The organism is Parabacteroides sp. AF19-14 (genome assembly GCF_003635485.1).
Taxonomy (GTDB): Bacteria; Bacteroidota; Bacteroidia; order Bacteroidales; family Tannerellaceae; genus Parabacteroides; species Parabacteroides distasonis.
The window spans coordinates 1-115,343 of record NZ_QTMJ01000011.1; the positions used below are offsets into that span (position 1 = coordinate 1).

Below are 115,343 nucleotides of genomic sequence, written 5' to 3' on the forward strand. Positions count from 1 at the left end.
TTGCGAACGTGGCTGCAAAGATAAGGACTTTTATTTTAAACTTCCAAATTATTTCGGAACTTTTTTTCTAAAAGTTTGTTTCATCATTTTGGACCGGCGTTCTCTCTCGAATGCGGGTGCAAAAGTAATGCTATAAAACATAACCTCCAAATTTATCGGGCATTATTTTTTAGGCTTTTTTTCAAGACTTAACAAGTTATATAATGTACGTACGATAAAACACAATATATAGTATCCTTTTTTCCAAAATCCACTCATACCCCCTCCTATTTAAATAAAATCTGTTTTCTGTTCACCCCATGTTTTTTTAATGAAAGATGTATGAATCCCTCCGTACGATAAAGGATCGCCTGATCAAAATTTAGGCAGCTTGCCACCAAGTCCTCCAATAGTCGGTTGCGATCCACCGTGTAAATGTCTACCGCCTCCCCCTTCATATGTTGCGAGCTAGGGGCACCTCCCACCAATCGGTTTAACTCTTCGCTTCGATAGCCACTCATGATATACATAGGCTGTCGATGATATATACGCAAAGGTTCCAACAACCGCACCGTTAGATTCCGTATCGCCGGTATTACCTCCGAAGGCAACGCATTATTAAGTCCAAGTTCCACCGCCATCGCACTATAAATAAACTCGTCCATACGAAAATGCTCTGTTAATCTCTTCTCATCCTTTTCCATCTTAACTCAAATTTTCAATTTTCAATCCTTAATTTTCAATTTATAAGAGTAGTCCACCCCAAACAACGCACCGGCAAACGTACAGATCTCCCCAAATGCGACCAGCACGCTGTTATCTATCTCACCGGAAGGAGCCACCCAAAAACCACAGAATACTAAGGCAAGGCCGGCCACGCAAAGCAGCACGGCCATTACCAGTTGCACGTTAAATCTCACTCGGGCTATCACTATCAGAGCCACCAGCCTCCGCAGTGGCACCATCTTGGGAGATCCGTGAGTACTCCAGTGTCTTCTTCGTATCCTTCAACTCACCTCCCGGAGTGAAAATGATACGCGGCGGGCGCAGCATACTCGAATTGAAATCCTTTTTATCTGTTACACCATCACTACTCACCGAGATCCGGAAACTCCCGAAATCGCCGAACTTTACGATACGACCCTCCTGAAGTTCCATATCTAATACGAAATTAAGGTTATCCAATACCGCCTTCACATCTGCCGACGACACCGTACTACGTGCCGAGATCAACTTACATAGCGTTTTCATACTAGAGGTACCATTCGTTTTCGACACCGCATAAAACTTTTTCTCTGAATCCTTCTCGCCCGGCTTCGACGGACGCAATACCAACTTAAAACCTTGTGCCATATCTTTTAATTTTTATGGTTATATACCCCTTATGGAGCACGACACAAAGGTAAGATGGCCCAGAAGAGACGAACGTCCGTAGTTTTATCCATCAAACAAGTAATATTCAACTAATTAAAAATAAAAAAAACCAAAAATACCTCTTTTCAAAGACAACAAAAACCTGCTATTCTTAACTAACATTCAAATCCATATCTCTTTTAAAACTCATCCGTCACCTCCCTCTTTCCGGCAAGCACCAAGACTGCTTCCGCAGAATGCCCCGCCTCTCGCAAATGAGAAGCCAAGCCACGCACCGAGCCCGGATAATCAAACCCCATCAACAGGCAAGAAGCTATTTCCAAGGAGGAAGGGGGAGTCTCACGATCCGTAAACTCCACAAGCTTCACTAGCTCCAACAAGAGTTCCGGACGAAATGGGGAATACAACAAATCACCACGCACCGTATACTTACGTATATAACACCGTTCGCACTCCCGGTCATGCTCCATATACTTCCGGATAAATTTACGGTACGCCCCGGGCATCTTCCTATAATAATCTCCATATCCCAAACTACACACATCCATTTTCCAAGACTCCCGCTCATCCGGCCCCAACGTTACCAAGAATGCGTCAAAATTCTTCACCGTGGGCTTATGCCCCAATCTCTCTCTCAAACGCTCATAGATCTTTTTCATCATGCGAACGCAGGGGGAATGTTTATCCCTGCGCCGCATATGGCCGGACACCGTACTTACATACGGATTTTCAAATACATATATAAAAACAGAACCGGCCTTCTAAATCCCTTTACGGGAAAAGAAGACCGGTACAAAACCTTGACCTTATATCGATTCTACAAAATATCTATCATCCTATCTTTTCATCACAAAACCCACATGGTTCTTTCTCTTTTCTTGCAAATGCCTCTAGGGAGGCTCTTCTTTTTTGACGCTATATTTAAATCAACATTAATAGCATAGGCCCTCACGGATAAATCCATAATTTACTTTTTATTTCGCTCTATTCATCCAACACCTCATATTTAGAATGCTGGCTCTTGAACTCGGGAACGATCTCCTTCATCCGCTTCACGATCTGCATATCCCCCTCCACGGCACACGCCTGCACCAAGGCATCGATCCGCAGATTGGCGTCAGCGTAGTCATACGCACGGACTTGGGCGATCTTGATCTTCGGATGAAAAGTAGGCTTGGAGGTTTCCTCCTCATTGAGTACCTCCTCATACAACTTCTCCCCGTCCCGCAATCCCGTGAACCGGATCTCGATTCCCTTCACGCCGCTCAGACGGATCATCCGCTCAGCCAGATCCACGATCCGTACAGGTTTACCCATATCGAACACGAAGATCTCGCCCCCATTACCCATCGTACCGGCCTCTAGGACCAGCTTACAAGCCTCCGGTATCAACATGAAGAAACGAATGATATCCTTGTGCGTCACCGTAACAGGACCACCCCGCTTGATCTGCTCCTTGAATAACGGGATCACGGAACCGTTCGATCCCAGCACATTACCGAAACGAGTCGTCACGAATTGCGTACGACCGCTCACCTTCCCATCCTTGATGGCTTGATCCAAACTCTGCACGTAGATCTCGCAAATACGTTTCGAGCAGCCCATCACGTTCGTGGGATTCACCGCTTTGTCGGTCGATACCATAACGAACTTCCTCGTGCCGTATTTCACCGCCAAGTCTGCGATCACCCGGGTACCGTCCACGTTGTTGCGGACACTCTCCTCCGGATTATCCTCCATCATAGGCACATGCTTGTAAGCCGCAGCATGAAACACGTAATCCGGACGATGCTCCTCGAACAGCTCCTCCATGCGTTCACGCACACAAATATCGCTCACAACCGTATAGGATTCTATATCCGGCCACCCACGAGCCATCATCAAGCGGACATCGTGTAAGGGAGTCTCCGCCTGATCTATCAAGACCATACGTTCCGGGGCGAACTGGGCTACCTGCCGCACGATCTCGCTACCGATACTCCCGGCGGCTCCTGTTATCAGAATCCGCTTACCGGTAAGCTGCTTCCTCACAGCCTCCAAGTCTATCTCGATCTTATCACGGGGCAGTAAATCCTCTATATTCACCTCTCTCAGCTGGGTATGGCTCAAGTCGCTCCTCCCGTCCCACTCTTGGGCGGCAGGAGTCATATAGATCTTTATATTCGCCTTGATCAGCCTGTCCACCATCTCTTGATTATTCCGGATCGCCTCAACTTTCAATGGAGACACCAGCAAGACATTAGACCGTTTTTTCCTCATCACAGAAACCAATTCCTCATCATTCGGGTAAACCTTGACTCCCATTAAATATCGATACTCTATCTCCGCTATGTCCGAGATAAACCCCGCCAGCACAAACCGGGCCGGATCCTGATTCTGGATACTCTTCGCCAAACTCACCCCACCTTGCTTCACGCCATAGATAAACGCACGCTCCGCCTTAGCCACCCGGAAAGTACTCACATAAAAGAATTTAACGAACACACGCATCATCCACATCAAGCTCATAGCCAACAATGCGGAGAGGATCAGATCCCGTTTACGGATATACACCAAATAAGGAGAAAAGTCCGTCAACGCCTGAAACACGACTACGCAAATCAAGCCAAACAAGACGGCGAATCCCACCTTTTGCAAGTCCACGAAAGAGGAATAACGTATAATCCCCGAATAGGTATGGAACAGGCGAAAGCCTACCAGATAAGGAATCAGGCATACCAACAGCGTGACCAATAGATGTCCTAAGATATCCAAGGTTGATAATACGCCATTATTCAAGGTATACACCAACAAAGCAGAAAATAAGATCAAGCAGCAATCCAGCAAGATAATACCCCAATAGGGTAAGGATTTCTTGGAAAAGTACCAGGTAGATAGTCGAGAAAAAAGACTCATAATAATCTCAATATATTTTTCTTTAAACAATTAACGATATAGGCCATATCCTTAGCACATAAGGATCAGGGGGGTATCACTCATGTAAGCAAGTAAAATCCACATAAAAACCATAACTTAATTCTCTTTTATAATCGAAGCTAAATATTCTTCATGCAAACAATAGTATTTTTTCATAAATACCACATACAACAACGCCACCACCACTACTACCGCCAACAAATACAACCAATGTGCCATTACGGTATCAGGTATCACATAGATAAATGCCAAAGAAACCGCCAACTGTAAACACATATATACCAACGACACTTTAACGTGACCAATCTTAAGTTCATTCGCCATCAACTGATAAGCATGTTTACGATGCGCTTGACCTAGATTCTCATGCAGTAGAACGCGATGCATTATCGTCAAACAACCATCCACACCATAAACCAATAAAAAGACCAAGTAAGTCACGTCCGTTGTCTTAATAATCAGACTGCCTATCATAAACAGCAAAATATAGGCTATACTTATAGAACCTACATCTCCGGCGAAGCACTTAGCCTTTCCCTTGGGACGAAAGTTAAAAAGACAAAACACCAAAACACTAAGTGCCGAAACGTAGATCAAAGACGGATCAACAAAACCGGACTTCTCGTTTACCAGCATCAATGGAAGCAATACTGATAGAGAATAACCAGCCGTAATGCCATTTATACCATCCATGAAATTAATGATATTCGAGGCTCCCACACAAACGATAAGCGCCAACAACAACACCCACCACATATTCAGGCGCAATATATCCAATTGATAAAACATCATCACCATGGCAATGAATTGGGCCACCAAACGCACAGAATCAGGCAAGCTACGTACATCATCTATAAAACTTACGCCCCCAATTAAGGTAACGGCCATAAGAAACCACGGCGTAGAAAATCCAAAAAAGAAAGCCCATGTCCATAAACCCAGTAAAAAGATAATGCCACCACCTCTCAAGACAATAGAGGCATGGGAACTGCGCTCGTTGGGTTTATCAATGATATTAAACTTATCCGCTATATGGAAATAAAAAAGCTCCGCAAAAAATAGCAAAGCGAAAATCAGTACATAAAGCAAGCCGTTCATATCTTATCACTTCTTAAAGCTAAGAATAGTACAAGCCAATCCCTCTTTTGCGGATACCGGCATCTTTTGTAACCCCAAAGCCTTTTTTATTTTAGCATTACTTACCACATAATTCTCTGTCAGCTTCTGCATACGAAACGGATTGAGTGGAAGATGTAGCCATCCACCCATCTCTGCCATCACGTTCATTACCCCTTTAGGGATATACAAAATTCTCGTCTTCTTACCCAACGCCTCACAAATCACCTCGATTAATTCATTGGTAGACAACGGATCGTCATCAGCCATATGATAGATGCCGCTCTCTACCTTTTGAGTCAAGAAACCTTCTATCACTGTACAGAGGTTCTGTACGCTAGTGAATGAACGACGATTCTCAAATGCCCCAAGCGGCCAAGGAATCCCTTTACTCACTACATTATATAACAGATTCAAATTCCCCTTATTTCCCGGGCCATGAATCATACAAGGACGCATGATATATACATGTTTGTCGGGATAGATAGAACTATCTCCAAACGCATGATACAAATTGCCTAACGCTTCCGGCGCAAACCTCTCGATGATATAGTTCTCAGCCTTGATTTTACTTTCACCGTACGGTCCTATGGGAACAGGTACACATTCTTCGGTTAGTATATCTCCTTGTACAGAATCAGCCGCACTTTTTACCGTAGAAAAAAAGATAAATTTCTTGATAGAAGGCCGAGCCAAAAACCAATCAAAAATTCGTTGGGTCAATCCCGTATTAATCTTAAAATAAGTATCTGCGGCACTCCTATTTTTAGTATCATGCGCTTTCCCCGCCAAATGGATCACCGCGTCAAATCCCGGCATCTCCTTATCTAAGTCATCCCAAGAAAAAGTCTTTATCACACCGTCCTTTTCCGGGGTAACAATATCTAAACCATAGAGGCCATGACGCTCCTTCAAGGCAACAACCAGATTGGAACCCACAAAACCGTGGATCCCTGTTATTAATATATTCATCGTGAATTTATTTACGGCATGTCATTTCAAGTCTTCCAACTTGACCAACGGAGTCTTATCCCATTCTATGATAGAGTCAGCCTGTTTTACACTCATAAAGTCATAATGGCTCAACAAGCGTTGGAATTTACCAAAAGCACCCTTAATACCCACATAACTTTTAAATCGTCTCATAACAGGCAAGGATCGGATAATCGGTTGCCCCGTGTCAAAATCACGAGGATGGAAATAAGTCATCATATAGGTACAATTCTTAGCCCAATAATCAATCAGCCAATAAGGAAATAAACGGAAAAATCCTCCTCCCGAGAAAACGATATATTTTCCACATATTGCTTGTATATTAATAGGGAACTCCTTGATAAACCCACCGAAACCCAAGTCTATCCGTTTCGGAACACCCATTCCATAACTAGGCATTCCACCATAATCATGGGGGGCAGGGAACATAGAACAATCATACTCGAACCCCAACTCTCCCAAACAACGAAGTGCCCACGTATTATTTTTAGTAATCGAGAACCCCGGAGCACGAAAGGCGTTCACTTCTTCCCCTATTAGATCTTCTATCAACGATTTAGCCATAGCAGTATCCCTTTTGAAGTCTTTTTCATTGAAGCGAAAAGATAACTCATGCTGATACGAATGACAACCAATATGATGCCCTTGCTTTTGGATAGAACGAATCACACCAGGATGCCTTTCGGCTATCCAACCTAAACAGAAAAACGTCCCTTTCAAGTTTCGTTTATCCAACTCCTCCAAAATGCGATCCACCCCTTGATATATGCGAACCTCGTGTCTATCCCAGTCAAAATCCTCTGATATAAAATCACAATTATACCAGTCTTCGATGTCGAAAGTCAAGATATTCATCCTTTATCAAACTAAATCATAACTTGACAAATTCACGTCCCAATTCTTTATATCATATAGAGTATCATCAAAATATGATTTGTCAATCAAATTACAAGTAAAATGAAAATGTTTAGGTTCAAATCTATGAGGCATCTTAATCAATGAAACCGGAACAAAATTTAAATCCCCCACATACATGATCAAATCAATATCCTTTGATCGCTCTTGGTATATGGATCGTACCGCAAACTCAAAATTTGAGCGGTTCATAGGATATACATCTAAAAGAAAAGCGGTCTTAACTGGATTAAAATTTTGATGGCGATCTTTATGATCCTCTATTCGATAAACATACTTACAGCCTTTTATATCCCGTATCTCATATTGCCCCTTATTCCATCTATAACGGACTTTATCGAAAGACTCACGATCCTTCTCAAAAACAAAGGAACGAATCTTTTTCCCTTTGGATAAATGGGACATCTTGATCAGAGACCAAGAAAAAAGTCTAAAGAAAGGATCAAGCCATCTCATCCTCGGAATGATCGGACCAATCTTGATCGGAAGGATATAAGTGGTCAAACGGCCTATATCTTTTACCTTAAACCCTTTTATCATAACCGGATAAGACTCGTCATTCGGAAAACCAAACAACAACTTACACCCTATACTTCGGAGACAAGGCCAACAAGCCCTTTCCGTCTCATAAAAAGTAAAGAAATCCCGATATTCCTTTTTTACCATTGAATCAAACCCTAGAGCCGCAATGAATTTTTCCCCTTGTTTCTTATAATAAAAAGGCATATATACATAATAAGCGACTAAGAGACCCTTGTCATACATCAAACTATGTACGGAATATCCCAAAGGAGCATTAAAGCACTCCTCACGAACCGTAAGGATATCTCTTCGCAAGCCAAATACCTCGAAAAAGAGTGTATTTATGGACTTTATCTCTGAATCGGATAATTCTCCGGTTTTTTTCACGACCGAATCCATATCACAGTTTTTGCGTTAATACCCTTTCTATATCCTCGAAACACTTCATCCCGGAGATCTCCTCCGGATCGAACTCGACACCAAACTCGGATTCCAACTCAACGATCAAATTCAAATGACGCAAGGAATCCCATTTATCACAATTCTGTTGGGATAACGCTTTTGTCGCACTCTCCAATCCTAACACGTTCTTTAATACGCACAATATCTTTTCTTCCATACTATCAATATGTTATTTTATAATAAGATGGGATTTTTATCTCCGCACCCATTTCTAGATGGTAGAACTTGCTTCCATCCTTATCATGGCCATCCAAAATGAAATCGGCTTGCTCATAGAAGCCTGAGACTTGCATATTCTTGGATGTCGGAATATAAGACGCTTTTACGAGCTTAACACTACTATTCCTCAACATGTTAAGAATACCGGACAAGAACGCCTCTTCTATCCGCTTGCCTAAAATCCGGCAACTGAGCAAGAAACTATCAATTTCATAACCCCCATCGATAGGTCTCAACAAGACCGCTCCGGTTATCCCATTATCCCCAAAGCGATCCTTGACGGAAAGGCAATAGATCAACCAGCCCCCGGAAAAAAATCCCATGAGATCCATCTCCGAATACCTACGGGTCGTCAAGTTGAACTGGTTTGTCTTCTGGGTCATCTGGGCGATACGGGAAACATTGAACGAGCTCATCGGTTCAATCCTCATCTCGATCTCCAGACTCTGTAGATACTGATCGAAATCCACAAATTTCTTTCGCTCCTGTGTACGGCTCGCATTCGCCTTGTACTGCTCGGTCTTCCGCCGATCCTCCTCCGTCACCGAATAGACACGGAAATAACGATCCGACAAGGAGATCAAGAAATCGGGTAGCATATAAGGCTGTTTTGGAAACTCGGGAACCTCCACCATCGGAAGCATTTGGCGGACCAACTCACGCTCCGTCGGGTTATCATCCACGAAGACGAGACTGTCCAGACCTATGTTCAGCTCCTCCGAAAGCTCCCTTATGTTATCCGCCTTGTTCCGCCAATTAATACGCCAAGCCGAGAAATGTTCCTTCCGTAACAACACGAAAGGATTCTTCTCCCACAAATCCAACACGTCCCGCTCGTTGTTCTTGCTACAGATCGTCAGTATGACACCTCTCTTGGCCAGTTCCAACAAGCCTTCCTGAAAATACAGGAACGCCTTGCCCGGATAATCACCTCCTATCTTTATTCCATCTATACCGTCCTCCCCGAGGACTCCCCCCCAAAGCGTATTGTCCAGATCCAATACCAGACACTTCTTCCGGCAGAGGCTTATCTCCCTCAAACGATCCTCAAACCAGCAAGAAAAGTCGGAAGCCAGCTTAGGGTTAATGCCCATTTGGGAAATAAAATAGAAACGCCAGTCAAATAATTGGCTGGAAGAATAACGGCGAGTGAAATCCGGCAGATCCACATACCGGACATTACTCCTCTCCGAGGCGAGCGAGCGTAGATACTTGTTATAGGTCTCTATGCTCTCCTGTACCTCCCATTCTGAACCGACCCATTGAAACGGACAAAGATCAACCAAGGAGAAGACCAGCACGCTCTTATGTGCCGGTATCTTTTCTATTACCCACCTCAACTTATCGATATAGGATAACACCTCCTCCGCCACACGGCACCTATCAAACCCGAAAGGGACTTGGTAGAACCAGATATAGCGATCCGCTCCCTCTTCCAGCGAGGAAATATCCCCATAGCCGGAGTAACGAGCATCCAGATTCCCGAACAAAGGCTCAAGCGTGTTGTTCCGAAATATATAATATCTCATCTTAATATTCTATCAGCTTTGAGATTCTTAGATTTTCCAAGGAAAGATAAGCCGTTCCCCAGGCCAAGCCCGCCCCAAAACCGGCCATAAGCACATGCCGCCGTCTCGGGAAACTGCCATCATACATGGTATGGACCATGTTCAAGGGAATGGAGGCGGCACTGGTATTGCCAAAATACCCCAAGCTATACGGCACCCTATCCAACGGGAACCTCAATTTCTTGGCGAAGAAATCCGTCATGAAACGGTTGGCCTGGTGGAAATGGATTATATCCACATCTTCGATCCCCATACCTAATACTTTCAATATCTCCTTTATACCCGAGGGAACAACCCGCAAACCAAAATTGAAGACATCCATTCCACGCATGTGCAACTGCTCACCGCTCAGGATATTCCCCTCCTCATCCACTTTTCGCTCAAATCCCTCCGTGCTACTAGGATTCCGGTATCCCCCGTACGGCACGCGGAGCATATCCGAGCCACCCCCATCAGAATGAAGCACGAAACAGGAGGGGCCATACCCATCTCCTTTCTCTATCAACGTGGCGGTACCGGCATCGCCGAACAACGGTGTCGTCACCTTGTCATGATCCGATACGGTCTTGGACATGGTCTCTCCCACCAGCAAAAGGACACGTCCTATCCCATCCTGCGAGGCCAAGGAATAAGCGATGGATAATCCATACACATATCCGGAACAAGCCATGTTGATATCAAACGCCATCACCGTTTTTGGCAAGCCCAAACGATCCTGCAAGGAAGGCGCAGTGGACGGTTGACGGTAATCCGGAGTCTGGGAGATAAAGATCAGAGCACCGATAGAGTCCCTGTCAATGCCATGCTCCGAGAGCAACCGCTCCGCAGCCTTGCTGCAAAGATCGGAGGAACAGACATCCCGCTCCGCTATTCTCCTCTCACGAATACCAATGGAATGGATGGTCTTTTCCAAATCCGCCTTGGGGATCAAATTATCCAGTTCGGAATTCCGTACAACCTTTTGGGGGACACAAGCTGAGACCGAATGAATCCCCACATCTGTATATTTCAGTATCGCCATAGCCTATAAAACCGTAAATCCTCCATCGACAACAAGGTTGGCCCCTATAGTAAATGTACTTGCATCTGACAATAAATAGATTATTGCCCACGCTATCTCCCGGGGATCCGCATAACGTTTCAAAGGATAAAGCTCCATATCTTTATTCAGTTGTTCTTGAGTAATATCATCATTATGTATCAAAGGTGTTTCAGTCATTCCCGGCAAGACAGCATTAACCCGAATTCCTTTAGAAGCCAACTCTATAGACATGTTTCGCATCATCGCAGAAAGAGCTCCTTTTGTTGCTGAATACATAGAGTTTCCAATATGCGCAGTAATCGGGCCATCTATCGAGGACAAAAAAACAATAGATCCCCCTTTCCGTAATAATTTTTTCTTTAATAATAATTGAGATAATACTACTGGTGCAAAAAAGTTTATGTTGAATATATTCTCCAATCGCTCTTTCTTTAAGAATTGGAATAAAACCGTATCACTGATACCTGCCGCATGTACAATACCGTTTAAAACTGGAACTCGCTCTACCAAGAATCGTATCCCATCATCTTCTCCCAAACCAGCCGCAATCACAACGTGCCCCTCTCCTTCTAGTGAACTTAAAGTCTGTTGTAACCGAGCCTCATCACGTCCCGTAATTATAACTCTAGCTCCTAATTTCGAACATTCAATGGCCGTAGCTTTTCCTATACCAGAAGACGCTCCCGTTACCAATATTGTCTTTCCTTCTAATGAATATGGATTATAACTCATAATTATTTATATTTCGACCAAATCACTTATCATTACATTCTCATCCAACTCGAAATAACCGGTTCCCCAAGACAGGCCAACCCCGAAACCACAAACCGCGATCTTACTCCTCCGTGTTCTCAACGAACAGGCTGTCACCAGCGTCAAAGGTATGGAGGCACTACTTGTATTGCCAAAAAGAGGCATGGAGTAAGGCACCTTCTCCTCCGGTAATTTTAATTTCTTCCGGATCTTATTATTCATGAAATAATTAGCTTGGTGCATCACGAAATAATCCAAGGACTCCCAATCCAATGAGAAGCGCTCCATCAACAGGTTGAAACTCTGAGGAGCCTTCGTTATCCCGAACGAGAAAACGCTCATGCCATCCATCTCCGTGTTCAAACGTGTCCTTCGTAAACCTTCCGGAGTCGTATAAACATCCAATGATTGGTTATCAAAAGGATGTCTATAACCCCCATCACGGATAATGATAGCCTCATACCCACTTCCATCTGTAGAAAAATGAAAACGGACAGGCTCATATCCTTCTTGATACTCTAAAGCCGTGGCGGTTCCGGCATCACCAAACAAGGGATAGGCGCTCTTATCCAACGGTGAGGATTGCAAATGGCAGATCTCCCCGGAAAGAAGCAAGCCCTTCTTTATCTGCCCGGAGGACAGCAGGGAAGTGATCACGCTCAAACCATAAACCCAACCCGAGCAGCCCAAGGATATATCCATGGCGTAACAACTCTCAGGTAATCCCAAACGTTCCTGCAAGATGCAAGCCGTAGCCGGCAAGATATAATCCGCTGTTTGAGACACAAACAACAAACACTCGATCTCTGATTTATCCCAACCTAAATCCTTAATAAGGCGTTCAGCCGCTGAGAGGCAAAGATCAGAGGAACAGACCCCGGGATCAGCGATACGCCTCTCCCTAACGGAGGTGGAGGCGATATATTTCTCCGCCTCACCCTCCTCAAAATAGGGATAATCCTGATTGTACTCCACATGTTTCGGAACTCCGGCTGAGATGCCGGAGATCCGTACATTCTTGAATTCCAGAAAAGCCATCAGAGACGGGATTTAACGATTTCGTAAAGATCATTGATCGTTTGCGAATTACGCACATCGTCACCCTTGATCTTCACGTCATACTCCTCATCTATCATGGCGATCACGGACAAGGCCGTCAACGAGGACCACTCTTCCAACTCCTTGAACTTTGTTTCCGGAGTAAACACGCTTGCGTCAGTGTCATCGAACTGATCGGCGAAATTTTGAATAAAATCTTTTAATTCCATAAACTTTTAATTTATACTTTTTGAAGATAATTCTGATAGAAAAAATACATTCATCGCAAATAAAGTGGGCGTTCCCATCATATAATAAGGTTGAAACAATGATATAATTATCAGATAAACGAATAAAGTTTTTGCCTTATTCGAGATACTAACAAAATGACATACCAAGTATAATAAAAAGAAAACTAAGCTTAAAATTCCATAATCAGCAACACTTTGTAAAACAAAATTATGAGCATAATTTGGCAACAAGGAATAAGAGTCAACATATAATAAAGGCTTTCCATTCCCCCAAAAAAAATGATCCTTAATAAAACTCCAATAATAGTTCCAAATCTCACTACGCCCATCATCACCACTAGAAGCATAACCTCTTAAAGAATATTCATCAAAATACACATACAAAAAAAATGAAACGACAGAAAGCACTAATAACAAGAACAAAAATCGACCATTTAATTTGTACTTAAAAAAACAATATACTAAGATAGAACACACTACTGAGACAAATACACTCCTACTTTCAGACATTACAAGCCCAATCAACAACAACAATCCTAAAATACATTTGACACTCCACTTAAAGTTAGAAAATAAAAGCAACAAAATAGTCATTCCGACATATATAGCATACCAATTTCTATGAAAAGCATATCCAGAAAAAGTTGATATCGAACCTTCTAAATTCGTATAAAACAGCAATTGAGTATCCCTAGATGAAAAGAAAAAATGCACAAGAGGCAGTATACACCACAACAAAAGTATATATGTACATAAATTTAGTAGATTGTCACTCACACAATAATTTGGATACAATGTAAATATCACATAATAAAACAACAATCCTGTCAACACAGTAAAACTAAAACCATCTAAGCCATTTACCAAAGCTGACAATAAAATAGACACAAAAGATAGCAATAAAAAAAAATCAGACACTACAATCTTAATTTTTTTTTGAAAAAACATCACAAGCAATAACAAAAATCCAACTAAAAATTTTGTACAAACAACTTGAAAATGAGAAAAACTCTCAAATGAAGAAAAATAATTCCAAATTAAGCTACCCGACCACAAAGGCATTAAAGCCATGATAAGAGTAAACAATATAATAATTACAAACAATCGACTAACAAAACGATCCCTCATACCTATTTTCTAAAATGATATATATAATCTTCTTCATATATTACTCTTCTACATTTATGATCTTGCCCAAAATAGGCAGAAGTAGAACCAACACTAATAATTGTTTTAATACTAATTTCATAAATCAAAACACACAATTCAAAAGGGATATCTTTTTCCATTATTAAAGCACCTTTAAAAACTTGTCTATAATCTGTCATTTCTCTCGGGTGAGGCTTTATCACTAATTCTTTAGGAGCTAACTCTCTCACTAAACATTTATACATCGCAACCTTTTCTTCCTCACTCATAAAACCATCTTCAGAAAAACAAGTAGTTAATAGCAACACATCTATTTCTTTAGGAAAAGAATATTTCTTCTGAATAAAAATATTCTTTATATACATCTTTTGATCATCAAGTAGCCTATTCCAGCAATCCTCTATTGAAAAAATTTCAACTTTATCTAACAAACACTCCGGAACAGGTTTTATACCAGTTAAATATATACGCTTTACACTTCTTGACAAGCCAAAAGAATAGTCCATTGCACTCCTAAAAAAATTATAAATAGTTTTACAAAAAAAAATAAGTCTATGATTATTTTTTAGTTTCAATATTTTAATTGGATTTATATAATTTCCTAGTCCATCTTCCAACAAATAGAATTCACTTGACCTATTTACACAGAAACGTCCAAATTTCAAATGATCCTGCCCATAAGCTGGTATATTATTCAATTTTCTAAAAAAATAAATAACAGGTAAACAAATCCAACATCTAATAATATTAAATAGACTAAAAAGATACCCCTTCTTTTTTCTTTTCAACAGAAAACTATCACGAGCAAATATCTCTCTAATATATTTAGGAATATTATATCCAAACAAAAAATATGTTTCATCAATTAAATGAGGATTAATAATTAAGTACAAAAATAACACACGAACTGTTTCTGCATAACAAACCGCTCTATATTTTTTTCTTAAATTAAAATATATCATACAATTAAAATTATTATTCATTATAATACCTTCTGTAATATATATTGAGAGTATCGATATACACATCCAGCTATCAGCATATTCACTACTACAAGTATATATGCTGTATATATCACTCCATATCTCGTCAGCACACACGACAACGCCACATGTAACAGAGATAAAGGAAATGTGATATACATCAATTGCTTCGTTTTTTTATAAAAGAAAAGAATATTTACATACACCAAGTAAAAACAATGAAACATGGCACCTATACACAAGGGAAAAACATACCTAATACTCTCCTCATATTTAGGAAACATAAAAGGAATAAATAAGTATGCACCAATAAAAATGACAAGCGTCAGAGCAGCGTAAAGCACAACCAGTAAACGACAATCCCTTTGCAAATTCTGCCGCTTGGCTACATCAAAATCAGACAGTGTTTTATAGATATATACAGAATTAGATGCATTGAAAGCCATGCCAACTATCTGGATAATATTAGCAAAATTATAGGCAAAACTAAAAAATCCCACCACCGACTGTACAAAAAAAGAATTGATGATATACCTATCAAGACCTTGCCGCAACCAAAAAGAAGTGGTGTGAGGAATTAGAGGGATGCCAAAACGGTATGCATTTACAAAATCCTCCTTTTTGGGGAATATCCTACCAAGGTAATTTTTCTTTATTAAAACGTAGAGAGCCAACAACACAAAACAAGCACATGTAATCACCTGCGCATACATCCGACCTTGCCAATCCCACTTTAAGAATCCCACGAACAGAATCGTTAAAATCAGATTACATAATATCAACAAAACTGAAAATATCCCATACTTCCAAACTTTCTCTTCCAAACGCCAAATGTCAAGCAGCAACGTATTCACAACATTCAACAAGCAAAAAGATATGGCATAAAACTGATAAACTAGTATTAAACCTGACATTTGCTCAAAAGTCGACGTGAAACAACACATCATCGTCAACATCACTATATAAACAAGTAGAGATGTCAACAACACTACATTAAGCAATCTCTGAATTTTTTCTTTAGAAGAAGAGAAGAAATTCACCCCTATAAAACCATTCGTATTCAGACATACAAATATAGAGAGCAAAGAAACCATCGTAGTGAACAGACTTAACTGTCCATAAGAATCAGGCTTTATAAATCTTGCCATCACCAGCATGATAACAAAATTAACACCCGTATTAAAAAAAGAGAATAGCGCAAATAAAACACCATTTCGGAAATTCTTATTAGTAAAAATATCGAACATGATAAGTACTCTAAATTGGATTTTCCCTTTTTAAAAGGCACTTTTTCAGCATCCTAAACTTGAGCATGTAAAAAAATCAAACAACACTATTAACTATTAGCCACGGCCAATTTTATATTTGGGGGAGCAAGACTTTGGGCTACCGAAGTGAATCATACCCCCAAGAGAACTACCACTCGCTGATGAAACTCTTTTAATATTGAGATCGATTGTAAACACTTACAAGACTTTTATGTGTTTCACCATCTCTTTAGCCCGTGCCAACTCATCATGTTGCCCAATGTCTATCCAAAAACCAGATATGGGATAACGGGTCACTTTATGATGAGTGGCTATCATCTTGTCCATAAAATCGGTAGCATTAAAGAACTCGTCTTTAGGAATAAGGTCAAGGCAACATTTCTTTATCAGATAGATGCCAGCATTGGCATAATAGCTATAAGTCGGTTTCTCCACTATGCCCTTTATATTACGTCCATCTAGACTAAATACACCATAAGGAACCTTCACGATATAAGGCACAGCCGCAACGCTCATATCCGCATCGTGCAGACAGTAATGAAGGTAGAAATCCTCATAATCAATATTGGTAAAAAGATCGGAATTCATCACCAGCACTGTGTCGTTATAGAAACTCTCTACGAACTTAATAGAACCAATCGTTCCCAAAAATTGGGGTTCAGTCACACAATTCACCTTTATCCCATTGCGTGGTGTTTCAAAATGCTCATACAATTGTTCTTTCAAATAATTGCAAGTCACACTTATATGCTCTACTCCATAAGTAATCAATCGGTCTACATTGTAATCTATAATACATTTATTTCCCACAGGAAGCAGTGGTTTCGGCGTTTTCTCAGTCAAAGGACGTAACCTCTCCCCTTTACCTCCTGCCATAAGGACTGCATCAATAGGTAAAATTGAGTGCATCTTCTTAAGATTATAGATCCTAATCAAATGATTATTTTCATCTAATAGAGGTACTACCGTTATATTACGTTTACGATATGTATTGATAGTAGATGTATGATCTTTTTCTGTAGTTGACATAAAAGCAAATCCAGTCTTCATGGCTTCACTTACATTGGCAGAAAGATTCAAACCACGTAATAAAGCCCGGCGAATATCTCCATCCGTTAAAGTACCTACGACCTGCCCTTTGTCATTCAACACAAAAACAACCATATCCAACCAAGACAGTTTATCTAATTTCGCCAACGCCAACAAAATCGTATCATTGTGTTTTACACAATGATGTTCAAAAGAGATCATTATAATTCCACAAGTTTATTGTTAATCATATATTCCGCCATCATCCAATCCATCATGGTATCCAAGTCAATGGAGTGTTCCCGATCCATAACATATTTCACCCGCTTCGTAAATTGGTTGAGCGGTTTCGTTTTCAAGCTAACAGGATTGATTACATAGATCGCACCGTTGTATTCGTATACAGAGGGACAGTCTTGACGACGAGTATAAAGCCCATCACCCTTACTTATATGAAGCATACCTTGGGCATCATCTTCAAAGCAGAGATAATAAGGATTCGAATCTGTCTCTTTCACGCTGACTACCATGTCAAGATTCTTTGTATATAGTTTGAGCGCCTCTTTGATATGTTTACCCATACGAAATGGGGATGTTGCCTGCAATAACAGAACCACATCAAAAGTCTCACCTCTTTTCTCATAAAAATTGAGTGCATGAAGCAGCACTTCGTATGTTCCAGCTGTATCAGTCGCAAGTTCCGCAGGACGTTTAAACGGAACATGAAGCCCATACTTTTCTACAACCTCAATAATTTCTTCTTCATCAGTTGTCACACAAATGTGAGCATCATCAACTACCGAGCGTGCAGCATCAATTGTATAACCTATAAGAGGCTTACCTCCTAAAAGTTTAATATTCTTTCCAGGAATACCTTTACTCCCTCCCCGAGCAGGTATAATCACCAATATATTCATCTTACAAATTATAAAATGATTTCTGTAAAAAGTTATCAAGTGAATATGTAGAGATTACTTTAAAAATACTCTCTGCCGTACCCTCTTTCTCATATGGATTTGTAGTCGTTTTACAAAAAGCACGAAAATTAGGAGATAGGACCTTTTGCAATCCCTTAACGATAGACGCTTCATCCGATGCAACATCTACAACAGAAGCTCCCCTTGTACGACCTTTTTGACGATCACCAATATTTAATGTCGGAATGTGAGCTGAAGGGACTTCAAGCAATCCGCTCGATGAATTTCCAACAACCGCTGTCACATAGCCCAATGTCGATAAATAACGTCTTACCCCCAAAGACTTGAAACAACGACATCGTTCTTCATTCCGGACACAATACTCTTCTATGGCCGATCGTATTTCCTCTCCCCCTTGGTCGGAGTTTGGCATAGTAAACAAAACCTTCAAACTTGAAAAAGAATCCAATGCCTTCAATAAATCAGAAATTTCATCTTTAGGAATACGATTTCCTAATGTTACCGGATGATATGTTACCAACACGGACAAACCTCCAAATTTGAAATTCAAAGAGTCTTCCAACTCTAACTTGCGCATCAATGGAACTTTCTTAAGATTTTCCACACCCAGCGCTCCTACATAAAACACCCTCTCAGGTTGTTCTCCTAATTGTATGACACGCCTCCGGTACTCCTCTGTAGAGGTAAAATGCAGCGAACTCATTTTCGTGATGGAGTGGCGGATGCTATCATCCATGGCCCCCTCGCTGATCTCACCCCCATGCAGGTGAGCGATGGGGATACGTTGCAACATGGCAACGGTAGCTACCACTAACATCTCGTAGCGATCACCCAATATCACAACCATATCCGGACATAAGTCACGAAGAGCCTCATTCATCCCGCTCATCTCCTCTGCCATAGACGTGATCACCCCATATGCGTCATCGGTTGGCTTTCGCATCAATACCTTCGCATCAATACAGAAACCATCTTTTTCTATCTCTTGGTACGTATTCCCATATTCGGGAAGCAGGTGCATGTTAGTTGCGATGACCTGTAACCGGCAATCCTCAGACTCGTCGATCAAGCGCATCAACCTGCTCAAAAGCCCATATTCCGCACGGGTACCCGTAACTACACAAATCTTTCTCATAGCTCTATCAACTCATCTTCATTATAGTCACGGATAGCGATCGCACCAACAACCTCATCCCATCGCATGGGACTGACACCTGTACCTGGGCGCTTGACCGTGAGGTTTTCTTCCGAGAGAATCTCACCTTTTTTAATGGGGCACGCAGCAACAATGCTCTTACGAGCAATGGCAATATTTTTACTTTCAGACTCCGTTATCTTCTTTTCCCCATCACCCATAGCTCGCTCTATATTTCGAATAGCCAAAACCATCGCTTTCAACTTATCGGGTTCAAGCGACGCTTTGTGATCCGGCCCGGGCAGATTACGATCCAAGGTGAAATGCTTCTCTATCACCTCTGCGCCAAGAGCGACCGCAGCGATAGGCACTTCAATACCTCTTGTATGGTCGGAATAGCCCACTTTAACACCAAGCTCTTCCTTTATAGTGAGCATCGCACGAAGATTTACATCCTCGAAAGGGGTAGGATATTCGGTGTTGCAGTGAAGTACGATGATCTGTTCTTTCTGCACACCAAACTTTGTAAGTACATTGATAGCCGTCTCTATCTCTCCCGTAGTACTCATACCCGTGGAGAGAATAACAGGCTGATGAAAACCCGCTATCTTCTTCAAGTATGGATAGTTTGTGATCTCACCCGAGGGAATCTTCCAAAGTCCCAGATGAAGGGACGCCAAGAAATCCACACTATCAAAATCGAAAGCGGTAGAGAAGAACCCTACACCCTTCTGCACACAATATTTGATCAATTCAAAATGCTGTTCAGATGAAAATTCCAACTTCTTAAGCATGGCGTATTGAGAATTGTCGTTATCGTCCATATTCCGTTGCTGATATTCAGCTTTCACAGCATATTTTGTTACAAGGTTTTCCGCTTTAAAGGTCTGAAACTTCACATAATCCACACCCGCATCGGCAGCGACATCAATAAGTCCTTTGGCCATATCAATAGAGCCGTTGTGGTTAACTCCAGCTTCGGCAATGATAAGAGTATGATTCATTATTTTATCTTATTTTTCTACAAGGATTTCCCAAATAGACTCCTGGTTCAACAATACTACGGACAACAACACTCCCCATACCAATCGTCACATTTTCCGTTATTTCAATTCCATCACGTATAATAACGCCAGCTCCCACCAATACATTATCACCTATGCAAGTATCGCCACAGACAATGGCTCCAGGACCAACAAAGACATTATTACCTAAGATACAACCATGCTCTATCACTGCTTTAGTATTAATAACACTATTTTGTGCCAATATGGCTCCATTGACAATAGCGCCTTCCATAAGAGCACATCCCCCCGCTATTTTTGAGGAAGGAGTAACCAATGCACTACGAGCAATCATGGTATAAGACTCATATCCTTCATATTGCTGAATAATTCGACTACGAAGAGATAAATTTACATCATTAGTATAAACAACAGCGTGATGGACGCTATATTCTTCTGGGGAGAAATTAGACAAAACAAACTCATCGTTTCCTAAATAAGGTAAAATCAACTTATTTGACTCTATATTGTCAACATATCCAGCGATCTCTATAGATGTATCCATTGCTTCCAATACTGATAAAGCATGACCACCTCCACCTATTATGATGAGTTTTTTCATTTCCATTCATATTCTGTTAAACGTAAATAAGCATCACGTGTTTTTACAATCAAAGTGTTGTCGTAACATTGAGCCACTATCGTTCCAGGTTTTGTATCAACAGGAAAGGGGAATGAAGATATAATTTCTGATTTCCATACTAACATCGTTTTATCTTCAAATTTGGTAGTTGCACCTGGATAAGGATGCGAAATGGCACGTATCTTATTATATATCTCAACACTATTACGATCCCATTTTATAATCGAGTCATCAGCACTGCGTAAACGCCGAAAACTACCCACTGATAGATCTTGCTTCACTCCTTTCAAAAAACCTTTTCGCAAAAGAGGAAAATAAGCCCGAATGAGATTTAGACTCGCCGCATCTACCTTATCCAATATATCATTTATATAATCATTTGAAGCTATTGCGATAGGCTCTTGCGCCAAAATATCTCCCCCATCGGGATAATCTGAATATTTAAACATAGTGAGAGAAGTTTCTGTATATCCATCCTCTATCTGCCAAGCAAGTACCGAACGACCACGATCGAACGGAAGTTTAGCAGGATGGAAACCGATAACCCCCATTCGAGGGATCGAGAGTATCTCATTAGGTATAAGTTCAGACCAACCTGCTACAATAATTAAATCCGGAGCCAACTCTTTGATAACATCAATATAATCCTTAACGGTATTTTTCTTCATGAATTTTGAGCCATCGCCTAATATGGTGTGACGAGCTCCTTTATATGTATCTGAGTAGGTAATAACCAAAGGTATATTAACATATCTGTTTTTATTTAGATAATCATAAATGATCTTACCATTACTCAATCCTCCTATAAAGATTACCGAAAGTTGATCTTTCATCTTACAATTGTTTTAATAGACATAAAAGCTTCAGCATATTCTGCATTGATCAAAGTTCCACGATATCGGTTAAGAGCCTCTATGGCACTCTGGTTACGAGTCATAGGATAAGGTAGCAGTTCAGATCCAAACATCTTTAATATCTCAACCTTCTTTGTAAACTCCTCAGAGATATCAATAAAATAGTTTGGAACAAATGTGTTTTCATTAAGAATAGGTGCAAAATCTGTTTCAGAGATCACTTCACACATAAGTATCTGCTCAATAAATGGATAGCGGAAATTTTTCGAACAAGCCATGATTGCGCTAAAGACAGCTCGATGGTCTGAATGAGCATCTGAACGATTGGGAATATACAACACTTGAGCTTGAACGGTCAATACTATCTTAGATAAAGCTTCTATCAGTTCATTCAGCATTTCATGTAAATGCAGTTCTTTAAAGCCCAAGGTAATTATGCTGGTAAAACCATACAATGTATTGATATAATCTATCAATTGACTCTGATAGATATTTCCTCCTGTAATGAAAACACAGTGAACCTCATCTCCTTGCCCCAAATGTTTCAAAATGCTCCCTCCACATCCTAATGTCTCATCATCGGGATGTACTGAAATAACCAGCACTTTCTTTTTTTCTTTCATATTTATATAATTCTACAGGAAATTCTTTTTCACAATCTTACACTACTCGGTATATTCACCACCCGGTCCGCAAACCAGATGGTATTCCTTAATCCGTCATTCTCACATTTCTCAAACATCGGTAAACGACTCATCAATTCCCAAATGGGACGTGTCATAACACCATGGTCATTGGTATATTCCAGAAACTCGTATTGCGCCTCTTTATCTTTCAGAATGACCGCATTTAACCAATAATTGGAATGACTATCCTCCGGCTCTTCAAAGAAATCAACATCACTTATATTCTTGAAGAAATCCGCATACTCTTGGGCTACTTTCCGCTTACTGGCCACAAACTCATCCAAATGCTCTAACTGAGCGCAACCAAGAGCCGCATTAATATTTGGCATACGATAGTTATAACCGATATGATCATGGCGGAACTCCCAGCGGTGAGGAACCTTTGCTTGAGTCGTGATGTGCTTGGCCAGTTTACCCAGCTCCTCATCTTGGAATAACATCATCCCACCGCCTCCGGTCGTAATGGTCTTATTCCCGTTGAAACTGATGGCTCCAACCTTTCCGAATGTACCGGTATGGCGCCTTTTATAAAAACTCCCGATACTTTCCGCCGCATCTTCCACCAACTCGATATGCCACTCTTGGCAAACATCCACCAACTCATCCAGCTTGACGGGATGTCCGAAAGTATGCATGGGAACACATGCTTTCACCCGTCTGCCCGTACGCTTGTTATGACAAACACCATTCTTTAATTCGGCGTTCTTCTCTAACCAAACTCGCAACGCTTGAGGAGAAAGTCCCATCGTCTCCCGATCCACGTCAATAAAAACAGGGTGAGCACCGATATAGCTAAGCGTATTACAAGTGGCTACGAAGGTCAACGCCTGGGTAAGCACCTCGTCTTCACGCTCAACCCCAACAAGAAGCAATGACATATGAAGAGCGTTGGTGCCTGACACACATACGACCGCTTTCTTCGCACCGGTGTATCGTGCCATCTCCTCCTCGAAACGGTCCACGAATTTACCAACGCTTGAGACAAATGTCGTATCAATACATTCGTTCAAGTACTTTTTCTCGTTACCGATAAACTTCGGCACACTCAAGGGAACGAACTCTGAGTTGTCATATAGTTCGTGGATAAACTCCACGACTCTCGCATAATCAACCATATCTTGATTCCTTACATTTTTTGATCCAGATTCTTTCCTTTCTCCTCATGCTCGAAGTTGGGGATGAAGCGTCGGATAGCCTCCACCACCTCCTCTTTCGTGAAAGAGGGACTCGCGAAGATCACTTCCAACTCCACGAAAAAAGCATCGATCTCCTCCAACGGGCGTTTGCTCACCTCCTCAATCACTCCCAAACTGTTAAAACGTTCCATGTTCAACTTCTCTCCGGATACATAGAATTCCTCATAATCCTTCTCACCAGTAGTGTCACTATTGAAATAAACGACCGGATATATCTTACTGCCCTCTAGCATCTCCGATGCGAATCTCTTGGCCTCCTCATCAGTGGCGCATTCTTTTTTCTCATAACCCAATGTCTCAAGAAAACGGTCGCAGATAGACGAGAATGTCATCATCTTTTCCTCTCCAAGCTTCGGGAAAAATATCTCACCGTTACGCCCTAGTATACAGGCAAGCATACAGATCTGCCCGCTCTCCTCCGGAGAGACGAAATAACGGCGTACGTCACGGGGAGCGGCCAAGGGTTGGCGTTTCATGATCCGATCAACAAAGCCATCCAGTAACGAGCCATTGGAAAAAGCCACATTAGCGAAACGAGCCGTGGTAACCTTAAACTTGGCGGCATAGGCCATGATCATATCCTCCATGATACGCTTGCTTGCCCCCATGATATTGACAGGGTTAGCCGCCTTGTCCGTGGAGACACAGAAGAAGTGTCTTGGCGGGTATTCAGCCAGCAAATCAAGCAATCCCTTTGCTTTTATGACATTATTCTCTATCAATGCCTGTACGGAATACTTGTCCTTCTCGCTGCGGACATGCTTATGAGCGGAGAAATTCGCCACGATATCAAAACCCTCTTCCTCCCGGAAAATACGCTCGAAAATAGGATCGGCAAAGTTCAAAGTATAGGTACGGTATTCCTTGGGGATATACATACCATGAGTGGAACGAAGGTCACGGGTCAGTTCCACGAGACCATTCTCACTTAAATCCACCACGACCAACTTAGAGGGCTTAAAGGGAAGGACTGCCCGGATATAGGAAGAACCTATAGAACCGGCTCCTCCTATCACCAAAAGACTCTTTTCCTCTATCTCTTGCTTGAGTTGTTCTTTATTTGCCTCAATATCCACGGCAAACATACTGCCGGAGCGAGAAGTTATACTCTCGCTCACGAAACGATCTATATTCAACATTGGTAAGTGCTCATCGCCAAGCTATTTCGTTTTTTAAAGTCTCATAGCCCGCTCCAAGTATTTTTTGATTAAAAATTAAGTTTATTTCTCTACATCAATAGGGGTATTCCCACCTTATATCCCCTTTTCCAAAGTAAGTTAACTTACTTTTTTTGCTCGGCTTTCGTAGCGTTGGGGGCATGTTCTCATACTTTCTCATTCAATAAAGGCAACCCTTTCACCTCGCCAGCGTGCCACGCACGGTAGTCCACAAGGGAGAGTCCGAGTACAGCTAATTGCTTGTAATCCTTATCGTCTCTTCGCAAGATGTGCTTGCGGGCATACGAGCGGAGCGAACGATCCGTCACAGATACCATTACCACAGGAAACGGGTAGCCGAACAAGCGCATCGGCGTAACCTCGCTGTCCGGGAACGCACGGCGTAACTGATAGGCTGAGTACTCGAACGCCACCCAGTAAGGACCCGTGCAATACAAATGGATGGAAGCAGTGTTCGTTCGCTCGCGGCTCATGATATCACCCAAATGTTCGTTCAGCAACGCCACCAAACGAACGCCAGAAGGAAGGGAAGACATTTCTTTTTGATTTATGATTTTTGATTTAAACTGTCAACTGTCACTAGTCAACTGCCAACTCTATTTGTGTTTCAGCCAGCGGTCATAATCGTCCAAGCGGCGGATTAAAGTTTGCTTGCTTTTCTTGGGCGAGAACTCCCCCCGCCACGGATCCACCACCTCATGCGCCATCTGCCGGTAGAGACTGCTGTCCGTGCAACCGTAGAGTGTCACCAGCAACAAGGCACGGGATTGCGCCGCCTTTACCACCGGGAGCATACTTCGCATCGTGGCGAGCAAGCGCACGAACTCATCTTCCTCGCCCAACAGCTTGTAGGCAGGAAGGAGCGAGGAGTAGATCTTGCAACGCATCACGTCCGTCTCCGCACAAAGGGAACCGTAGGATCTCAACACCTCACGGGCAAAACGAGTATCATCCTCAGATACACTGCCGGAGGTGTGGTAACGACCCAAGGCATCGTGCAAGCCCTCCCGCAGGCGGTCGTTGTTCAGATGAGTATAGACGTGCTTGCCCTTGGTGTTCAGCTCGATCAGCTCATACTCGCCCGGCTTCACCTCCAACAAGGGGACCCACATGCAATCGAGGATACGAGCCATCACATCTTTATGACCGCCACCCGGCTGGATCACCCCCTCCGCCTCCATTCCGGCGAAATAGCCGGACGTGATACGCACACGGTCCCCCTTCAGCAAGCGGCCGCTGTCCGGAACGTACACCGGAAGCTCGTTGGAATAAGATTCCGCCACCCAACGTAAATTTCCCATCTCGTCATCCGAGAGGGAAGGGAAATGGGTCATACCCCCAGAAGAAACCCGGGGAAGAAAATTGTACAGGGGGAGCGTACGCTTCATGCGGAAGATTTCCTCTACCGAGGAGCGAATAAACACGTAGTTGAACAGCAAGGGCCGCTTCGTGTTGACCATCTTGCCATCCACCTTCCTTACCTCCACATACGAGGGGGCGAAATACTCGAACAACGTCTCCCCACGACGCTTGCGCCGGGAAAGCTCGGCATCCAAGCTTTTCGCAGGGCTGATCTTGTCACGTCGTGCCACACCCGTAGTAGGAAGCGTGAGCACGTACCAGCGTACAGTCTTCAGGTCATGACGCTTGCCAACCCGCGCCGTACCCCTCTCCGAGCAACCGTCTCTCAAAACATTTATCATTATGATTATCTTTTCCTAAGATTATATCAAGATCTCCACTCAAGCCTCACGACAATTCAAAGCCCTACCAAGAGCGCCCTATTTACTCCTGATAAACAACACTTTATGTTTTTAAAAATGGCTTTTCTGAAAATCACCATCGCTTGAAATATTAAGCTACTTGGGAAGTAGCGTAAAAGTGCGAGAACGGTTATCACCCAGTTGTAGAGACGGGGCATGCCCCGTCTCCCACTGTCTGATAGTATCTTTAAGTTACCATTTGGAGGGGATGAGACGGGGCACGCCCCGTCTCTACAGGAATGTATGTTCGATTTTTAGAAAGGACGTGATGATGTAGGAAATACGAGATCATTTCGTCTCTATTGCCATGTCTATATGCTTAGAAATAAGAACGAAGATTTAAGGAGAATCAAAATCAAAGCACAAACTTAACCTAATGATTGTTTGTTATTTGTTATTTTTTATTACTTTTGCGCCAAGAAAGAATACAGCTACTTCCCAAGTAGCCTCAACCCACCTTTGGTATATAATTATATACATTCTCAAAGCAAGACTTATTTACCACCGTCATTTTCTCCAAGGAGAAACTTCTTAGATAAATCTGGGTTGTCTTGATGGATTTATGCCCCAATAACTCGCTGATCATCTCAATGGGGACATTTTGCTCCTTCAATGCCATGGCAAAAGAATGACGGATCGTGTAGGAAGTCACATCCGAGGTTATTCCGACAACCTCCTTCAACGTCTTCAAGTTCCGGTTAAACCGGGACAAGGCCGCATTGTATTCGAGATATGCCTCATGACCGTTCTTCGTCCCACTTAAAAAAGGAAATAAATAGCCCGAGTTTCCGGCCCTCTCACCTGCCAGTTCCTTATACATAGCTTCCGCCGTATCCAAGACCTCCAACCGCATAGAGGTCCCGGTCTTCTGGCGATTGTAATCCAATATGCCGTTCTTGATATTACCTCTATTCAAATGGGCGAAATCAACGAACGACATTCCCCCATATTGAAACATCAAACAAAGGGCCAACTGTGTCTTCCTTAACTTCTCTCCTTTTACAGGGACAGTCATCAGGCGATTCAAATCCCCCAAAGGCAAGGATTTCTTGCGCTGGCTTTCCACACCCGTAAAAACCCCCTTGAATAATGAAGGGATAAACGCCGCCTCGCCATTCTCCACCGCCTTGTTATAGATACAACGCAAACGGCGGATATACGTGGAGACCGTATTACGCATGCAGCCTTTCTCCAACAAATAAGCCTCGTACCGGCGAAGAGTATCCTTATTTATATATGTATATGGGATACGATCCGTCCCGCTATACCGTATAAAAGAGTTCATCGCATCCTGATAACTTTTCGCCGAGGAATACCGTCCTTCCTTTTGTAACAGACTTATATACTCTCGCATCCCTTCCACCAAATCTTTCTCATCCATATCTCTCTATTTTAAATTCCAACTGAAAACAAACACGCAAAGTTAGACATCTTGACGATTACTAACTCTCAAACAAGCATTTACAATTAAAACATCTTCATATATTTTTTTCACTGTAAAGAGTCATTTATTTCATAGTTATGACTTTTTATTTCATAGTTATGACTTTTCCAAATCATAACTATGAAATTTTCAATACAAAAAAACATATAAAAACGTGGATCTAAATCTATCGTCCGGGAATGCCACAACTACGAATTTCTCACTTCAGACAGGATAGAAATTTCAAATTAAAAGTTAAAGCACAGATTGTCGAAAAAATAAAAATCCTAAAATATGAACGTTTTCAAACTTTTTAGAGGCTCTCTATGTTTATTATGAGATAAAAATAAAAACCTATGCGATTTAAACTAATAGGCCTCATCTGTCTTATAATGCAGTGTAATTTATCTTGCACTCAACACATTATAAACAAAGAAACCGTCCAGACTTTGGATTTACACCGCTATATGGGGAAATGGTTTGAAATAGCACGCTTTGATCATCGCTTTGAGCATAATCTCGTAGGGGCTACCGTGGAATACTCATTTCTCCCGAATGGAGATATAGAAGTTGTTAACAGCGGATATTGGGGTAATTTTTCCGGTTCCTTCAAACGAGCGAAAGGTATAGCCAAAATAACAGATCCTACGTGTCCTAGTAAATTAAAAGTGTGTTTCTTTATGCGGTTCTACGCCGAGTACAACATTATGGAAATTGACGAGGATAATTACTCATACGCTCTCGTAGGCAGTAATACCTCAGACTATTTATGGCTACTTAGTCGTACGCCTACACTCCCAGAAGAGGCTATTCTCTTTTTATTGACTAAGGCCAAAGAAAGAGGATATAACACATCAATGCTCAAATGGGTCAAACAAAAACATAAAAATCAAAAATAATTTCTTCAAATTTCGCTATAAGCATTGAAAATATTCAACTTATGGCTAATTTTGTTGTTATAATATAAAAAGCGTTGTTTTATGAAAAAAATATTACAAGAGTTTAAGCAGTTCGCCATGCGAGGTAACGTAGTGGACATGGCGGTAGGTATCATTATCGGTGGTGCCTTTGGAAAGATCGTATCTTCTATCGTAGCGGATCTGATCATGCCGGCGGTAGGTTTACTTGTAGGTGGCGTCAATTTCACGGATTTAAAAATCACCTTGAAGCACGCCGTAATGGAGGGAGACAAGGTGATCTCTCCGGCGGTCTCCATTAACTACGGAAATTTCATACAAGTGACACTGGATTTCATAATCATAGCTTTCGCCGTCTTTTTACTTGTCAAAGGCGTTAATGCTTTAAGCAAGAAAAAGGAAGAGGCCCCGAAAGCTCCGGCCGCTCCCCCTGCGGATATCCAATTACTTACCGAGATTAGGGATTTACTGAAAAATAACAAATAAACACCAACCTTATCGGTTGACTTGCTGTTTCATAATTACAAAAAATAATGTTTTAACTCATAAAAAGTAGTAGTTATGAAAAATGTATTATTCGGTTTAGCCGTAGGTGTAGTTGTTGGTTACGTACTTCGCAGGATGGAAGATCAAGGACAGTTCGAATGTCTGGAGAACGAACTCCACGGTCTTACAGATAAGGCGAAGAAAAAAGTAAAGGACGTGGTAGACACGGGTAAAAATCAAGTCGAATACGTCAAAGACAGAGTAGAACATATGGTTGAAAAACCTAAAAGTAATTAATCTACCTCCCTGTTATTAGGGTAAGAAAAAGAAGCTATCACAAAAAAAGTCAATGATAGCTTCTTTTTTTTCATTTTAGATGTAACGTTTTTTCAACTCCATTCGTCTTATAAGAAAAGAGTATAAATTAATTACACTTCATATGAGAACAAGAATGATGGCCTTATTTGCGTTGATCGCTTTTTGCGCAATGCCTATCGAGGCGAAGAAAGTAAAAGGAAATGGGGATATTATCACGAAAGAAATCTCCGTCAGAGACTATTCAGCGATAAAAGTCGGCTCAACCGCCATGGGTTATAGCGACAGTTGGTTCAGCCTATTCAGCCGTGGGGGAAATCCGTCGTACGTTTTCGGGTATACGCAAGGAGAATCAGCGTCCTTACGAATCACGATCGACGAGAACTTATATCCTTATATAAACGTTCAAGTAAAAAACGAAGAACTTTCAATCTCCACAGAGAATGGTACACAATTAAGCCCTACCCGATTTAAAATAGAGGGCACTTCCAAGAAGCTGGAAAAAATCCAAATGTCCGGTTGTATGGATTTTGTCCTGAGAAGCGCTTTATCCGGAGATGATCTGGAAATTATAGCGACAAGGGGTAGCGACGTGAAAATGGAGCAGCCAATCAACGTATCCAATTGCATAATTGAGGCGACCAGCGGTAGCGATATCATCATCAACGATCTTACTACCCGAATAATACGAGGCCGTGCCAGCGGAGGTAGCGATCTCAAGCTTACGGGAAAAGCGGAGAACGGCGAATATTCAGCCTCAGGTGGCTCGGATATCAAGGCTTATGATCTTATCTTGAACCAGTTGGAATGTTCCGCCAGTGGTGGCTCCGATATTTATACGCACGTAACCGATTATATCAAGGCTTCGGCAAGCGGAGGTAGTGATGTACATTACAAAGGTTCGGCAAGATCGGATACATCCACTTCCGGAGGAAGCGATATTATAAAAGAGGGTAATTAATACCCTCTTTTTCACCCTCTTATACATTGAATTTTATAACAAAAGTACTTCCTTTTCCAACCGCGCTATCAACAGAAAGCGTTCCTCCATGAGCTTCCACGAAGTCTTTACTGATAGCCAGCCCTAGACCACTCCCTTGTACCTTCGTTCCCGGCACACGGAAATAGCGATCGAATATACTTTGATGATATCGGGGATCAATACCCTTACCGAAATCTTGCACATAGATCTCCACGCTATGACCTTGCTGGTGGGCACCGATTATGATACGGCCATTCTCCGGGGTATAATGAATTGCGTTCGACAATAGATTCGTCAAGACCCATGCGATTTTCTCGCTATCCACGAAAAGCTTGGAAATCTTCTCCGGGTATTCCACCTCTATATGGCAATTGAAGCGATCAGCTTGCACTTGGTTCGCCTTTATCGCATACTCGATCAATTCGATCGGTTTGGTTATTTTCGGATTCAATTGTAGCTTGCCGGCCTCCACCTGCGTCATTTTCAATAGCTCACTGGTTATTTCCAGTAATCGATTACTACTTTCCTTGATACTTTCCGCCAGTGCTTTTTGCTCGTCGTTCATGGCTCCCACACGGGCATCCTCCAACAATTTCAGGCTCATCATGATCGCCGATATCGGAGTTTTCAATTCATGGGAGATCGTCGAGATAAAAGTGGTCTTAGCAGAATCCAACTCCTTAAACTCCGTGATGTTCTTCAATAAGATCACGTCGCCCACATACACCTCCGCCTCGCCATTCTCCAACACACGGATCGGTATATATTGCACTTGAAAATAACTTTCCTTATTATCCGCGTAAATTTTAAGCGGCTCTTTTTTCTCGCCCGGCTGGATCAGTTCCCGAACTAACCTGCGAAGCAAATCGTTCCGTAAGGATAATTCCGAGGCAGACTTTCCGATCACGTTTTCCCGCTTGAGATTCAAGATCGTCAAAGCCTCGTTATTGGCGAAAAGAATCTTACGATCCCGATCCAAGCCTATGATTGGCTCCGTGATACTATTCACGATAGCCTCTATATATTTCTTTCCTTGGATAATATCCGCCAACGTACTTTTCCGGTATTCCGTAAGCCGTTCCGCCATCCGGTTAAAGGATTTCGCTACCCCCTCGAATTCATCATATTTAGCGAGATCCAAGCGTTTCTCGTAATTATGGTTAGCGATCTCCATGATACCGTCCATCAACATACGGATAGGGGTATTTATCGAACGGGGGAAACGTATTAAAAAAGCGAAAGCGACCACCATACAAGAGAGGCCAATCCCCCAAATCCAAAATAAAGCCTTTTGAGACGTAGACTCCGCCACTTGGCTTTTCCTGTAGATAGAAGCCATATTCAAACTCATGACTTGATTTAAGGCGAGACGTACACGACGGATATTCTCCTCATTACGCTCTTTCGCCAATTGCTCGTATTGAGCGACTAGATGTGAGGTGGCCACGTTCTCATCGACCTCCGTGATATTCTTTTTCTGTAGCCCTAGGTTTTTCTCGAAATCTGCTTGAGCCGAAGGATCGCTATCGATTCGTTCCAGTGCATCCAGCATCCGGCGTGAATAGAGTAAAGAATTATAATTATCGGCCAATATGTTCCTTGTGTCGGCAGACATATCGGAGATGTTCTTTACCGATAGACCTCCCAGCAAAACGATCATGGCAAACAGCAGCCCGATTCCGTATCTTAGTTTTGTTTTAATCTTCAGACTCATAGGTGATGTATTTTAAGCGATTATTATTAAGTTTACGTTCAGCAAAGATAAAATATTTAGCAATGTCCGTTTCTCCTTGCATATCTTCAAGATGCTTTCGGGTATACATAAATGCAGAATATGAGACTAAAGCCCATACTCCTCAATCTTCCGATAAAGAGTAGTGAGGCCTATACCTAGAAGGCGGGAAGTTTCGGTTTTATTGCCTTTTGTGTATTTGAGCACTTTTTGGATATGCATTTTCTCTACGCCACTCAGGTCAAAACCGCTATAAGATTCCGTACTCGCCGCAGAGGAGGTTTGCATATTCAAAGGGAGAGCATCCAAGGTTAAGGTATCTCCATCGGCAATAATCAGGCTACGCTCAATTGCATTACGCAACTCACGTACGTTACCTTTCCAAGCTCGTTTTTTCAGGGCATCTATATATTCGGGCGAAATTGTTCGGATATTCTTTCCCATCTTGGAGGAAAAAGCAGAAACAAAGGCTTTTATATGGAGAGGGATATCCTCGACCCGTTCACGAAGCGCGGGAAGATGGATCTGGAAAACGGAAAGCCGATAAAATAGATCTTCCCGGAAATGCCCTTGCTCGATCTCTTTCTCTAAATCACGGTTGGTAGCGGCAATAATGCGTACATCCACTTTCGTAGGTTTCGTATCGCCGATCTTGATAAACTCCCCGGTCTCAAGGATACGGAGCAATTTCGCTTGCAAGTCGAAAGCCATTTCCCCGATCTCATCCAAGAAGATCGTACCTCCGGAAGCTTCCTCAAACAAGCCTTTTGTCTCTTTCAAAGCACCGGTAAAAGCCCCCGCTTTATGACCGAACATCTCGCTTTCCAATAAATCCCGACTAAAAGAGGAACAATTGATAGCGACAAAAGACTTCCCTTTCCGGGAACTATGTTGATGGATGGATTGAGCAAAGACCTCTTTTCCCGTACCGGTCTCACCAGTCAACAGAACTGGAACCTCCGTAGCCGAGACTTTCTGAGCCAACGCTATCGCCGCTTGGATAGCGGGTGATTTACCGACAATCGTATCAAACGAATATTGCCTCCCGACGGACGTAGCTTCCTTCTTTTGCTGTTGATAAGCGGCAGAAGCTTTCTCCATCGCTTTGGCTACCAGAGGAATGATCTTATTATTATCATCCCCTTTCGTAATATAATCGAAGGCTCCATTCTTGATTGCCTGTACGCCATCCGGAATATTACCATGCGCGGTAAGTAGGATGATCTCGGATAGAGGGCGGAGTTTCTTTAAGTCCGACACCAAATCCACGCCATTACCATCCGGCAAGAACACATCGCACAATACCACCTCCGGCGAATGTTGCTCCATCTGCCTCAGCCCCGCCTTACAAGTAGCAGCCTGTAAAACCTCGTATCCCTCCAAACCGATAATGCGTGAAAGTAAACCTAAAATCTGCTTCTCGTCGTCAATAATTAAAACTTTGCCCATACACCGGAGTTATTTGTTTGGGCACAAATGTACGCTTTTTACCTTTTTCCCAAAAGCATTAAAGCATACATGTTAACGCCGTCTTATTTAAAATCGTCACCTTTCTCCTTGTAATGCTGATAAATCCCTCATCCACCAATCTCCCGATTTCCTTCGATAAAGCCGGGCGGGTAACACCAAAATACTCTGCTAACTGCTCTTGGGTATGTTCTAGTTCCACGACATTCGAATCCTTTTGCTGATGTTCGAATAAGTAATAAATAAAGCGGTTCCGGATGCCACGAAACGAAAGCACCTTCAAACGAGTCATCGTACATTTATTACAGCTAGTACTGACGCAAAGGAAATTATGCAGGAATAACGGCATAGAATGCATTAAGGTAAATACAGACTCCTTGGTGCCCTTAAGCAATACCACATCCTCGTCGACGGTAAAAGTAGCGGGGAATTGGTTTTTCTCGGAAAAGATATGAGGCGTAGCGAACGTGCGTGGAGCCTGTATCGTCTCCACGCGCACGATGTTACCTGATACGTCCAAAACATCCACGTTCAATTTTCCCTCCAATAAAACATGAAGGGCGTTACAAGTCGTCCCTTGATGAATTATGGTTTTTCCTTTTGGATGCTCCTCTACTGTATATTCAAGTTTATCCAAAAACTCTTCCCGCATCTTAAGCGTAAAATTCTTAAAAAGCGGGATTTTAAACATATCGGTTATATCCATCGTATCTTGTTTTGAAAAAAGGTTTACTCCTGCAAATATACCCTTTTCCTTGAGAACTGTTACCATTTCGTCGCGAATATAGTTGGATTAATATTTATTGATAACCAACCCCAATCTTGCCAATGAGACGGATTTCCACCCTTCACGGCCTTCATGGTATTCGTACCCAACATCGTAGAATATCCCGCGGATAATTTCACGTCTTTCATAATTACCCAATCCACTTGGAAATCCAATTCCGAACCTAAACCTTTACTCAATTTATCATTACCTTCGTATACGTCGCCCGTGATGGAGAAATAATGATAGGCTAAAGACAGGTTTACCTTGGAAGAAGGTTTATAAGCTACATTTATCTGATTATCCCATAAACCCGGATTCAATCCGTTGACAAAAGAGGAGGCGTAGAAATAATCCATGGCACCATAAAACTTATGATGGGTTCCGTACAGAGGATCAAACGCCTTATATTTCCCGTCGGCCCCATCCGAGCCACTCAGATAATCACTACCTACACCGATCTTCCATTGCGGATCGATTTGATAAGCGGCGTTTACCGCCCATAAGAAAGCGGAAACATCCCGTCCGCTTTTCGTCTTGCCGAATTGATAATAGATAGTACCACCTATCGTCCAGTTACTAGGCGTATAGATTAAGTTCGTTCCTAAGGTTTGCAGGTATTTTGTATCCGAGTTTTGTTTCTCGGCATCACCGCCTTCCATCCCTAAGTTCATAAACAAGAAGGATGCGTTAAAACTCTTGTCGAAGAGATGCTTATACCAAAGGGTTTGCATCGTTTTATAGGGTTGCGCACCCGGAGCGTAATACGTTCCTCCGATCGTTTTCTCATCATTCTGGTTGAATGCGAGAATTAAATGCAGTTGATTATTCGTGTTCTCGTAGCCTAGCTTCAAAGCATCATGATAACGACCGGCCACGTTCCAATCCAACGCCCCCATGATACGCTCGTCATCGTATACCAATGACTGGCGACCTAACTTAGCGAAGAAACCCGATCCGAAATCCAGCTTCGCCCACGCCTCATTCAAGATAAAACGGCCATTCTTATCGATCTGAGGATCCTGTCCCCATACTCCAACATGTTGCGCGGACAAGCCGATAGACAAACGATCCCGCTCATACCCCAAAGAAAGGCGGGCACGGTTATTGATAAACCCGGTGGACTCGGCATCTTTAGGCCGGGGGAATAAGACCCCGTTCCGGTACTCGGCTCTCGGACGTATCTGTACTTTCATCGAGAACGTGTTCTCTTTCGTATTTTGTGTTTCTTCCGCTTGCGCGAAAAGGGCCACGGAGAGCAAGCCCGCTACTAAAACAACTAGTTTTTTCATATACCTCTGATTTTAATTATTCCATATTATAAGTATGTACACTATATCCTTGCGCGGAGGGTAGATAATTCACGCCAACCCAACACACCTGTAGCAAAAGAAAAGAGAAAACCAAAAGCCCCAACGCCGCTGAATAACGCAAGCGGTGGTGAAGGCGATAATGGATATAAATCAAGTACCCCAACCAAGTGGCAGCCGCCCATGTCTCCTTCGGGTCCCAATTCCAATAATGCCCCCACGCCTCCTTGGCCCATAAAGCGCCGAACAGCATCCCAATCGTGAGAAAGGCCATACCGACATATACCAAGTTATCGCATAAACTCATCATCCCCTCGTCAATCCCCTTCCTCCTCGCACGGATCAGCAGGTAAATGGCGATAAGGGCAGCGGCGCCCAGCATGGCGTAAGAGAACATATAGACTATCACGTGCGGAGCGAACCACGGGCTTTGCAAAGCGGGCATCAAGGTCTTGTTATGTATCTCCGGCTTAAACAGATTGACACAGATAAAGACAAAGGCCAACAATGTACTAAAGGAAAGTATCCATTTATACCGCCAACGGACATAAGTGATCACGCCCGCCACCGACAAGAAAAAAGAATACCATAGACGAGTCTCGCCCATCGTGCGCAAGGGCGGCCTCTCCAACGAGATCCACATCCCTATGATAAAAGCGGAGAATATAGCCAAGCCAAACACGGTCCAAGCGACAGCCCCCTTGGAAAAAGAAGGACGATAAGCCAACCATGCCCCACCTATCCAGCAAAATAACGTCGGAGCGGCGAAATAAATAAAGTAACTCCAATCCATACTATTCTTTTTTTACAGGAGCGGATAGGAATAATCCGATCGCCCCGGCTATCATCATTAAGATCCCTGTATAAACGATCGGCAACCATGGATCTCTCACCAACTCAAATACACTCATCCGGCTCCATTTACCTTTCGTCTCGTCGTAACTCAATTGGTAGATTTTCCATCCGGCAATAGAGAGTGGCTTATTCACCTCGATACACGCCTCCTTGGTCTGTTTATCTTTCGTATAGACCATTACGTCCGAGGCAAAGCGTCTCGGTTCCCGTTCCGGCATCACCATACTGACCGCATCATCCAGTTGGAGCGATATGTATGGAAAGATATAGCTGCCACAACTCACCCAGCCTTCCTTCTGCCGTCCGGTAAGTTCGTTACGTGCTTTTACGTATAAAGCGGTGGTCGCCCCCTCGGAGTGAAATTCCACGAAGTTTATCGTATCCTGCCCCATCACGCAAGCCGCCATCGGTAGTGAACGGGTAACCTCAACCTTCCAGCCTTGCAGGTTTCCGGCTAAGGGAATTTCCTCCACCAATATGTTCTCGGGTTGCTTTTCAGGAAGCACTTTTCCGGTCGTATTGTCGATTAGCATTAACTTAGGAGGATATTCATCAATCGTAAACGAACGAAGCTCGATGGCAAGCGGTAGTTCTATCATCTCGTTCTTCTCGTCCGAAGCCCTCCACTCAGGATTCTCCAGCGGAACCGTCATCCGTAAACGGCGTAAATCCCCGTTTCCCAAGATCGCCGCCAGCAGCGTGATAAATAAACCGACATGGTTCAGCATAAACGGAACATCCCTCCAGCGAAACGATACGATACGCTTCAATGTGACAAAGCCCAAGACAAACAAGAAATAGAGAAACAGCAGGATAAAAGGCCACGACATCGTAATCCGCTCGATACCCGGACCCACAAATCCCATAACCAACACAACTGACAAAAGAGCCGATAAAGAGGTAATGCTCGCCGTTAACCCGGAAAACCACTGGACAACCGTGATTTTCCGGCCAACAACAAACCCTATACATAGAACCAACAGAAAAATCAATCCTCCGGCCACATTCACCGGATATTGGAACAACCCTGCCTGAACCGGGCCGGTGATCAGTTGCAAGCCAAATCCCGTAATCAGTAAACCGGCACAGATGACCCAGCCTTCAGCATATCCCCAAGGTTGTTTCCACATAATCAAATGTTCTTCGCTAAACGATTATTTTCTTGCGCCTCTTTCACCCATTGAGGAACGATTGTATTTAGGAATTTTTCCTTGGCGGTACGTTCAGCGGCCATATCCAAACCGATATATTGCTGAGCCTTTTCTTTCGTAGAGAAGTCCGGCATCGGAACATCATCCGTATAACCTAATTTCGCTAACACTTTCGCGGTAGCCAGACGAGCCTGCATCGCCTTATCCAATCCATTGCCTAATATCCTTTGAATCTCTTGCGGAGCGTGGAACGCACCACCATGAGAAGCCACGCCGAAATCCCAACGCCATTGTGCCTGACGGATCAATTTCAATACATCTTTCATCTGATCCTCGGTAGCTCCCTTATCCCACGCGAACTTCGCCTCTACATGCGCTTTCGCCAACTCGGTCTCCAAACGGTTACGCATCTCGTTCGCCTTATTCTGACGCTCGTACACATTATTGCGTAAAGTCTCCTCGCTCTCACGGTGGCAAACCTGACACGTACGGTCGATCATAGCCAACGGGCTTTGGATATGGTGGTCACTATATTTCACGCCCCCCTCGCTCTTATACGGCATATGGCAATCGGCGCAAGATACACCCCGCTGCGCATGGATACCCATCTGGGAGATCTCATAATCCGGATGCTGTGCCTTTAAAATCGGAGCACGGCTTAGCTTATGCGTATAATCGGCGAAACCGGCCTCATCGTAATAAGCCTCCATATCCTCAACCGTAGAACCTTTATCCCAAGGGAAAGTCAAGTATTTACCATCGCCCTTGAAATAATATTCCACGTGGCATTGCGCGCAAACCAAGGAACGCATCTCTTGTTGAGTCGCTTTCGTGATGTCCTTGCCTTGACGCTGGAAAGCCTCGATCAAAGCCGGGCGACTGATATGCAGGTTCATATTCTCCGGCTCATGGCAATCGGCGCAACCGATCGGATTCACGATCTCTTTACCCAGAGAAGCCCATTTGCCCTTATAGAAATTATCCACGCCCATCGCTTGCATCATACGGGGAACATCCGGGCTTTTGCAAGTCCAGCAAGTAGCCGGTTGCGGCCCCTCGTTCTCTGTCATCGGAGCGCCTACACGCAACGTGTTACGCATATCCTCGATCGCATGCATATGCCCTCTCGGGGTAGAATAATCCTTAGAGAAAGCGTAACCAGCCCAAAGGATCACCATTTCCGGACGAGCCTCCAGCACATCGACCGCCTGATTCCCGTTGTATAAACTCTTGAAACTCGTATCCGCCGTAGCCTCCCAAGTCTGGTACTCACGTGGATAATTCGATTCGAACTTATCATTGCGAGCCTCGATTCCTGTGATCTCCGTCTTCTTATTATTCATTACGCTAGTGACCTCCGCATGTCTCTCGTTCACGGAAGCAGCGATCATACCCAAAACAAAAACAACGACCATGGTTCCTCCAAACAGCAACCAACCTTGCCATGATTTTAATCTCTTTTCCATAACTATACTGATTTATTATTATTTACTTAGCATATCTTTTAACCAGTCCGGCGATACGGACTTCGGATAAGGCACCAACGCATTCGGTGTAGAAGACAGGCTGTTCGTACCTCCGTGCGGCACCTCGCGATGGCAATCCCAGCAAGCTTTCCCTTCTCCCGCCATTGCCATCTCATGATCGATCCTTCCGGTATTCACGAATTCCGTATTCAACTGCGTATGGCAACGGATACAGTTATTCATGATTACCTCCGCGCTCTCGTCGATCGCCTGTATCACTTGCGGTTCCCCTCGCATCATGAATACCGAGGCGTGGCGCATTCCGTCCATACCTTTGAAGAACCACTTCTTCACGGCGTTCTCGTGCGGCACATGGCAGTCGTTGCAAGTGGCATTACGGCTGTGCGAGCTATGATTCCATGTAGCATAATAAGGGCCCATAATGTGGCAATTCACGCAAGTAGCCGGGTCGTCGGACAAATAAGTCCACGCCCGGGAAGCATATAAGGTATAAGACCCCAGCCCGCAAAGGACACCTCCGGCTATGATAGCGGCTAGTTTCCAAGTTCTTGTCGGGAACAGCGTTTGTATTATTTCTCTTATTTTCATACCGCTGATTCTTTAATATTGGTTTATGAGACACAAATATCCTAAACTTGCGTGTAGGAAATTGTAATAAATATTACATTGCACGAAATTTTATGCGTAAAATGAAAAGATTGTTATTTATCTCGGTCTCCGCACTCCTTTTATGTTCTTCGTGCGTGAGTAAAAAGAAATACCTCCTTGCCGAGAACGGCCGGTTGGAGGCGATCGGACGTGGCGACGCCTTGAAGGAGGAATTGATTAAATGCAAGGACGATAACGACGCGCTCAACAACCGGATCGCCGCCTTGATAAGGGATACGACCACAATGGGGCGTGATATCCGTAATTACCAGACCATGTTGAATACCAATATGGGTGAGCAGGACAAGCTGAATGCCTTGTTACAGCAAAAGATGAGTGAGCTGGACGAGCGTGAGCGTACCATCAACGAGCTACAGGATATGATGAACGCACAGAACGCAAAGGTACAGAATTTGTTGAGTAGCGTGAAAGACGCTTTGCTGGGTTTCAACAGTGATGAGCTGACCGTAACCGAGAAGAATGGTAAAGTATATGTAGCCATGTCGGATAAGCTTCTGTTCCAATCGGGTAGCGCAAAGGTCGATAAACGAGGCAAGGAAGCGTTGGCTAAGTTGGCCGAGGTGTTGAATAAGCAAAACGATATAGACGTTTATATAGAGGGCCATACGGACAGCAAGCCGATCAATACCGCCCAATTCAAGGATAATTGGGATCTAAGCGTGATCCGTGCGACCTCCGTAGTGCGTATCCTTACCAAGGATTACGGGGTGAATCCGCTACAGATACAGCCTTGTGGTCGTGGGGAGTTTATGCCGGTCGCTGATAACGAGACCGCCGATGGACGTAGCAAGAACCGCCGTACGGAGATCATCATGGCTCCTAAGTTGGATAAGTTGATGCAGATGTTGCGGTGATAATGATATTGTCAAGCTCCGGGTATTATCTACCGCCGGAGCTTGGCTAAAAACATTCCGTTCACTCTTCTAAATGATAGACAACACATCGATACCTCAATTCCGATGGTTTACAAGGAATCCATACATCCATATCCTCTCCTGTAGTAATGGAACGAATGATGTGTAGGAGGGCTGTATCATACATATCTGTTGTTTCTCCGACAGACATCATTGATCTATAAGCACACGACCGGATATGGAATTGAATATCCGCAAGATCATATACCTCAGATCTAAGATAAGGATAAAAACCTACCCTAGAGTTTATGGTATCATTCCAAACCCATAAACTAGTACCATCATCTTGATATGTATGTTCCGTCCTTACCACATAGGACTTATAGGTATAAGAACCCGTATAACCAAACTCATCCCCTACGCCATAAGGCAAATACCCTTCAGTCGTAGCCAGTTCATGCGCTAGAGTGAACCCTATGATATCCAAGGTATCATCACTTACCTTCTCTATCATCGACTCTGAATGCAAATCATTTTTTCCCAGATCCACATCCCGTGAGCAAGCCACATTAAAGCCCGTCATAAAAGCTAGACATACAACTATTAAATGTCTCATATCATTTTATATTTTTAATTGATCAAAGTTTACACGAAGATAACGCCATCGCAACTCCTCCGGTCGCATAGGAAGCCAGCGATCGATCTTCTCTCCATCCGAATTCTTCTCTACATATATTAAATAGGTACATGCTATCACTTGCCTCTTATCATCTCGCATATGCTGCGAACTGATAACGAAGCCTTGCGAACTAAAATCCTTCAAAAAACCCGCTTTCTCTTCCGCATACGAGTTCTGGCCTATATCATAAATACTATCCTCTAAAGAAACCACCTTTGCCTCATACGAGAAATAGAGATAAGAGGCATTCATATCAAACTCGTGCGCAACAACCTCCGGCAATGTTCCCCATTTAGCGTCATACGCCTCACAAGCCGTGAAGCCCTTCACCAATATGGAGTCCATCCCTAAGTCACCCCCCAGATGAATCGTATCCGGCCTTGAATATAAAGTCATCTGATTAGCGATTTTAACCTCATCATCCCCACAAGCAGCCAGAAATAGAGCTATAAATAGCCCACACAAAAACAAACCTTTATTCATATCCACTCTCTTTTATTTTATTTAAAATGAAAACGATATAGATAAGCAGATATTGCTTGAGCGTAACATTTATCCCATGAAACCCAAGCCTTCATACACAAGCCATGCTGGTTTATTATCCGGATTCCATAAGTAAAAAACAGCATTCCAAATTTACCGCTTGCATTTGATAGCGAAATACAAGATATACAAGAAAGCGATCAACGGGACGATGAAACCCAGCGCCATATTCTCCTCGCCGATATATCCCATCAACATCGGACTGAAAGCGCCGCCGGCAACTCCCATCACGATATAAGAAGAGGCTTTCTTGGTATAAACGCCCATACCTTCCAGCCCCAACGCGAAAATCGTAGGGAACATGATAGACATGAAGAAAAAGGATAAATAAAGAGCGTATAACGAAAGCGTACCTACGGAAGCCACCACCAAAACCATACAAACGGCACTCAACAAAGAATACCAAGTCAGCAAGCGGCCCGGAGCCAACCACTTCATCGTAAAACTACCGCTCAAACGCCCGATCATAAACAAGGCCATTCCACCGAAAGCCAAAATACGAGACGCTCGCAAATTACTGATACCCGGGTCCATCTCCGTCACGTAATTAATAAAGAACCCGAAGATTCCCGTCTGTGCGGCGCAATAACAGAATTGGGCGACCACGGAACGTACAAACTGCCTACGTTTCCATATGGAGGCAGCGGGTTTCTCCTCGGCAATAGCGGTCACCTCCTCCTCTTCTTCCGGCTTAATTTCCGGCAACTTCGTGAAAAAGAAGAGCAACGCTACGAACAAGACGATACCACCTACCAAGATATAAGGTTTAGTCAACGCCATCGAATCTCCCTCCGGTGCCCCGAATATCAACAAACCACCTACCAAAGGCCCCAATATCCAACCTAATCCATTAAAAGACTGGGATAAGTTCAGCCGTTGGGCGGCGGAAGCGGACGGCCCCAATATCGTAGAATAAGGATTCGCCGCCGTCTCCAAGATACAAAGCCCGCAAGCGATCACAAACAAGGCGATCAGGAAAGGCGTAGCCGAATGCAAAAAAGCCGCCGGGATAAACCCGAAAGCACCGATAGCGAACAATAGCAAACCCATGATAATCCCTTTCCTATATCCGTAACGTTTCATGAACGCTCCCGCCGGCAACGCCATCAAGAAATAAGCGATATACGTAGAGAATTGCACCAAACCGCTCTCTGCCTTGGTCATCGTGAAGACTCCTTGAAAATGCTTGTTCAGCACATCCAAGAGTCCGTGGGCGAATCCCCAAAGCAAAAACAAACTCGTGATCAAGATAAACGGGACCAAATAAGATTTCCCTCCCGGGGCGGCCACCAGCGACTGTTTCTTTTGTTTTTCCATCCTTCCGTCTATTTACTCGCGCCCGGCAATTTAAACATACATTCCATTAACTGCCATTTCTCCGACGAGGAACTTCCCGGAACGGCTTTCTGATACTTCGCCACGAAGTCCTCCCATTCCGCTTGCTTATCCATCGTCGCCAAACGGGCGAACGACGCATCCCAATCAAAATCATCGGGCGTCTCCACGATCATGAACAACCGGGTTCCCAAACGGTAAATCTCCATATTCAAGATCCCTACCGCACGGATTCCTTCCGGTATCTCCGGCCAGATATGTTCCGGCGAATGCCAATAGCAATACTCTTTTATCAACTGCTCGTCCTCTTTCAGATCCAAGGTCTGACAATATCTTTTCATAACATTGTTTTTAAAATGAAGTCGCGAAGGTACAAAAGTATCCTTAATCCAGATAAACATCTTCGCCCGGATGCTTATAATAGGCGTACATCCGTTGGATCTGCTCCGGCAGCACACGCTCCAAGGACAACGGGGGCAACTCCTCCAATCGAAAGAAGCCTTTCCCCAAGATATCGAAGGTCTCGGTAAACGACCCGCCCTTCAACTCGCAAAGGATAAAAAACTTATATACATAATAAGGTATAGCGGGATGCGGATGCTTGCTCATATCCATCACGGCCAGCAAGCGGACCGGAAGCACATCCAAGCCCGTCTCCTCTTTCACCTCTTTCGCCGCTACCTCTTTCGGGGAATACCCCACATCGCTCCATCCGCCGGGCAACGACCAACATCCGTCCATTTTCTCACGGACCAGCAAAATCTCGTCTTTCTCGTTAAAGACAACCGCACGGATATCGACTTTCGGGGTTACATACTCTTGGGCCGGGCGGTAACCACTCGCCACATCATCGGGCTTCAATCCGGTAGCCAGAGCCGTTATCTCATCACTTAGGCGGCTCAACTCTTCATAACGTTCCGTATCGTACTCGCTTAATGAATAAACCAACCCCGTCTGAGACAAGGCCCGGATACGCTGGCCCAATAAAATCAATTCCTTACTTCTAGACATAATAGCTTTACTGTTTTAGATAACATGATCCCATATGATTCATGAATAGAACGTCTAAAGATAAAAGTTATTATCCAGTCCGTCATTCTATCGTGCCAAAATAACGTATATTATGCCAATATTACAGATTCCCGTTTCATTGTATCTTATTCCAGTTTCTAAAAGATATTATTCCCTGCACCCGCATCCCCCGAAACATAAGTTCCCCATGCGTGGGTTAAACCTTATTCAATCTCTTTCATCCGAGTTAACACACACATTATCAGATTGGCATGCCATTTGAAGTATCTATAGCGAATTCGAGATTAAAAAGGACGAGTTCAGAAATAAGAATAGTAAATAGAATGTTTAACTAATAATTGGAGGACTGTATTATGACACCGATGAGAAGAAGTCAAAATTGGTTACCGTATGTATTCAATGATTTATTTGACAACGACTGGATGATAAAAGCAAACTCTACAGCTCCAGCCATCAACGTGATAGAATCCGATAAGGATTATCGAGTTGAGGTAGCCGCTCCCGGTATGACGAAGAACGATTTCAACATCAAGATCGATGAGAACAACAACTTGGTCGTATCTATGGAGAAAAAAGAAGAAAAGAATGAGGATAAGAAAGACGGACGCTATCTGAGACGCGAATTCTCTTATAGCAAGTTCCAACAAACCATGGTTTTGCCTGACAATGTAGAGAAAGACAAGATTGAGGCGAAGGTTGAGAACGGCGTCTTGAGTATCAGCATACCGAAAAGAACTGAGGAAGAGGCTAAAATGGCCGAGAAAGTAATCGAGATCAAATAACCTCGATACACTTTCCTTCGTAAAAACTCAACAAAACCGATAATGGCTTGTTCTATTTATAAACAACATAAAATAGAATAAGCCATTATGATTTTAAGCAGAAAATTATCAGATGCTCTAAACGAGCAAATCAACATGGAGATGTGGTCATCCAACCTATATTTATCCATGTCGGTACATTTCACTCAGATAGGGCTGGATGGTTTTGCGCATTGGACGTTAAAACAATCGCAAGAGGAACTTGAACATGCCTATAAAATGATCGATTACTCCATCAAGCGTGGCGGACAAGTGACGATCGGAGTAATTAATTCCGTTCCCACAGCATGGGGAGAGCCGTTGGAGATTTTCCAGCATATCTACGAGCATGAGGTGCATGTATCCGGATCAATCGACAAGATTGTCGATATCGCTTCCGAAGAGAAAGACAAGGCGACACAAGATTTCCTATGGGGTTTCGTTCGGGAACAGGTAGAGGAAGAGGCTACAGCGAAAAATATTGTCGAGAAACTTAAATTATACGGAGAACATCATGCCGTATTAATGGATCATCGATTAGGAAAAAGATAAACGAATACCTGCTTGTCATGCCTATAAATGGGCCTAAAAAGCCATGTCGTCTTCTTGGGATGGCATGGCTTTTTTATAGAGGTCAAAGCCCTAAAGCCTGACGAATCGCCTCACTCCACAATTCGCCTAACCGGACCGCTCCTTTCTCATTCGGATGAAGATAGAACACTCCGGAGTTACCCTTCTCCGCTTGGAAATCTGTCAAATGGTTTTCCTTAAAGTAATCAAATCCCTTCGTATCTCCCAGAAAGACTTGTCCGGGAAAATGAGACGCATAATAATCGACTAATCGTTGTATTTGCGGATAATAATCTTGGAGCCTTCGTAAGCCTTCTTCCAAATATTTAGCCCCATTATACGTATTCGGGCTATACCATAAAGGACGATGTACCACAATACGGCAATTCGGGTATAAAGCTAATAAGCGATTGATAATTGTCTTCATATTCTCATAATACCACTCGGGCGCTACCGGGCAACCGTTCGTGCCTTCTATCGCGCTATCGTTCGTCCCCAGCATAATAGAGAATACCAAATCCGCCCAAGTCTCATCCTTAAATTTATCGGCAGCACGTACGGCCCACGGGAAAAGCGTATTCGTATCCGGCAAATAATCAACGGTAGTGCATCCGCTCTGTCCTCTATTGGAATACTTGACTGAAGCCACTTCCGGGCACTTGCTTAAAAACAACGCAGCCTTTACAGGAGGCGCATCATGGACAGGCTTCGGTAACCCGGCGCCAAACGTGATACTATTCCCGATAAATACGATATTCACATAACGTTTATTGTTTGCGGCTGAAGCAGACCAACACATAACGATACTTATTAAAATACATATGATTCCCTTAATTTGTCTCATGGCTCCCATTCAATTGATTCTCCTGCGAAGGTAAGAATAATTTGATTATCTCGGGATGTTTTTCAAGCCAAGCACGGGCTGATCGCGATTCCGTACGTGTCCCGTCTTCCATATAATACATCAATTCGCTCAGTTGTTCATCGGTTAACTTAAAGTTCTTGAAAAAAGAGGCTGCATATGGATCTTTCTCAGAGAATCCTTTCGTAGCGATAACCTCGATATGCTCCGAGTCTCCAAATTCCTCTTTCGGGTCTTCCAAGAATTTTAACGGATAACGTGAGAACATCCAATGAGGGGTCCATCCGGTAACCACGATCCATTCGTTCGCATCAATCGATTTCTTCAAGAAAGCAACCATCGTAGCCCCACTGGAAGATTTCAAATCAAAATCCAAAGAATAATCTTGAACCGCCTTATCCGCCGAGTTCATCAAACCGGCACCGGCATCGATCCCTATAATCTCACCTTTAAACTGATCTTTATGGGCATTCAAATCCTCGATGGAACGAATGGTAACGTACTCCGGAACTACCAAGCCCAATTTCGCATGCTCATAAACCGTTCCGAGTGTCTCAAGCCGGTCACCGTATTGTTCCATATAATCCGCATGGGTCACCGGTAACCATGCATCCATGAACACATCCGCTTTTCCCGAAGCGACAGAAGTAAAGATCGGGGCGATATCCGCATTTTTTAATGTTACCCGATATCCTTGATCCTCTAATATCACTTTGGCTAAGTTGGTCATAGCGATGCCCTCCGCCCAATTAGCGTACGCTATCGATATTTTCTTTCGATCCTTGCTATCCACACAACTGAAAATAAATTGTAAGGTCACTAAAAGCATACAGCATCCAATAATAATCGTAAATCGTCTCATATATCTATTTCTTTCTTTTCTATGTTTCTTATTTCTTTTGTTTATTCACTTTACCTTTCGCCCAGCCCTGCGTAATACGGTCCAAGATAATAGCCAAGATAACGACCGCTATACCTCCTTCGAAACCTAAACCTATTTTCATTTGCGTAATTCCTCGCAAGACAATCTCACCCAATCCTCCTGCCGAGATCATGGCCGCTATCACTACCATAGAAAGTGAAAGCATGATCGTTTGATTCACTCCCGTCATGATCGTTGGCAAAGCCAATGGCAATTGCACCTTATAGAGTAACTGAGTGGAAGTAGCGCCAAATGAGCGGGTAGCCTCCACAATATCGGCCGGGACTTGACGGATTCCCAGATCGGTCAACCGCACAACCGGAGGCATGGCAAAAATTACCGTTGCAAAGGCGCCGGGTACCGGACCTAAACCAAAAAACAAAACGGCTGGTATCAAGTAGACGAAAGCGGGCATCGTTTGCATCAAATCCAAGACCGGATGGATGATCTTATCCGCCCGGTCACTACGTGCGGTCCAAATTCCTAACGGAACTCCGATCATCAAGGCGATAATGGTAGAAGACAGTACCAAGGCCAAAGTCTGCATCGTTTCCACCCAGAAACCCATTCCGTAAATTAACAATAGACCCAATGCCGTGAACACGCCGACTCCTTTTCCTGCCTTGAACCAAGCCAACAATGCCAAGCCCAAAATCATCACATAAAACGGAATCCAAGTCAGCCCATCTTGAAAAGCATCGATAAATCCTCCGACCCCATCATTTATCACATCAAAAAAACGAGCGAAATGCTCAGTCAGCCAATTAATGGCAATCTCTATATATTTTCCTATATTTATCATAATTCTATCGCATTTTGAACAATTTGATCTATTTCCTCTTTATCCTTCCCCGTCATCTCGATTATAATCGATGAAGTAGAAACCAAGCCAGCCAATTGATTGGCCTCATTAACAACCGGTAAGGCCTGCCGGATCTCCGGTAACAAAGGAAGCATATCCTCAACCGTCGTGTTTTCCAGAACCGAAGGAACCTCTTTCATCACAATCGACGAGAGATCATGATTCCCCGCTTTCCGAAGAGCCAAGACATCTTTCAAACGAACCTCGCCCAGAAATTGCCTATTTCCATCCACAACCGGCAATACATATAAGTTTTTCTCTTTCATTTTCCTCAACACGGTCTCCGGGCCATCTTTACGGATACGAGCGACAACCGGCTGGGTTATCATTATCGATGAGGCTGTAACGATACGTCCACGATCTACATTTTCCGTAAATCTAGAGACATAATGATTGGCCGGATCTGTCAAGATCTCCTCAGGGGTACCTACTTGCACGACCTCCCCGTCTTTCATAATGGCGATACGATCCCCCAACTTAATCGCCTCGTCAAGATCATGCGTAATAAAGATGATCGTTTTTTGCATCTTCTCTTGTAGTTTCAATAGCTCATCCTGCATCTGTACACGGATCAATGGGTCTAAGGCAGAAAAAGCCTCATCCATCAAGAGAACCTCGGGATCATTTGCGATCGCACGGGCCAATCCGACACGTTGCTGCATACCTCCAGACAACTCGCTAACCTTCTGGTTCTCGTATCCTTTTAACCCTACTAGGGCTACACTTTCCACAGCTTTCTGGTCTCTTTCTTTTTTAGGAACCCCTTGTAACTCCAAGCCAAAAGCGATATTACTCAATACCGTGCGATGGGGCAGCAATCCAAAATGCTGGAAAACCATAGCCATTTCCTTACGCCGTATATCCAATAATTCTTTATCCGAGGAAGTCGTTATGTTTTTTCCGTTGATAAAGACTTCTCCCAAAGAGGGCTCGTTCAATCGGTTAATACAACGTAACAGCGTAGATTTTCCACTTCCGGAAAGTCCCATTATCACAAATAACTCCCCTTCCTCAATCTTTAGGTTCGCATTACGTACAGCTACCGTACAACCCGTTTCTTTCAAAATGTTTTGTTTACTTTTTCCCGCTACTAGCATTCTTTTCGCACGCATTTTCTCCGGGCCGAAAAGAATAGATAAATTCTTTATTTCTATTTTCGTCATATAAAATCTTTGATTACAGGTATGATACAAAAAGATTAGGCCATAAGTCCAGAATTTCTTATGGCAAAACATAAACCAAAAGCATATATAAGTTAATGCTTATTATGGAAATTGACTACAACCTAAATCATCTCTTATGTAGACAACCGAATTTCAAAGAGTTTTGTTCACTAGTTTTTCCAACTATTGGGTCTTTTCATAGGTAAAGTGAAAATAAATGTAGAACCAAATCCTTCTTTGGACATCACAGAAATATTACCGCCCATTTTTAATACCAGACCTTTACAAATTGCTAATCCCAATCCGACTCCTTGCTCGAAATCGCTTAATTGCACGAACCGAGCAAAGATATTATCCAATTCATCCTTGGGAATGCCACAGCCTGTATCCGAGACATAAAACTTAACCATTTTCCCCTCAGCCTCAAGCGTATATCCAAACCAGATACTACCTTTCTTGGTATGCTTAACCGCATTCGTCAATAAATTCATGCAAATTTGCCATAATCGATTCCGATCTATATTAAATATGATATCGGAACATGCATCCAAGGTTATTTCCACCCCTTCCGGCTTACGTAATTGTATGGAGTTATATATATCTTTCATAAAGGAGGGTAAATAAACATCCATATAAGTAAACGTCATCATATCAGACTCGATTCTGGAAATATCCAAAACATCATTTACTATACTTAAAAGTAAATCATTGTTCATCTTGATCAAGCTAATATAATTTTGACGCAATTCCAAATCCTCCTCCACTCCTAACAAATCAGAGAAGCCGACAATAGCGTTCAATGGTGTACGGATCTCATGGGTCATATTCGCTAAGAAAGTTGACTTAAGCATATCCGCCTCCTCCGCTTTTTCCTTGGCACGGATCAAGTCTTCCTCAAACTCCAATCGTTCTTGATCATCGATCATACAGCCAACAATCAAATTCGGAAAACCATTCTCATCCTTCTCATGCGTCTTACCGATCACCTCATAGATCCGATAGGTGTTATCATCGTTCTTTAGACGAAAATCTATTTTATATTCATCCAATTTATTCGTACGGATCGTATTGAATAGATAGAAAAAGTCGCCAGAATCGTCTGGGTGACGAAGTTGCGGCAAAGCCTGACAGATGAACTGATTACGTTTCAATAAACTATTGGTCGTGCCATAAAACTGGAAACAACGGTTACAATGTACTTTATCGCAAGACTTAAACCGGCTGAAATTAAAAGAATAAGTCGTAATCTTGCTATTCTGCAAAGCAAGCTCCATCATCATCCGGCTTTCGGACAACTTACTGCTTAACGCCTCATTCGCTTTCTCCTGCTCAACGAGCTCCGATACATTCCGTATATAAATAATCACATACCGGTCATGTACCGGTACCAACCGTAGTTTAAAATAAACGATCGGAGCGTTATGTCCCGGAATCGATAAATCTAAATTCATGATCTCCGACTTATTCAAGCAACTTTGCACGATCGCAGCCACACGACGCTTAGTCTCATCCGGATAAATGAAACCCGGAAGATCATCGATACGCCGATTGATCGACTCCGGCGTTATACAAGTCTCCACAGCATAAGCGATAATCCTCTCTACAACCAGTTGCTTGTTTACCAAAAGGATCGTATCTGGAACCGCTTCCGCCATCTTTTGCGACATGTCCGTCAATTCCTTCAATTCCCGGTCATAACCGGCTGCCTCCTGCCCGACCGTCGGATTACCCGTTAATAATAAGGTATATCCAAGAATCTCTCTATTCTCATTCATTGAGGGGATGATAGAATACGGTACAGGCAAAGAACCGGAAACCACGCTTCCCCCACGCAGATATTGTTTTTGAAGATCGGTCAACAAATCTGTACGAAAAAGATTATTTAATAAGAAGTCCGCTTCATTCGTAAAAGGAAATTTCTCGTTTAAGGACTTATTTATATCAATTAGCGCACCGTTTTTATCATACAGAGCACCTCCCATGGGATAATATGTAAAAAAATCTGTCAGCAAACGCTGTTTTACCTCGGAAACCTCCATATACTTTCTTTATTAACATCAATAAGTTACAAAGAAATAAAATCTTTGAAAATCAGAGAAATTTTAAAGCATAAACTTTAGGTCTATTTCACAAGAAAATCAGTCTCTTTACTAAAAAGCAACAACAAACCTTCACTTACGCTTGTTACTTAACAAACAAATTAATTATAATATGAAAGCATTAATAGGTAAAAAGGCACCGGAATTCCACGCTCCGGCAGTAGTGAATGGCAATGAGATCATCGAGGATTTCTCTTTGGAACAATATGTAGGCAAGAAGTATGTAGTCATGTTTTTCTATCCGATGGACTTTACATTCGTTTGCCCGACAGAATTACATGCCTTCCAACAAAAGTTACAGGAATTCGAAAGACGTAACGTAGCGGTGGTTGGTTGCTCCGTCGATTCTCAATTTTCTCATTTCGCATGGTTAAACCAAGATAAGAATAAAGGAGGTATCCATGGGGTGACTTATCCACTCGTATCCGATTTTTCCAAAACCATCTCTGAAAACTTTGGCGTATTGGCCGCTGATTATATTACGAACGAAAGTGGAGAACTTATCTCCAGAGGAAATCCGGTCGCTTACCGGGGTCTGTTCCTGATTGACAAAGAGGGCTTGATCCGTCATTATGTAATCAACGATTTACCATTAGGCCGTAACGTAGACGAGGCTCTCCGTATGGTCGACGCCTTACAGCACTTCGAAGAATATGGCGAGGTTTGCCCGGCAAATTGGTCCAAAGGAAAAGACGCCATGAAAGCGACAAACGCAGGAGTCTCTAATTATTTAAGCCATCATTGATATATTGCAGGAAAGGGGGTTAGGCCCCCTTTTTTTATACTAATTGAGACAATCGTTTACACTTTCCCGAGATATGCGAGATATCTAGACGTAAGATATTAGTCCGGTAAAAAGATTTCTCAATATACTTTTCGCCGATCTCCTTAAACGCCGATGAATATTTATTCACGAGTAGCCGCAAGGCATACCGACGCTCTTCTTCCGGCAAATCCAAATGCATCTCTCCAAAAGCGATAGTGCTCTCGTAACCTGTCGTGAATTTTCCCGGAACGATTTGTGTAGCGCCAACTACCGTGAAACTCACTTTCGGGTTTTCTCGTAGACATTCCAGCTTATACCCTTCCGGAGCGCAATGGAAATAAATAGAATCCCCTTCCTTTACATAATTGATCGGGATTCCATACCCATACCCATTTATCCCCGACATGGCCAAAAAACCATATTCCGCCTCCTCCAATAAACGAATTGCCAACTCATTATCCAAAATCCGGTCTTTTCGTCTGATCTCTCTAAACATAGGTCTAATTTATTTATAAACGAGTATAATACACTAATCGTGGCAAATCTATAAAAAAATAATATACATTTGCGTCATAAAGTTGACACATGATAAATATTATAGATCTATGAGAGCAAGAATAACCTTATTATTATTCGCCATTCTTTACAGTTTCACTTGTCTGGCACAAACTAATTTTGAAAAACACTTCACGAAGAAAAGTCTCCGGATTGATTTCGCATTGAGTGGAAATTGGGATTTCCAAGCCGCCGCTATACAACAACTCCGGGAAGAACCTGTCTGGGCAGGGCCGGTCAAAAACTTGATCGATCCGTTTGGTTATGGAGGGTATTATATTAATGTATATGATAAAGCCGGTAAAGAGTTGATCTACTCACGAGGATTCAATACGTTATTCGAAGAATGGAGAAGTACAGAGCAAGCGAAGACCGAGACACAATCTTGGACAAATAGCATCTCTATCCCCTATCCGAAAGCTCCTGTCATCATTGAGATTACGGCAAGAGACAAGGCCGACATGCAGTTCCATCCTTTATTGAAACAAGAGATTGATCCGGCCAGTATTTTTATTGACCGGGGGAAACTCAAGGAAAACCGGATCACAAAAATCCAATATAACGGGGATTCCTCCGGGAAAGTAGACCTCGTATTCTTAGCGGAAGGTTATACGGCGGACGAGCAAGAGAAATTTGTAGCTGATGCCAAACGTTTTACGGAGGCATTGTTTAAGACCCCGCCTTATGACACTCGCCGGGAAGATTTCAATGTCTGGGCGGTAGATGCCGTTTCGGAAGAATCGGGAACAGATGTATCCGGTAAAGGTATATTCAAGAATACCGCATTGAATTCCGGCTATTATACGTTTGGGGTAGATCGCTATTTAACCACCCCGGATATGAAATCTATACGTGACGCCGTATGGAACGCTCCTTGCGACGCAATCTTCATCTTGGTAAACACGGACGCTTATGGTGGTGGCGGTATGTATAATTTTTATGCCATGGGAACCGCCGATAACCCACGTACCCCGGTCGTATTCGTTCACGAGTTCGGACATAGTTTCGCTGGTCTAGCCGATGAATATTTCAGTTCCGAGGTCGCTTATCAAGATTTTTATAATTTGAAGTACGAGCCTTGGGAACCGAACATCACGACCTTGGTTAACTTCGATGCTAAATGGAAAGATCTTCTGCCGGCTAATACACCGGTACCTACCCCATTAGATGACGCTCATAAAGATAAGGCAGGCGTATTCGAGGGAGGCGGTTACATCGCTAAAGGCATTTATCGCCCGATGGATCACTGTATGATGCGTGATTACGCTCCATTCTGTCCAGCTTGTAGCCGGGCGATCTTACAGATGATCGATTACTTCACGGATAAACCGATAAAACATTAAAAGGAAAGAGCGGGTACCCTAATAGCTTTGTTACATCAACTATTAAGATACCCGCCAGCACTAACCTATCAACATTTATTTCATCATCGGAACTTCTATCAAAAGAACTTTAGCGTGCTTCAAGACTTCTATCGTAATGCTTTCGGTTTCCCAGAATCCGGCCCCGTCACGCTTAGACAGGATCGTATTACTTACCTCCACCTCTCCGTCGATCACGAATAAATAAACCCCATTATTTTTACTATGTAGCTTATACTCCTTTACTTGACCGGCATCTAGGTTTCCTAAAGAGAACCAAGCGTCTTGGTTGATCGACGCAGGAGCGCTACCATCCGGAGCGATGATCAAGGACAACTTATTCTTTTCCGAAGTAACCGGACGCACGTCATAACTGGCATAATGAGGCTTGGTATTCTCCTCACGGGGAAATACCCATATTTGCAAGAACTCCAATTGTTCATTACCGCTGTCGTTGAACTCGCTATGCACGATACCGGTACCGGCGCTCATCACCTGAATATCTCCCGGCGTAATCACCTCGCTATTCTTTATGCTATCCCCATGGCGTAAATATCCCTTTAACGGGATGGAGATAACCTCCATATTCTTATGTGGATGCATATCGAATCCCTCACCCGGCGCCACGGAATCATCATTCAATACACGTAGCATCCCGAAATGAACCCTTTCCGGATTGTAATAATTAGCAAAGCTAAACGTGTGATGTGTTTTCAACCAACCGTGATTCGCATACCCTCTGGATTGAGCCTTATCAACTACAACTCTCATATTTTCCTCCTTTTTAAATCTACATTAATAACAAATCCATAACTATAAATGTTGCGGGACGCATATTTCGAACATTTCATGTAAACATGTGATTCATATATGAACAGAAATCGCTACTTTTGCACAATTAAAAAAACTCATCCTGTAAATATAAAATCTTATGGCAATCTACTTAAACGATGTATCGAGAACATTTGGTGAGTATTTACTTATTCCCGGTTTAACCACCAAAGAATGTATTCCCGCAAACGTTTCATTGAAAACGCCACTTGTGAAATTCAAGTCTGGCGAGAAATCCGCTATTGAATTAAATATTCCTTTCGTTTCAGCGATCATGCAATCGGTTTCCGGCCCTAAACTGGCAATCGAGTTGGCTCGCAACGGAGGACTTTCCTTCATCTTCGGCTCGCAACCGATCGAGAGCCAAGCGGATATGGTTCGCAAAGTAAAGAAATTCAAGGCCGGATTTGTTATCAGCGACTCTAACCTTACGCCCGAGAATACCTTGGCCGACGTGCTTGAGCTAGTCCGCCGGACAGAACATTCTACGATTGGTGTGACAGATGATGGTACGCCTAACGGCAAATTGCTAGGTATGGTAACCAGTCGCGATTACCGTGAAGGCAAAGACCCGATCGACATGAAGGTGAAAGATTTCATGACCCCGTTCACTAAACTAATCGTTGGCGAGCTAGGTATGACTTTGAAAGAGGCGAACCAGATTATCTGGGATCATAAGTTGAATACATTGCCAATCATCGACAAGGATCAGAAGCTTCAATACTTCGTATTCCGCAAGGACTACGATAGCCACCGTGAGAATCCGAAAGAGTTATCCGGCGGAGATAAGAAATTATTAGTAGGTGCCGGTATCAACACCCGCGACTATAAGGAACGTGTTCCGGCATTGGTAGAGGCTGGCGTTGACGTATTGTGTATCGACTCTTCCGACGGCTATTCCGAATGGCAGTACGAGACCTTGCACTGGATCAAGGATACCTACGGAGACAAGGTACTGGTTGGTGCCGGAAACGTGGTTGACCAAGATGGTTTCAACTACTTGGCTGACGCCGGAGCGGATTTCATCAAGGTAGGTATCGGTGGTGGTTCCATCTGTATCACCCGTGAGCAGAAAGGTATCGGTCGCGGACAGGCTACCGCCTTGATCGACGTAGCGAAAGCTCGCGACGAATATTTCAAGAGACACGGCGTTTATATCCCTATCTGTAGCGATGGTGGCTTGGTACACGATTACCATATGGTATTGGCGTTGGCTATGGGTGCCGATTTCTTGATGATGGGCCGTTATTTCGCCCGCTTCGACGAGTCTCCTACGAAGAAGATGAAAATCGGAAACAACTTCGTGAAGGAGTATTGGGGTGAGGGCTCTAACCGTGCGAAGAACTGGCAGCGCTATGACATGGGTGGGAACGAATCCTTGAAATTCGAGGAAGGCGTGGACAGCTATGTACCGTATGCCGGAAAATTGAAAGATAATTTAAACGTAACATTGGGTAAGATGATCGCTACGATGTGTAGCTGCGGTTCCATCTCTATCCAAGAGTTGCAGCAGCATGCCAAGATCACGCTTGTCTCCTCTACGAGTATCGTTGAGGGTGGCGCTCACGACGTGATCCTGAAAGAGCAGAATTAATTACAATATGTATTCTAGTAGAGGCGTGGCACGCTACGTCTCTACTATTTACACATTCAAATAATTTACCATGAAAAATCTATTACTTACAGTTATCCTTTTGTGTTTTTGTTTGCCATTCGTAAAAGCCGCCGATCAAAAGATGATCTTAATCTCAACCAATGAGACGGACTTGATTTTACAAGTAGCCCCCAATGGACGGCTCTACCAAACTTATCTAGGGAATAAATTAGTAAACGAATCCGAATTTGAGAACCTCTCATGGAATATCCAAGCCGGAACGGATGGCAGCGTATCAACCCGTGGATGGGAAGTATATCCTTGCTCAGGAGCGGAAGATTATTTCGAACCAGCTTTCGCCATCCAGCATAACGACGGAAACATGACTAGCATATTCAAGTATGTTTCCAGCGAATCTAAGAAACTAGACAATAACGTTACGGAAACAATTATCTCCCTGAAAGACGATGTATACCCAGTGGAGGCTAAATTACATTATGTAACCTTCGCTAAAGAAAACGTGATCAAGGCTTGGACTGAGATTCGTCATATGGAGAAAAAACCGGTCACGATTACCCAATACGCTTCCAATATGCTTTATTTCGAGAGTCCTCGCTATGTATTAACCGAGTTTAGCGGTGACTGGGCCAAAGAAGTACAGATGAGCAGCCAAGACTTGAAATTCGGGAAAAAGATTATCGATACGAAACTAGGCTCCCGTGCCGCCATGCACGCTTACCCGTTTTTTGAGATTGGGTTAGGTGCCCCGGCCAGCGAGAATACAGGAGATGTTTTAATGGGAACGATCGGTTGGACTGGAAACTACCGCTTTACGTTCGAGGTGGACAACGCCGGTAACCTTCGTGTCATCTCCGGCATCAATCCCTATGCGTCCGCCTATGAATTGAAACCGAACGAATGGTTCGTCACTCCTGAGTTTATCTTTACGTTGAGTAATCAAGGAACCGGAAAAGCCAGTCGTGATATCCATGATTGGGCACGTAATTACCAGATCAAGGATGGTAAAGGCGATCGACTTACCCTACTGAACAACTGGGAATCGACCGGTTTCAATTTCAACGAGAAGAAATTGGAGGAACTAATGAAAGAAGCCAAGCATCTAGGTGTAGATATGTTTTTGCTGGATGATGGTTGGTTCGCTAATAAATACCCTCGTCAAAACGATAAGGCCGGATTGGGCGATTGGGAGGTTACACACGATAAGTTGCCGAACGGCATTCCTCATCTGGTGCAGGCCGCTAAAGATGCCGGCGTGAAATTCGGTATCTGGATCGAGCCGGAGATGGTAAACCCCAAGAGCGAACTTTTCGAGAAACACCCGGACTGGGCGATCCATCTACCGAATCGTGAGACCTATTACTATCGCAACCAACTTGTCTTAGACTTAAGTAACCCGAAAGTACAGGATTATGTATTCAGCGTGGTGGATAATATCATGATCGAGAATCCGGATCTGGCTTTCTTCAAATGGGATTGCAACAGCCCGATTACCAATGTCTATTCCCCCTATCTTAAAGAGAAGCAGAATCAATTGTATATCGACCATGTACGAGGTGTCTATAACGTATTCAAACGGGTAGCCGAGAAATACCCTCACCTACCGATCATGCTTTGCTCCGGTGGGGGTGCCCGCTGTGATTACGAGGCATTGAAATATTTCACGGAATTCTGGTGCAGCGACAACACCGATCCGATCGAGCGTTTGTATATCCAATGGGGATTCTCCCAGTTCTTCCCGGCAAAGGCAATGTGCGCCCACGTGACTAGCTGGAACAAGAATACCTCCATCAAGTTCCGTACCGACGTGGCCATGATGTGTAAGATGGGCTTCGATATCAGCTTGAAGGAAATGAACGATGACGAGATGAAATACTGCCAAGAAGCAGTTGCCAACTACAAACGTCTAAAGGGCACGATCCTCGACGGCGATCTGTACCGTCTAGTCTCCCCTTACGATACCAACCATTCATCCGTGATGTACGTGGATAAGGCAAAAAGCAAATCCGTCCTATTCGTTTATGATATCCACCCTCGCTTCGAAGAAAAGACTTTCCCCGTAAAGCTACAAGGATTGGACCCGAATAAGAAATATAAGGTACAAGAGATAAACCTCATGCCGGGCCAGAAATCGACCTTGGTTACCGACGGAGGTACCTTCAGCGGAGATTTCTTGATGAAAATAGGAATGAACGTATTCTCTACGGCTCATGTCCATAGCAAGGTCATAGAGCTGACCGAGGCTCACTAACTAAATTGTCAACAGAGAATGGACATTATCCGCGAGATAACCCCACTATCGGAAAAGGACTGCTTTTACATCGTAGACCGGCGTAAGACAGAATTTACCTATCCGATCCATTGCCACTCGGAGTACGAGCTCAATTTCATTGAGCACGCTCCGGGGGTAAGGCGTGTGGTCGGTGACTCCGCGGAAGTGATCGGAGAATACGAGTTAGTATTGATAACCGGGAAAGAACTGGAGCATGTCTGGGAGCAGAACGCATGTAAATCGCCTCTGATCCATGAGATCACGGTCCAGTTCTCTCCCGATCTCTTCGGGAAGAATCTATTGGAGAAAAACCAATTCAACAGTATCCGGAAAATGTTGGAGAAAGCCCAATGCGGCATCAGTTTCCCGATGTCTTCCATCCTGAAGGTTTACCATTTACTGGAAAAGCTGGTTTCCGAGGAGCAAAGCTTTTATGCGGTCATCAACTTCTTAACCATCTTATATGAGCTTTCTGTCGAGGAGAACTACAAAGTATTGGCCAGCTCCTCATTCGCTAAAATAACAGATATCCATTCCGAGAGCCGTCGTATCCAGAAAGTACAAAATTACATTAACGAACGATACCAACAGGATATCCGCCTAAACCAACTGGCGGAACTCGTAGGTATGGCCCCTTCCGCTTTCAGCCGTTTCTTCAAGTTGAGGACCGGGAAGACCCTCTCCGACTATATCACCGATATCCGTATCGGTTACGCCGCCCGCATGTTGGTGGACACGCAACGATCCATCGCGGAGATTTGTTATGACTGCGGCTTCAATAACCTCTCGAATTTCAACCGTATCTTTAAGAAAAAGAAAAGCTGCTCTCCCAAAGAGTTCCGGGATAACTACAAAAAGACAAAAATCATTGTATAAGAGAGCCTTTTAACAGGGATAAATACATATCCCCCCCTATTTCTATACAAAATCCCCCCTTCTCTTTTCCTTCACACTTCTATCTTTGCGACCAGTCACAAAGGCTTTCATGCCTACGGCTACCCCATCGATGTGTTAAAAATACACTCCGGCAAAAAAGTATTATTCTTGGATAAAATAGTATTTGAACGCACTTGGGATCCGACGTAATTTTGCGACAGAAATTAACAATGCATATTAACAACAAAAAAACAATTGCCTATGAGGAAGGACCGAGAATCTAATGTTTTTAGCAGTTAACCGCTAATGACCTTATTGAGTAAATGAATTTTAGTTTAGCCTTATATGATTTAATGTAAAAAATAATGAATTCAACAATTAAGAAAACGACGCTGTTTTTAGGCGCATGTATGGCCTTCCAGCTAGGTGGCACACCACAAATGTTAGCCGCCCCTAGTACTTCGATGGAAGTCATGCAACAAACAAAAAGAATCACTGGTACCGTGAAAGACGCAACAGGAATGGAAGTCATCGGTGCTAATGTAATAGTGAAAGGGACGACCAATGGAGTGATAACCGATTTGGATGGAAAGTTCAGCTTAGAGGCCGCCCCCGGCTCTATCATAGAGATCTCCTACATCGGTTATATGACCCAAGAGATTCCCGTAACCGCCCAGACATCCACCCTACAGATCACCTTGAAAGAGGACTCACAGAGCTTGGACGAGGTAGTGGTAGTAGGTTATGGTGTACAAAAGAAAAAGTTAGTGACAGGTGCTACCCTTCAAGTAAAGGGAGAGAATATCCAAAAATTAAACACGACAAACCCGCTAGGTGCCTTGCAGAGCCAAAGCCCGGGCGTCAATATCGTAGCGAACTCCGGCCAGCCGGGTAAGAGTTTCGATATCAACATTCGTGGTGCCGGAACGAACGGCAGCACGACTCCGCTATACATTATTGATGGCGTCGAAGGCGACATCAATTCCTTAAGTCCCGCCGATATCGAGAGCTTGGACGTATTGAAAGATGCCGCTTCCGCCGCGATCTACGGTTCACGTGCGGCCAACGGTGTTGTATTGATCACGACAAAGCAGGGCAAACAGGGTAAATTACAGGTTAGTTACGACGGCTATGTAGGTTTCCAGAACGTATACAAAATGCCGGACTTGCTGAATGCAAAGGAATACATGGCAGTCATGGACCAACTGAACTTCAACACGGGTAACCAACCTTACACGTGGACGAATTACATGTCACAAGAACAGTACAACCGTTACATGAGCGGCGAGGATGAGGGTACCAACTGGCTTGACGCAATCCGCAACAAGAACGCCATCACTACCAGCCACTCCCTGAACTTGGCCGGTGGTACGGAACGCTCCAAATTCTCTACGGGTGTATCCTACACGAAACAGGAAGGTACGCTAGGCAAGCCGGTCGCTTCCGACTACCAACGTTTCACGGTTCGCATGAACTCTGAACATATTTTGTGGAAAGAGGGTGACTTGGATATCATCACATTCGGCGAGAACCTGTACTATAATCATAATGAATCTTCCGGTATCTCCGAGGGTAATCAATACGGTAACGACATCTCTTGGATGTTACGTGCCAACCCGCTGGTTCCTATCTATAACGAGAACGGGGATTACTATATGTATGACGACTTGAACAAGGCCGGTTGGTTCAACTACAACTCTTATACGAGTAACCCGATCGCCGCAATGGTCAACTCCTCCCGTGGAAACAACAAGAGCAAAAACTACGGATTAACTATGGTTGGCTACTTGAAGGTACAACCAATCAAGGGACTCATCTATAAAGGACAGGTCAGCTACAAACAGAACTCCAGCTCTTACCGTGGCTACAGTCCGGCTTATAAACTAACCTCTACCGATCAGAAACTAACCAATGAGGTTACCCAGAACATGACGACTGGTTGGGACTGGCAGATCGAGAATACGCTTAGCTACACCTTCAACATCGAGAAACACAACTTCGATGTATTAGTCGGTCAATCCTTCAAGAAGAGCGGTTTCGGTATGGGTGAGTATCTGGAGGCAACGGCGAACGACCTTCTGTTCTCCGACTGGGACCGGGCTTATATCAGCAATAGCATGGCTTCGCAACCGACCTCAGCCAAAGGATATCCGACAGGGGATAACGCCTTAGCGTCATTCTTCGGACGTATCAACTATAACTTCAACGAGAAATACATGGCTAGCGTGATCTTACGTACGGATGGTTCCTCGAACTTCGCCCGTGGTAAACGCTGGGGTACGTTCCCTTCCGTATCGGCTGGTTGGGTCGTGAGCAATGAAGATTTCATGGAAAGCACGCACGACTGGATGGACTTCTTGAAGATCCGTGCCAGCTGGGGTCAGAACGGTAACTGTAATATCGATAACTTCCAATATTTCTCGACCGTAGCGTTCGACCACCTCGGACAATATTCCTTCGGCAACAACAAGGGTACGGCCACGCAAGGCGGTTATGCCAGCATCATGCCGAACGAGGACGTGACATGGGAGACTTCCGAGCAGTTAGACCTTGGTCTGGATGCCCGTTTCCTAAGCGGCCGATTGAGCTTGAACTTCGATTGGTACAACAAGAAAACCAAGGACCTGTTGATCGTTGCCCCGATCCTAGACTCTTACGGAACGAACGCTCCCTATATCAACGGCGGTACCGTGGAAAATAAAGGTGTCGAGATCGGCTTAGGCTGGAACGACCAGAAGGGCGACTGGACGTATGGCGTGAACCTAAACCTTGCCCATAACAAGAACGAGGTTACGCAGATCAACAACAAAGACGGTTACATCCTAGGTCCGGACAAGGTACTGGCCGAGAACACACGTCCTGTATCCCGTATGGAAGTAGGACACCCGATCGGTTATTTCTGGGCCTATAAAACGGAAGGTGTCATGCAAAACGCCGACGACGTGCAGGCTTATCTGGATAAGAACTGTAAAGGCAACGCAGCCAACTCCCTGCAAGGTAGCTCCATCCAACCGGGCGACTTGAAATTCGTAGACGTGAATGGCGACGGCGTGATCAACGAGGACGACAAGACCGAAGTCGGCAACCCGCACCCGGATATCACGATGGGTCTAAGCTTCAACGTTGGTTACAAAGGATTCGATTTAGCGGTAACCACCTATGGGGCCTTCGGACAACAAAATATGCGCTCTTATCGTAAGTTTACCGACGGCAACGTGGAGAATTACACCTCCGAGGTATTTGAGTACTGGCACGGTGAGGGAACCTCCAATCGTTATCCTCGTCTGGTTCCGGGTAACACAGGTGTCAACTTCCAACAGATATCCGATATCTTCGTGGAAGACGCCAGCTATTTCCGCATCCAGAACGTTACTTTGGGCTACGACTTCAAGAACCTATGGAAGAACTGCCCACTGCCGCAATTACGTCTGTACGTAAGCGCCCAGAACCTCTTCACCTTCACGGGATACAAGGGTATGGACCCCGAAATCGGTACGAACGATAGTTATCGCGAGGACAATCCTTGGGCAAGAGGTATCGACTTAGGTTCTTATCCTTCACCCAGAACTTATATGGTAGGTGTTAACATTAAATTTTAAGAGAAAAGCAACATGAAAAAGTTAATATATGCAATATGTATGGGCGCTGCCGTAGCCTTCTCCAGTTGTGAGGACATGCTCGACACGACCAATTACACAGAGAAGACAACCGCTACATTCCCGGAGTCGTACGACGATGCCCAGCAAATGATAGCAGGCGTTTACGCCAGCATGGCATCCGTTTGCGCCAACCCCGAGAGATCGTTCCTTTATTACGCCCAACTAGCCAGCGATGACGCGCTAGGCGGGGGCGGTTCGAACGACAAGCTGATGCAGGCCATGGACCTGCTCTGCAACTATCAGTCCGACATGACCCGCCAGTTCTGGAAAGACCGTTATGCCGGCGTATTCCGTGCCAACAGCGCCATAGAGACCTTGGATAACTGTCCGGACTTTCCTTCCACGGAAGCACGTAACCAATTGATGGGCGAGGCTCTCTTCATGCGTGCCTATTTCTACTACGAGCTAGCCTCGATGTACAATCGTGTACCCCTAATCACTACATCCCAGACAAGCGACGTGCCACAGGCAAGCCCCGCCGAGATCTGGGGACAGATCTTGCTAGACCTTAAGACAGCCGCCGACATCATGCCCGCATGGCGTGGAGGTACGTCATCCCTTGAGGCAGGACACGTCGACAAGTACACCGCCGAGGCCATGTTAGGCCGTGCTTGGTTGTTCTACACCGGCATGTACGGGAATGGCGAAGATATAGCCGCCTTGACCAGCGCCACTTACAACCCGCTGACCTCCGTCACCTTGGCCGACGGCTCTACCCTAACGAAGGATCAAGTGATCTCTTATATCGATGATTGCGTGAACAATTCCGGATATTCCTTAGCATCCGACTTCCGTAGCCTTTGGGCTTACACGAACCGTTGCACGGTGAACGATTTCGAATACACCGCCGGAAAAGGATTGAAATGGGTAGAGGATGATAACGCCGTCAACCCGGAATCTATGTTCGCCATCAAGTTCAATAAGCTGGCCAGTTGGAATACTACCATCGCTTTCGCCAATGGTTATGCGCTTCATTTCGGTCTTCGCGGAGATCAAGACATAGCAAATACCTTCCCCTTCGGACAAGGTTGGGGAGCCGGGCCTGTAGCACCGAATTTCGTGAACGATTGGGCAAGCGCAGAACCAAATGACATGCGTCGCGACGCTTCCGTATATCGTACGGACAAATTACCCGCTTATAACAAAGGCGGTTGGGCGGACTTCGTACAGGAAACGGACTACTATGCCATGAAATGGTCTCCTGTCGCATGCAAGACATCCAATGACGAGAGTGGCTACTTCAAGACCTTCGAGAACGAGATGTACGGAATCGATGGCTGGACGCAAGGCGCGAATAACCAAGCCTTGGACAACATCCACGACTTGGTATTGATCCGCTTCGCTGACGTTCTCTTGATGCAATCCGAGCTCAAGGGAGATGCCACCGGTATGAATAAGGTGCGGGAACGTGCCGGCCTTCCGGCTATCGGCTACTCGCTCCAAGCTCTGCAAAACGAGCGCCGTTGGGAATTAGCTTTGGAGGGTACCCGTTGGAACGACATCCGCCGCTGGCACATTGCCGCCGCTGCCTTGCAGAAACAGATAGGTACGCCTATCTACATCGCAGGTAATCCAGCCACGAACAAGGCGCAAAATGGTGGTTACGCCTCCCGCTACAACACCTCCGCCGGTTTCATGAAGATACCTGAGAGCCAGATCTCACTCTCCAGTGAACTCCAGCAGAACGAAGGTTGGGGAGCGGACGCCGAGTACAATGGCTGGGCTAATTAATAACCTTTTAATTCAGAATATACAATCATGATAAAGAATATATATTATATAGCAATGGCATTGATCGCAGGAATGATGGTTTCCTGCGACCCAATCACAGAAAGTGATCCGGGCATATCCGCCAACTTAACCGAGGCGGATCTGCAAGCCCGTGTAGCGCTTACGCAAACGACGGCCGGACAAAACAAGTTCACCTTCTCCACCAATCCCACACTGACGGTACAGGTATTGGATCAAGACGGGGCCATCCTAGCCACCGGAACCGAAGGTTCCATCATAGGCACTCCTCCCCTCACGAGCTTGACCGTCCGGGCTATGAACCAAGACGGCTCCATCACCTCTTTCTCTAACGATGTGACGATCTCCGAGTATGTGGATGTGCCTTCTATTTATGAAGGATTATTCGGACCGGAGTATAATTCTGTAACTTGGGTTTGGGATACAGATGCCAGCAACGGCCTTTGGGGAAATGGTGCTTATATGGAAAGCACAGGTCCGGAATGGTGGCAAGTTCAAGCCACAGACATCGACCAACAATGTACTGAGAAAGGATATGCCAAAGATGGGTTAGAAGGTTGGATGACTTTTACCTTGGCTGGCAAGAAAGTAGAAACCAGCCGCGGTCAATCCGGAACAATCGCATGGGACTTATCCGCTGTAGCCAAAGAAGGTTGGGATCAAGGTACATTAACGTTCACCGGAACCATTCCTTTATTAGGACTGGTGAAAATGGGAGACACTGATGATACCTTCGCTCCTCAATATGAATATCACATCTTGGAAGCGGATGGTGAGCATCTTAAACTAGCGGCTCCGAAACCCGGCGCAGGTGATTGGGGAGAGGCTTGGTTCTGGAATTTTAAAACAAGAAAATAAAGAAAATATATCATGAAGAAAGTATTATTCATTCTATTTGCACTATTAACAACAACTGTTATTAATATCAATGCTGACGTAAATGGTCCATCACCTTCCTATGCCGCAGAAAGAGAAGGGTATTCAAAAATGTACGTTACAGCTCAAAATCAGGACGCCCATATATCAATGGTTATTGAAGATCAAAATTTCATGGAATATACTATCACCAGTGGTTTTTATAGTGGAGGTCCATGGGTTTACTTTGTTGAACATGGAAAGTATAAAGTTGTTTCCATAGATAAGGGATATAGAGTCTCTTGTAATGGATCTACAGTTCAAGTAGGATCTGTCATAACTTTTAGCGGCGCAACTGGGCATATTGGATTTTACGTAAATAATTGATCTAAAAATGAATATCACGATACTCAATGTTCTCCGTGACATTGAGTATCTCTGATCGGATAAATGAAGAAGATGTATCTCACTAGCAATATTTTATGATGAGATTATCCCAATAATTCATTCTTGTTATATAAGAGGGGCGGAGCGTTTATCGTTCCGTCTCCTCTCTTTTTATCTTACACGGTACTCGCCCTGCAAATATCCTTCCGTCAACCAAACCGCTCTCCGGCCATCTTTTTGATTTCCATAGAACATTTACCTTGACACACCTATTTTCCAAACCTAGCGAAATAGCGAGAAAGCAGTAGCAATAAGCACCCCTTTTTGTTAAAATACAGCGTTTTCCACACACAATAGGTGCCGGAAGCCTGCGTAACTAGTCGTATTAGGCAACGCCGATACTGCCGTTGGGCATCGTAAGTAGTCAAGAATAGGGTTATGAGTAGTCGCGAATGGGCATTCTTACCCTGTTATAACCCTATTGTAGCACCGTTTTTCTTCCCTTCCTGCCCCCAAAACATGAAATACGATGAATAAATTCCGCTAGAATAAAAGGCCGTTATTCAACATTAGCCTATCAACCAATCGATTGTCGTTTTTTTCTTTCGTTTTCGGGAGCATACCTTACCTTTACCCGAAAGAATCGATTCTCCATGACTTAAATTTACAAACTGTCACTTTGCTAAAAGACGCAAGACAAGGAGATGTCAAGTATCCGTGAAAGATGATACATCTTACAACGGTAATATAATACATCCTACAACAGTAAGATCATACATCTTACGGCGATAAGATGCTACAACTGTACCTTACTGAAAATAAGTTCGTGCATTAAACTCCATAATCGGACGTTTTAAACTGAATAACGTCGCAAATATCGCAGCGTTTCTCCTGTTCTAATGTCGCATCAAGTACTTAAAATATGTATATACACGAAAGAAATAATTGGACATCATTCAGATAGGACGTTTCCGAGCTTACCGCACTCCTTGAAGAGGTGGGGCGTAAACGAGGAATGCTGTATGGCAGACTTGCCTCACACCATCTCCAACGTCTCAAACATCCCCCGGTAAACGGCGGCCTTCTCCTCCAACGGCCTCGGATAAGCTCTAGAGGATGAAGGCATACGGAACAGCCTCATCGTCCTTCCCATACAAGAAAATTCCGACGAGAAGCCCACTTTCGGCTCCTCCGTGCCGGGCAATACGGAGAGGAGGGTATCCATCGCTTTCTGCCCGGTTACCACGATCGCCACGCATTCCGGTATCTGGGACAAGACCTTTTCCGGATCGATCGGCCGTACCACCTCAAGGAACTTATCGGAGGCATTTGCTTTCAAGCGGATCACCTCCATGGCGGTATCACCGATCCCGATCCCCTTTTCCCGGCAGAAAGCCTTCGCCTTCTCCTCGCTGAACGCCTTCTTGTCTCGCAGGAACGCATCCTTGTTCCCATAGAAAATCAAGCCAAGGATACGCCACATATCATTCTGAATATTCGGGTAATAAAAATCCATGCTCCAACGAGCTCTTGGAGGCGGGAAACTTCCCAGCATCAGCAATCTCGTATTCTCCGGGAGGAAGAAGCCTAGAGGATGCAGCTCGGTGGTCATGCTTCCTTGCTCTTTTTGAGTTCCTTCTTCTGATCCTCTTTCGCCAGAAGCACGACGTTATACACGAAGTCCGTGATCCATTGCTCGGAGTAGCCTAGTTTCTCGGCATACTTACGCACGCTCCATGCGGCCTTCTGCACGCTGATATCCTTCCACTCGGACTTGGTCAAGATATCGTGAACCGTCTTCGTCGTCATATTATACAGCAACTTCTTCACCAGCATGGAGAAGCGGAACTTCCACTGCATCAGATTGCCAAGCAAGTTGAACAAGTCATTGCAGAAACCTTGGAACATGAAGAAATACGTCTTGATATCGTTCTGGTTCTTGCAGTTCTTCTTCACCGAGCTGTCGATCTCCTTGAAGAAAGCCTCGCTTAGGCCGTAATCCTCCATCAACACCTTGCGCACACGGGATTTCTCGGCGACACCCAATTTGTTATTCTGGGTCGGTATCTTCAACATGCGTTTGAACAAAGCCATATCGGCGAGCATGTTCAAGTTGGTGATACCTAAGTTCACGGCCATAACGGCTTGATAATATACACGGATTAAAGATACGAACTCCTCCACGGAACCTTTGCCGGCCTCTTCCGCCTCAGATACGTTCTTCTTGAATAGCTTAGAAATAAAATTCATCGTACGATTATTAAATAGTTTCGAGCCGCAAATATACGAAAACTTACCGCCAATACAGAATAACTATTCAATTCTCTCCACCGTAACCTCCGGAAATTGCTCCATCAATAGCAACAGTGGACTTTCCTCCGTGTTTTTACGGGCTTTCAACACGATGCTGACGACGTACTCGTCCTTCTCCTGATGCCCCAGTCTTTTCATGTCATAGCTTACCAACAGGAAACCTTTCTCGTAGATAACACGGGCGATCCGGTTGATCGCCTCCTTGTCGGAGGTAGAGAATACCACCAAGGAACTTCGCATCCCGATGCTTTTAAAAATAACGCTCAACAGCTCCAGCCCGGCGAGCGTCAACAAAGTGGCGGCGATACCGAGCCCGTACATGCCTGAGCCGACGGCCAGACCGATACCGGCGGTCGCCCAGATACCGGCGGCGGTAGTCAATCCCCGCACGAATTGTTTCTGGATGATGATCGTACCCGCCCCGATGAAACCGATGCCACTCACCACTTGGGCGGCCACACGGCTCGGATCGAGACTTACGCTATTCTCTAGGATGACATCTTGGAAGCCATATTGGGAGACAACCATGATCAACGCGCTACCCAACGAAACAAGGAAGTGAGTCCGGTAACCCGCCTCCTTCGCACGGTACTCACGGTCTAGTCCGACAACGGCGCCCAGAATACCTGCCACGAAAAGTCTTAGTATGAAATCCCACATCATAATCAACGATCTTTTAGGTTTTACCCCGAAAGATAGGAATTATTTATTGATTCAGCCGCCATTCACGGTGATAAGAATCGATCGCCTCCCGGACGGAGCCATGTAGGAGCAGGAGGTTCTTGCTCTGCTCGTAATCCAGACGAAGCTCTTCCATGATCATACGGGTGCCACGGTCCACCAACTTTTGGTTGGTCAGTTGCATGTTCACCATCCGGTTCCCCTTCACCCGGCCAAGCTTGATCATCGTGGAGGTCGTGATCATATTCAGCACCATCTTCTGGGCCGTACCGCTCTTCATCCGCGTACTTCCGGTGACGAACTCCGGACCTACTACCGGCTCGATGGCGATCTCCGCCTCCGCCGCCATCGGAGAGTCCGGGTTGCAGGAGATAGAGGCCGTCAGGATTCCCTCGGAGCGTGCCTTACGCAGGGCGCCGATCACGTAGGGAGTCGTACCCGAGGCGGCTATCCCCACCAAGGTGTCGTTCGTATTGATATGATATTGTTGAAGTTCCTCCCAAGCCTTATTCAGATCGTCTTCCGCCGACTCGACGGGATTCCGGAGCGCCCGGTCGCCGCCGGCGATCAAACCGATCACCAAGGTATTCGGCATACCGTACGTGGGAGGGATCTCGGAGGCGTCCAAGACACCCAAGCGACCACTCGTACCCGCCCCGATATAGAAGAGCCTACCGCCTCTCCGCATTCGCTCTACGATACGGGTTACCAGCTTCTCGATCTTCGGGATCTCCCGGCCAACGGCGATCGCCACTTTCCGGTCCTCGTTATTGATGCCTTCCAGCAACTCCCGGACAGACATCTGATCCAGATTATCGTACAACGATTCCGACTCGGTTATCTTTTGAAATGCCATAACTCATTCATTTTTTTCTTCGTTCGTAAAATGATACCGGATCAATCCGTTCATGGGAGCCTGTACGACCGTACCGACCTTCAAGCCTAAGGATAAGGCCGCCGCTCTCAATACCTCCTGATAATAATAGGCGATAGAGCCTACGAAATGAATCGGGTACGTATCAGCTCCCGGATATAACGCCACGTTACGGAGGAAAAAGCTACGGAAACTCGTATAGACCAAATTATAAATCGGTTGCTCGGTGATATTCTCCAACAAGAAACGGGACAAGGTAGCCAAGAAACGATTCGGGAAAGGTTGTTTATATACCCGCTCCAACAATAAGGCGGGCGTCAACTCATATTGATCCATAAACTTCCGAACCAAAGGCGCCGGCAACTGACGCTTCAAGCAATCCCCTACCAATAACTTCCCGAGCACGGCGCCACTACCCTCATCCCCCAGAATGAATCCCAAGGGAGAGATATGCTCCGTTATCTCCGTCCCGTCATACAGACAAGAATTCGATCCCGTCCCCAATATACAGGCGATTCCCGGACGGCTCCCGCATAAGGCACGAGCAGCCGCCATCAAGTCACTATACACCTCTATGGGAGCCGGGATATAAGGCGTAATCGCCTCTTCCACGATCCGGTTCTTCTCCGGGAAGGCGCAACCGGCGCCATAGAAGTAAATGGCATCGATCCGCTCACCCTTCAAGGCGGGCAATAAGGCATCCCGGATTTCTCCGGCGATCTCCTCCCGTGTCTGGAAGAAGGGATTGATACCCGCCGTCACGACCGTACGCACCGGTCTGCCTTGATCCGCCAGGCACCACTCCGTCTTTGTAGATCCGCTATCCGCAATTAATATCATACACTTATTATAATATCAAATTCTGGAGAATATATACCACCGCACCAGACAAATATCCCGCCAAGGCCAGCAGCGAGATATTCTTCAAGTACCAAATGAAATTGATCCGCTCCAGGCCCATCACGACGACTCCGGCGGCGGAACCGATGATCAACATACTTCCACCTACTCCTGCGCAATAAGCCAAGAACTGCCAGAACACGCCGTCTTGCATGAAGTTCGCCAGATAAGCCGGATCAGTCGCCGCAGCCACCATAGCGTCCGTAGCCACCGGGTACATACCGATAGCACCCGCTACCAACGGAACATTATCCACGATAGACGATAAGGCGCCGATAATCAGGTTCACCGCATACACATTGCCTACCGTATCGTCCAGCCAGAAAGCGAAATCCGACAATACGCCGCTGCAACGCAAGGCATCCACCGCCAAAAGGATTCCGAGGAAGAATAACAAGGTCGCCCCGTCTATACGGTGAACCACCTTGGACAAGCGCAATTTCAAGTCCTCATCGATCGGTTTACGAGCGTATAACATCTCCGTATAAAACCAAAGAATACCCACTCCCATCAAGATACCCATAAACGGGGGAAGATGAGTAACCGTCTTGAATACAGGCACGAACAATAAACACAACACACCGATGATCAAGATCGATAACTTCTCCTTATCCTTCAATTTCTTCAGCAACTCATTGTCCGCCTCCATTTGCGAGAATGCGTTAGGGGGCGTCACGTTTCCATGCAAGAAACGCATGGCGATCAAGACCGGGATCAACGCCGATACGATACTCGGCAGGATCAAATGGGGGATCGTGGATGAGGTGGAGATATTTCCTCTTACCCAAAGCATGATCGTAGTCACGTCGCCGATCGGTGACCAAGCGCCACCGCTATTCGCCGCTATAATAATGATACTGCCGAACACCCACCGCTCTTTATAATTCCCGAGCAACTTACGGATCAGCATGATCATGACAATTGAGGTCGTAAGGTTGTCCAATACGGCCGACATAAAGAACGTGATCACGGCGATCAACGCCAGCAGTTTCTTCTTTTTCTTCGTGGTAATATGATTCGTGATAAACATGAAACCGCCATGGGCATCGATCAGCTCCACGGTTATCATCGCCCCGATCAGGAATATAAGCGTCTCGGCGATCTCTCCGATACTATCCAGAACCTGATGCTCCACGACGAACCGGGTACATTGTTCCTTAAACGTTAAAGAACCCAAAGAGGGGAATGATTCCAAGAACAAGCTGAATTCCTCTGCTGAGGCCCTTGGGATGAAAAACGGGGCCGCGTACGTGTACATAACCCATAAGATAGTACCAATAAGCAAAGCCGTTCCCGCCTTGTTTATCTTTAGAGGATGTTCCAATGCGATCATCAAATAACCGACAAGGAACACAATGACCATTGCTGTCAACATAACTTCATGATTTAGGTTTAAACGCTACAAATGTAGAAATAATAACTCTGTAACACGATAGAAAAACGGAATGTTTTTTTAAGATAATTTTACCAAACATGCGAAAGGAACCGGACTACTCCGATTCCTTTCCTATTCTCTCGAGGGAAAACTATAACCCCGAGACAATTCACTCTACAACCAACATCTTATCACCCACGGAGACCTTGTCTGTCTCATTGATATACACCTCTTTCACCACCCCATCGATCGGCGTACGAATCTCGTTCTCCATCTTCATGGCAACCAATACGCAAAGCGGGTCTCCCGCCTTGACCTCATCGCCTACCTTGACATATACCTTCTGGATCACGCCCGGCATCTGGGCCTGTATGACCTGACGGCCGACCGTCTTGGAACTGGTTCTCGACAGGCGTAATTTCTTCAACTCGTCAATCACCTGTACTTGGAAATAATCACCTTTATTCTTTACCTCATAGGTGGAATCTCCAACACTGGATATTTGTACGCCATGAGATTTATGGTTCATGATGATCGAGTGGATCGTATCTCCGCCCAGATTGTAATCTACATCATAAACGGTACCGTTTACGGATACTTTCTTGATAGGCCCGTCTTCCAGAATCTCTACCTTGAACTCTGTGTCGGGAATATCGTTAACCGTGGCAAAATAAGTCGCTAAAGCCTTTGACATAATCATTCCTCCTCTCATTAAAAGTTATTGGCCAACATTTGTAACTTCCCGTAGTGCTTCCACAGGGACTCCCCTACCAGCGGAACGGTCGTCGCACGGGCGGCCGCCTCTTTCTCCTCCTCGTAATGCTTCAAGGCGGCGGCGATCACGGCGACGGTCGGGTCGCTGTTCTGGCGACGTTTCAAGTCTTCCTTATCGAACTTGGTGTCGATAAAGGTCGTATCGTAATTCCCCTTCAAGAAGGTCACGTTATGCAACACACGCAGGTGGAACGGAATCGTTGTCTTGATTCCCAAGATCTTGTATTCCCGCAAGGCACGTATCATATTCGAGATGGCGGACTCACGGGTCCGGCCCCATGTGCAAAGCTTGGCGATCATCGGATCGTAATGCAAGGACACCTCGAAACCGGCGTAAGCGGCGCTATCCAGACGTACGTTACGTCCCTCGGGAGCCTCACGCACCTTGATCACGCCCGGAGAGGGCATAAAGTTATTTTCCGGGTCCTCCGCATAGATACGGCATTCCAAGGCATGCCCCCGGCAAGCCACATCTTCCTGCTTATAAGGCAGACGATTTCCTGCGGCCACCAAGATCATATCGCGAACCAAGTCCACGCCCGTTGTCTCCTCCGTCACCAGATGCTCCACTTGAAGGCGGGTATTCATCTCGAGGAAATAGAAGTTCTGGTCCTTATCCATCATGAACTCCAACGTCCCGGCACTGTAGTAACCGATTTTCTTGCAAGCCTCCACCGCTACGGCCAACATCTTCTGGCGAGCGGCCTCCTTCACGAATGGAGAGGGCGCTTCCTCGATCACTTTCTGGTTACGGCGCTGGATGGAGCACTCACGCTCATACAGATGGATCACGTTCCCATATTTATCCCCGAGTACCTGCACCTCGATATGATGGGGGTTCTCGATATACTTCTCGATATAGATGGCATCGTTTCCGAACGAGTTGGCCGCCTCGGAACGAGACATACGGAAAGCCGCTTCCATCTCATCCTCGCTATGTACCAAACGCATACCCTTTCCACCGCCTCCGGCAAGCGCCTTTAGCATAATCGGATAACCCACCTCGGCGGCAACCTTCTTGGCATCCTCTATGTCCGTCACCGGTTTTTCCGTTCCGGGTACAACCGGCACACCGGCTTCTTTCATGATCTTACGGGCCTCGGTCTTGATACCCATCTTGGCGATCACGTCGGCGCTCGGGCCGATAAAGATCACGCCCTCCTCCTCGCAACGACGGGCGAAGTCGGCGTTCTCCGACAAAAAGCCGTAACCCGGATGAATGGCGGCTCCTGTCTTCTTGGCGATCTCAAGGATCAAGTCCGGCTTCAAGTAAGAGGTATCCGCTTCATCTTCCGAGATGCAGTAGGCTTCCTCCGCATAACGTACATGTAATGCTCCGCGATCCACATGCGTATAGATCGCTACGGTCGGGATGTTCATCACCCGGCAGGTGCGGAATATCCGCATCGCTATCTCGCCACGATTGGCTACTAATACTTTCTTTATCATAAGGATTCGTTTTTAAAGAGGAATATTGGAATGCTTCTTCGGAGGATTGGATTGCCGTTTGTTGGCCAGCAACTCAAAACTACGGATCAAGCGGCTGCGTGTGATAGACGGCTCGATGATCTCGTCTACATAGCCTAACTCAGCGGCCCGGTACGGGTTAGCGAACTTCTCCCGGTAATCGGCTTGCAATTCCTTCCGTTTGCCTTCGGGATCTTCCGCGGTCTTCAAATCCTTACGGAACAAGATATTCACGGCACCATCCGGTCCCATGACAGCGATCTCGGCGGTTGGATAAGCGAAGTTGATATCGCCCCGGATATGCTTGGAGCTCATCACGTCGTAAGCGCCGCCATAAGCCTTTCGGGTAATGACGGTCACTTTCGGCACGGTAGCCTCGCAATACGCATACAGTAACTTAGCGCCATGACGGATAATTCCCTCGTACTCTTGGTTCACGCCCGGCAAGAAACCCGGTACATCCACCAGCGTCAACAACGGTATATTAAACGCATCGCAGAAACGGACGAAACGGGCGGCCTTTACGGACGCGTTGATATCCAGCGTACCAGCCAACGCGGCAGGTTGATTCGCCACGACACCGATCGTCTTTCCATTCAAACGGATATAACCGATAATGATGTTCTTGGCATATTCCTCTTGTATCTCGAAGAAGTTTTGATCATCAGCCACGGAAAGGATCAACTCTTTCATGTCGTACGGCTGGTTGGGATTAGTAGGAACCAGCAGATCCAATTGCGGATCGATGCGGTTCGGGCTATCGGTAGTAGGAACGAATGGCGGCTCTTCCATATTATTATTCGGCAAGAACGACATCAACTCACGTATCTTCAAGATACAATCCATATCGTTATCCGCCGTGCAATGAGCCACTCCGGAACGGGTGCTATGCACTTCCGAGCCTCCCAGATTCTCCATCGTAACCTCTTCTTGCGTCACGCTTTTCACGACCTCCGGACCGGTGATAAACATATAGCTCGTTTGTTTTACCATAAAGATAAAGTCCGTCAACGCCGGCGAGTAAACCGCTCCACCCGCACACGGGCCCATAATGGCGCTAATCTGCGGGATCACGCCCGAAGCCAACGAGTTCCGGAGGAATATCTCGGCGTATCCCGCCAAGGAACGAACTCCTTCTTGAATACGTGCGCCTCCCGAATCGTTCAACCCGATCACCGGAGCGCCTAGTTCCGTTGCCATGTCCATGATCTTACAGATCTTACGGGCATACGTCTCGGACAAGGCTCCACCGAATACCGTGAAGTCCTGAGCGAAAACAAATACCGTGCGTTGCCCGATCATTCCGTAACCGGTGACCACGCCATCCCCTAATGGACGCTGTTTTTCTAAACCGAACTCATGGCACGTATGTGTCACGAACTTGTCGATTTCCACGAAACTACCTTTTTCCAATAGTAGTTCGATTCTTTCTCTAGCGGTTAGTTTACCTGCCGCATGTTGCTTCGCGATGCGGTCTTCTCCGCCCCCTAACTCAGCTTTGTGGTTGAGAGCTTTTAATTGTTCAATTTTTTCCTTCATGGCGTATCTCTTTAATTATCCGGGAAACGTTCAATATATTAGAAAACAAAGTCTGTAAATGTATTGTTTCCTAAAGAAACGAAATGTATCATATATTACATCTATCGCCCGATCAATGAGATCTATCAAGAAGGATATTTTTTAGTAAATACTGAAATCTTGCGGCTTGATCACGAAACCGATCCGCAGCATGCTTTTGTATTGATTGTATTCCAAAAGGTTCTCACCGTAACCATTATAATATTGCAGGAAGAAATATTGGTTCTCGTTATTATTAAACTTATAGCTCAACTCGATCTGAGTGTTAAAGCTGAACCAAGTCTTTCGTTTGGTCAAGATAACCCCGCAGTTAAAGCGCCTGTTGTCTGTCCGGTAATTGGCGGCTACTTGGAATATACCATTATATTTAAGGATGTCTTTATTTTCCTTGCCGTCCACGATCGGTATCCAGCCCTTGAATTGAACTTCCCAGTTCTTATTCAACAGGACAGCCGCCGCTAGGGTGATCTTGTTCCAACTTCGGGAGAAGATGCTATCTTTACCGTTCGACTCGTGCTCGACCATCAAATAGCCTTTCCCGATATATTTATTCTTATGCACGATAAGGTGCCCCAAACCGATACCCGGATTAAAATTCAAGTCGCGCATCGGCAAGGACTCTTGAAAGACATTCCAAAAAGCCTTTTGCGTGTATTGCAAGAAAAGATAGGTATCGAAGGGGAGTTTACTTTTCGTAAGACGCTGGGCGATGCTCAACTGGAATTTAACGTCGGAGTTTCTCGCCGTAGGCTTGTTGCCGATAGGGATACCGCCAATAAAATAATTGTCCTTGAATAAGGTAAAATAAGGTGACTTATCCAAAATCGCACGAATACTATCCGCATTATAACTCTCTTCCGGCCCTTTCGCTAAAACTTGCGAATGTGCCATACCGCAAACAAGAAGGAAGAGAAAGGATATAATCGTTTTTTTCATAAATGATCTTAAATTATAAATGTGTCCGCGAATATAGGGGAAACGGCAGTTGGCTTTATCGCCCAAATTACATGAATAATGGTCGTTTCACCTATGAATATAATATATAAACCAAAATTCAAGAGGTTAGTTCATTTTTCCTATATTCGCGGCTATGGAAGAAATCTATAGTTATTACAAAGAAAATATCGACGCTTATACACGGCGCTTGGGTAATTTGAAAAAGAAGATCCATTTGATGGGGAGTATCCGGTTGGCTTTAGTGGCGGGAGCGATCCTCTCCTTATGGATATTCAGGGATGAGAGTTGGCAATGCCTGACGGGGATCACCTTCGCTTATATCATCCCGTTCGCGCTCCTGATGTGGTACCATAATAAAATGTACGCACGAAAAGTATACGCCGAGACCTTGATCAAACTGAACGAGGATGAGCTAAAAGGACTGGACTATGATTTCAGCGCGTTCGACGGGGCAGCCGATAATATCTCGGGCGAGCACTCTTTCTGCTTGGATCTGGATGTGTTTGGAGACCGCTCCTTGTTTCAATCGCTCAATCGTACCGTAACCGGGTTCGGGCGGGAACGACTGGCCGGTTGGCTCTCGAATCCCTTGACGGATAAGAAGGAGATCGTCAAACGGCAAGAGGCTGTCAAGGAATTAGCGACTTTATCCGCCTTACGGCAGCATTTCTATGTGACGGGAATCATCCGGCAGGACACGCAAGATACGAGAGACAACGATATCAACTTTATGGACCGACTCACTCAGCGTAAGCATAAATTCGTTGATAGCCTACCGTGGAAACTATTGATCTGGGCGGTCCCAGTGTTGTGGATCGTATTGGGTATCGCTTACTCACTGGATTGGATCAGCGGGAGTTTATTGAATATTTATTTCTTAATCACGTTAGTGATCGCTTACGGACGAGCCAAGGAAATCAATGCGCTTTACGCGACCGTCAATAAGATGGAGTCTATTTTCAATCGGTACTCAAAGCTGATGCAATGTGTGGAAGAAGATAATTTCCAGTCGGAAGAGCTGAAAGAGATCAGCGGGCAATTAGCGAATGAGAAGGAATTGGCCTCGCATGCTATCAAACGCTTGTCGTCGTATATCGGAGGATTAGACCAACGATTCAGTTTGGCGGGTATCATTTTCAATCTCTTCTACTTGCGGGATACACGCCATGCCATCCTTTTGGAACGCTGGATTCAGACTTACTCCGATAAACTTCCGCTTTGGTTCGACGCGCTGGCTCGTTTCGACGCGCTGAACTCGTTGGGTGGTTTCGCTTTCAACCATCCGGAATACATCTATCCGGAGATCGCCGACACTTATTTCCAGATGGAAGGCAAGGCTTTGGGACATCCTCTTTTGAACCGGGATGTCTGCGTAAAGAACGATATCGATATCCGCAAAAGTCCTTGGTTCCTGATTATCACCGGAGCGAATATGGCCGGAAAAAGTACATACCTCCGGACGATCGGTGTCAATTACTTATTGGCTTGCGTAGGCGCTCCGGTCTGTGCCGCCTCCTTGACGGTTTATCCCGCCCACATGGTTACCAGCTTGCGTACCTCGGATTCCTTGGCTAGCAACGAGTCTTATTTCTTCGCGGAGTTGAAAAGGCTGAAAATGATTATCGACAGGCTGCAAAACGGGGAGAAGCTATTTATCATCTTGGACGAGATCTTGAAGGGAACAAATTCTATCGACAAGCAGAAAGGCTCTCTTGCCCTTATGAAACAGTTGGTCGCTTATAAGGCTTGCGGCATCATCGCCACCCACGATTTAGTGTTGGGTACTTTGGAGGAAGAGTTCCCGGAACAAATAAAGAATTACCGCTTCGAAGCGGATATAAAAGACGAGGAGCTATCCTTCTCTTATCAACTAAGAGAAGGGATAGCCCAGAATATGAATGCTTGTTTCTTAATGAACAAGATGGGAATCTTGTTTAATTGAAAATTGAGAATTGAAAATTGAGACAAGTGGTAAAATAGCTGTCACTTGTCAACTGTCAACTACTTTTTGTATTTAGTTTTGATTGCGGGTAGGACTTTTTGGATTTCCGCTATACGAGTGGCATCACTGGGGTGCGTACTCATAAATTCCGGCGTAGAGCCACTCTTTCCGGCGGACATCTTTTGCCAGAAGTTGACTGCCACGTCCGGATTGTATCCCGCCATAGTCATGAATACCAATCCCATATAATCCGCTTCCGACTCGTGCTTACGGGAGAAAGGAAGCATTACGCCATACTGCGCTCCCACACCATATACTGTATTGGCCGCTTGCTGTACCGCCGCGCTCTTATTGCTTACGGCCGCACCTAAAATAGCCGCCCCGTATTGGGCCATTAGTTGCTGGCTCATACGCTCATTGCTGTGTTTAGCTACGGCATGGGCGACCTCATGCCCGATGACCACCGCCAATTCATCGTCCGAGGAAACTAAAGGCAGCAATCCCTCGTACACCACGATCTTGCCTCCCGGCATACAGAAGGCGTTCACCTGCGGATCATTCACCAAATTAAACTCCCAAGAGAAGTTTTTTACCTCATCCGCCATCCCGTTCGCCCGCAAATACTCCTCCGTAGCGGCGGCTATCTTCTTTCCGACCCGGGTTACCATAGCGCTCTTGTTCGCGTTCGTCGACTTCTTCGCCGTCTTTATATAATCGTTGTACTGGGTAAGGCTGGACGATAACACCTCTTGGTCCGAAACCAACAGCACTTGCTTACGTCCTGTCAACGGTACGCTGGAACAGCCTGCCAATAAAAGCAAGGCCACGAATAAACTTGCTATTTTTCTCATATCCTTTTACTTGAAATTAAACCTGATACTCTCTTTTTAATAACGCAAAGATACTACCATTTTGTTCAAAACGACCACCCCCTTTCGTTCTTTCTATAGGGAGTATTAGCCTTTTCTTTGAATGACATTCATCATCTACCATCCGTTGCATGATCATCCACCAATTGGTACATGATCTTCTAACAGCTGTTGCATGATCATCCAACGGCTGATAGAAGATGAATATAAATAGATGAAATGCCTAACACTTACAGTGATTAAACCTAAGCTAAGCAGGAAAATCCCTTACCCCCTACTTATATCAGAAAAAAAAGCCCTTGATTGTATATTTATTCAACAATACTCTTTATATTTGCAGCCTGTTTTGCATAAATATACAACATGAGTACAAAGAAGGAACGATTGGATGCCATTTGCGGTATTATACAGACGAAAGTGATAAGTAATCAAGAAGAACTGCTTAAAGAACTGGAAGATAGCGGATTCTCGGTTACGCAAGCTACGCTTTCCCGCGACATCAAGCAACTGAAAGTAGCCAAGGTACACGACGGAAACGGAGATTATGTATATCGCCTTCCCGAAGAGAGTATAAGCAAACAAGCACAGCCTGAAGGCAAGAAAAAGCCGAATATCGAGTTTTCCGGAAACTTGGCGGTGGTGAAAACACGACCGGGTTACGCCATGGGAATTGCCTCGGACATAGACTCCCATGCCCCCAGCGAGATACTGGCCACCATAGCCGGAGACGATACGATCTTGGTAATCCCCCGCAACGGTGTGAGCCAAGAGAAGGTGATTGCCGCTTTATCACATTTTATATAAAAGGAAAAAACTAAGAACAAACAATAAAATGGAACAAGAAATAGAAATTGATGTTATGATCGCTGATGCCTCTCACGAGGTATATGTGGATACGATCCTAGATACGATCGAGTCTGCCGCTAAAGTCCGGGGCACGGGTATCGCCAAACGTACGCACGAGTATGTGGCCCAGAAGATGAAAGAGGGCAAAGCGGTGATCGCCTTGGCGGGAAACGAGTTCGCCGGGTTTAGTTATATCGAGTCATGGGGAAACAAGCAGTACGTGACTACCTCCGGCTTGATCGTGCATCCGAATTTCCGGGGCTTGGGTATCGCGAAACGCATCAAGGACATGACCTTCCAGCTTGCCCGCATGCGCTGGCCGAAGGCGAAGATATTCAGCCTTACCTCCGGCGCTGCCGTGATGAAGATGAATACCGAGCTGGGATATGTACCGGTTACGTTCTCCGACTTGACGGACGATGAGGCTTTCTGGCGGGGTTGCAACGGTTGCGTGAACCACGATATCTTGGAACGCACCGAACGTAAGTATTGCATCTGCACGGCCATGCTGTTCGACCCGGCCGATCCGCATCGTGCGCAACGAGAGCGGGAGGCCCGTAATCAGACTAAAAAGGACTAAATTAATACGATAGAAAAACAACATAAAATAAAGAAACGATGAAGAAGAAAGTAGTAGTAGCGTTCAGCGGAGGTTTGGATACCTCATTCACGGTCATGTATCTGGCTAAAGAAAAAGGATACGAGGTATACGCCGCTTGCGCTAACACAGGTGGTTTCAGCGAGGAACAATTGAAACAAAACGAGGAGAACGCCTATAAGCTAGGCGCCACGAAATACGTGACGATCGACGTTACGAAAGAGTATTACGAGAAGAGCTTGAAGTACATGATTTTCGGAAACGTGTTGCGTAATGGTACGTATCCGATCTCCGTAAGCTCCGAGCGTATCTTCCAAGCCTTGGCGATCGCCCGCTACGCGAACGAGATTGGCGCCGACGCTATCGCCCATGGTTCTACCGGAGCCGGTAACGACCAGATCCGTTTCGATATGACTTTCTTGGTATTGGCTCCGAACGTGGAGATTATCACGTTGACCCGCGATATGGCCTTGAGCCGTGATTTTGAGATCAACTACTTGAAGGAGCACGGTTTCGAGGCCGATTTCACGAAGTTGAAATATTCCTATAACGTAGGTCTTTGGGGAACCTCTATCTGCGGCGGCGAGATTCTTGATTCCGCACAAGGACTGCCCGAGAGCGCTTATCTGAAACAAGTGGAAAAAACCGGCAGCGAGCAATTGCGCATCGAGTTCAAGAACGGTGAGGTTCATGCCGTGAATGGTGAGGTGTTCGAGGATAAGATCGCCGCTATCCAGAAGATCGAGGAGATCGGGGCCGCTTACGGTATCGGCCGTGATATGCACGTGGGCGATACGATCATCGGTATCAAGGGACGGGTCGGTTTCGAGGCTGCCGCTCCTATGTTGATTATCGGGGCGCACCGCTTCCTAGAGAAATATACGTTGAGCAAATGGCAACAATACTGGAAGGATCAGGTAGCGAACTGGTACGGCATGTTCTTGCACGAGAGCCAATATCTGGAACCGGTGATGCGCGATATCGAGGCGATGTTGCAAGAGTCTCAGCGTAACGTGAACGGTACGGCTATTCTGGAGCTTCGTCCGTTGTCCTTCTCTACCGTTGGCGTAGAATCTGAGGATGACTTGGTGAAGACGAAATTCGGTGAGTACGGAGAGATGCAGAAAGGCTGGACCGCCGAGGACGCTAAAGGCTTCATCAAGGTTCTTTCCACTCCGTTGCGTGTTTATTATACGAACCATAAAGACGAAGAGATATGATTAAATGCGGAATTATAGGCGGAGCGGGTTACACGGCGGGTGAATTGATCCGCCTGCTCCTAAACCACCCTGATGCCGAGCTTACATTTATAAACAGTAGCAGTAACGCCGGTAACAAGATCACGGACGTGCATGGCGGTCTTTATGGCGAGACGGATTTGGTGTTCACCAGCGAGTTGCCGTTAGATAGCATCGACCTTCTGTTCTTCTGTACCGCTCATGGCGATACGAAAAAGTTCATGGAGAGCCACACGGTTCCCGAGAACGTGAAGATTATCGACCTGAGCATGGACTACCGGATCGAAGGCCCGGAGCACGATTTCGTGTACGGCCTGCCGGAATTGAACCGCCGCCGGATTTGCAACGCCCGGCATATAGCGAACCCCGGTTGTTTCGCTACTTGCATCCAATTGGGCGTATTGCCGTTGGCGAAGCACTTGATGCTGAATTCCGACTTGCATGTCAATGCCATCACGGGATCGACGGGAGCGGGCGTGAAGCCTTCTTCCACCTCTCACTTTAGCTGGCGCAACGACAACATATCGATCTATAAGCCTTTTACGCATCAGCACTTGGCCGAGATCAACCAAAGCTTGAGCCAGTTGCAGAAGAGCTATTCAAGCCGGATCAACTTCATCCCCGTACGCGGTAATTTCTCCCGTGGTATATTCGCCACGACATACATCGATTGCAAGATCGACTTGGTGGAGATCCGACGTATTTATGAGGAATACTATGATGATCACAGCTTCACGTTTATCACTGATAAGAACCCGGATTTGAAACAAGTGGTAAATACGAATAAATGCTTGATCCACTTACAGAAAATAGATGATAAGCTTCTTATCATCTCTATGATCGATAACTTATTGAAGGGCGCTAGTGGCCAAGCGGTCCACAACATGAATCTATTGTTCGGGTTGGAGGAGACGGTTGGCTTACACTTAAAACCCTCCGCGTTTTAAAAAATACTATAAAGATGAATTTATTCGACGTATATCCATTATTTAATATAGAGATCGTACAAGGCAAGGGATGTCATGTATGGGATAGCGAGGGAAACGAGTACCTCGACTTATATGGCGGCCATGCCGTGATCTCGGTGGGGCACAGCCACCCTACTTACGTAAAGGCGATTACCGAGCAGGTAAATAAATTAGGCTTTTACTCGAACTCGGTTATCAATAGCTTGCAACAAAAATTAGCGAATAAGCTAGGGAAGGCTTCCGGCTACGATGATTATTCGTTGTTCTTGATCAACTCCGGAGCGGAGGCGAACGAGAACGCATTAAAACTGGCCTCTTTTCATAATGGCAAGAAGCGGGTGATCGCATTCAAGCACGCCTTTCATGGGCGTACCTCCGCCGCCGTCCGTGTCACGGATAACCCGAAGATCATCGCTCCGGTAAATGAGGATCTAGCGGTTACTTATCTTCCATTGAACGACGCTTCCGCCGTAGAGGAAGAGTTGAAGAAGGGGGATGTATCTTCCGTGATCATCGAAGGTATCCAAGGTGTAGGTGGCATCCAGTTACCAACGGATGATTTTATGCGTAAGTTACGCAACTTGTGTACGGCTTATGATGCCTGTCTGATCTTGGATGAGATCCAGTCCGGATATGGAAGAAGCGGTAAATTCTTCGCGCATCAATATGCCGGTATCAAGCCGGATTTGATCTCGGTAGCGAAAGGTATCGCCAATGGCTTCCCGATGGGTGGGTTATTGATCAGCCCGAAATTCAAGCCGGTTTATGGTATGCTCGGCACTACTTTCGGCGGTAACCATTTGGCTTGCGCGGCCGCTATCGCCGTTCTTGATATAATGGAAGACGAGCGTTTGATTGATAACGCGGCGAAAGTGGGTGCCTATTTATTGGAAGAGCTTCATAAACTTCCGGGTATCAAGGAAATTCGGGGCCGTGGTTTGATGATCGGTATCGAGTTCGAGGAATCTATCAAGGAAGTGCGTAGCAAACTTCTCTTTGAGGAGAAAGTGTTCACGGGTGTAGCCGGAACCCATACGATCCGTCTGCTTCCTCCGCTTTGCTTGACGATGGATGAGGCCAAGGAATTTATCCGTCGCTTCAAGAAAGTCCTAAACGCTTAATTGTTCTTTATTTCATAAAAAGGGAGGATGTCTGAATTAGCGTCCTCCTTTTTTTCATTCCTCCCCAACAGCTACGTAAATTAAGTATCACCCTTTGTCAAAAAAACATCATTCCTTTTTCCGAAAAAACACTAACTTTACGCAGTCTAAACTTTGAGTCTCTAATTACTAATGAACACGATCGATGAAATATCTATTTATAGGAGTATTCACTTTGTTGTGCCTATTTGCCTGTCAATCTAACGACTCCCAATACATCATAGAAGGCACCTTACCCACTGCGCAGCAGGATGGGGAATGGATTTATCTGGCACCCATGGAAAACGCCTCAATCGAAAATATCGATTCTACGAGAATAGAGAACGCACGGTTTACTTTCCAAGGAACGGGAGAAGAGATGAAAGTCCTCCGTATGCGCATCCTTTTGCGTCTCAAGTTCCAAGAGCTACTGGTCGTAACGGAACCGGGTGTGACCTCAGTACGGATAGACTCCATCAGCTCGGCCTCCGGTACACCGCAAAACGACGCCTTGCAGCATTGGAAAGACCGGAAGCAAAAGACCGATAGCGAATCCTATGCCCTATGGACAGCGCTTAAGACTTGCTCGCCGGAAGATTCCACCCGCATCAAGCAGACATGGGATTCCTTGAGAGTAGAGACGCAAGCTTTTAATTATGCGTTCATGAAAGAACATATCAACCAAACGGTCGGGAAATTCCTCTATAAGATGATAAAAACCTCCTTGACCGAAGAGCAACGAAAGGAACTGGATGAAGCGAATCATTAAACAGGATCTGTCGATCACGCTAGCGGTACTGGCGATAGCGATCTTCGCTTTCTTCTTCTGGATGTACCCCTATCATTTGTTCCACAAAGAGCAAATGATGCTGTTCTTGTACAGCGGTGAGTTTCTCCGTGGATATTTTCAGGAGGAAGCGTGGCTGGCTTGTCTCACCGGCGATTTCCTCACGCAATTCTTTTATTATATCGGGGGAGGCCCGTTCATCCTAAGCGTTGTCTTAACTTTATTTGCCCTGCTTACCTATCGGACATTCCGGCAATTCGTCAGCAAGAGATACGCCCTTCCTCTTATGATACTACTTGTATTATGGGAGGCCGGAAGGTCTTGCGGACTCGCCTATCCGTTATCCGCAACTCTCTCCTTGATCGGAGCAGAAGGTGTTTTCCTGTTATATAGCCGGAGCCAAACTGAGGGGCAACGTCTTCTTACCTGCATTCCCGCCATGCTTCTTTGCTATTGGTGCTTCGGGTACGGGGCATGGCTCTGTCTGGCCCTTATGCTGGCCGCCGGAATCATAGCGCACCATCAAAAGCTAAGTGCCCTGCTCGCGGTTGGTATATTGCTTCTTCCAGCGAGCCAATATCCCGCTACCACTTGGTGGAGTAAGCCGGATCTCGACCGGGAGTATGTACTCAGCCTCGATGTGGAACATTATTTCGGAAATATACAAAAGATGAGGAAACATCTCGAAACAGACCGCCAAATCCTTTGGGTGACCTATTACCGGAACCTGTACAATGCCACGCATCCATCCGAGATCAACTCACCCGTATCTCTCTCCCGGAACCTCCTAGCGTGGAATCAACCGGGTACGAATGGGTTGATCCTTCCCGTGAACCCATCTGCTTCTTTTCTCTCTATCCTATTCGCCAACGAGTTATGGTTCACGTTAGGAGATATGACTATGGCCGAGCATTGCGCCATGCTAAGTATGATCTTCTCTCCTCGCAATTCGGGTAGCCGTATGATCAAACGGCTGGCTGAGATCAATCTGGTCAATGGGGATGATGAGGCAGCTCTTAAATATCTACGTATATTAGACAAGACACTCCTTCATAAAAGCTGGGCCGAAAAGAGAATACCCGGTCAGCAAACCCCGCGAGTAAAGGAGTGGCTGGAGAAGAAACGCAGAGACATCCCGACCCAAGACCAACTACGTTCCGGTAACGATGCCGTGACTTCCTTACGGAACTTAGTCGCCTCGAACGCCGGCAATCTCCGTGCTTACGAATACTTACTCTGCTATCATTTACTCTCCAAAGATCTCCGTTCTTTTGTAGAAGATTATGTACCGGGTAAGGTCTCTAGTCCCATTTTCGCCGAGGCCCTGCTGATCCATCTCGCCCGCCAAGGTAATATCCGTGCGAAAGAGCTTATAAAATACCAAATCCCGGTAGAGATAGCGAAAGAATTCGCCGATTATACCCGGCTTTATGAGGCAAAGGACACGAGTTTGAAAGAGAAATACGGCAAGACCTATTGGTTCTATTATCATTTTGCGACCACAGAGCCCGGAAAGGAGAGTAAGCCATGAAAGAAGCAAGAATCATGAAAGAGAACATAACCTATTACCTCGTCTGGATAATCTGCTTGCTGGCAGGATGTGCCCCTACCCCGAAGCAAATAGAGGATACCACAGACCCAATCCCCATGTATCCCGATTATACGGATATCATGATTCCCACGAATATCGCCCCTCTCAACTTCTTATTGAGAAACGATGCGGACGCTATGCAAGTAACCTTGAAAGGGAAATCAAAAGAGATACAATTATCTTTCGGAAAGAAAGCTATTTTCCCTTTAAACCTATGGGAAAGCCTTTTAGAGCAGGAAGTGGGCAACCGCCTGCAAATAACCGTAGTCGCTCGTATCAAGGGTAAATGGTTTCGTTACCCCTCTTTCTACTGGCAAGTAGTTCCGGAGAAACTGGATAGTTATATAAGCTACCGGCTTATAGAACCCGGCTACGAGGTATGGAACAAGATCCAATTATGCGAGCGGGAGATTAATTCTTTTGAAGAACGGATTATCGCCGACAACAAAGATACCGACGGTTCTTGCATGAACTGCCATATTTACGGAAATAAGAAAGGAAGTTTATCCATGTTCCATTTACGGGGAAAGCAAGGAGGCACCCTGCTGAACCGTAACGGACATTTGAGGAAGTTGAAACTGAGCAACGACAATCTGCCAAACGGGGCTGTTTATGGCGATTTCCATCCATCGGGGCAGTTCGCTGTTTTTTCCACGAATATTATCATCCCTGCTTTTCATTCGTTAGGGAGTAAGCGGTTGGAAGTCTATGATACGACCTCCGACCTAATGGTCGCAGATTTCAGAAAGAAACAACTCATCACCTCCCCATTGACTAGCCGGAAGGATGAGTTAGAGACTTTCCCAACTTTCTCGCCCGATGGGAACTGGATCTATTATTGTTCCGCTCCTCTCCAGCCGTTGCCCGATAGTATCCATAACCTAAAATATTCCCTATGCCGCATATCTTTCCATAAAGATACCAAGGAATGGGGCCAACGGATCGAGACCGTATGGGATGCCCAGAAGCATAATGGCTCCGCCTGCCATCCCAAGATATCGCCCGACGGTAAATACCTGCTTTTCACGGTAGCCGATTATGGAACCTTCCCGATCTGGCACCGAGAAACAGACCTGCATATGATGAACCTCCAGACCGGGAAGATAGATACCTTACCTGCCGTCAACTCCGATAAATCGGATACCTACCATAGCTGGTCCTCTAACAGCCATTGGTTTGTCTTTGCCAGTAAGCGGGATGACGGACTATACGGAAAGCCTTATTTCTCTTACGTGGATAGTACGGGAAAAGCCTATAAACCTTTCGTTCTCCCGCAAGAGGATCCGGAACATTATGATATCACGTTGAAATCTTATAATATACCTGAATTATCCACTAGCGAGCTTCCTTTCGACGCTGAAGATGTACAAGAGATCTACTACGACGAGGAAGCTGAGACTTTTAAATAATAGAATCATGGAAAATACACGTAAATATAGATACATAAGAGGAATCGCCTCCTTATTATTCGGCTGTGCGATTTGCCTGTTTTGGGGACTTTATTATCCTCATCATTTACATTACCACGAGCAATTCCAGTTATTCCTGTTCACGCCGGAATATGGAATCGACAAATGTCTCCATCCCGGAGGCATCGCCGAATATATAGCGGAGTTCCTGACGCAGTTCTATTATTTCGCTTGGGCAGGGGCTACGATCTTGGCGATCGTTCTCGTGCTTATCCAACGGCAAATAAACTGGCTGGCCAAACAAATGGGGGCTTCCGACTTTTGGTATCCGCTCAGCTTTCTCCCTTCCATCCTGCTCTGGGTATTTTTATGTGATGAGAATGCCCTGCTGGCATTCCCCGTCTCCATAACTCTCGCCCTCTTCGCTCTAATCATCCAGCGAAAAACCGCTCATTCATGGGGACGAATTATCTATACGCTCCTAATGATGCCGGTGCTCTACTGGGTGGTAGGTGGTGGGGCCTATTTCATCTTCGTGATCGGAGTAATAATCGGGCATTGCATCAAATCCGTGCCAGCCACATACAACAAATCCTATATTTGGATTCCTATCTACATCTTGCTTGGAATCCTATGCCCCCTATTGGCACAAAGCCTTACGCAATATCCATTGCTTAGCCTCATAACCGGTATCGATTATTATCGTTTCCCCATGATCGTTCCCAACACCCTATTACTGACAATCGCTACCGTAGCCATAATGCCCGGGGCATTAGCCTTGCTACCCCCACCGGCAAAGGGTACTAAAGTTTGGATGGCTGCTATCCCCACCCTGCTCCTTATCGGTGGTGGCACATGGATTCACGCCGCCAGCAATCCGGATAAGGAAGAGGCCATGAAATACGACTACCTCACCCGCATGAAACAATGGAACAAGATTATCAAAGCGGCGGAAAACAAAGAACCAAATTCCCCCTTCTCCGTGACCTGCTTAAATCTGGCTCTCGCCAAGACCGGACAATTAGGGGATCGCATGTTCCATTTCTACCAGAATGGAACGGAAGGATTGATCCCGACCTTCCAAAGAGATTTTACCTCACCGCTCCCAACCAGCGAGATATTCTATCATCTGGGAATGATCAACTCCTCACAGCGCTATATGTTCGAGGCGATGGAGGCTATCCCCGACTATAAGAAAAGCGGACGTGCCTATATGCGTCTGGCCGAGACCAACTTGATCAATGGACAATACGCTGTCGCCGCCAAATACCTGCGGGCTTTGCAGCATACCTTGTTCTATAAGAAATGGGCGACCCATGCCATGAGCTACCTAAATAACGATGAAAAGATAGAGAAGCATCCCGAATGGGGATGGTTGAGAAAAGCCCGATATACGGAAGATTTCTTGTTTAGCGACACGGAAATGGATGTCATGCTAGGCTTATTGCTGCAACATAATAAAAGTAATCGGATGGCTTTCGAGTATATGTTAGCCTATGTCTTGCAAAAGAAGGATCTGGAACGCTTCATGAAATATTATCCGCTGGGAAAAGATCTAGGCTATAATCACATACCCATCTCTTATCAAGAGGCATTGATTTTCATTTGGACACAGCAGCATCCTAATTTCCAAGGTCTTCCTTGGAGCATCTCCCGCAACGTATTAGAAGGGGTAAGCGAGTTCGCCCGTGTTTATATGACGCAGAAAGACTCCGAGCCTATCCTTCGCCCGAAATACGAGAAGACATTTTGGTATTACTTATTATTCAGAAAATAAACGGCCATGAGAAAGCTTATCTTATTATATAGTATATGTATAGCGTTATTTACCGCCTGTGGGGATTCGGTGGTATCCCCCGAACAAATAGAGAAATACCCGTCCATCTATCCGGATTATATCGGGGTAACAGTTCCCGCCACGATAGCTCCAATGAATTTCTCTTATACGGATACCTCCTATGAGCGGATAGATGTTATCGTAAAAGGGCACCAAGGCAAAGAGGTACATATAAACGCGAAGCATGTCAATTTCCCGGAAAAAGAGTGGAAGCAACTGCTCAACTCCAATCAAGGCGATAGTTTACTCTTTACTGTCAGTATCAAGCAAAAGGGTAAATGGAGTACTTACAAACCTTTCCCCATGTACATCAGCCCCCACCCGATCGATTACGGCCTAGTATACCGAAAGATCGCTCCCGGTTATGAAGTCTATAGCCGTATGGGTATTTATGAGCGTGATCTATCGTCTCATAAAGAAAGACCTTTGGTGGAAAACACGCTGGTCAAAGGTATGTGCGTAAACTGCCATGCCTTCAATCGTACGGACCCGAGCCATTTCAGTCTTCACATCCGAGGAACGCATGGAGCCACTTTTATGAGAACCGGCAATAAGGATGAATACCTCAACACGAAAACAGATCAGACAATCGCCGCTTGCGTCTATCCCTACTGGCATCCCGGAGGCGAATATATAGCGTATTCCACGAACAACACCCGGCAATCGTTCCATACGGTTAAGGACGAGCGGGTAGAAGTCTTGGATTTGGAATCTGATGTAGTCGTTTACCATCCGGCAGATCATCGTCTACTTCTTTGCGATTCTTTGCAAAAGAAAGACAGGTTCGAGACCTTCCCCGCATTCTCCCCGGATGGTCGTACGCTTTACTTTTGTTCCGCCGAGGCTAAAAAGATTCCCGAAGAATATAAAGAGATAAGATATAATTTATGTAGTATAGATTTTGATCCCTCTGCCGGTACATTCGGGAGCCGTATCGATACGTTGGTGAACGCTGAGGCTTTAGGGAAAAGCGTATCTTTCCCCCGTCCTTCCTATGACGGCAAATATATTATGTTCACCTTATCCGATTACGGAAACTTTTCGATCTGGCATAAAGAGGCGGATCTATGGTTACTGGACTTGACAAGCGGAGACCTCCGCGAGCTATCCGAAGTAAATAGCGATGACACCGAAAGCTTTCACAACTGGAGTAGCAACTCCCGCTGGTTTGTCTTCAGTAGCCGCCGGGGTGACGGCCTTTATACCCGCCTTTATCTGGCAAGCATGGATGAGAATGGCAAGATAAGCAAGCCCTTTCTCCTTCCCCAACAAGACTCGGAAACCTATTACGATCGTTCTGTCTATTCCTATAATGTCCCGGATTTCGTCAATGCCCCTATTCTGCTGGACACGAAAGTATTTGAGAAGAGGATAACTTCAAAAGAGCGTATACAGGTTCAAGTTGGGAACTAGAAACCAAGGGTTACCAAAAACAATACACGGATCTTATAGAAAAAATAAATAATTCCATAAGATCCGTGTATTGGGTATAGTTCTATATCTAGATGTTCACTATAGGTTCTTCAGCCATTTCTTACCGGATTTGGTATAAGTCCATGCAAGAAATATCCCCATTACCACGATAATAATTAAAAACAAAAATGTCATGTTATTCATATCTGTTATTATTTAAATATTCTATTTGCACAAACCGCAATCATTCCTGTACCTCCTAAACCTGTTATGAGCATTACCCACTGTGAAAAATCATTCGGATTCTTATACAACGGGATAACCCCACATATAACTACACCCGCAAAAGTCAGTTTCGCCAAATCATAAAAGAACTTTCCCAAATTCTCCTTTCGGGCTTTCTCTCGTTCTCTCCCTTCCTTCACTTGTTCTTGTAAATCATTCCATTTTCCCATAGTCATTCTATTTGATTAATTAACATGCACAAAGATAACAATGAATTCCAAATCAAACAACCGTTCCGGTTAAAATAAAAATAATACCACTATCCGATAAAATAATACTAGATTGTCTGCCCGATACCTCTTACATTCGCGTTCATAAAGAAAGACAGTTATCATGAAGAACACGAAATTAATTACCATGTTATGCCTAGGGGCATTAATCGCCTGTTCACCGTCGAAGAAAGGACTAGAGCCGACAAGCGAACAGGTTTCGCCGAGAGGACGTTTAATAGAGAACCTACGTGCGATTCCACAAAAAGGAATCATGTTCGGACATCACGATGATACGGTTTATGGGATCGGATGGGAATTTGACGAAGGAGGCTCAGACGTGCAAAAAGTATGCGGCGATTATCCGGCCGTTATCAGCTTTGATCTTGGAGAGATCGAACTCGGAGGAGATAAAAGCCTTGATAAAGTACCTTTCGAGAAAATACGCAAGGAAATCATCAACCAATATAACCGGGGAGGCTTGGTATCTTTAAGTTGGCATCCCCGTAACCCTAAAACCGGAGGGGACGCTTGGGACGTATCAGACCATGCTGTCGTGAAATCGATCCTTCCGGAAGGGGAGAACTATGAGAAATTCCAAAGTTGGCTAGGCAAAGTGAATGATTTCATCCTTTCCTTGAAAACAAGCGATGGCACCAAGATTCCCGTCCTATTCCGTCCTTGGCACGAACACACCGGAAGTTGGTTCTGGTGGGGACAGAATTTATGTACCACGGATGAATACAAAGCGCTATGGCGAATGACCGCCGATTATCTAAACGCTCACGGAGCAACAGACCAGATCGTATACGCTTATTCCACAGGTACAGAGCCGCAGGATCAAGCGTCTTATCTGGAACGTTACCCCGGACATGACTTGATCGACGTCCTAGGCTTCGACGCTTACCAACGGGAAGATAAGGATTTCTTCTTGAAAAGCATGGATACCAGTCTTTCCGTAATAGACAGCATAGGCAAAGCCAACCATAAGATCATAGCGGTCACGGAGACCGGCTACGAAGGGATACCAGACTCCACATGGTGGACGGGAACCCTGCTGCCTGCCATGGAGAAATATCCGGTCGCTTATGTATTGGTATGGAGAAACGCCCGTGAAAAAGTCACTCACTTCTTTGGCCCTTATCCCGGACAAGCCTCTGCCGAGGATTTCAAGAAGTTCTTTGAAAATCCGAAAACATTGTTCGCCTCCGATATCAACCTATATAAATAACATCATACATAACCAGATAAATCACGTCATATCCAGTTGTAGAGACGGGGCGTGCCTCGTCTCCCACCATCTGATAATATCATTTAAAGCAAAAACATCATGGAACAATTTCAAGAAAAAGTAAACGAACTCTTCGCTAAACACGAAACCTTGTTAAGCCGGAAAAATATCCCTTTAGAAGACGGAAACGGAATCTTCACCCGTTATCAACACCCTGTACTGACAGCCGCGCATACCCCGATCTTCTGGAGATATGACTTAAATGAAAAGACAAACCCCTACTTGATGGAACGCATCGGCATGAACGCAACCATGAACTCCGGCGCGATCAAATGGAATGGTAAATATATATTAATGGTACGTGTAGAAGGAAGCGACCGTAAATCCTTCTTCGCCGTAGCCGAAAGCCCGAACGGAGTAGACAATTTCCGTTTTTGGGATTACCCGGTAACCATGCCGGACGATCTTGTCCCGGCCACGAATATTTACGACATGCGCCTAACCGCTCATGAAGACGGCTGGGTTTACGGAATCTTTTGCGCCGAGCGCCATGACCCGAACGCAGCTCCCGGAGATCTATCCTCGGCAACCGCCACGGCAGCTATCGCCCGGACAAAAGACTTGAAAAACTGGGAACGTCTCCCGGATTTAAAGACCAAGAGCCAACAACGTAACGTCGTATTACACCCGGAATTCGTAAATGGTAAATATGCCCTTTACACCCGCCCCCAAGACGGATTTATCGACGCGGGAAGTGGCGGTGGTATCGGATGGGCCTTGATTGATGATATCACGCACGCCGAAGTCAAGGAAGAAACCATCATCGACCAACGTCACTACCATACGATCAAGGAAGTGAAAAATGGCGAAGGCCCCCACCCGATCAAAACACCGAGAGGCTGGTTACATCTCGCCCATGGCGTACGGGGATGCGCCGCCGGATTACGTTACGTGCTTTATATGTATATGACCGCATTGGAAGATCCCACGAGACCTATCGCCACACCCGCCGGCTATTTCATGGCTCCGGAAAATGAGGAACGGATCGGCGATGTATCCAACGTTTTATTCTCTAACGGATGGATCGCGGATGAGGATGGAACCGTATATATTTACTACGCATCCTCCGATACCCGTATGCACGTGGCTGTATCCACAATCGATAAATTGGTAGATTACTGCATGAACACTCCGGCCGACGGGCTGACTACGACCGCATCTGTCGAGACGCTGAAAAAGCTGATCGATCGAAATCTTCCACTCCTGAAATAACCTACAAAAACCACTCATATGATTAAACTAACAGAGAAGATAGGCTACGGTTTCGGGGACATGGCATCGTCCATGTTCTGGAAACTGTTTGGCGCTTACTTGATGATTTTCTATACGGACGTATTCGGATTACCGGCAGCAGCCGTAGGTACGATGTTCTTGATAACTCGTATATGGGACTCGGTCTTTGACCCGATTGTCGGCGTCGCAGCGGATCGTACGCAAACACGCTGGGGAAAATTTCGCCCTTATTTGCTTTGGCTGGCGATCCCGTTCGCCGCTATCGGAGTGCTCACTTTCACGACTCCTTCTTTCGGACAAACAGGTAATTTGATCTATGCCTATATCACCTATTCCTTGATGATGATGGTGTACTCCGCTATAAACGTGCCTTATGCGTCCCTGCTTGGAGTAATGAGCCCGTTGCCACAAGACCGCAATACCCTTTCTACGTATCGAATGGTATTCGCTTATATCGGTAGCTTTATAGCTCTGTTGCTATTCATGCCGATGGTGCGTTTCTTTAGCGGAAATAGCGATGAATTGGCGGATCAACAACATGGATGGACCCTAGCTGTCGTAGTTATCGCTATCCTGTGCGCCATTCTCTTTTATGGATGTTTCGCATGGACAAAAGAACGGGTAAAACCGATTAAAGAGCAACAAGGCTCGTTAAAAGATGACTTGAGAGACCTATTGTGCAACAAGCCTTGGTGGATACTATTGGGAGCAGGTGTCTCCGCTCTGGTTTTCAATTCCATCCGCGACGGGGCTACCGTATATTATTTCAAATACTTTATCGTTGAGGAAGCCTATGCCAATGTATCTCTTTTCGGAGTCTCCTTCGTCTTAAGCGGATTATATCTGGCGGTAGGACAGGCGGCCAATATTGTCGGCGTGATCTTAGCCGCTCCATTAAGCAACCGGATCGGAAAGAAAAGAACCTATATGGGCTCCATGCTGATCGCCTCGGTCTTAAGCATCCTCTTTTTCTGGCTCGACAAGACGGATCTAGCCCTGATATTCACGTTCCAAGTGTTCATCAGTATTTGCGCCGGTAGTATTTTCCCCTTACTTTGGTCCATGTACGCCGATTGCACGGATTACTCAGAACTAAAGACCGGGAACCGTGCCACAGGATTGATTTTCAGTTCCTCGTCTATGAGCCAGAAATTCGGATGGGCGATCGGCACGGCTATCACAGGCTGGCTGCTCGCTTTCTTCGGATTTCAGGCCAATACCGTACAAAGCGAGGAAACGATTAGCGGAATCAAGATGTTCCTCAGTTTCTTACCGGCCGTAGGTACGATCCTGTCCGTTGTATTTATCGCTTTCTATCCGCTTAGCGAGACAAAGATGAAGGAAATCACCGCAACATTAGAAACCAAAAGAAAAGAAACAAATGAATAAAATCACCGAAGATTTACAAAACGAGGTTCAATGGGAGCTAGAGAACAATATCCTCCCTTTTTGGATGAACCGAATGATTGATAATGAGTATGGTGGTTTCCATGGGCAAATCACGGGAAACGGCCAACGAGTCGTACATGCCCCTAAAGGCGCCATCTTGAACGCCCGTATCCTATGGACATTCTCCGCCGCATACCGTTTATTACGAAAGCCGGAATATCTGGAAACGGCGACCCGTGCCAAACGCTACCTTATCGATAAATTCTACGACCAAGAATTCGAGGGTATTTACTGGGAATTAGACTATACCGGTCAACCCGCGCAAACCAAGAAGCAAATCTACGCCTTAGGATTCGCTATCTACGGATTAAGCGAGTACAACCGGGCTACCGGAGATAAAGAAGCGTTGGATTATGCGATCCGTCTCTTCAAGGCAATCGAACAATATAGTTTCGACCCGGAAAAGAACGGTTATATGGAAGCCTTTACGAAAGACTGGAAACTGATAGAGGATATGCGACTCAGCGACAAGGATGAGAATGAGAAAAAAACAATGAATACCCACCTGCATATCCTCGAACCTTATACCAACTTGTACCGGGTATGGAAAGACGAGCACCTCAAAAAACAACTCCGAAACTTGATCCTGATTTTCACCGACAAGATTTTGGATCACCGTACCTATCATTTAAACCTCTTTTTCAACGAGGATTGGGAAAGCAAATACCGTATCATCTCCTACGGTCATGATATAGAGGCATCTTGGTTACTGCATGAGGCCGCTATCGAATTGGGAGACAACGAGATCCTTCAGAAAGTAGAGCCTTTGGTTCAAAAGATAGCGATAGCGGCCGAAGACGGGTTATTAGCGAACGGTAGCCTCATTTACGAGTATCACCCGAATGAGAAGAAAGCCGACACGGACCTGCATTGGTGGGTGCAAGCCGAGAATGTAGTGGGTCATTTCAACTTGTATCAACATTTCGGAGATGAGCCTGCCTTAGGCACAGCCTATACATGCTGGAAATTCATTCAGCGTTATTTGATCGACAAGGAACAAGGGGAATGGCATTGGAGCGTATCGCTCGATCACAAGATCAATCGCGAGGATGACAAGGCCGGTTTCTGGAAATGTCCCTATCACAACGGACGGATGTGTATGGAGATTATCGAACGACTTGCCGGCGAATAACCGTCCGGCAGACCGCCTGCCGGCTCTTTTTTATCAGATTAACAACCGTCGGAAGCTTCCGACATCAAAAAAACAAGCGATATGAACAAATTCTATTGGATGGCGATCGGCCTCCTTCTCGGTTTGGTGAACCTCCGGGCCGAGATCAAGCTGCCAGCTTTGGTAAGCGACAACATGGTACTCCAACAAGCCACTAAAGTACGGCTCTGGGGAAATGCAACCCCAAATTCAAGCCTGAAAGTCCGTAGTTCTTGGGACAATACGGAATACACGGCCCAAGTAAACGATCAAGGCAGATGGGAAATCTGGGTTCAGACGCCCTCGGCCAGTTTCGAAAAGCAACAGTTAACATTAGAGAATGGGCAAGACAAGATTGTCTTGCATGATCTTCTGATCGGCGAGGTATGGTTCGGTTCCGGCCAATCCAATATGGAAATGCCATTAAGAGGTTTCTGGCACTGCCCTATCGAGGGAGGAAACCACGCTATCGCTACATCCGGGAAATATAAGAACTCGATCCGTTACGCTACGATCCAACGGGTCGGAGCCTTGGAACCGAAAGATTATCCGGTAGGTGGCGAATGGAAAGTATGTGATCCGCGAAACGCCCCGGAGTTCGGAGCTACCGCCTATTTCTTCGCGACTCTATTGACCGAGGTATTGAATGTCCCGGTAGGTATCATCAATTGTAGCTGGGGCGGTTCCACGGTTGAAGGTTGGTTGCCCAAAGACATCCTGCTAAATTATAGCGATATCGATCTATCCTTAGCGGGTAACGATGAGAAAATCCATCCGATGCTACAACCCATGATCATGTATAATGGAATGCTGAAACCTGCCAGCAAATATACGGTCAGAGGTTTCCTATGGTATCAAGGAGAGTCAAATGTCGGACACCCGGACTACGCTAAACGCCTAGCGACAATGGTAGAACATTGGAGAGGATTATGGGGACAAGGAGAATTACCTTTCTATCTGGTAGAAATCGCCCCTTACGAATATGGAGAAGGAGACCAAGCCGCGTACCTTCGTGAAGAGCAATACAAAGCCACCCGGTTGATCCCCAATAGCGGTATTGTTTCCACAAACGATCTGGTACAGGATTACGAGAAACGGCAAATACACCCCAAAGAGAAACAAAAGATCGGTGAGCGTCTTTGTTATATGGCTCTAAACAAAACCTATGGTTATACAACCATCGCTTGTGAGGGCCCCCAATACGATCATATGGAAATAGATAAAGATAAAATCATTCTTTTTTTCAAGAATGCGGAAGATGGCTTCAATCGAGATAACGGGATCATTGGCTTCGAGATAGCCGGAAAAGACATGCGTTTCCACAAGGCAAACGCAACTATAGACGCTAACAAGAAAACCGTTATTATCTCAGCTCCGGGCGTAAAAGCCCCAATAGCCGCTCGTTATGGTTTCCGGAATTTCCAAATTGGCAACTTGCAAAACGTACAAGGATTACCGGTGCTTCCATTCCGCACGGATAAATAAAACGACTTAGAAAATAAAACACAATACGTTATAATATTCAAGCTTGTTCATACGTAATGTCTTATTTTCATTTGTAAGACGTATTTAGTTTTTATTTCATTCTATTGTGATAATAGAAATTACCCTCCTAAAGTATTAGTAAACTTAATTCTTCCCATAAAAAAATGGGAGATCTTATTTTACAAGGAATCAGAGACCTCCTCTGATTCCTATTTATTTTTCATTCATATCATAATGTATACAAAAAAATGATAGTTTGTATACAGACCATACTAATACATTGCGCTTTTTTTGCATCTAGATTTACTGAAGGGGGAAATATTTGTATAACAAACTAAATAACAATAATTTCATGAACAAGCTTATTAACAGAATTTCTCCGGAAACATCTGAAAACCGAATCTTACACGCTGGCTTTAGTATCATATTGATGTCAGAGGAAATAACACAAACCTTATCTGGTTTATCCAGCGATATGATTATTTTTATCTTAAGCGGATCCATAACTATATATTCCACTAAAGAAGAAAAGAAAACAATCGGTGAACAGTATATGATCTTTCTAAGATCATTTGAAAATTATACATATGATATCACACTAGGTTCAAAAATCATCATTTTCTTTTTTGACAGTTTAACGATGAATGAGTTACCGTATTACCAACATCCGTACGGAATATTACCTCAACCTATCTCTAAGTGGATAGAGCTGAAAATAGTGGAACCTTTATACGGTTTTCTAGAACTTGTCGGACAATATCTTGAAAATAATTTCCTGAACTACCCTCTGTATGAATTAAAGAGAACGGAATTATTCTACTTATTGAAAAAGCTTTATAGAAAAGAGGAATTAGACTACTTTTTCTATTTATCAAGTACGCATTCAGCAGAGTTTGAGAGACTCATCGCCGAGAATTATATAAAAGCTAAAACAGTAACAGATCTAGCTCAAATGATAGGTTACGGAGTAAATTCCTTTCGGATGAAGTTTAAAAAAGCTTTCGGTATTCCAGCCTACGAATGGCTGATGCAAGAGAAATCCAAACGACTATTGGTCGCCATAGCTAACAGCGAGGATGATTTTAAAAATATAATAGATGAATTCGATTTCTCCTCGCATTCGCATTTCTACAAATTTTGCAAGGCACGCTTTGGATATAGTCCCACGGAGCTAAGGAAAAAACTTAAATCGTTGTAGAAAACACCCCCTATCAGAATATACATTTAAATTGTCAAGTTGTATAACTCCTAATAAGTTATGCTCATTTATCTTTGCCTCATTGATTTTAGACACCTATCCGTATGGATGATCTAATAAAAGATAGTGTATAATGACCACCATATTTTTTTATGTTTTACTATTCCAAATTAAAGACTGGGATAAAATTTGTGAAGAAGAGGGTAAAATGACATCGCCGATAATTTGCTATATTTTGCTAGGGGTTATCTTATTCATAATCTTGATGCGTATACTTTCCATATTGCAGTTTTTGCGATTGAAGCGGAAGGTAAAGAAACGTATTTCCCCGAAACACGATAAACCTTCCTGTAAATAAAGCCTCAACCCGCTTACATACATTAATAATTAAAGGAAGAACCAATTCGCTTCTTTCTATGTTTATATAGGAAAAGCGTTTAGATCATGGGCTTCAACATTCCTTACACAGACAAAAAGCGGGTCGTAATTATCGGGGGCGGATTTGGAGGGTTAAAACTAGCTGAGAAATTGAAAAAGAGCAAGTTTCAAGTAGTCTTAATCGACAAGAACAACTATCACCAGTTTCCTCCCTTGCTTTATCAAGTAGCGTCCTCCGGCTTAGAATATAATGAAATATCCTTTCCATATCGAAAGATATTCCAGAAGAGAAAGAACTTTTACTTCCGGTTGGCAGAGGTATATGGCGTCAATCCGAAAGGGCATACCATTCAAACCTCCATCGGCGAATTGGAATATGATTATCTTGTAATCGCCGCTGGAACTATCACCAACTTCTTTGGAAACAAAACGATCGAGGAACAGTCTCTACCCATGAAAACGGTAGAAGAGGCGTTAGCTTTACGAGACACCTTATTAATTAATTTAGAGAAAGCGACTACTTGTACGGACCCGGACGAGAAGCAAGCTTTGCTAAATATAGTTGTTGTAGGTGGAGGGGCTACAGGTGTAGAAGTATCCGGCGCTTTATCCGAGATGAAACGGTTTGTTTTGCCGAAAGACTATCCGGATCTAGGAAACTTTCATATGAATATCTATCTGATAGAAGGGTCCCCTAAATTACTAGGGGCCATGTCTCCGGAAGCCTCCTCCAACGCTAAACGCTTCCTTGAGGATATGGGCGTTAACATCATTCTTCAGAAGCGTGTCGTGGACTATAAGGATGGGAACGTTTTCTTAGATGACGGACAAACCATACCCACTAGAACCTTACTTTGGGTAAGTGGTGTGAAAGCGGTGCATTTCGATCATATCGAAGGAGAACTCTTGACCCGGGGGGAACGGATTATCGTCAATGAATGTAATCAAGTAAAAGGCTTATCCAATATATTCGCCATAGGAGATGTCTGCTGGATGGCAGAACCGGATTACCCGAACGGACATCCGCAAGTCGCTCAGGTAGCGATTCAGCAAGGTGAGTTATTAGCCGAAAATCTACAACGGATCGAGGCTCTAAAAAAACCGAGACCTTTCCATTATAAGAATTTGGGAACTTTAGCTACTGTCGGCAGGAATAAAGCGGTTGCCGATTTAAATAAGGTGAAATTACACGGATTTACGGCATGGTTGGTTTGGATGCTCGTACATTTACGTTCCATCTTAGGAATCAAGAATAAGCTAATTGTACTGATCGACTGGATCTGGAATTATTTCACGTACGACCGTTCCATGCGTTTCATCTTGTTCATCCAAAAGCACAAACAAGATGGAACACAGGGCACGGAACCTACTTTATAAACGATAAGTCAACGTAAGCCAAGCTACCCGGGCATCACGATTGCGCTTTTGCGTCATTTCTAAGTTCGGGGCATCAATAATCGTTGTTTCTTCTAAACTATCGAATATATTGTTGATACTTAAGTTCGCGCATAATTTACGATTGAGGAAATATTGAGAGAGACCGGCATTTACGCTATAACGGCCTTTGATCTTACCTTGAGGCGTAAGCTGGTCGGAAACGTAGAAGCCGTCTACCTGAAAATCCGTAGTTGGCGTAATACTTACGTTTACATTCCCCTTAACATCCCAGCAAACCAAGGATTTCTTCTCGCCATAGCCTATCGTACGCCCATCGATCTCGTCCCGATAGATATCCCCGGAGAAACCGACCGTCAAGATACGTACCGGATTCCAGCTACCGGACAAATCGGCTCCGACTGCTTGGCTATGTCCGATATTCTCTTTCTTCCAAACCGTCTCGTCATTTACTTGGCTAGCGACCTCCATGATACGATTCGTACGATTCCGGTAATAAATAGCCGGAGTCAAACGAAAACGGGGAGCCGAAAACTGATATCCTAGCTCTACGTTATGGATAAACTCATCCTTCAAGCCCGGATTCCCCTGTATGATATGGGTAGGATCACTGTTATTCAAGAAAGAGCACAAATAGCTGCCATTCGGACGAATCACCCGTTGCTGATAACTCAAGCTTAAACGATTGCTCTTATTCACCTCATAAGTAAAACGGGCACGAGGATACAAATGAAAACGAGAACTCTTGTTCTCTTTGCCTTTTATCCCCTGCCAATAAGGGTCGTTGATCCAAGAAGGGCTAAACTCATTCATCTTAAAATGACTAAATTCCGCCTGTATCCCTATCTCCGCGTTAAAAGCGCCCCAATTCTTAACCACGTCCGCATAGATCAAATTCAGATAACGGTTGAAATCGTAATTATACGATTTCGCCGGACTTAACTCAAAACTACCGTCCACCTTATCAAAAGCAGCCGTCAGATAATCCTCGTTTCGCGCACGACCTATATAACCAAGCTTGAAATCCCAACCATCGATCTCCTGCCCATATCCAAATCCCCAGAAATAATTATGTTTCGTATGGTCGATAGATTGGTTATCCTCCAAGACGATATTCCCGTTTTGAGGATTCTCATTCTTGAAATCATTATCCTCATCATACGAGAAATTATTATAGTTGAATACGGTATAAAAACCTTGATTCTCCGAAATCTCATGGTTCCAATACGCTTCGGCGGCATAAGCTTCCTGGCGCTGGTCGTTATATCGGTTACGGATCACGTACTTCATTTGCTCCCCTTTCGGGTTGAATACCCGGTTGTTAATGCGTCCATACCGGCTATAATCCATCAAATGATACAGGCCATGCACGGTGATCCGGTCTTTCGCGGAAAGATCATAGTCTACTTTCATATCCGCCACATGTACGTCCGGACGAGCCGTGGCATTATTATTCATCTCCGTCCGGTTTTTAGCGGTCGCGGTCGATTTGCTGAAAGATCGTTCCCGGTATTCCCTCCTATAATTGTATTTTGCGTTGATATGGAATTTTCCGGGATGCAAATTCAATACCGCTCCCGCGTTATATCGCTCATTCCATCCCGCCCCAAGCGTAACATATAGAGGGGAATCTCCCGTTCCATACATACGAGGCACCAGATTGAGTATGCCCACATCACCATCCGGCACCGCATTAATCGGAGGAAATGCCCCTAATGAGATCTGGTTAAAGAACAGGGCGGGAAGTTGGATCAGCACGTCACCGCTATATTCTTCCAGCAAACCGTAAGGAACTCCATCGACAAGCATCCCGACATTACCGGAGCCCCTGTATGTAACGGCTCCTTCCATATCGGTTATGACAGAAGGCAATTGGCGAAAAGCATCCGCCGCCGTATTGGTAACGCTACTCAAGTTATTATCTACCCGCAAGATTTTCATCCCGCCCCTCTCGCTCAACCCGGCGAAACGGGTACCCTGAATCTCTATATTCCGGATCGTAAGCGTCGTATCGGCAGGAGTCTGCGAGAATACCGGCATAGCCAATAGAGCGGCCAATGGAAGAAGTAAAATTTGTCTCATATCATTATCTATGGTTTATAAACAAAAAAAGTCTGTATGTTCAACGCATACAGACTGTCCTCAAAACTCGTTTACTGATTATTATTCAGCAGGAGCAGCTTCTACGGCAACAGAGTCAGTAACCTCGACAGCTACAGAATCAGTAGCAGCAGCATCCTCTTCTACTACAGGAGCTTCCTCAACTACAGTAGCCTCTTCTGTTTCAGCAACAGATTCGGTAGATTCAGCAGATTTGTTGCCACAAGATGCGAATGATACAGCTGCGATAACAGCAGCAAATGCAACTAACTTTTTCATTTTGTTCTTAATTTAAACGGTCTATAATATCTTGTTGTTGTAAAACGATGCAAATGTATGTATTAATCATATATGTTGTACAACATAAGACGTTTTTTTTTGAATTATTTTCTACCGCTTTTACAATATGCTGAATATTAGCTGCGTTTGCTTTCTATTTATTTATCAATAATTACTGTACAGGTAACGCTTAATGCTTTTCTTCGGTGTTTTCTCGAATTCTGTCGGATACAATTGTATCTCCGAGATCGTTTCGTAAGGAGCCAGGAGCTTGTTCAACTCTATCCTATTTTGTTCCATGATAACTGGAAGATCCGTATGCGAGATACCCGTACTATCCACCGTATCGTAATCCGGATACACCATCCCGATCAATTTCCCGTTTTTCTCCACGACCAAACTCTCCATCACGAATGGCAAATTGTTCAATTTGGATTCAATCTCTTCCGGATAAATATTTTGTCCGCTAGCGCCCAAGATCATCGTCTTGCTACGTCCACGTATAAAAATACGGTTGTCATGATCGATCGTACCCAAATCACCAGTCCTTAGCCAGCCATCTTCCGTGAAGACATTTTGGGTTGCCTCATCATTCTTATAATAGCCTTTCATTACGTTCTCGCCCGATACTTGAATCTCGCCTACCTTATTATAAGGGTCTTCCGAATCGATACGGACTTTCATGATCCCTTTCAAGATCTGTCCGCAAGAACCGGGCACATACTCATTATTATGGTCATAACTGATCAACGGGCCACATTCCGTCATACCATAACCGATCGTGAACGGGAATTTGATCTTATACAAGAAATCCGTTACTTCTTGATTCATGGCGGCGCCCCCCACGATCACTTCACGGAAACGTCCTCCCAAAGCATCCACCAAATGTTTACGGATCTGGGCATAGATACGTGAATCCAACAAGGGAATATTCAAGGCCAACTTCAAGGTTCGCTTATTCAACTGAGGAAGGATCATCTTCTTATAGATCTTCTCCAAGATCAGGGGAACCATCAAGATCAAGTTCGGCTTCACCTCCTCGAATGCCTTTAATAAGATTTTAGGAGACGGTACCTTACCTAATAAATAGACATGCACACCGAATGCCATGGGTACCAATAAATTGAAAGCGCAACTATAGGCATGGGCCAGAGGCAGGAAACATAACTCACGTTCACCCCGGAACAATAGATCCAGTGTCCGGGCATACGTCACGTTTCCGGCTAAATTATTCCCCGTCAACATAACCCCTTTGCTAAATCCGGTCGTACCCGATGTATAGTTGATCTCTACCACCTTGTCATTATCCAGCTCAGCGTATTTGATATCCTCTTGGGTGAAGCCATCCGGATATTTCTCGGTCATCTTCTCATCCAGCGATTTCATCAACTTCTGAATATTCTCTCCATCCCGTTGATGCAAGCAACGATAATCGGAAAGAGAGAATACGCCGCGAACCTCCTCAATCTTATCTTCCTCCAAAGAATCCCAAATCCGGTCGCTAACAAACAAAAAGACAGATTCCGAGTGGTTAATAATATGATGTACATCATTCGGATTAAAGTCCTGAAGAATAGGCACGATAATCGCCCCATAAGTAACAACCGCCATATAAACAATGCACCAACGGGAACTGTCTTTACCAATCAACGCGATCTTGTCTCCACGACGGACTTGACACTCATGGAATAAAAGATGAATACGCGCGATCTCCGTCGCCACATCACCGAAAGTAAAGGTCTTACCTTTCCCGTAATCCGTTAATGCCGGCAAGGCCCAGTTTTACTTGAAACTCTCCTCGTAAATCTTGATGAAATTCTCTTTGATCATAGCACACGTTTATGAAATTCGCGTAAAAGTAAAAACAAATCCTTACTTTTGCCATGATATAACCTATAAATTTAAAATAAGAATGAAAAGAATCACTCTCGCATGGGCATTGACCCTCTGTAGTTTTATGACATTTATCGCCTGTTCATCCCCAGATGTTGGAGAAAGAAGCGTAAGCATTATCCCCGCTCCGGCCCAAATGACAGTAGGCGAAGGCACATTCACGATTCATCCCGGCATTGAGATCGGTTATGCGGACGAATCCTTAAAGGGTATGGGCGAGTTGCTATCTAACGAGATAAAAAAGCTATCCGGCATCAAGCTGGCTTCCGCCTCAGACAAAGAATCGAATTGCATCATCTTCCTCGAGTTGACAGATCCGAAAGAGTTCGCCGACCTGCCAAAAGCTTATGGATTGAGTCCGAAAGATAGTGTCCCCGTAGATGAGTCTTACTCCCTCTCCATCCAAAAGAGAAACATCTACATCAAGGCCACTACCCTAGAAGGTATCTATCGAGGTATCACTACCTTGAAACAAATCGTGGGTGGTAATTTACAACCCGGAGGCGAGAAGATTTATCTACCGCTACTGGAAGTGAAGGACTCACCTCGTTTCGCTTGGCGCGGACTTTCTTTCGATGTATCTCGTTGCTTCTTCGATCCCGAGGAAGTGAAACAAGTGATCGATATGGTCGCCTTATATAAGATGAACGTACTGCATATGCATCTTTCCGATAACCAAGGTTGGCGTATCGAGATCAAGAAATATCCCGAGCTAGCGGAAATAGGAGGTCAACTTCCCAACAACGGCAGAAAAGGTGGCTATTATACGCAAGAGGAATTCAAGGATCTCGTGAATTACGCGAACGAACGCTTCATCACGATCATCCCGGAAGTAGATATCCCGGGGCATACAGCTGCCGTATTCGCCGCCTATCCGGATTTCAAGAATGCGGTTAAATTCAAGACCAAGGTTAACATCCCGGGGCAGGCCTTCAATGCGCTCGACGTAGACGATCCGAAAGCGATGCAATTTACGGAGGATGTTATCGCGGAGCTAGCCGCTTTAGCACCCGGAAACTACATTCATATCGGAGGCGACGAGGCGATCGGCTTACCCCATGATAAGTTCGTCCGTTTTATAAATAAGACACGGGAAATCGTATTGAAGAATGGAAAGAAAATGGTCGGCTGGCAAGAAACCGCCCGTGCGGATATCTCGGAAGGCGATGTCATCCAGCACTGGATTTATCTGAAGCAAAAAAGCGAGGACTCTTCTAAGAAAAAAGATAATATACCTGCCGAATATAAAGAGATCATGGCCTTATTCGCCGAATTCATGAAAGAGGCACCAAAAGATCCGGGACTTGGTATATCCAAAAAAGCGAAAGTGATTCTCTCGCCGAGCGGTTACGTTTATCTGGACCATAAATATCTGGAACCAAGTGCGGACTCCACCCAAAACGCGGAGCAAGAACGTCTGGGCATGGCCGCCTATGAGAAACAAACGATCCAAGAAATGTACGACTGGGACCCGATGACCTTCAACCCCACTGTAGAGAATCCTCAAAAAGATGTAGCGGGTATAGAAGCCGCTATCTGGTGCGAGACGATCACCAATTTCAGAGATCTGCAATTCCTGTTAATGCCCCGTTTGGCTGGTGTCGCCGAAAAAGGTTGGTCCAAAGTAGAGAACACACATTGGGACGAATATAAAGTAAGACTTGGCGCGCAAGCCCCCTTATGGGAAAAGGCCGATTGGAACTATTTTAAATCATCCTTAGTGGATTGGAAATAACAGTACAAAATTTTCATAACATTACGAATATTTCGAAATAAATTAAATATCTTTGTCCTATTAACTTTAGGACAAAGATATTTTTATGAATAAATGGCTTATTATATTTGCGATATTACTAACCGCTTGTACCGGCACAAGCGAGAAATCAGAGGAATGTATAACAATTGACCTAGCAACTCATATACCCGGAAAACTCATTTGAACTTCCCGAAGAAGCCTATTTCACTCCCAAATACATCTCAAACGACAACCGTTACCTAATCGATTGGGAGCAACCCGAGAATGATAACAATCCGGTATTAATCTTAGTGGAGCCCTAGTTGCCGTATTTCCTCTATCGGCACAATAAACAAAACAAGGCCGCAGCAAGGACTATTCGATAACAAGTCTTCATAAATAATGTTGCTTGACTGTATCTATTCCTTAGTTCACGGCATGGTTTTTACAGACCACGTCATGGTTTATACAGACCACGACGTGAATCGCACAGACCACGACGTGGTTTGTAGAATATATCCAATAGTAAAGAAGAATAGATAGGCTTCCGGAAAACTATTTATGCAATAGTAAAGAGTTTTTAAGTCCATCTCAATCCGAACTCTTTACTAATCCGGGCTTAATTAGTACCTTTGCACTCTAACTAAATCGAAAATGATAGATCAGACCGTATTTAACAATAAAAAGGCCGCTTATTATACGCTGGGTTGCAAACTAAATTTCGCGGAGACCTCTACCATTGGAAAGCTATTAGCCGAACAAGGGGTACGCAAGGTGCGTCCCGGGGAAAAAGCGGATATATGCGTGGTGAATACTTGCTCCGTAACGGAACTGGCCGATAAGAAGTGCCGGCAAGCGATCCGTCGGATCAGCAAGCAACACCCCGGTGCCTTTATCGTGGTGACCGGTTGCTACGCACAGTTGAAGCCGGAGGAAGTCTCCCATATAGAAGGCGTGGACTTGGTTCTTGGCGCCGAACAGAAATTAGAGATCCTTCAATATCTGGAGAACCTGGAGAAGAAAGAACACGGAGGAACTGTTATCGCCTCACAAAGCAAGGATATACGTTCCTTCTCCCCTTCTTGCTCGGCCGATGACCGTACACGTCATTTCTTGAAAGTACAAGATGGATGCGATTATTATTGCTCCTATTGTACCATTCCTTTCGCCCGTGGAAGAAGCCGGAACGGGACGATCGCCAGCATGGTGGAACAGGCGCAGGAAGTCGCTCGTAAAGGAGGTAAGGAGATCGTATTGACAGGCGTAAATATCGGGGACTTCGGCAAAAGTACCGACGAGACCTTTATCAACTTAATCCGGGCTTTGGATGAGGTAGATGGAATCGTACGATATCGTATCTCTTCCATCGAGCCGAATCTGATTACCGACGAGGCCATAGATTTCGTGGCCCATAGCAAACGTTTCGCTCCTCATTTCCATATCCCTTTACAAAGCGGCAGCGATGCTGTCTTGCAATTAATGCGCCGCCGTTACGACACCGCTCTTTTCCGTCATAAGATCGAAAAGATCAAGGAAATAATGCCGCATGCTTTCATTGGCGTAGACGTAATCGTTGGAACCCGTGGCGAGACAGACGAGTACTTCGAGGAGGCCCGCCAATTCATCGATAGCTTGGATATAAGCCAACTGCACGTGTTCAGTTATTCGGAACGCCCGGGTACCCAAGCGCTGAAGATCGATTATGTAGTAGACCCAAAGACCAAACACGCACGCAGTCAACAACTCTTGGATATCTCAGACCAGAAACTTCATGCCTTTTATGAGGCCCATATCGGACAAGAAGCGAATGTCTTATTCGAACACACCAAGAAAGACGGCAAGATGCACGGTTTCACCGAGAACTATATAAAGGTAGAAATCCCTTATGATGCCGCTTTGGTCAATGAGACCCGCAAAGTCGTACTAGGCGGCTGGAATGAGGATCGCACCGCATTAATAGTCAACAATCAATCATCAACCGTCAACTGAGATGTGGGATAAAATACAATATGCCTTTCTTTATAGCTGGGTAAAAGTACACGCCTTACTCCCCATGCGGGCTTTATACGTGTTATCAGACATCCTATATGTCCTTATCTATAAGATAGCCGGATACCGGGTAAAAGTAGTGCGCCGTAATATAACCGCCTCTTTCCCGGATAAGTCCAAGGCGGAATTACGCCAATTAGAACGCCGGTTCTATCATCATTTCGCCGATTATATCGTAGAAACGATTAAACTAGCCCATATCTCTCTGGATGAGATACAACAGCGTGCTTATCTGAGGAACCCGGAATTGGTTGACCAACTTATGGCGAAAGGCCATACTTGCTTCATCCTCACGATGGGGCATTATGGCAACTGGGAATGGTTTTCCGGTTCGACCACTCGCTTTGAGGACTCACGCATCTATCAGATATACCGTCCGTTAAACAACAAGGCCTTTGATAAGCTATTCGCCGATCTCAGGACACAGTTCGGTTCTTTCGGCATCAAGAAAAACGATACGATACGGGATATCATCAAGTTAAAACAAGACAAAACCAAATCTGTCGTCATCTTCTTGGCGGACCAGACACCCAGCAAGGCCAACCTGCATTATTGGACCGAGTTCCTTCATCAAGATACAGCCATATTAACCGGTCCGGAGCGTATCGCACGCAAACTGAACCTGCCTGTAATCTTCCTCGATACCCAAAAGGTAAAAAGAGGATATTACACCGTAGACATGAAGCTGATTACGGAGAATCCCAAAGAGACTCCAGAAAATTACATCACCGAGCGATACGCACGACTTTTAGAGAAAATGATCTTGCGTGATCCGGCCTACTGGCTATGGACCCATAAACGTTGGAAACATAAACATGAGCAACAAGGATGAAAAAAGTAGCGATTGTCATCTTAAACTGGAACGGAAGAAAGCTAATGGAGGAATTCCTTCCTTCCGTCGTATCCAACTCTCCGGAATGGGCGGAGGTTATCGTAGCAGATAACGGTTCTACCGATGACTCGATCGAGATGTTGAAAGCAAAATTCCCCACGGTCAGCATTATCTGCCTCGACCGGAACTACGGATTTGCCGAAGGATATAATCAAGCGCTCAAAAGGCTCGACCATGAATATTGCGTTTTATTAAACAGCGACGTAGAAGTTACTCCCAATTGGTTAGATGCCCCGATTGCCACTCTCGACTCTGATCCGTCAATCGCTTGTGTCCAACCCAAAATACGGGCTCAACGAAATAAAGAATACTTCGAGTACGCGGGTGCGGCCGGAGGATACATTGATAAATACGGCTATCCATTTTGTCGGGGGAGAATCTTGCATATCGTGGAAAAGGACGAGGGGCAATACGACACTCCCGCCGATATCTTATGGGCGACAGGAGCCTGCTTATTCGTTCGTACGGCTACGTATAAGGAAGTCGGGGGATTAGATGCCGGATTCTTCGCACATCAAGAAGAAGTCGATATGTGTTGGCGTTTACGTTCACGGGGATATCGGTTGGTATGCGTCCCACAATCCATCGTTTACCACGTCGGTGGAGCCACCTTGAACGCGGAAAGTCCCCGCAAGACTTTCTTGAATTTCCGGAACAGCTTATTGATGCTTTACAAGAATTCGCAGGAAGACGATTTAAGGCATGTGATGCGTGTCCGCTTTTGGCTGGACTATATCGCCGCCGCGAAGTTCCTGATGGAAGGACATTTCGCTAACGCGAAAGCGGTTTATGAGGCACGGAAAGCCTATCACCAACTCAAACCGGAATATACGCCTAAGCGTAAAGAGAATCTGGAGAAAAGAACACTGAGCACCATCCCGGAACTTATGCGGGACAGTTTAATTCTGGCATTTTATCTAAAAGGGAAGAGGACATTCAAAGCGATAAAGGATAGACGATAAAGAAACCGGCCTTCTTACTTCCCCCAAGGAGAAAAGAAGACCGGTTCTCAAAAAATATATAAGATTTTAAGTATCAATCCCTGTAAAATGGATATCAAAAAACCACCCGATAAAAAAAGAAATCCCGGGAGAGAGCCAATGCCGATAAATAAGACAGGTCAAGTCTCTGCAACTTCAAAATGGTCTTTTCACTAACGGCACGTTTCGATGTCTTGGCGATCCCGGTATATACCTCATGAAAAGGAAAAGCTTGCTCCACAAGTTGCTCTTGTACAGCTTTATTATAGGCGGCACGCAAGATTCTCATATAAAATGAGCTACTATTCTTACTCACTCTCCTTCCCCATAGCCATTTCTCATATTTGCAAGCCGTATCGGAGTCTAATGCGGTGAAAGATATATCACAATTCTCTAAAAAAGAGGAAAAGCTGTTCAATGTTCGTAAATAATTACGGGAAGTACTGAATTGACCGCTATCATGAAGGAGCCCAATCTCTTTTCTCAAATAGTCCAACATTCCGGTTTCAGTTTTTGGAGATCGGCAACTAACACTTAATTATTTCGACGATATTCGGTTGGAGTGACCCCATAGCTTTGTTTAAAAGCCGTACTAAAATAACGAGCGCTAGAAAAACCGACACGGTCCGCTACTTCCTGAATACTCATATCCTTATGAGATGAAAGCAACCGAGAAGCCTCGACCATACGAAACCGAATCACATAATCACCAACCGAGACATCCGACAAATGACTGAACTTGCTATAAAGCGTCGTTCTACTCATCGCCATCGCAGAGGCGATAAAAGGCACATTCAAATCCGGATTACTCAAGTTCTCCCGAAGCAACGTATTCAATTTACACATGAATTGTTCGTCCGCATTGCTTGTCGCATCCTCTTTTGGAGAGAATAGACAACCGGACTCACGATAACGCACACGAAGTAGGTCTCGCTGTCTCAATATATTCCGCAGAATCACCAACAAGGAATCTATATCAAACGGCTTCGCCAAATAGATATCCGCCCCTGATTTATACCCCTCTACCGAACTTGCTTGATCCACCCTAGCGGTCAATAAAACCACAGGAATATGGCTAACCGCTACGTCGTTCTTGATTCGGTAACACAGCTCAAAACCATCAGTCCGAGGCATCATGACATCACTGATTACAATATCCGGCTGACATTGCCCCAAGATTTCCCAAGCCTCTTCCCCGTCTCCGGCTACAAAAACCTCCTTAAACTCTGCCTGCAAGACACCGAGTAAGTAGTTACGCAACTCTATCTCATCTTCAACCACCAACAATGTATATTTAGCAAGCTCCGTATCTACCTGTACTCCGCACACATCTGTTTCCGGCATGTCAGCGCCCTTCACGCTTAAATCGATAACCCTATCCGGTTCCGCAGAAACAAACGCTTGCGTGAAAGGAAGGTCGAAATAGAATGTGGCACCTACATCCTCATTATTGTAAGCACCTATACTTCCGCCATGCAACTCTATTAGTTTCCGGGCATAAGCCAACCCGATCCCACTCCCTTTACGGTCGTGTTCACCTTGGTAAAAACAGGTAAAAAGACGGTTTATATCCACATGTCTCAATCCGATCCCCTGGTCCGCAAGGAAAACCCGCACATTCTTATCCATACGCTCCGTACCAATGACCAATAAGGTATCCGGATCGCTGAATTTCATCGCATTTATCAATAAATTAGATAAAACGACACGGCATTTGGAAGTATCAAAGGGTACTTTCTCTACTGAAGCATCCAACTGGAACCGCACAGAAATCCTACGGGCTTCGAATTCCATGATAAAATCATCCGTTACCGATCGTATCCAATCGTTAAGATCGTAAAAACGAATATCCATAACATCGCCGTTCGTATCAGACTTCTGAGCATCGAGCACCATATCGACGATCTCCCGCATCCGGCAAGTCTGCAACAACAAACCATCCAATTGCCGGGATACATCTTTATCCGTCACCTTTCCGGATTTCAGCAAACGTTTGAGCGGAGCATAGATCAAAGTAAGTGGCGTACGTAATTCATGGCTGATGTTCACCATGAAACGGACTTTTTCCTCATAAAACTTTCGTTCATGTTCTTTCATAGCCCAAGCAAGTTTCCGTTCTTTGCGTCGCATAACAGACCAGATCATCCCTCCAATTGCCGCAAACACAATCACCCCCATCGCGATCAGAAACCAAGCGCGTCTCCACAAAGGAGGCTCCACATCTACTGCCAATAATCTCAAAGGAACACTCCAGTCTCCATTCTTCTTGCTATAGGAAACCCATAATTCATAGTTGCCCGGAGAAAGCGCCGGAAATGTAAATGCATGGCTTGAAGTCTCCAACAACTCCTCACGGTCTCCCTTGATGTAAAAACGGAATAATTTCTTCCGCATCAAATCCTTCTCTTTCACGATAACACTTAACCCAAAAGAAACATAATCCCACGGAATGGAAATAGCCTGTTCCCCGGATATACCATCGGGATGAATCGGAGCCCCATCTAAAGCCAAATTAATCATGCTTACAGAAAAATCCTCTTCCTCATGAATGTCATAGTCGGGCCGTATCCTAACCAGCCCTTCCACCCCAGAAATATAAATATTACCG

105 protein-coding genes (1 of these 105 running past the window's edge) are annotated in these 115,343 nt (G+C 44.8%); 38 read left to right on the plus strand and 67 right to left on the minus strand.

Annotated elements, in window-relative coordinates:
• Window positions 1-266: 266 nt before the first annotated feature.
• The 30 genes from DWX33_RS12160 to DWX33_RS12310 form a co-directional block, all read right to left on the minus strand.
• The gene (locus DWX33_RS12160; RefSeq protein ID WP_122380468.1) at window positions 267-683 is read right to left on the minus strand and encodes a D-Ala-D-Ala carboxypeptidase family metallohydrolase; all 417 of its coding nucleotides are present in this window, start codon (window positions 681-683) and stop codon (window positions 267-269) included.
• A 21-nt stretch (window positions 684-704) separates the two neighbouring features.
• Window positions 705-899 (minus strand): hypothetical protein, encoded by a 195-nt coding sequence (locus tag DWX33_RS22305; RefSeq protein WP_140394020.1) that lies wholly within the window; start codon window positions 897-899, stop codon window positions 705-707.
• On the minus strand, window positions 889-1,332 hold the full coding sequence (locus DWX33_RS12165) for an HU family DNA-binding protein (protein WP_008774393.1): 444 nt from the start codon (window positions 1,330-1,332) through the stop codon (window positions 889-891). Before DWX33_RS12165 ends, DWX33_RS22305 begins: the two co-directional genes overlap by 11 nt.
• Before the next feature lie 200 nt (window positions 1,333-1,532).
• Entirely contained in the window at window positions 1,533-2,015 is a 483-nt protein-coding gene (locus DWX33_RS12170) for a hypothetical protein (RefSeq protein WP_008777799.1), read from the minus strand.
• A 322-nt stretch (window positions 2,016-2,337) separates the two neighbouring features.
• The gene (locus tag DWX33_RS12180; protein ID WP_122380469.1) at window positions 2,338-4,248 is read right to left on the minus strand and encodes a nucleoside-diphosphate sugar epimerase/dehydratase; all 1,911 of its coding nucleotides are present in this window, start codon (window positions 4,246-4,248) and stop codon (window positions 2,338-2,340) included.
• Between the two features lie 117 nt (window positions 4,249-4,365).
• On the minus strand, window positions 4,366-5,367 hold the full coding sequence (locus tag DWX33_RS12185; protein WP_121962981.1) for a glycosyltransferase family 4 protein: 1,002 nt from the start codon (window positions 5,365-5,367) through the stop codon (window positions 4,366-4,368).
• A gap of 6 nt (window positions 5,368-5,373) precedes the next feature.
• Window positions 5,374-6,357, minus strand: a complete 984-nt coding sequence (locus DWX33_RS12190; protein ID WP_122380470.1) for an NAD-dependent epimerase/dehydratase family protein — start codon at window positions 6,355-6,357, stop codon at window positions 5,374-5,376.
• A gap of 21 nt (window positions 6,358-6,378) precedes the next feature.
• Window positions 6,379-7,233 (minus strand): polysaccharide deacetylase family protein, encoded by an 855-nt coding sequence (locus DWX33_RS12195; RefSeq protein ID WP_122380471.1) that lies wholly within the window; start codon window positions 7,231-7,233, stop codon window positions 6,379-6,381.
• A 6-nt stretch (window positions 7,234-7,239) separates the two neighbouring features.
• Complete coding sequence (locus tag DWX33_RS12200; protein ID WP_122380472.1) at window positions 7,240-8,214, minus strand: GNAT family N-acetyltransferase; 975 nt, start codon at window positions 8,212-8,214, stop codon at window positions 7,240-7,242.
• 1 nt (window position 8,215) lies between these two features.
• Complete coding sequence (locus tag DWX33_RS12205) at window positions 8,216-8,434, minus strand: acyl carrier protein (RefSeq protein ID WP_057325850.1); 219 nt, start codon at window positions 8,432-8,434, stop codon at window positions 8,216-8,218.
• Window positions 8,435-8,438: 4 nt separating this feature from the next.
• Window positions 8,439-10,025 (minus strand): HAD family hydrolase, encoded by a 1,587-nt coding sequence (locus DWX33_RS12210; protein WP_122380473.1) that lies wholly within the window; start codon window positions 10,023-10,025, stop codon window positions 8,439-8,441.
• A gap of 1 nt (window position 10,026) precedes the next feature.
• Window positions 10,027-11,085 carry a 3-oxoacyl-ACP synthase III family protein gene (locus DWX33_RS12215; protein ID WP_192922603.1) on the minus strand — a complete coding sequence of 353 codons (1,059 nt, stop codon included), beginning with the start codon at window positions 11,083-11,085 and terminating at the stop codon, window positions 10,027-10,029.
• Between the two features lie 3 nt (window positions 11,086-11,088).
• Window positions 11,089-11,838, minus strand: coding sequence for an SDR family NAD(P)-dependent oxidoreductase (locus DWX33_RS12220; protein WP_121773479.1), 750 nt, complete (start codon window positions 11,836-11,838; stop codon window positions 11,089-11,091).
• 6 nt (window positions 11,839-11,844) lie between these two features.
• A complete protein-coding gene (locus tag DWX33_RS12225; protein WP_192922604.1) occupies window positions 11,845-12,897 on the minus strand; it encodes a 3-oxoacyl-ACP synthase III family protein in 1,053 nt (350 codons plus the stop codon).
• Window positions 12,897-13,127 (minus strand): acyl carrier protein, encoded by a 231-nt coding sequence (locus tag DWX33_RS12230; RefSeq protein ID WP_121773481.1) that lies wholly within the window; start codon window positions 13,125-13,127, stop codon window positions 12,897-12,899. The genes DWX33_RS12225 and DWX33_RS12230 overlap by 1 nt, the downstream gene beginning before the upstream one ends.
• Window positions 13,128-13,133: 6 nt before the next feature.
• Complete coding sequence (locus tag DWX33_RS12235; RefSeq protein ID WP_122380474.1) at window positions 13,134-14,276, minus strand: O-antigen ligase family protein; 1,143 nt, start codon at window positions 14,274-14,276, stop codon at window positions 13,134-13,136.
• Window positions 14,277-14,278: 2 nt separating this feature from the next.
• Window positions 14,279-15,259, minus strand: coding sequence for a glycosyltransferase family 52 (locus tag DWX33_RS12240; RefSeq protein WP_158595304.1), 981 nt, complete (start codon window positions 15,257-15,259; stop codon window positions 14,279-14,281).
• 20 nt (window positions 15,260-15,279) lie between these two features.
• On the minus strand, window positions 15,280-16,527 hold the full coding sequence (locus DWX33_RS12245) for a lipopolysaccharide biosynthesis protein (protein ID WP_121773484.1): 1,248 nt from the start codon (window positions 16,525-16,527) through the stop codon (window positions 15,280-15,282).
• Between the two features lie 219 nt (window positions 16,528-16,746).
• Window positions 16,747-17,799, minus strand: a complete 1,053-nt coding sequence (locus DWX33_RS12250) for a nucleotidyltransferase family protein (protein WP_122380476.1) — start codon at window positions 17,797-17,799, stop codon at window positions 16,747-16,749.
• Window positions 17,799-18,494, minus strand: a complete 696-nt coding sequence (locus DWX33_RS12255) for a cytidylyltransferase domain-containing protein (RefSeq protein WP_122380477.1) — start codon at window positions 18,492-18,494, stop codon at window positions 17,799-17,801. Before DWX33_RS12255 ends, DWX33_RS12250 begins: the two co-directional genes overlap by 1 nt.
• Window position 18,495: 1 nt before the next feature.
• Entirely contained in the window at window positions 18,496-19,650 is a 1,155-nt protein-coding gene (neuC, locus tag DWX33_RS12260; RefSeq protein ID WP_122380478.1) for a UDP-N-acetylglucosamine 2-epimerase, read from the minus strand.
• Window positions 19,647-20,654, minus strand: coding sequence for an N-acetylneuraminate synthase (neuB, locus tag DWX33_RS12265; RefSeq protein ID WP_122380479.1), 1,008 nt, complete (start codon window positions 20,652-20,654; stop codon window positions 19,647-19,649). Before neuB ends, neuC begins: the two co-directional genes overlap by 4 nt.
• A 4-nt stretch (window positions 20,655-20,658) precedes the next feature.
• Window positions 20,659-21,282 carry a transferase gene (locus DWX33_RS12270; RefSeq protein ID WP_122380480.1) on the minus strand — a complete coding sequence of 208 codons (624 nt, stop codon included), beginning with the start codon at window positions 21,280-21,282 and terminating at the stop codon, window positions 20,659-20,661.
• The gene (locus tag DWX33_RS12275; protein WP_122380481.1) at window positions 21,273-22,130 is read right to left on the minus strand and encodes a methionyl-tRNA formyltransferase; all 858 of its coding nucleotides are present in this window, start codon (window positions 22,128-22,130) and stop codon (window positions 21,273-21,275) included. Before DWX33_RS12275 ends, DWX33_RS12270 begins: the two co-directional genes overlap by 10 nt.
• Window positions 22,127-22,774 (minus strand): PIG-L deacetylase family protein, encoded by a 648-nt coding sequence (locus tag DWX33_RS12280; protein WP_122380482.1) that lies wholly within the window; start codon window positions 22,772-22,774, stop codon window positions 22,127-22,129. The genes DWX33_RS12275 and DWX33_RS12280 overlap by 4 nt, the downstream gene beginning before the upstream one ends.
• Window positions 22,775-22,803: 29 nt before the next feature.
• Window positions 22,804-23,952, minus strand: coding sequence for a LegC family aminotransferase (locus DWX33_RS12285; protein ID WP_122380483.1), 1,149 nt, complete (start codon window positions 23,950-23,952; stop codon window positions 22,804-22,806).
• Window positions 23,953-23,963: 11 nt separating this feature from the next.
• Window positions 23,964-25,172, minus strand: a complete 1,209-nt coding sequence (locus DWX33_RS12290; protein WP_122380484.1) for a UDP-N-acetylglucosamine 4,6-dehydratase — start codon at window positions 25,170-25,172, stop codon at window positions 23,964-23,966.
• A gap of 185 nt (window positions 25,173-25,357) precedes the next feature.
• Window positions 25,358-25,747 carry a hypothetical protein gene (locus DWX33_RS12295; protein WP_122380485.1) on the minus strand — a complete coding sequence of 130 codons (390 nt, stop codon included), beginning with the start codon at window positions 25,745-25,747 and terminating at the stop codon, window positions 25,358-25,360.
• A gap of 60 nt (window positions 25,748-25,807) precedes the next feature.
• Entirely contained in the window at window positions 25,808-26,914 is a 1,107-nt protein-coding gene (locus DWX33_RS12300; protein WP_122380486.1) for a transcription termination/antitermination protein NusG, read from the minus strand.
• A gap of 508 nt (window positions 26,915-27,422) precedes the next feature.
• Window positions 27,423-28,355 carry a site-specific integrase gene (locus DWX33_RS12310; protein WP_122380487.1) on the minus strand — a complete coding sequence of 311 codons (933 nt, stop codon included), beginning with the start codon at window positions 28,353-28,355 and terminating at the stop codon, window positions 27,423-27,425.
• Window positions 28,356-28,753: 398 nt separating this feature from the next.
• Here DWX33_RS12310 and DWX33_RS12315 point away from each other — a divergent pair, with 398 nt between their 5' ends.
• The 4 genes from DWX33_RS12315 (at window position 28,754) to DWX33_RS12330 (ending at window position 31,076) form a co-directional block, all read left to right on the plus strand.
• On the plus strand, window positions 28,754-29,296 hold the full coding sequence (locus DWX33_RS12315; protein WP_008774417.1) for a lipocalin family protein: 543 nt from the start codon (window positions 28,754-28,756) through the stop codon (window positions 29,294-29,296).
• A gap of 81 nt (window positions 29,297-29,377) precedes the next feature.
• Entirely contained in the window at window positions 29,378-29,800 is a 423-nt protein-coding gene (mscL, locus tag DWX33_RS12320; RefSeq protein ID WP_005865683.1) for a large-conductance mechanosensitive channel protein MscL, read from the plus strand.
• Window positions 29,801-29,875: 75 nt separating this feature from the next.
• Window positions 29,876-30,097: a hypothetical protein gene (locus tag DWX33_RS12325; protein WP_005855327.1), complete on the plus strand. Its 222-nt coding sequence runs from the start codon at window positions 29,876-29,878 to the stop codon at window positions 30,095-30,097.
• A gap of 142 nt (window positions 30,098-30,239) precedes the next feature.
• Window positions 30,240-31,076, plus strand: a complete 837-nt coding sequence (locus tag DWX33_RS12330) for a head GIN domain-containing protein (RefSeq protein ID WP_005865681.1) — start codon at window positions 30,240-30,242, stop codon at window positions 31,074-31,076.
• A 19-nt stretch (window positions 31,077-31,095) separates the two neighbouring features.
• Here the strand turns inward: DWX33_RS12330 and DWX33_RS12335 are convergent, their stop codons facing one another.
• The 8 genes from DWX33_RS12335 to nrfH all read right to left on the minus strand — a co-directional run bounded on the left by DWX33_RS12335 (window position 31,096) and on the right by nrfH (window position 40,453).
• Window positions 31,096-32,811, minus strand: coding sequence for an ATP-binding protein (locus DWX33_RS12335; RefSeq protein ID WP_122380488.1), 1,716 nt, complete (start codon window positions 32,809-32,811; stop codon window positions 31,096-31,098).
• Window positions 32,812-32,937: 126 nt separating this feature from the next.
• On the minus strand, window positions 32,938-34,278 hold the full coding sequence (locus tag DWX33_RS12340) for a sigma-54 dependent transcriptional regulator (RefSeq protein ID WP_009018647.1): 1,341 nt from the start codon (window positions 34,276-34,278) through the stop codon (window positions 32,938-32,940).
• A 58-nt stretch (window positions 34,279-34,336) separates the two neighbouring features.
• Window positions 34,337-35,002 (minus strand): Crp/Fnr family transcriptional regulator, encoded by a 666-nt coding sequence (locus DWX33_RS12345; protein WP_034532394.1) that lies wholly within the window; start codon window positions 35,000-35,002, stop codon window positions 34,337-34,339.
• 59 nt (window positions 35,003-35,061) lie between these two features.
• Complete coding sequence (locus DWX33_RS12350) at window positions 35,062-36,354, minus strand: alginate export family protein (protein ID WP_048928318.1); 1,293 nt, start codon at window positions 36,352-36,354, stop codon at window positions 35,062-35,064.
• A 16-nt stretch (window positions 36,355-36,370) separates the two neighbouring features.
• Entirely contained in the window at window positions 36,371-37,165 is a 795-nt protein-coding gene (gene ccsA / locus DWX33_RS12355) for a cytochrome c biogenesis protein CcsA (protein ID WP_122380489.1), read from the minus strand.
• Window position 37,166: 1 nt separating this feature from the next.
• Complete coding sequence (locus DWX33_RS12360) at window positions 37,167-38,357, minus strand: cytochrome c biogenesis protein ResB (protein ID WP_121962506.1); 1,191 nt, start codon at window positions 38,355-38,357, stop codon at window positions 37,167-37,169.
• 2 nt (window positions 38,358-38,359) lie between these two features.
• A complete protein-coding gene (gene nrfA / locus DWX33_RS12365) occupies window positions 38,360-39,844 on the minus strand; it encodes an ammonia-forming cytochrome c nitrite reductase (protein ID WP_122378848.1) in 1,485 nt (494 codons plus the stop codon).
• A gap of 18 nt (window positions 39,845-39,862) precedes the next feature.
• The gene (nrfH, locus tag DWX33_RS12370; protein ID WP_008781009.1) at window positions 39,863-40,453 is read right to left on the minus strand and encodes a cytochrome c nitrite reductase small subunit; all 591 of its coding nucleotides are present in this window, start codon (window positions 40,451-40,453) and stop codon (window positions 39,863-39,865) included.
• 101 nt (window positions 40,454-40,554) lie between these two features.
• Here nrfH and DWX33_RS12375 point away from each other — a divergent pair, with 101 nt between their 5' ends.
• Window positions 40,555-41,388 carry an OmpA family protein gene (locus tag DWX33_RS12375; protein ID WP_122380518.1) on the plus strand — a complete coding sequence of 278 codons (834 nt, stop codon included), beginning with the start codon at window positions 40,555-40,557 and terminating at the stop codon, window positions 41,386-41,388.
• 61 nt (window positions 41,389-41,449) lie between these two features.
• Here DWX33_RS12375 and DWX33_RS12380 read toward each other — a convergent pair whose 3' ends face one another.
• The 5 genes from DWX33_RS12380 to DWX33_RS12400 all read right to left on the minus strand — a co-directional run bounded on the left by DWX33_RS12380 (window position 41,450) and on the right by DWX33_RS12400 (window position 44,956).
• The gene (locus DWX33_RS12380) at window positions 41,450-42,004 is read right to left on the minus strand and encodes a hypothetical protein (protein WP_036611843.1); all 555 of its coding nucleotides are present in this window, start codon (window positions 42,002-42,004) and stop codon (window positions 41,450-41,452) included.
• A 6-nt stretch (window positions 42,005-42,010) separates the two neighbouring features.
• Window positions 42,011-42,550 carry a hypothetical protein gene (locus DWX33_RS12385; protein ID WP_122380490.1) on the minus strand — a complete coding sequence of 180 codons (540 nt, stop codon included), beginning with the start codon at window positions 42,548-42,550 and terminating at the stop codon, window positions 42,011-42,013.
• A gap of 153 nt (window positions 42,551-42,703) precedes the next feature.
• Window positions 42,704-43,927, minus strand: coding sequence for a sugar MFS transporter (locus DWX33_RS12390; protein WP_122380491.1), 1,224 nt, complete (start codon window positions 43,925-43,927; stop codon window positions 42,704-42,706).
• Between the two features lie 8 nt (window positions 43,928-43,935).
• Window positions 43,936-44,286, minus strand: coding sequence for an L-rhamnose mutarotase (locus DWX33_RS12395; protein WP_005865653.1), 351 nt, complete (start codon window positions 44,284-44,286; stop codon window positions 43,936-43,938).
• Between the two features lie 43 nt (window positions 44,287-44,329).
• Entirely contained in the window at window positions 44,330-44,956 is a 627-nt protein-coding gene (locus DWX33_RS12400) for an NUDIX hydrolase N-terminal domain-containing protein (RefSeq protein ID WP_009276818.1), read from the minus strand.
• Window positions 44,957-45,330: 374 nt separating this feature from the next.
• On the opposite strand from DWX33_RS12400, the gene DWX33_RS12405 reads away from it, so the two are divergent.
• Window positions 45,331-45,759 carry an Hsp20/alpha crystallin family protein gene (locus tag DWX33_RS12405; protein WP_005855288.1) on the plus strand — a complete coding sequence of 143 codons (429 nt, stop codon included), beginning with the start codon at window positions 45,331-45,333 and terminating at the stop codon, window positions 45,757-45,759.
• Window positions 45,760-45,846: 87 nt separating this feature from the next.
• Window positions 45,847-46,329 (plus strand): ferritin, encoded by a 483-nt coding sequence (locus tag DWX33_RS12410; RefSeq protein ID WP_044547063.1) that lies wholly within the window; start codon window positions 45,847-45,849, stop codon window positions 46,327-46,329.
• A gap of 82 nt (window positions 46,330-46,411) precedes the next feature.
• On the opposite strand, the gene DWX33_RS12415 is transcribed toward DWX33_RS12410, so the two are convergent.
• The 5 genes from DWX33_RS12415 to DWX33_RS12435 form a co-directional block, all read right to left on the minus strand.
• Window positions 46,412-47,191: a GDSL-type esterase/lipase family protein gene (locus DWX33_RS12415; RefSeq protein ID WP_008778100.1), complete on the minus strand. Its 780-nt coding sequence runs from the start codon at window positions 47,189-47,191 to the stop codon at window positions 46,412-46,414.
• A complete protein-coding gene (locus DWX33_RS12420) occupies window positions 47,178-48,071 on the minus strand; it encodes a glycine betaine ABC transporter substrate-binding protein (protein WP_005855279.1) in 894 nt (297 codons plus the stop codon). The genes DWX33_RS12415 and DWX33_RS12420 overlap by 14 nt, the downstream gene beginning before the upstream one ends.
• 28 nt (window positions 48,072-48,099) lie before the next feature.
• Window positions 48,100-48,933: a proline/glycine betaine ABC transporter permease gene (locus DWX33_RS12425; protein ID WP_087345724.1), complete on the minus strand. Its 834-nt coding sequence runs from the start codon at window positions 48,931-48,933 to the stop codon at window positions 48,100-48,102.
• On the minus strand, window positions 48,930-50,156 hold the full coding sequence (locus DWX33_RS12430; RefSeq protein ID WP_008781005.1) for a glycine betaine/L-proline ABC transporter ATP-binding protein: 1,227 nt from the start codon (window positions 50,154-50,156) through the stop codon (window positions 48,930-48,932). The genes DWX33_RS12425 and DWX33_RS12430 overlap by 4 nt, the downstream gene beginning before the upstream one ends.
• Before the next feature lie 170 nt (window positions 50,157-50,326).
• The gene (locus DWX33_RS12435) at window positions 50,327-52,195 is read right to left on the minus strand and encodes a HAMP domain-containing sensor histidine kinase (RefSeq protein ID WP_036611820.1); all 1,869 of its coding nucleotides are present in this window, start codon (window positions 52,193-52,195) and stop codon (window positions 50,327-50,329) included.
• A gap of 172 nt (window positions 52,196-52,367) precedes the next feature.
• On the opposite strand from DWX33_RS12435, the gene DWX33_RS12440 reads away from it, so the two are divergent.
• Window positions 52,368-53,000 carry a peroxiredoxin gene (locus tag DWX33_RS12440; protein WP_008774437.1) on the plus strand — a complete coding sequence of 211 codons (633 nt, stop codon included), beginning with the start codon at window positions 52,368-52,370 and terminating at the stop codon, window positions 52,998-53,000.
• Window positions 53,001-53,034: 34 nt separating this feature from the next.
• Here the strand turns inward: DWX33_RS12440 and DWX33_RS12445 are convergent, their stop codons facing one another.
• Entirely contained in the window at window positions 53,035-53,517 is a 483-nt protein-coding gene (locus tag DWX33_RS12445; RefSeq protein WP_005865637.1) for a pyridoxamine 5'-phosphate oxidase family protein, read from the minus strand.
• Between the two features lie 109 nt (window positions 53,518-53,626).
• Between DWX33_RS12445 and DWX33_RS12450 the strand changes: the two genes are divergently transcribed.
• On the plus strand, window positions 53,627-54,919 hold the full coding sequence (locus tag DWX33_RS12450; RefSeq protein WP_008774438.1) for a M64 family metallopeptidase: 1,293 nt from the start codon (window positions 53,627-53,629) through the stop codon (window positions 54,917-54,919).
• Window positions 54,920-54,994: 75 nt separating this feature from the next.
• On the opposite strand, the gene DWX33_RS12455 is transcribed toward DWX33_RS12450, so the two are convergent.
• Complete coding sequence (locus DWX33_RS12455; RefSeq protein ID WP_008774439.1) at window positions 54,995-55,708, minus strand: pirin family protein; 714 nt, start codon at window positions 55,706-55,708, stop codon at window positions 54,995-54,997.
• A gap of 160 nt (window positions 55,709-55,868) precedes the next feature.
• Here DWX33_RS12455 and DWX33_RS12460 point away from each other — a divergent pair, with 160 nt between their 5' ends.
• From DWX33_RS12460 to DWX33_RS22565, 7 genes are all read left to right on the plus strand, one after another.
• Entirely contained in the window at window positions 55,869-57,362 is a 1,494-nt protein-coding gene (locus DWX33_RS12460; protein WP_008774440.1) for an IMP dehydrogenase, read from the plus strand.
• Window positions 57,363-57,432: 70 nt separating this feature from the next.
• Window positions 57,433-59,631, plus strand: coding sequence for an alpha-galactosidase (locus DWX33_RS12465; RefSeq protein ID WP_036611814.1), 2,199 nt, complete (start codon window positions 57,433-57,435; stop codon window positions 59,629-59,631).
• A gap of 18 nt (window positions 59,632-59,649) precedes the next feature.
• A complete protein-coding gene (locus DWX33_RS12470; protein WP_009018633.1) occupies window positions 59,650-60,528 on the plus strand; it encodes an AraC family transcriptional regulator in 879 nt (292 codons plus the stop codon).
• Window positions 60,529-60,893: 365 nt separating this feature from the next.
• Window positions 60,894-64,127: a TonB-dependent receptor gene (locus DWX33_RS12475; RefSeq protein ID WP_008774443.1), complete on the plus strand. Its 3,234-nt coding sequence runs from the start codon at window positions 60,894-60,896 to the stop codon at window positions 64,125-64,127.
• Window positions 64,128-64,139: 12 nt separating this feature from the next.
• The gene (locus DWX33_RS12480; RefSeq protein ID WP_008774444.1) at window positions 64,140-65,918 is read left to right on the plus strand and encodes a RagB/SusD family nutrient uptake outer membrane protein; all 1,779 of its coding nucleotides are present in this window, start codon (window positions 64,140-64,142) and stop codon (window positions 65,916-65,918) included.
• 27 nt (window positions 65,919-65,945) lie between these two features.
• The gene (locus tag DWX33_RS12485) at window positions 65,946-66,794 is read left to right on the plus strand and encodes a hypothetical protein (RefSeq protein ID WP_008774445.1); all 849 of its coding nucleotides are present in this window, start codon (window positions 65,946-65,948) and stop codon (window positions 66,792-66,794) included.
• 12 nt (window positions 66,795-66,806) lie between these two features.
• Window positions 66,807-67,178, plus strand: a complete 372-nt coding sequence (locus DWX33_RS22565; RefSeq protein ID WP_034532378.1) for a hypothetical protein — start codon at window positions 66,807-66,809, stop codon at window positions 67,176-67,178.
• 1,036 nt (window positions 67,179-68,214) lie between these two features.
• Here DWX33_RS22565 and DWX33_RS12495 read toward each other — a convergent pair.
• The 10 genes from DWX33_RS12495 to DWX33_RS12540 all read right to left on the minus strand — a co-directional run bounded on the left by DWX33_RS12495 (window position 68,215) and on the right by DWX33_RS12540 (window position 78,076).
• Entirely contained in the window at window positions 68,215-68,790 is a 576-nt protein-coding gene (locus DWX33_RS12495) for a uracil-DNA glycosylase family protein (RefSeq protein WP_036611806.1), read from the minus strand.
• Complete coding sequence (locus tag DWX33_RS12500) at window positions 68,787-69,428, minus strand: hypothetical protein (RefSeq protein WP_008774447.1); 642 nt, start codon at window positions 69,426-69,428, stop codon at window positions 68,787-68,789. The genes DWX33_RS12495 and DWX33_RS12500 overlap by 4 nt, the downstream gene beginning before the upstream one ends.
• Before the next feature lie 63 nt (window positions 69,429-69,491).
• The gene (locus DWX33_RS12505; protein WP_005855247.1) at window positions 69,492-70,154 is read right to left on the minus strand and encodes an MgtC/SapB family protein; all 663 of its coding nucleotides are present in this window, start codon (window positions 70,152-70,154) and stop codon (window positions 69,492-69,494) included.
• A gap of 43 nt (window positions 70,155-70,197) precedes the next feature.
• Entirely contained in the window at window positions 70,198-71,028 is an 831-nt protein-coding gene (gene murQ, locus DWX33_RS12510) for an N-acetylmuramic acid 6-phosphate etherase (RefSeq protein WP_036611804.1), read from the minus strand.
• Window positions 71,029-71,031: 3 nt separating this feature from the next.
• The gene (locus DWX33_RS12515) at window positions 71,032-71,886 is read right to left on the minus strand and encodes an ATPase (protein ID WP_005855243.1); all 855 of its coding nucleotides are present in this window, start codon (window positions 71,884-71,886) and stop codon (window positions 71,032-71,034) included.
• Window positions 71,887-71,893: 7 nt separating this feature from the next.
• Window positions 71,894-73,321: a sodium:proton antiporter NhaD gene (nhaD, locus tag DWX33_RS12520; protein WP_005865615.1), complete on the minus strand. Its 1,428-nt coding sequence runs from the start codon at window positions 73,319-73,321 to the stop codon at window positions 71,894-71,896.
• Between the two features lie 169 nt (window positions 73,322-73,490).
• Window positions 73,491-74,015: a biotin/lipoyl-containing protein gene (locus DWX33_RS12525; RefSeq protein ID WP_036611924.1), complete on the minus strand. Its 525-nt coding sequence runs from the start codon at window positions 74,013-74,015 to the stop codon at window positions 73,491-73,493.
• Between the two features lie 17 nt (window positions 74,016-74,032).
• On the minus strand, window positions 74,033-75,544 hold the full coding sequence (gene accC / locus DWX33_RS12530; RefSeq protein ID WP_087345734.1) for an acetyl-CoA carboxylase biotin carboxylase subunit: 1,512 nt from the start codon (window positions 75,542-75,544) through the stop codon (window positions 74,033-74,035).
• Between the two features lie 12 nt (window positions 75,545-75,556).
• Window positions 75,557-77,101 (minus strand): acyl-CoA carboxylase subunit beta, encoded by a 1,545-nt coding sequence (locus DWX33_RS12535; RefSeq protein WP_005855235.1) that lies wholly within the window; start codon window positions 77,099-77,101, stop codon window positions 75,557-75,559.
• A gap of 141 nt (window positions 77,102-77,242) precedes the next feature.
• Window positions 77,243-78,076, minus strand: coding sequence for a phospholipase A (locus DWX33_RS12540; protein ID WP_005855233.1), 834 nt, complete (start codon window positions 78,074-78,076; stop codon window positions 77,243-77,245).
• Window positions 78,077-78,230: 154 nt separating this feature from the next.
• On the opposite strand from DWX33_RS12540, the gene DWX33_RS12545 reads away from it, so the two are divergent.
• Window positions 78,231-80,039: a MutS family DNA mismatch repair protein gene (locus DWX33_RS12545; protein WP_122380492.1), complete on the plus strand. Its 1,809-nt coding sequence runs from the start codon at window positions 78,231-78,233 to the stop codon at window positions 80,037-80,039.
• A gap of 59 nt (window positions 80,040-80,098) precedes the next feature.
• On the opposite strand, the gene DWX33_RS12550 is transcribed toward DWX33_RS12545, so the two are convergent.
• The gene (locus DWX33_RS12550) at window positions 80,099-80,890 is read right to left on the minus strand and encodes a M48 family metallopeptidase (protein WP_122380493.1); all 792 of its coding nucleotides are present in this window, start codon (window positions 80,888-80,890) and stop codon (window positions 80,099-80,101) included.
• Between the two features lie 381 nt (window positions 80,891-81,271).
• Between DWX33_RS12550 and DWX33_RS12555 the strand changes: the two genes are divergently transcribed.
• From DWX33_RS12555 to DWX33_RS12600, 10 genes are all read left to right on the plus strand, one after another.
• Window positions 81,272-81,712, plus strand: a complete 441-nt coding sequence (locus DWX33_RS12555) for an arginine repressor (RefSeq protein WP_005855227.1) — start codon at window positions 81,272-81,274, stop codon at window positions 81,710-81,712.
• A 28-nt stretch (window positions 81,713-81,740) separates the two neighbouring features.
• Window positions 81,741-82,334: a GNAT family N-acetyltransferase gene (locus tag DWX33_RS12560; RefSeq protein WP_005865603.1), complete on the plus strand. Its 594-nt coding sequence runs from the start codon at window positions 81,741-81,743 to the stop codon at window positions 82,332-82,334.
• 38 nt (window positions 82,335-82,372) lie between these two features.
• The gene (locus DWX33_RS12565; RefSeq protein ID WP_005865601.1) at window positions 82,373-83,572 is read left to right on the plus strand and encodes an argininosuccinate synthase; all 1,200 of its coding nucleotides are present in this window, start codon (window positions 82,373-82,375) and stop codon (window positions 83,570-83,572) included.
• Window positions 83,569-84,537, plus strand: a complete 969-nt coding sequence (gene argC, locus DWX33_RS12570; RefSeq protein ID WP_005855221.1) for an N-acetyl-gamma-glutamyl-phosphate reductase — start codon at window positions 83,569-83,571, stop codon at window positions 84,535-84,537. The genes DWX33_RS12565 and argC overlap by 4 nt, the downstream gene beginning before the upstream one ends.
• A gap of 14 nt (window positions 84,538-84,551) precedes the next feature.
• A complete protein-coding gene (locus DWX33_RS12575; RefSeq protein ID WP_122380494.1) occupies window positions 84,552-85,679 on the plus strand; it encodes an aspartate aminotransferase family protein in 1,128 nt (375 codons plus the stop codon).
• Between the two features lie 184 nt (window positions 85,680-85,863).
• A complete protein-coding gene (locus DWX33_RS12580) occupies window positions 85,864-86,466 on the plus strand; it encodes a DUF4369 domain-containing protein (protein ID WP_122144792.1) in 603 nt (200 codons plus the stop codon).
• A complete protein-coding gene (locus DWX33_RS12585; protein ID WP_122380495.1) occupies window positions 86,450-88,015 on the plus strand; it encodes a DUF6057 family protein in 1,566 nt (521 codons plus the stop codon). The genes DWX33_RS12580 and DWX33_RS12585 overlap by 17 nt, the downstream gene beginning before the upstream one ends.
• On the plus strand, window positions 88,012-89,484 hold the full coding sequence (locus DWX33_RS12590; protein ID WP_122380496.1) for a PD40 domain-containing protein: 1,473 nt from the start codon (window positions 88,012-88,014) through the stop codon (window positions 89,482-89,484). Before DWX33_RS12585 ends, DWX33_RS12590 begins: the two co-directional genes overlap by 4 nt.
• Window positions 89,485-89,491: 7 nt before the next feature.
• Entirely contained in the window at window positions 89,492-91,261 is a 1,770-nt protein-coding gene (locus DWX33_RS12595; protein WP_122380497.1) for a DUF6057 family protein, read from the plus strand.
• 6 nt (window positions 91,262-91,267) lie between these two features.
• Window positions 91,268-92,734, plus strand: a complete 1,467-nt coding sequence (locus DWX33_RS12600) for a PD40 domain-containing protein (protein ID WP_122380498.1) — start codon at window positions 91,268-91,270, stop codon at window positions 92,732-92,734.
• A 212-nt stretch (window positions 92,735-92,946) separates the two neighbouring features.
• Here the strand turns inward: DWX33_RS12600 and DWX33_RS12605 are convergent, their stop codons facing one another.
• A complete protein-coding gene (locus DWX33_RS12605) occupies window positions 92,947-93,189 on the minus strand; it encodes a DUF6722 family protein (RefSeq protein ID WP_009018619.1) in 243 nt (80 codons plus the stop codon).
• Between the two features lie 163 nt (window positions 93,190-93,352).
• Between DWX33_RS12605 and DWX33_RS12610 the strand changes: the two genes are divergently transcribed.
• The 7 genes from DWX33_RS12610 (at window position 93,353) to DWX33_RS12645 (ending at window position 102,789) form a co-directional block, all read left to right on the plus strand.
• Window positions 93,353-94,459, plus strand: a complete 1,107-nt coding sequence (locus DWX33_RS12610; RefSeq protein WP_122380499.1) for a glycoside hydrolase family 26 protein — start codon at window positions 93,353-93,355, stop codon at window positions 94,457-94,459.
• A 99-nt stretch (window positions 94,460-94,558) separates the two neighbouring features.
• Window positions 94,559-95,731 carry a glycosidase gene (locus DWX33_RS12615; protein ID WP_121773093.1) on the plus strand — a complete coding sequence of 391 codons (1,173 nt, stop codon included), beginning with the start codon at window positions 94,559-94,561 and terminating at the stop codon, window positions 95,729-95,731.
• 18 nt (window positions 95,732-95,749) lie between these two features.
• Window positions 95,750-97,141 carry an MFS transporter gene (locus DWX33_RS12620; protein ID WP_122380500.1) on the plus strand — a complete coding sequence of 464 codons (1,392 nt, stop codon included), beginning with the start codon at window positions 95,750-95,752 and terminating at the stop codon, window positions 97,139-97,141.
• Window positions 97,134-98,333 carry an AGE family epimerase/isomerase gene (locus DWX33_RS12625; RefSeq protein WP_122380501.1) on the plus strand — a complete coding sequence of 400 codons (1,200 nt, stop codon included), beginning with the start codon at window positions 97,134-97,136 and terminating at the stop codon, window positions 98,331-98,333. Before DWX33_RS12620 ends, DWX33_RS12625 begins: the two co-directional genes overlap by 8 nt.
• A gap of 81 nt (window positions 98,334-98,414) precedes the next feature.
• A complete protein-coding gene (locus DWX33_RS12630) occupies window positions 98,415-99,836 on the plus strand; it encodes a sialate O-acetylesterase (RefSeq protein WP_122380502.1) in 1,422 nt (473 codons plus the stop codon).
• Between the two features lie 352 nt (window positions 99,837-100,188).
• Entirely contained in the window at window positions 100,189-101,034 is an 846-nt protein-coding gene (locus tag DWX33_RS12635) for an AraC family transcriptional regulator (RefSeq protein ID WP_008774465.1), read from the plus strand.
• A 444-nt stretch (window positions 101,035-101,478) separates the two neighbouring features.
• Window positions 101,479-102,789, plus strand: a complete 1,311-nt coding sequence (locus DWX33_RS12645; RefSeq protein ID WP_005865574.1) for an NAD(P)/FAD-dependent oxidoreductase — start codon at window positions 101,479-101,481, stop codon at window positions 102,787-102,789.
• Here DWX33_RS12645 and DWX33_RS12650 read toward each other — a convergent pair.
• The 3 genes from DWX33_RS12650 to DWX33_RS12660 form a co-directional block, all read right to left on the minus strand.
• The gene (locus DWX33_RS12650; RefSeq protein WP_122380503.1) at window positions 102,784-104,889 is read right to left on the minus strand and encodes an outer membrane beta-barrel family protein; all 2,106 of its coding nucleotides are present in this window, start codon (window positions 104,887-104,889) and stop codon (window positions 102,784-102,786) included. The genes DWX33_RS12645 and DWX33_RS12650 overlap by 6 nt on opposite strands.
• An 81-nt stretch (window positions 104,890-104,970) precedes the next feature.
• Window positions 104,971-105,186 carry a hypothetical protein gene (locus DWX33_RS12655; protein ID WP_005855187.1) on the minus strand — a complete coding sequence of 72 codons (216 nt, stop codon included), beginning with the start codon at window positions 105,184-105,186 and terminating at the stop codon, window positions 104,971-104,973.
• 165 nt (window positions 105,187-105,351) lie between these two features.
• Window positions 105,352-106,959 (minus strand): AMP-binding protein, encoded by a 1,608-nt coding sequence (locus tag DWX33_RS12660; protein ID WP_233570177.1) that lies wholly within the window; start codon window positions 106,957-106,959, stop codon window positions 105,352-105,354.
• A gap of 139 nt (window positions 106,960-107,098) precedes the next feature.
• Here DWX33_RS12660 and DWX33_RS12665 point away from each other — a divergent pair, with 139 nt between their 5' ends.
• The 4 genes from DWX33_RS12665 to DWX33_RS12685 all read left to right on the plus strand — a co-directional run bounded on the left by DWX33_RS12665 (window position 107,099) and on the right by DWX33_RS12685 (window position 112,717).
• Window positions 107,099-108,814, plus strand: a complete 1,716-nt coding sequence (locus DWX33_RS12665; RefSeq protein WP_122380504.1) for a family 20 glycosylhydrolase — start codon at window positions 107,099-107,101, stop codon at window positions 108,812-108,814.
• 654 nt (window positions 108,815-109,468) lie between these two features.
• Window positions 109,469-110,803, plus strand: a complete 1,335-nt coding sequence (gene mtaB, locus DWX33_RS12675; protein ID WP_122380505.1) for a tRNA (N(6)-L-threonylcarbamoyladenosine(37)-C(2))-methylthiotransferase MtaB — start codon at window positions 109,469-109,471, stop codon at window positions 110,801-110,803.
• Between the two features lies 1 nt (window position 110,804).
• Complete coding sequence (locus DWX33_RS12680) at window positions 110,805-111,695, plus strand: lysophospholipid acyltransferase family protein (RefSeq protein WP_122380506.1); 891 nt, start codon at window positions 110,805-110,807, stop codon at window positions 111,693-111,695.
• Window positions 111,692-112,717, plus strand: coding sequence for a glycosyltransferase family 2 protein (locus DWX33_RS12685; RefSeq protein WP_122380507.1), 1,026 nt, complete (start codon window positions 111,692-111,694; stop codon window positions 112,715-112,717). The genes DWX33_RS12680 and DWX33_RS12685 overlap by 4 nt, the downstream gene beginning before the upstream one ends.
• 94 nt (window positions 112,718-112,811) lie before the next feature.
• On the opposite strand, the gene DWX33_RS12690 is transcribed toward DWX33_RS12685, so the two are convergent.
• The gene (locus DWX33_RS12690; protein WP_233570178.1) at window positions 112,812-113,234 is read right to left on the minus strand and encodes a phage integrase SAM-like domain-containing protein; all 423 of its coding nucleotides are present in this window, start codon (window positions 113,232-113,234) and stop codon (window positions 112,812-112,814) included.
• A 35-nt stretch (window positions 113,235-113,269) separates the two neighbouring features.
• Window positions 113,270-115,343, minus strand: the 3' portion of a protein-coding gene (locus tag DWX33_RS12695) for a two-component regulator propeller domain-containing protein (protein WP_122380508.1). It continues 1,862 nt past the right edge of the window; only the last 2,074 of its 3,936 coding nucleotides appear in the window; its start codon lies beyond the right edge, outside the window; its stop codon occupies window positions 113,270-113,272.

Coding starts and splice junctions, on each gene's coding strand:
- DWX33_RS12600 (WP_122380498.1), top strand. CDS start 91,268: ATGAGAAAGCTTATCTTATTATATAGTATATGTATAGCGTTATTTACC.
- DWX33_RS12375 (WP_122380518.1), top strand. CDS start 40,555: ATGAAAAGATTGTTATTTATCTCGGTCTCCGCACTCCTTTTATGTTCT.
- DWX33_RS12420 (WP_005855279.1), bottom strand. CDS start 48,071: ATGAGACGATTTACGATTATTATTGGATGCTGTATGCTTTTAGTGACC.
- DWX33_RS12575 (WP_122380494.1), top strand. CDS start 84,552: ATGAATTTATTCGACGTATATCCATTATTTAATATAGAGATCGTACAA.
- mscL (WP_005865683.1), top strand. CDS start 29,378: ATGAAAAAAATATTACAAGAGTTTAAGCAGTTCGCCATGCGAGGTAAC.
- DWX33_RS12345 (WP_034532394.1), bottom strand. CDS start 35,002: ATGGATATAACCGATATGTTTAAAATCCCGCTTTTTAAGAATTTTACG.
- DWX33_RS12185 (WP_121962981.1), bottom strand. CDS start 5,367: ATGAACGGCTTGCTTTATGTACTGATTTTCGCTTTGCTATTTTTTGCG.
- ccsA (WP_122380489.1), bottom strand. CDS start 37,165: ATGGATTGGAGTTACTTTATTTATTTCGCCGCTCCGACGTTATTTTGC.
- DWX33_RS12300 (WP_122380486.1), bottom strand. CDS start 26,914: ATGATAAATGTTTTGAGAGACGGTTGCTCGGAGAGGGGTACGGCGCGG.
- DWX33_RS12390 (WP_122380491.1), bottom strand. CDS start 43,927: ATGGAAAAACAAAAGAAACAGTCGCTGGTGGCCGCCCCGGGAGGGAAA.
- DWX33_RS12210 (WP_122380473.1), bottom strand. CDS start 10,025: ATGAGATATTATATATTTCGGAACAACACGCTTGAGCCTTTGTTCGGG.
- DWX33_RS12545 (WP_122380492.1), top strand. CDS start 78,231: ATGGAAGAAATCTATAGTTATTACAAAGAAAATATCGACGCTTATACA.
- DWX33_RS12275 (WP_122380481.1), bottom strand. CDS start 22,130: ATGAAAGATCAACTTTCGGTAATCTTTATAGGAGGATTGAGTAATGGT.
- DWX33_RS12280 (WP_122380482.1), bottom strand. CDS start 22,774: ATGAAAGAAAAAAAGAAAGTGCTGGTTATTTCAGTACATCCCGATGAT.
- DWX33_RS12435 (WP_036611820.1), bottom strand. CDS start 52,195: ATGGAGGTTTCCGAGGTAAAACAGCGTTTGCTGACAGATTTTTTTACA.
- DWX33_RS12395 (WP_005865653.1), bottom strand. CDS start 44,286: ATGAAAAGATATTGTCAGACCTTGGATCTGAAAGAGGACGAGCAGTTG.
- DWX33_RS12625 (WP_122380501.1), top strand. CDS start 97,134: ATGAATAAAATCACCGAAGATTTACAAAACGAGGTTCAATGGGAGCTA.
- nrfA (WP_122378848.1), bottom strand. CDS start 39,844: ATGGAAAAGAGATTAAAATCATGGCAAGGTTGGTTGCTGTTTGGAGGA.
- DWX33_RS12160 (WP_122380468.1), bottom strand. CDS start 683: ATGGAAAAGGATGAGAAGAGATTAACAGAGCATTTTCGTATGGACGAG.
- DWX33_RS12310 (WP_122380487.1), bottom strand. CDS start 28,355: ATGGATGAGAAAGATTTGGTGGAAGGGATGCGAGAGTATATAAGTCTG.
- DWX33_RS12480 (WP_008774444.1), top strand. CDS start 64,140: ATGAAAAAGTTAATATATGCAATATGTATGGGCGCTGCCGTAGCCTTC.
- DWX33_RS12685 (WP_122380507.1), top strand. CDS start 111,692: ATGAAAAAAGTAGCGATTGTCATCTTAAACTGGAACGGAAGAAAGCTA.
- DWX33_RS12650 (WP_122380503.1), bottom strand. CDS start 104,889: ATGAGACAAATTTTACTTCTTCCATTGGCCGCTCTATTGGCTATGCCG.
- DWX33_RS12290 (WP_122380484.1), bottom strand. CDS start 25,172: ATGTTGAATATAGATCGTTTCGTGAGCGAGAGTATAACTTCTCGCTCC.
- DWX33_RS12255 (WP_122380477.1), bottom strand. CDS start 18,494: ATGAATATATTGGTGATTATACCTGCTCGGGGAGGGAGTAAAGGTATT.
- DWX33_RS12165 (WP_008774393.1), bottom strand. CDS start 1,332: ATGGCACAAGGTTTTAAGTTGGTATTGCGTCCGTCGAAGCCGGGCGAG.
- DWX33_RS12460 (WP_008774440.1), top strand. CDS start 55,869: ATGGCAATCTACTTAAACGATGTATCGAGAACATTTGGTGAGTATTTA.
- DWX33_RS12250 (WP_122380476.1), bottom strand. CDS start 17,799: ATGATCTCTTTTGAACATCATTGTGTAAAACACAATGATACGATTTTG.
- DWX33_RS12330 (WP_005865681.1), top strand. CDS start 30,240: ATGAGAACAAGAATGATGGCCTTATTTGCGTTGATCGCTTTTTGCGCA.
- argC (WP_005855221.1), top strand. CDS start 83,569: ATGATTAAATGCGGAATTATAGGCGGAGCGGGTTACACGGCGGGTGAA.
- DWX33_RS12425 (WP_087345724.1), bottom strand. CDS start 48,933: ATGATAAATATAGGAAAATATATAGAGATTGCCATTAATTGGCTGACT.
- DWX33_RS12240 (WP_158595304.1), bottom strand. CDS start 15,259: ATGATATATTTTAATTTAAGAAAAAAATATAGAGCGGTTTGTTATGCA.
- DWX33_RS12415 (WP_008778100.1), bottom strand. CDS start 47,191: ATGAGACAAATTAAGGGAATCATATGTATTTTAATAAGTATCGTTATG.
- DWX33_RS12335 (WP_122380488.1), bottom strand. CDS start 32,811: ATGAGTCTGAAGATTAAAACAAAACTAAGATACGGAATCGGGCTGCTG.
- DWX33_RS12215 (WP_192922603.1), bottom strand. CDS start 11,085: ATGGCGATACTGAAATATACAGATGTGGGGATTCATTCGGTCTCAGCT.
- nrfH (WP_008781009.1), bottom strand. CDS start 40,453: ATGAAAATAAGAGAAATAATACAAACGCTGTTCCCGACAAGAACTTGG.
- DWX33_RS12595 (WP_122380497.1), top strand. CDS start 89,492: ATGGAAAATACACGTAAATATAGATACATAAGAGGAATCGCCTCCTTA.
- DWX33_RS12220 (WP_121773479.1), bottom strand. CDS start 11,838: ATGAGTTATAATCCATATTCATTAGAAGGAAAGACAATATTGGTAACG.
- DWX33_RS12270 (WP_122380480.1), bottom strand. CDS start 21,282: ATGGAAATGAAAAAACTCATCATAATAGGTGGAGGTGGTCATGCTTTA.
- DWX33_RS12535 (WP_005855235.1), bottom strand. CDS start 77,101: ATGAAGGAAAAAATTGAACAATTAAAAGCTCTCAACCACAAAGCTGAG.
- DWX33_RS12195 (WP_122380471.1), bottom strand. CDS start 7,233: ATGAATATCTTGACTTTCGACATCGAAGACTGGTATAATTGTGATTTT.
- DWX33_RS12605 (WP_009018619.1), bottom strand. CDS start 93,189: ATGGGAAAATGGAATGATTTACAAGAACAAGTGAAGGAAGGGAGAGAA.
- DWX33_RS12555 (WP_005855227.1), top strand. CDS start 81,272: ATGAGTACAAAGAAGGAACGATTGGATGCCATTTGCGGTATTATACAG.
- DWX33_RS12440 (WP_008774437.1), top strand. CDS start 52,368: ATGAAAGCATTAATAGGTAAAAAGGCACCGGAATTCCACGCTCCGGCA.
- DWX33_RS12645 (WP_005865574.1), top strand. CDS start 101,479: ATGGGCTTCAACATTCCTTACACAGACAAAAAGCGGGTCGTAATTATC.
- DWX33_RS12190 (WP_122380470.1), bottom strand. CDS start 6,357: ATGAATATATTAATAACAGGGATCCACGGTTTTGTGGGTTCCAATCTG.
- DWX33_RS12610 (WP_122380499.1), top strand. CDS start 93,353: ATGAAGAACACGAAATTAATTACCATGTTATGCCTAGGGGCATTAATC.
- neuB (WP_122380479.1), bottom strand. CDS start 20,654: ATGAATCATACTCTTATCATTGCCGAAGCTGGAGTTAACCACAACGGC.
- DWX33_RS12245 (WP_121773484.1), bottom strand. CDS start 16,527: ATGTTCGATATTTTTACTAATAAGAATTTCCGAAATGGTGTTTTATTT.
- DWX33_RS12515 (WP_005855243.1), bottom strand. CDS start 71,886: ATGATATTAATTGCGGATAGCGGATCTACAAAGACGGAGTGGTGCCTG.
- DWX33_RS12410 (WP_044547063.1), top strand. CDS start 45,847: ATGATTTTAAGCAGAAAATTATCAGATGCTCTAAACGAGCAAATCAAC.
- DWX33_RS12655 (WP_005855187.1), bottom strand. CDS start 105,186: ATGAAAAAGTTAGTTGCATTTGCTGCTGTTATCGCAGCTGTATCATTC.
- DWX33_RS12630 (WP_122380502.1), top strand. CDS start 98,415: ATGAACAAATTCTATTGGATGGCGATCGGCCTCCTTCTCGGTTTGGTG.
- DWX33_RS12580 (WP_122144792.1), top strand. CDS start 85,864: ATGAAATATCTATTTATAGGAGTATTCACTTTGTTGTGCCTATTTGCC.
- DWX33_RS12475 (WP_008774443.1), top strand. CDS start 60,894: ATGAATTCAACAATTAAGAAAACGACGCTGTTTTTAGGCGCATGTATG.
- DWX33_RS12200 (WP_122380472.1), bottom strand. CDS start 8,214: ATGGATTCGGTCGTGAAAAAAACCGGAGAATTATCCGATTCAGAGATA.
- DWX33_RS12500 (WP_008774447.1), bottom strand. CDS start 69,428: ATGAATTTTATTTCTAAGCTATTCAAGAAGAACGTATCTGAGGCGGAA.
- DWX33_RS12620 (WP_122380500.1), top strand. CDS start 95,750: ATGATTAAACTAACAGAGAAGATAGGCTACGGTTTCGGGGACATGGCA.
- DWX33_RS12230 (WP_121773481.1), bottom strand. CDS start 13,127: ATGGAATTAAAAGATTTTATTCAAAATTTCGCCGATCAGTTCGATGAC.
- mtaB (WP_122380505.1), top strand. CDS start 109,469: ATGATAGATCAGACCGTATTTAACAATAAAAAGGCCGCTTATTATACG.
- DWX33_RS12615 (WP_121773093.1), top strand. CDS start 94,559: ATGGAACAATTTCAAGAAAAAGTAAACGAACTCTTCGCTAAACACGAA.
- DWX33_RS12360 (WP_121962506.1), bottom strand. CDS start 38,357: ATGTGGAAACAACCTTGGGGATATGCTGAAGGCTGGGTCATCTGTGCC.
- DWX33_RS12590 (WP_122380496.1), top strand. CDS start 88,012: ATGAAAGAAGCAAGAATCATGAAAGAGAACATAACCTATTACCTCGTC.
- DWX33_RS12325 (WP_005855327.1), top strand. CDS start 29,876: ATGAAAAATGTATTATTCGGTTTAGCCGTAGGTGTAGTTGTTGGTTAC.
- DWX33_RS12170 (WP_008777799.1), bottom strand. CDS start 2,015: ATGATGAAAAAGATCTATGAGCGTTTGAGAGAGAGATTGGGGCATAAG.
- DWX33_RS12540 (WP_005855233.1), bottom strand. CDS start 78,076: ATGAAAAAAACGATTATATCCTTTCTCTTCCTTCTTGTTTGCGGTATG.
- DWX33_RS12470 (WP_009018633.1), top strand. CDS start 59,650: ATGGACATTATCCGCGAGATAACCCCACTATCGGAAAAGGACTGCTTT.
- DWX33_RS12450 (WP_008774438.1), top strand. CDS start 53,627: ATGAGAGCAAGAATAACCTTATTATTATTCGCCATTCTTTACAGTTTC.
- DWX33_RS22565 (WP_034532378.1), top strand. CDS start 66,807: ATGAAGAAAGTATTATTCATTCTATTTGCACTATTAACAACAACTGTT.
- DWX33_RS12560 (WP_005865603.1), top strand. CDS start 81,741: ATGGAACAAGAAATAGAAATTGATGTTATGATCGCTGATGCCTCTCAC.
- neuC (WP_122380478.1), bottom strand. CDS start 19,650: ATGAGAAAGATTTGTGTAGTTACGGGTACCCGTGCGGAATATGGGCTT.
- nhaD (WP_005865615.1), bottom strand. CDS start 73,321: ATGTTGACAGCAATGGTCATTGTGTTCCTTGTCGGTTATTTGATGATC.
- murQ (WP_036611804.1), bottom strand. CDS start 71,028: ATGGCATTTCAAAAGATAACCGAGTCGGAATCGTTGTACGATAATCTG.
- DWX33_RS12635 (WP_008774465.1), top strand. CDS start 100,189: ATGAACAAGCTTATTAACAGAATTTCTCCGGAAACATCTGAAAACCGA.
- DWX33_RS12485 (WP_008774445.1), top strand. CDS start 65,946: ATGATAAAGAATATATATTATATAGCAATGGCATTGATCGCAGGAATG.
- DWX33_RS12380 (WP_036611843.1), bottom strand. CDS start 42,004: ATGAGACATTTAATAGTTGTATGTCTAGCTTTTATGACGGGCTTTAAT.
- DWX33_RS12205 (WP_057325850.1), bottom strand. CDS start 8,434: ATGGAAGAAAAGATATTGTGCGTATTAAAGAACGTGTTAGGATTGGAG.
- DWX33_RS12235 (WP_122380474.1), bottom strand. CDS start 14,276: ATGAGGGATCGTTTTGTTAGTCGATTGTTTGTAATTATTATATTGTTT.
- DWX33_RS12295 (WP_122380485.1), bottom strand. CDS start 25,747: ATGTCTTCCCTTCCTTCTGGCGTTCGTTTGGTGGCGTTGCTGAACGAA.
- DWX33_RS12445 (WP_005865637.1), bottom strand. CDS start 53,517: ATGTTTAGAGAGATCAGACGAAAAGACCGGATTTTGGATAATGAGTTG.
- DWX33_RS12455 (WP_008774439.1), bottom strand. CDS start 55,708: ATGAGAGTTGTAGTTGATAAGGCTCAATCCAGAGGGTATGCGAATCAC.
- DWX33_RS12315 (WP_008774417.1), top strand. CDS start 28,754: ATGCGATTTAAACTAATAGGCCTCATCTGTCTTATAATGCAGTGTAAT.
- DWX33_RS12680 (WP_122380506.1), top strand. CDS start 110,805: ATGTGGGATAAAATACAATATGCCTTTCTTTATAGCTGGGTAAAAGTA.
- DWX33_RS12495 (WP_036611806.1), bottom strand. CDS start 68,790: ATGACCACCGAGCTGCATCCTCTAGGCTTCTTCCTCCCGGAGAATACG.
- DWX33_RS12585 (WP_122380495.1), top strand. CDS start 86,450: ATGAAGCGAATCATTAAACAGGATCTGTCGATCACGCTAGCGGTACTG.
- DWX33_RS12400 (WP_009276818.1), bottom strand. CDS start 44,956: ATGTCTAGAAGTAAGGAATTGATTTTATTGGGCCAGCGTATCCGGGCC.
- DWX33_RS12665 (WP_122380504.1), top strand. CDS start 107,099: ATGAAAAGAATCACTCTCGCATGGGCATTGACCCTCTGTAGTTTTATG.
- DWX33_RS12550 (WP_122380493.1), bottom strand. CDS start 80,890: ATGAGAAAAATAGCAAGTTTATTCGTGGCCTTGCTTTTATTGGCAGGC.
- DWX33_RS12385 (WP_122380490.1), bottom strand. CDS start 42,550: ATGAATAAAGGTTTGTTTTTGTGTGGGCTATTTATAGCTCTATTTCTG.
- DWX33_RS12690 (WP_233570178.1), bottom strand. CDS start 113,234: ATGTTGGACTATTTGAGAAAAGAGATTGGGCTCCTTCATGATAGCGGT.
- DWX33_RS12285 (WP_122380483.1), bottom strand. CDS start 23,952: ATGGTTGATTATGCGAGAGTCGTGGAGTTTATCCACGAACTATATGAC.
- DWX33_RS12565 (WP_005865601.1), top strand. CDS start 82,373: ATGAAGAAGAAAGTAGTAGTAGCGTTCAGCGGAGGTTTGGATACCTCA.
- DWX33_RS12465 (WP_036611814.1), top strand. CDS start 57,433: ATGAAAAATCTATTACTTACAGTTATCCTTTTGTGTTTTTGTTTGCCA.
- DWX33_RS12340 (WP_009018647.1), bottom strand. CDS start 34,278: ATGGGCAAAGTTTTAATTATTGACGACGAGAAGCAGATTTTAGGTTTA.
- DWX33_RS12350 (WP_048928318.1), bottom strand. CDS start 36,354: ATGAAAAAACTAGTTGTTTTAGTAGCGGGCTTGCTCTCCGTGGCCCTT.
- DWX33_RS12405 (WP_005855288.1), top strand. CDS start 45,331: ATGACACCGATGAGAAGAAGTCAAAATTGGTTACCGTATGTATTCAAT.
- DWX33_RS12505 (WP_005855247.1), bottom strand. CDS start 70,154: ATGATGTGGGATTTCATACTAAGACTTTTCGTGGCAGGTATTCTGGGC.
- accC (WP_087345734.1), bottom strand. CDS start 75,544: ATGATAAAGAAAGTATTAGTAGCCAATCGTGGCGAGATAGCGATGCGG.
- DWX33_RS12225 (WP_192922604.1), bottom strand. CDS start 12,897: ATGGCTTTTCTGGAATTCAAGAATGTACGGATCTCCGGCATCTCAGCC.
- DWX33_RS12180 (WP_122380469.1), bottom strand. CDS start 4,248: ATGAGTCTTTTTTCTCGACTATCTACCTGGTACTTTTCCAAGAAATCC.
- DWX33_RS12430 (WP_008781005.1), bottom strand. CDS start 50,156: ATGACGAAAATAGAAATAAAGAATTTATCTATTCTTTTCGGCCCGGAG.
- DWX33_RS12525 (WP_036611924.1), bottom strand. CDS start 74,015: ATGTCAAAGGCTTTAGCGACTTATTTTGCCACGGTTAACGATATTCCC.